At 64.9% G+C, this 115343-nt stretch carries 99 protein-coding genes, 3 tRNA genes and 1 pseudogene; 33 read left to right on the top strand and 70 right to left on the bottom strand.

Annotation, left to right across the window (positions count from 1 at the left end):
- From IP92_RS24545 to ssb, 4 genes and pseudogenes are all read right to left on the bottom strand, one after another.
- A pseudogene (locus IP92_RS24545) lies at positions 1–650 on the bottom strand (heme utilization protein); the annotation flags it as partial.
- Positions 651–1462: 812 nt separating this feature from the next.
- Positions 1463–2350 (bottom strand): hypothetical protein, encoded by an 888-nt coding sequence (locus IP92_RS24550; RefSeq protein WP_145880266.1) that lies wholly within the window; start codon positions 2348–2350, stop codon positions 1463–1465.
- A gap of 5 nt (positions 2351–2355) precedes the next feature.
- The gene (locus tag IP92_RS24555) at positions 2356–2541 is read right to left on the bottom strand and encodes a hypothetical protein (protein WP_145880268.1); all 186 of its coding nucleotides are present in this window, start codon (positions 2539–2541) and stop codon (positions 2356–2358) included.
- Positions 2542–2672: 131 nt separating this feature from the next.
- Entirely contained in the window at positions 2673–3179 is a 507-nt protein-coding gene (gene ssb, locus IP92_RS24560; RefSeq protein WP_145880270.1) for a single-stranded DNA-binding protein, read from the bottom strand.
- 351 nt (positions 3180–3530) lie between these two features.
- Here ssb and uvrA point away from each other — a divergent pair, with 351 nt between their 5' ends.
- Positions 3531–6383, top strand: a complete 2853-nt coding sequence (uvrA, locus tag IP92_RS24565; protein ID WP_145880272.1) for an excinuclease ABC subunit UvrA — start codon at positions 3531–3533, stop codon at positions 6381–6383.
- Between the two features lie 33 nt (positions 6384–6416).
- Here uvrA and IP92_RS24570 read toward each other — a convergent pair whose 3' ends face one another.
- Both IP92_RS24570 and IP92_RS24575 read right to left on the bottom strand, forming a co-directional pair.
- Positions 6417–7028 (bottom strand): 2-hydroxychromene-2-carboxylate isomerase, encoded by a 612-nt coding sequence (locus tag IP92_RS24570; protein ID WP_145880274.1) that lies wholly within the window; start codon positions 7026–7028, stop codon positions 6417–6419.
- 214 nt (positions 7029–7242) lie between these two features.
- Entirely contained in the window at positions 7243–7857 is a 615-nt protein-coding gene (locus IP92_RS24575) for a TetR/AcrR family transcriptional regulator (protein WP_145880276.1), read from the bottom strand.
- 102 nt (positions 7858–7959) lie between these two features.
- On the opposite strand from IP92_RS24575, the gene IP92_RS24580 reads away from it, so the two are divergent.
- Together IP92_RS24580 and IP92_RS24585 are read left to right on the top strand one after the other, a co-directional pair.
- Positions 7960–8715, top strand: a complete 756-nt coding sequence (locus IP92_RS24580; RefSeq protein WP_145880278.1) for a ZIP family metal transporter — start codon at positions 7960–7962, stop codon at positions 8713–8715.
- 118 nt (positions 8716–8833) lie between these two features.
- A complete protein-coding gene (locus tag IP92_RS24585) occupies positions 8834–11242 on the top strand; it encodes a catalase (RefSeq protein WP_145880280.1) in 2409 nt (802 codons plus the stop codon).
- 30 nt (positions 11243–11272) lie between these two features.
- Here IP92_RS24585 and IP92_RS24590 read toward each other — a convergent pair whose 3' ends face one another.
- Together IP92_RS24590 and IP92_RS24595 are read right to left on the bottom strand one after the other, a co-directional pair.
- Positions 11273–11809: an ankyrin repeat domain-containing protein gene (locus IP92_RS24590; protein WP_145880282.1), complete on the bottom strand. Its 537-nt coding sequence runs from the start codon at positions 11807–11809 to the stop codon at positions 11273–11275.
- A 202-nt stretch (positions 11810–12011) separates the two neighbouring features.
- Positions 12012–13877: a phosphoenolpyruvate carboxykinase (GTP) gene (locus IP92_RS24595; RefSeq protein ID WP_145880284.1), complete on the bottom strand. Its 1866-nt coding sequence runs from the start codon at positions 13875–13877 to the stop codon at positions 12012–12014.
- Positions 13878–14235: 358 nt separating this feature from the next.
- Here IP92_RS24595 and IP92_RS24600 point away from each other — a divergent pair, with 358 nt between their 5' ends.
- On the top strand, positions 14236–15237 hold the full coding sequence (locus IP92_RS24600) for a D-2-hydroxyacid dehydrogenase family protein (protein ID WP_145880286.1): 1002 nt from the start codon (positions 14236–14238) through the stop codon (positions 15235–15237).
- Between the two features lie 129 nt (positions 15238–15366).
- Here IP92_RS24600 and IP92_RS24605 read toward each other — a convergent pair whose 3' ends face one another.
- Positions 15367–16119, bottom strand: coding sequence for an L-asparaginase (locus tag IP92_RS24605; protein WP_145880288.1), 753 nt, complete (start codon positions 16117–16119; stop codon positions 15367–15369).
- A gap of 254 nt (positions 16120–16373) precedes the next feature.
- Between IP92_RS24605 and IP92_RS24610 the strand changes: the two genes are divergently transcribed.
- Both IP92_RS24610 and IP92_RS24615 read left to right on the top strand, forming a co-directional pair.
- Positions 16374–16859 (top strand): asparaginase domain-containing protein, encoded by a 486-nt coding sequence (locus tag IP92_RS24610; protein WP_145880290.1) that lies wholly within the window; start codon positions 16374–16376, stop codon positions 16857–16859.
- Positions 16860–16878: 19 nt separating this feature from the next.
- Positions 16879–18420: a class I SAM-dependent methyltransferase gene (locus IP92_RS24615; RefSeq protein ID WP_145880292.1), complete on the top strand. Its 1542-nt coding sequence runs from the start codon at positions 16879–16881 to the stop codon at positions 18418–18420.
- 35 nt (positions 18421–18455) lie between these two features.
- Here IP92_RS24615 and IP92_RS24620 read toward each other — a convergent pair whose 3' ends face one another.
- The 3 genes from IP92_RS24620 to dinB form a co-directional block, all read right to left on the bottom strand.
- Positions 18456–19352, bottom strand: coding sequence for a recombination-associated protein RdgC (locus IP92_RS24620; protein WP_145880294.1), 897 nt, complete (start codon positions 19350–19352; stop codon positions 18456–18458).
- A gap of 221 nt (positions 19353–19573) precedes the next feature.
- Positions 19574–20101, bottom strand: a complete 528-nt coding sequence (locus IP92_RS24625) for a PEP-CTERM sorting domain-containing protein (protein WP_158206753.1) — start codon at positions 20099–20101, stop codon at positions 19574–19576.
- Between the two features lie 213 nt (positions 20102–20314).
- Positions 20315–21475 (bottom strand): DNA polymerase IV, encoded by a 1161-nt coding sequence (gene dinB, locus IP92_RS24630; RefSeq protein ID WP_145880298.1) that lies wholly within the window; start codon positions 21473–21475, stop codon positions 20315–20317.
- A gap of 201 nt (positions 21476–21676) precedes the next feature.
- Between dinB and IP92_RS24635 the strand changes: the two genes are divergently transcribed.
- Both IP92_RS24635 and IP92_RS30750 read left to right on the top strand, forming a co-directional pair.
- Complete coding sequence (locus IP92_RS24635; RefSeq protein WP_145880300.1) at positions 21677–22768, top strand: porin; 1092 nt, start codon at positions 21677–21679, stop codon at positions 22766–22768.
- 32 nt (positions 22769–22800) lie between these two features.
- The gene (locus tag IP92_RS30750; protein WP_145880302.1) at positions 22801–24522 is read left to right on the top strand and encodes a methyl-accepting chemotaxis protein; all 1722 of its coding nucleotides are present in this window, start codon (positions 22801–22803) and stop codon (positions 24520–24522) included.
- On the opposite strand, the gene IP92_RS24645 is transcribed toward IP92_RS30750, so the two are convergent.
- Together IP92_RS24645 and IP92_RS24650 are read right to left on the bottom strand one after the other, a co-directional pair.
- Entirely contained in the window at positions 24519–25346 is an 828-nt protein-coding gene (locus IP92_RS24645; RefSeq protein ID WP_145880304.1) for a helix-turn-helix transcriptional regulator, read from the bottom strand. The two genes, IP92_RS30750 and IP92_RS24645, sit on opposite strands and share 4 nt — an antisense overlap.
- A gap of 242 nt (positions 25347–25588) precedes the next feature.
- Positions 25589–26863 (bottom strand): MFS transporter, encoded by a 1275-nt coding sequence (locus tag IP92_RS24650; RefSeq protein ID WP_145880306.1) that lies wholly within the window; start codon positions 26861–26863, stop codon positions 25589–25591.
- Between the two features lie 157 nt (positions 26864–27020).
- Between IP92_RS24650 and IP92_RS24655 the strand changes: the two genes are divergently transcribed.
- The 5 genes from IP92_RS24655 (at position 27021) to IP92_RS24675 (ending at position 29449) form a co-directional block, all read left to right on the top strand.
- Positions 27021–27096 (top strand) — tRNA-Val (locus IP92_RS24655).
- Positions 27097–27119: 23 nt separating this feature from the next.
- Positions 27120–27196, top strand: a tRNA-Asp gene (locus tag IP92_RS24660).
- Between the two features lie 191 nt (positions 27197–27387).
- Positions 27388–27464 (top strand) — tRNA-Asp (locus IP92_RS24665).
- Between the two features lie 384 nt (positions 27465–27848).
- A complete protein-coding gene (locus IP92_RS24670) occupies positions 27849–28334 on the top strand; it encodes a cyclic nucleotide-binding domain-containing protein (protein ID WP_145880308.1) in 486 nt (161 codons plus the stop codon).
- Positions 28334–29449 (top strand): AI-2E family transporter, encoded by a 1116-nt coding sequence (locus IP92_RS24675; protein WP_145880310.1) that lies wholly within the window; start codon positions 28334–28336, stop codon positions 29447–29449. Before IP92_RS24670 ends, IP92_RS24675 begins: the two co-directional genes overlap by 1 nt.
- Positions 29450–29505: 56 nt before the next feature.
- Here the strand turns inward: IP92_RS24675 and ahpF are convergent, their stop codons facing one another.
- Together ahpF and ahpC are read right to left on the bottom strand one after the other, a co-directional pair.
- Positions 29506–31098, bottom strand: coding sequence for an alkyl hydroperoxide reductase subunit F (gene ahpF, locus IP92_RS24680; protein WP_145880312.1), 1593 nt, complete (start codon positions 31096–31098; stop codon positions 29506–29508).
- Between the two features lie 71 nt (positions 31099–31169).
- The gene (ahpC, locus tag IP92_RS24685) at positions 31170–31733 is read right to left on the bottom strand and encodes an alkyl hydroperoxide reductase subunit C (RefSeq protein ID WP_145880313.1); all 564 of its coding nucleotides are present in this window, start codon (positions 31731–31733) and stop codon (positions 31170–31172) included.
- 284 nt (positions 31734–32017) lie between these two features.
- Here ahpC and IP92_RS24690 point away from each other — a divergent pair, with 284 nt between their 5' ends.
- Genes IP92_RS24690 through IP92_RS24700 form a run of 3 tightly spaced genes read left to right on the top strand, consistent with a single transcriptional unit; the run spans position 32018 to position 36454 of the window.
- Positions 32018–34942, top strand: a complete 2925-nt coding sequence (locus tag IP92_RS24690; RefSeq protein ID WP_307724874.1) for a T6SS effector BTH_I2691 family protein — start codon at positions 32018–32020, stop codon at positions 34940–34942.
- Between the two features lie 12 nt (positions 34943–34954).
- Positions 34955–35698 (top strand): putative type VI secretion system effector, encoded by a 744-nt coding sequence (locus IP92_RS24695; RefSeq protein ID WP_145880318.1) that lies wholly within the window; start codon positions 34955–34957, stop codon positions 35696–35698.
- A 12-nt stretch (positions 35699–35710) separates the two neighbouring features.
- Positions 35711–36454: a putative type VI secretion system effector gene (locus tag IP92_RS24700; protein WP_145880320.1), complete on the top strand. Its 744-nt coding sequence runs from the start codon at positions 35711–35713 to the stop codon at positions 36452–36454.
- 117 nt (positions 36455–36571) lie between these two features.
- Here IP92_RS24700 and IP92_RS24705 read toward each other — a convergent pair whose 3' ends face one another.
- The 4 genes from IP92_RS24705 to IP92_RS24720 form a co-directional block, all read right to left on the bottom strand.
- On the bottom strand, positions 36572–37543 hold the full coding sequence (locus IP92_RS24705; RefSeq protein ID WP_145880322.1) for a DUF4123 domain-containing protein: 972 nt from the start codon (positions 37541–37543) through the stop codon (positions 36572–36574).
- Positions 37543–40302, bottom strand: coding sequence for a type VI secretion system Vgr family protein (locus IP92_RS24710; RefSeq protein WP_145880324.1), 2760 nt, complete (start codon positions 40300–40302; stop codon positions 37543–37545). Before IP92_RS24710 ends, IP92_RS24705 begins: the two co-directional genes overlap by 1 nt.
- Positions 40303–40401: 99 nt before the next feature.
- Positions 40402–43206, bottom strand: coding sequence for an EAL domain-containing protein (locus IP92_RS24715; protein WP_145880325.1), 2805 nt, complete (start codon positions 43204–43206; stop codon positions 40402–40404).
- A 166-nt stretch (positions 43207–43372) separates the two neighbouring features.
- Positions 43373–45676, bottom strand: a complete 2304-nt coding sequence (locus tag IP92_RS24720; RefSeq protein WP_145880326.1) for a YgiQ family radical SAM protein — start codon at positions 45674–45676, stop codon at positions 43373–43375.
- Between the two features lie 182 nt (positions 45677–45858).
- On the opposite strand from IP92_RS24720, the gene IP92_RS24725 reads away from it, so the two are divergent.
- Complete coding sequence (locus tag IP92_RS24725) at positions 45859–46371, top strand: DUF1269 domain-containing protein (RefSeq protein ID WP_145880327.1); 513 nt, start codon at positions 45859–45861, stop codon at positions 46369–46371.
- Between the two features lie 128 nt (positions 46372–46499).
- Here the strand turns inward: IP92_RS24725 and IP92_RS24730 are convergent, their stop codons facing one another.
- A complete protein-coding gene (locus IP92_RS24730) occupies positions 46500–46784 on the bottom strand; it encodes a DUF4404 family protein (RefSeq protein WP_145880328.1) in 285 nt (94 codons plus the stop codon).
- A 168-nt stretch (positions 46785–46952) separates the two neighbouring features.
- On the opposite strand from IP92_RS24730, the gene IP92_RS24735 reads away from it, so the two are divergent.
- Positions 46953–48638, top strand: a complete 1686-nt coding sequence (locus IP92_RS24735; protein ID WP_145880329.1) for an alkaline phosphatase D family protein — start codon at positions 46953–46955, stop codon at positions 48636–48638.
- A 60-nt stretch (positions 48639–48698) separates the two neighbouring features.
- Here the strand turns inward: IP92_RS24735 and IP92_RS24740 are convergent, their stop codons facing one another.
- From IP92_RS24740 to IP92_RS24760, 6 genes are all read right to left on the bottom strand, one after another.
- Positions 48699–48920, bottom strand: a complete 222-nt coding sequence (locus IP92_RS24740) for a hypothetical protein (protein WP_145880330.1) — start codon at positions 48918–48920, stop codon at positions 48699–48701.
- Complete coding sequence (locus IP92_RS24745) at positions 48917–49165, bottom strand: hypothetical protein (protein WP_145880331.1); 249 nt, start codon at positions 49163–49165, stop codon at positions 48917–48919. Before IP92_RS24745 ends, IP92_RS24740 begins: the two co-directional genes overlap by 4 nt.
- Positions 49166–49460: 295 nt before the next feature.
- Entirely contained in the window at positions 49461–51557 is a 2097-nt protein-coding gene (locus tag IP92_RS24750) for a M3 family metallopeptidase (RefSeq protein WP_145880686.1), read from the bottom strand.
- A gap of 46 nt (positions 51558–51603) precedes the next feature.
- A complete protein-coding gene (locus IP92_RS24755) occupies positions 51604–53736 on the bottom strand; it encodes a M3 family metallopeptidase (protein WP_145880332.1) in 2133 nt (710 codons plus the stop codon).
- A complete protein-coding gene (locus IP92_RS30015; protein ID WP_158206754.1) occupies positions 53720–53872 on the bottom strand; it encodes a hypothetical protein in 153 nt (50 codons plus the stop codon). The genes IP92_RS24755 and IP92_RS30015 overlap by 17 nt, the downstream gene beginning before the upstream one ends.
- Positions 53869–54915 (bottom strand): hypothetical protein, encoded by a 1047-nt coding sequence (locus tag IP92_RS24760; protein ID WP_145880333.1) that lies wholly within the window; start codon positions 54913–54915, stop codon positions 53869–53871. Before IP92_RS24760 ends, IP92_RS30015 begins: the two co-directional genes overlap by 4 nt.
- A 74-nt stretch (positions 54916–54989) precedes the next feature.
- On the opposite strand from IP92_RS24760, the gene IP92_RS24765 reads away from it, so the two are divergent.
- A complete protein-coding gene (locus IP92_RS24765; protein WP_145880334.1) occupies positions 54990–56306 on the top strand; it encodes an FAD-dependent oxidoreductase in 1317 nt (438 codons plus the stop codon).
- Here the strand turns inward: IP92_RS24765 and IP92_RS24770 are convergent.
- The 5 genes from IP92_RS24770 to IP92_RS24790 all read right to left on the bottom strand — a co-directional run bounded on the left by IP92_RS24770 (position 56281) and on the right by IP92_RS24790 (position 60763).
- Complete coding sequence (locus IP92_RS24770; RefSeq protein ID WP_145880335.1) at positions 56281–57126, bottom strand: type 1 glutamine amidotransferase domain-containing protein; 846 nt, start codon at positions 57124–57126, stop codon at positions 56281–56283. The two genes, IP92_RS24765 and IP92_RS24770, sit on opposite strands and share 26 nt — an antisense overlap.
- A 163-nt stretch (positions 57127–57289) precedes the next feature.
- On the bottom strand, positions 57290–57751 hold the full coding sequence (locus IP92_RS30020) for a host attachment protein (RefSeq protein WP_158206755.1): 462 nt from the start codon (positions 57749–57751) through the stop codon (positions 57290–57292).
- 146 nt (positions 57752–57897) lie between these two features.
- The gene (locus IP92_RS24780) at positions 57898–58485 is read right to left on the bottom strand and encodes a transglutaminase-like domain-containing protein (protein ID WP_145880688.1); all 588 of its coding nucleotides are present in this window, start codon (positions 58483–58485) and stop codon (positions 57898–57900) included.
- Between the two features lie 11 nt (positions 58486–58496).
- Positions 58497–58694: a SlyX family protein gene (locus IP92_RS24785; RefSeq protein WP_145880337.1), complete on the bottom strand. Its 198-nt coding sequence runs from the start codon at positions 58692–58694 to the stop codon at positions 58497–58499.
- Positions 58691–60763 carry a UvrD-helicase domain-containing protein gene (locus IP92_RS24790; RefSeq protein ID WP_145880338.1) on the bottom strand — a complete coding sequence of 691 codons (2073 nt, stop codon included), beginning with the start codon at positions 60761–60763 and terminating at the stop codon, positions 58691–58693. Before IP92_RS24790 ends, IP92_RS24785 begins: the two co-directional genes overlap by 4 nt.
- A gap of 122 nt (positions 60764–60885) precedes the next feature.
- Between IP92_RS24790 and IP92_RS24795 the strand changes: the two genes are divergently transcribed.
- Positions 60886–61371, top strand: coding sequence for an SRPBCC family protein (locus IP92_RS24795; protein WP_145880339.1), 486 nt, complete (start codon positions 60886–60888; stop codon positions 61369–61371).
- A 13-nt stretch (positions 61372–61384) separates the two neighbouring features.
- Here the strand turns inward: IP92_RS24795 and IP92_RS24800 are convergent, their stop codons facing one another.
- Both IP92_RS24800 and IP92_RS24805 read right to left on the bottom strand, forming a co-directional pair.
- Positions 61385–62497 (bottom strand): HD-GYP domain-containing protein, encoded by a 1113-nt coding sequence (locus IP92_RS24800; RefSeq protein ID WP_145880340.1) that lies wholly within the window; start codon positions 62495–62497, stop codon positions 61385–61387.
- 146 nt (positions 62498–62643) lie between these two features.
- Positions 62644–64089, bottom strand: a complete 1446-nt coding sequence (locus tag IP92_RS24805; RefSeq protein WP_145880342.1) for a dihydrolipoyl dehydrogenase — start codon at positions 64087–64089, stop codon at positions 62644–62646.
- Positions 64090–64176: 87 nt separating this feature from the next.
- Here IP92_RS24805 and IP92_RS24810 point away from each other — a divergent pair, with 87 nt between their 5' ends.
- The 3 genes from IP92_RS24810 (at position 64177) to IP92_RS24820 (ending at position 66149) form a co-directional block, all read left to right on the top strand.
- Complete coding sequence (locus IP92_RS24810; protein ID WP_145880344.1) at positions 64177–65064, top strand: ArgP/LysG family DNA-binding transcriptional regulator; 888 nt, start codon at positions 64177–64179, stop codon at positions 65062–65064.
- Between the two features lie 93 nt (positions 65065–65157).
- Positions 65158–65688 carry an Xre family toxin-antitoxin system antitoxin gene (locus IP92_RS30615; protein WP_229418959.1) on the top strand — a complete coding sequence of 177 codons (531 nt, stop codon included), beginning with the start codon at positions 65158–65160 and terminating at the stop codon, positions 65686–65688.
- A complete protein-coding gene (locus tag IP92_RS24820; protein ID WP_145880346.1) occupies positions 65685–66149 on the top strand; it encodes an RES family NAD+ phosphorylase in 465 nt (154 codons plus the stop codon). Before IP92_RS30615 ends, IP92_RS24820 begins: the two co-directional genes overlap by 4 nt.
- Positions 66150–66161: 12 nt before the next feature.
- Here IP92_RS24820 and IP92_RS24825 read toward each other — a convergent pair whose 3' ends face one another.
- Positions 66162–68183 carry a primosomal protein N' gene (locus IP92_RS24825; protein WP_145880348.1) on the bottom strand — a complete coding sequence of 674 codons (2022 nt, stop codon included), beginning with the start codon at positions 68181–68183 and terminating at the stop codon, positions 66162–66164.
- Positions 68184–68784: 601 nt separating this feature from the next.
- On the bottom strand, positions 68785–69864 hold the full coding sequence (gene hemE, locus IP92_RS24830; RefSeq protein WP_145880350.1) for a uroporphyrinogen decarboxylase: 1080 nt from the start codon (positions 69862–69864) through the stop codon (positions 68785–68787).
- A 73-nt stretch (positions 69865–69937) separates the two neighbouring features.
- Between hemE and IP92_RS24835 the strand changes: the two genes are divergently transcribed.
- The 7 genes from IP92_RS24835 (at position 69938) to IP92_RS24865 (ending at position 79930) form a co-directional block, all read left to right on the top strand.
- On the top strand, positions 69938–71875 hold the full coding sequence (locus IP92_RS24835; protein WP_145880352.1) for a S9 family peptidase: 1938 nt from the start codon (positions 69938–69940) through the stop codon (positions 71873–71875).
- Positions 71876–76027, top strand: a complete 4152-nt coding sequence (locus IP92_RS24840; protein WP_145880354.1) for a DEAD/DEAH box helicase — start codon at positions 71876–71878, stop codon at positions 76025–76027.
- A 74-nt stretch (positions 76028–76101) separates the two neighbouring features.
- The gene (locus IP92_RS24845) at positions 76102–76461 is read left to right on the top strand and encodes a hypothetical protein (protein ID WP_145880356.1); all 360 of its coding nucleotides are present in this window, start codon (positions 76102–76104) and stop codon (positions 76459–76461) included.
- A gap of 39 nt (positions 76462–76500) precedes the next feature.
- Positions 76501–76986, top strand: coding sequence for a hypothetical protein (locus tag IP92_RS24850; RefSeq protein ID WP_145880357.1), 486 nt, complete (start codon positions 76501–76503; stop codon positions 76984–76986).
- Between the two features lie 140 nt (positions 76987–77126).
- Entirely contained in the window at positions 77127–78977 is a 1851-nt protein-coding gene (locus IP92_RS24855) for a DUF885 domain-containing protein (protein ID WP_145880360.1), read from the top strand.
- Between the two features lie 144 nt (positions 78978–79121).
- Positions 79122–79307 (top strand): hypothetical protein, encoded by a 186-nt coding sequence (locus tag IP92_RS24860; RefSeq protein WP_145880362.1) that lies wholly within the window; start codon positions 79122–79124, stop codon positions 79305–79307.
- Between the two features lie 17 nt (positions 79308–79324).
- On the top strand, positions 79325–79930 hold the full coding sequence (locus tag IP92_RS24865) for a hypothetical protein (protein WP_145880364.1): 606 nt from the start codon (positions 79325–79327) through the stop codon (positions 79928–79930).
- 44 nt (positions 79931–79974) lie between these two features.
- Here the strand turns inward: IP92_RS24865 and tatC are convergent, their stop codons facing one another.
- The 30 genes from tatC to IP92_RS25015 all read right to left on the bottom strand — a co-directional run bounded on the left by tatC (position 79975) and on the right by IP92_RS25015 (position 109688).
- Positions 79975–80730: a twin-arginine translocase subunit TatC gene (gene tatC, locus IP92_RS24870; protein WP_199271776.1), complete on the bottom strand. Its 756-nt coding sequence runs from the start codon at positions 80728–80730 to the stop codon at positions 79975–79977.
- Entirely contained in the window at positions 80730–81239 is a 510-nt protein-coding gene (gene tatB / locus IP92_RS24875; protein WP_145880366.1) for a Sec-independent protein translocase protein TatB, read from the bottom strand. The genes tatC and tatB overlap by 1 nt, the downstream gene beginning before the upstream one ends.
- A gap of 31 nt (positions 81240–81270) precedes the next feature.
- Complete coding sequence (gene tatA, locus IP92_RS24880; RefSeq protein WP_145880694.1) at positions 81271–81507, bottom strand: Sec-independent protein translocase subunit TatA; 237 nt, start codon at positions 81505–81507, stop codon at positions 81271–81273.
- Between the two features lie 119 nt (positions 81508–81626).
- Entirely contained in the window at positions 81627–81995 is a 369-nt protein-coding gene (locus IP92_RS24885) for a histidine triad nucleotide-binding protein (RefSeq protein ID WP_145880368.1), read from the bottom strand.
- A 12-nt stretch (positions 81996–82007) separates the two neighbouring features.
- On the bottom strand, positions 82008–82349 hold the full coding sequence (locus tag IP92_RS24890) for a phosphoribosyl-ATP diphosphatase (protein ID WP_145880370.1): 342 nt from the start codon (positions 82347–82349) through the stop codon (positions 82008–82010).
- Positions 82346–82786 carry a phosphoribosyl-AMP cyclohydrolase gene (gene hisI, locus IP92_RS24895; protein ID WP_145880372.1) on the bottom strand — a complete coding sequence of 147 codons (441 nt, stop codon included), beginning with the start codon at positions 82784–82786 and terminating at the stop codon, positions 82346–82348. The genes IP92_RS24890 and hisI overlap by 4 nt, the downstream gene beginning before the upstream one ends.
- 12 nt (positions 82787–82798) lie before the next feature.
- Complete coding sequence (gene hisF / locus IP92_RS24900; protein ID WP_145880375.1) at positions 82799–83560, bottom strand: imidazole glycerol phosphate synthase subunit HisF; 762 nt, start codon at positions 83558–83560, stop codon at positions 82799–82801.
- Between the two features lies 1 nt (position 83561).
- A complete protein-coding gene (gene hisA / locus IP92_RS24905) occupies positions 83562–84350 on the bottom strand; it encodes a 1-(5-phosphoribosyl)-5-[(5-phosphoribosylamino)methylideneamino]imidazole-4-carboxamide isomerase (RefSeq protein WP_145880377.1) in 789 nt (262 codons plus the stop codon).
- A 36-nt stretch (positions 84351–84386) separates the two neighbouring features.
- Positions 84387–85025, bottom strand: coding sequence for an imidazole glycerol phosphate synthase subunit HisH (gene hisH / locus IP92_RS24910; RefSeq protein ID WP_145880379.1), 639 nt, complete (start codon positions 85023–85025; stop codon positions 84387–84389).
- Positions 85026–85046: 21 nt separating this feature from the next.
- Positions 85047–85658, bottom strand: a complete 612-nt coding sequence (gene hisB, locus IP92_RS24915) for an imidazoleglycerol-phosphate dehydratase HisB (protein ID WP_145880381.1) — start codon at positions 85656–85658, stop codon at positions 85047–85049.
- A 19-nt stretch (positions 85659–85677) separates the two neighbouring features.
- A complete protein-coding gene (gene hisC, locus IP92_RS24920; protein WP_145880383.1) occupies positions 85678–86769 on the bottom strand; it encodes a histidinol-phosphate transaminase in 1092 nt (363 codons plus the stop codon).
- An 18-nt stretch (positions 86770–86787) separates the two neighbouring features.
- On the bottom strand, positions 86788–87705 hold the full coding sequence (locus tag IP92_RS24925) for a DNA-methyltransferase (RefSeq protein WP_145880385.1): 918 nt from the start codon (positions 87703–87705) through the stop codon (positions 86788–86790).
- Positions 87702–89018 (bottom strand): histidinol dehydrogenase, encoded by a 1317-nt coding sequence (hisD, locus tag IP92_RS24930; RefSeq protein ID WP_145880386.1) that lies wholly within the window; start codon positions 89016–89018, stop codon positions 87702–87704. Before hisD ends, IP92_RS24925 begins: the two co-directional genes overlap by 4 nt.
- 16 nt (positions 89019–89034) lie before the next feature.
- On the bottom strand, positions 89035–89715 hold the full coding sequence (gene hisG / locus IP92_RS24935; protein ID WP_145880389.1) for an ATP phosphoribosyltransferase: 681 nt from the start codon (positions 89713–89715) through the stop codon (positions 89035–89037).
- Position 89716: 1 nt separating this feature from the next.
- Complete coding sequence (murA, locus tag IP92_RS24940) at positions 89717–90967, bottom strand: UDP-N-acetylglucosamine 1-carboxyvinyltransferase (RefSeq protein WP_145880391.1); 1251 nt, start codon at positions 90965–90967, stop codon at positions 89717–89719.
- A 2-nt stretch (positions 90968–90969) separates the two neighbouring features.
- Positions 90970–91212 carry a BolA family protein gene (locus tag IP92_RS24945; RefSeq protein WP_145880393.1) on the bottom strand — a complete coding sequence of 81 codons (243 nt, stop codon included), beginning with the start codon at positions 91210–91212 and terminating at the stop codon, positions 90970–90972.
- 20 nt (positions 91213–91232) lie between these two features.
- The gene (locus IP92_RS24950) at positions 91233–91994 is read right to left on the bottom strand and encodes an ABC transporter permease (RefSeq protein ID WP_145880395.1); all 762 of its coding nucleotides are present in this window, start codon (positions 91992–91994) and stop codon (positions 91233–91235) included.
- Positions 91991–92905 carry an ABC transporter ATP-binding protein gene (locus IP92_RS24955; RefSeq protein WP_145880397.1) on the bottom strand — a complete coding sequence of 305 codons (915 nt, stop codon included), beginning with the start codon at positions 92903–92905 and terminating at the stop codon, positions 91991–91993. Before IP92_RS24955 ends, IP92_RS24950 begins: the two co-directional genes overlap by 4 nt.
- Positions 92906–93087: 182 nt before the next feature.
- Positions 93088–93420, bottom strand: a complete 333-nt coding sequence (locus IP92_RS24960; RefSeq protein ID WP_145880399.1) for an STAS domain-containing protein — start codon at positions 93418–93420, stop codon at positions 93088–93090.
- Positions 93421–93478: 58 nt separating this feature from the next.
- Positions 93479–94123, bottom strand: a complete 645-nt coding sequence (locus tag IP92_RS24965) for an MlaC/ttg2D family ABC transporter substrate-binding protein (protein ID WP_145880401.1) — start codon at positions 94121–94123, stop codon at positions 93479–93481.
- Between the two features lie 72 nt (positions 94124–94195).
- A complete protein-coding gene (locus tag IP92_RS24970; protein ID WP_145880403.1) occupies positions 94196–94957 on the bottom strand; it encodes an MlaA family lipoprotein in 762 nt (253 codons plus the stop codon).
- The gene (mlaD, locus tag IP92_RS24975) at positions 94957–95427 is read right to left on the bottom strand and encodes an outer membrane lipid asymmetry maintenance protein MlaD (protein WP_145880405.1); all 471 of its coding nucleotides are present in this window, start codon (positions 95425–95427) and stop codon (positions 94957–94959) included. The genes IP92_RS24970 and mlaD overlap by 1 nt, the downstream gene beginning before the upstream one ends.
- A 59-nt stretch (positions 95428–95486) precedes the next feature.
- Positions 95487–96272, bottom strand: coding sequence for a lipid asymmetry maintenance ABC transporter permease subunit MlaE (gene mlaE, locus IP92_RS24980; RefSeq protein WP_145880407.1), 786 nt, complete (start codon positions 96270–96272; stop codon positions 95487–95489).
- A complete protein-coding gene (locus IP92_RS24985; RefSeq protein WP_145880409.1) occupies positions 96269–97072 on the bottom strand; it encodes an ABC transporter ATP-binding protein in 804 nt (267 codons plus the stop codon). The genes mlaE and IP92_RS24985 overlap by 4 nt, the downstream gene beginning before the upstream one ends.
- Positions 97073–97506: 434 nt before the next feature.
- Positions 97507–98970 carry a glutamate synthase subunit beta gene (locus tag IP92_RS24990; protein ID WP_145880410.1) on the bottom strand — a complete coding sequence of 488 codons (1464 nt, stop codon included), beginning with the start codon at positions 98968–98970 and terminating at the stop codon, positions 97507–97509.
- Positions 98971–98987: 17 nt separating this feature from the next.
- Positions 98988–103718, bottom strand: coding sequence for a glutamate synthase-related protein (locus tag IP92_RS24995; RefSeq protein WP_145880413.1), 4731 nt, complete (start codon positions 103716–103718; stop codon positions 98988–98990).
- Between the two features lie 270 nt (positions 103719–103988).
- Entirely contained in the window at positions 103989–104690 is a 702-nt protein-coding gene (locus IP92_RS25000; RefSeq protein WP_145880415.1) for a transposase, read from the bottom strand.
- 107 nt (positions 104691–104797) lie between these two features.
- Entirely contained in the window at positions 104798–105478 is a 681-nt protein-coding gene (locus tag IP92_RS25005) for a response regulator transcription factor (RefSeq protein ID WP_145880418.1), read from the bottom strand.
- A gap of 83 nt (positions 105479–105561) precedes the next feature.
- Positions 105562–106578, bottom strand: coding sequence for a PAS domain-containing sensor histidine kinase (locus IP92_RS25010; protein WP_145880420.1), 1017 nt, complete (start codon positions 106576–106578; stop codon positions 105562–105564).
- A complete protein-coding gene (locus IP92_RS25015) occupies positions 106578–109688 on the bottom strand; it encodes a DEAD/DEAH box helicase (protein ID WP_145880422.1) in 3111 nt (1036 codons plus the stop codon). Before IP92_RS25015 ends, IP92_RS25010 begins: the two co-directional genes overlap by 1 nt.
- A 172-nt stretch (positions 109689–109860) precedes the next feature.
- Here IP92_RS25015 and IP92_RS25020 point away from each other — a divergent pair, with 172 nt between their 5' ends.
- The gene (locus tag IP92_RS25020; RefSeq protein WP_145880424.1) at positions 109861–112209 is read left to right on the top strand and encodes a Tex family protein; all 2349 of its coding nucleotides are present in this window, start codon (positions 109861–109863) and stop codon (positions 112207–112209) included.
- On the opposite strand, the gene IP92_RS25025 is transcribed toward IP92_RS25020, so the two are convergent.
- The 3 genes from IP92_RS25025 to IP92_RS25035 all read right to left on the bottom strand — a co-directional run bounded on the left by IP92_RS25025 (position 112210) and on the right by IP92_RS25035 (position 113701).
- Positions 112210–112749, bottom strand: coding sequence for a DUF2812 domain-containing protein (locus IP92_RS25025; protein WP_145880426.1), 540 nt, complete (start codon positions 112747–112749; stop codon positions 112210–112212).
- A gap of 77 nt (positions 112750–112826) precedes the next feature.
- Positions 112827–113372 carry a DUF2812 domain-containing protein gene (locus IP92_RS25030; RefSeq protein ID WP_145880428.1) on the bottom strand — a complete coding sequence of 182 codons (546 nt, stop codon included), beginning with the start codon at positions 113370–113372 and terminating at the stop codon, positions 112827–112829.
- Positions 113369–113701 carry a PadR family transcriptional regulator gene (locus tag IP92_RS25035; protein ID WP_145880430.1) on the bottom strand — a complete coding sequence of 111 codons (333 nt, stop codon included), beginning with the start codon at positions 113699–113701 and terminating at the stop codon, positions 113369–113371. Before IP92_RS25035 ends, IP92_RS25030 begins: the two co-directional genes overlap by 4 nt.
- A gap of 139 nt (positions 113702–113840) precedes the next feature.
- Here IP92_RS25035 and grxD point away from each other — a divergent pair, with 139 nt between their 5' ends.
- Positions 113841–114161 carry a Grx4 family monothiol glutaredoxin gene (gene grxD / locus IP92_RS25040; protein ID WP_145880432.1) on the top strand — a complete coding sequence of 107 codons (321 nt, stop codon included), beginning with the start codon at positions 113841–113843 and terminating at the stop codon, positions 114159–114161.
- A gap of 3 nt (positions 114162–114164) precedes the next feature.
- Entirely contained in the window at positions 114165–114755 is a 591-nt protein-coding gene (locus IP92_RS25045; RefSeq protein ID WP_145880434.1) for a UbiX family flavin prenyltransferase, read from the top strand.
- A 159-nt stretch (positions 114756–114914) separates the two neighbouring features.
- Here the strand turns inward: IP92_RS25045 and IP92_RS25050 are convergent, their stop codons facing one another.
- Positions 114915–115322 (bottom strand): hypothetical protein, encoded by a 408-nt coding sequence (locus IP92_RS25050; protein WP_145880436.1) that lies wholly within the window; start codon positions 115320–115322, stop codon positions 114915–114917.
- Positions 115323–115343: the final 21 nt, after the last annotated feature.

Here is a 115343-nt window from a genome sequence, read left to right on the forward strand (position 1 = left end):
GCCTTCACGTCAGCCGTTTCCATCGCCTGGACCATGTCGGTCGTCAGGCCGGCGATTTGTGCCGAGGTCAGAGCGCCGGCTTGTGCCGTCGTCAGGGCCACGACTTGTGCCGAGTTCAGCGCGTCGATCTGGGCCGAAGACAGGCCGGCGAGCGCACGGGTAGCCAGCGCAGCCAGGTCAGCCGTCGGCAGCGCAGCCAGCACGTCGGTCGACAGTGCTGCCACTTGTGCCGAGTTCAGGCCGGCAGCTTGCGACGTCGTCAGGCCGACGATCTGCTCGGAAGTCAGGCCGTTGGCGATGACGGAGGTGCTCAGCGCGCCGATCTGGCCGCTGGTCAGCGCGCCGAGCTGGGCAGAATCCAGCGCACGTACTTGAGTGGTAGTCAACGCTGCAATGACGCTCGTCTTCAGCGCGCGCAAATCAGCAGTTTCCAGTGCGCCGACTGAGTCCGTCGTCAGGCCAGCAATCTGGACGCTGTTCAGAACGCCGACTTGCTGTGTTGTCAGCGCGGCGATCTGGGCGGTGGTCAACCACCCTGCCTGGGCGGAAGTCAGCGCCGCTATCTCCTCCGTGCTGAGGCCAGCAATCATGGTAGTGGTGAACGCGGCTATCTGATCAGAATTTTTGCCGGGAATTAGGATGGCACTCATGTATTTCTCTCCTGAATACTAAAAAACTGCGGAATTTTTCTGCTTTGGGGCGCTGGGCGCCGATGTCGTTACGTGTCGTAGTGGCAATCCGTCTGCATATCTCCGCAGCCAATTAGCAATGAGCTCTGCGACGCTCGAGTTTGTTGCCTATCGACAAAATTCATCCAAACTTTAGTCATCGCGACCTCACCGGGTTCAACACTATCCTGAAAGGATTGGTAAAAAATCTAATGGTTTTGTGTGCTCTTCTGCAAGAAAATGAGCCAGGAGACAACAAAACCACCCTGAGAACGCATTTCCCCGCAGACACAAAGCGACGGCTTGAAGCCCATCATTAAGCCAAGCCGCATCTTTTTGAGCGGATTACTTGCCCTGCCGAAACACAAGGCAGCCTCGCCAGTATAGCTGACTGCGTTTCCTCAAGGCACATTTTTTTGCTTCTGGTTTCCTTTTTAGAATCAGTCAGTTGGGTGAGGGCGACACTTTCTGTAGCAGTATTGTTAGTACCACAAGGAAATGACGGGATCATGAACTGAACCGTTAACACGTGCCGACACTAGCGAAAGTGGGTACTTACTTAAAATCCTCGGAATGTGCACGAGCGTGCGCGAACAGCGCCTTGGCGAGAGGCGGAGAAGTTGTCGATTACGCATATTCGATGAACAATCGCCGTGGCCATCGCGTTAACTTCTGGTTGCGACGTGCGCCGGCAGCGATCCGGCGCGCGCCATCCGCCTGCTGCCGGTCCGGGTAAGTGATCTGGAGGACAACGCCCCGCCCTGGCGCCGCCGGCCGAGGCGGGCGAACGTGGTCTACTTCTTACGCCAGAGATAAAGCGTCATCATCGAGCCGAAGGCCAGCGCCACCCACGGGTAGCGTGCAAGGATGTGGGCCGATGCAAGCAACAGCACGGTCAGCCCTGCAGCCGTCAGCACGAGCCCGAGTCGCCGTGCCCATTTCGGCAGCGGCGCAGGCTCGCCCGTGCCAGCGGCCGCGGCGACCGGGCCAGTCGCCGCCACGCTGCGCTGCGCCGGTTCCGGCGTCAGACGCGCAAGCAGCTGATCGTCGAGAGTATCGGGGGTGCCGCGGCTTTCGTTGGCGCAGCGCAGCAGGACTTCGACCACCCAGCCATCGAGCCGGGCGCCCCAGTTGTCGCTTTCGGCCGCAGCCTGCGCGCCCAGGTTCTGGTAGGCGCTGTTCTCATTCTTGGGATTACGCTCGTCGGCCAATGCCGCCTGCTCGTCAACGAGCGTCCCCAGGAGCCGATGGGCCGGCGCGCCGGACTCTGTGGCCGGGAACAGCGGCAGGGCCTCCCACGTGTCCGACCGACGGGGAGTGCGGAATGGCTCGGCACGGGCGTTTTGCGTGGAGACGGAAATTGCGAGATCCGCGCCGATGGCGGCCGCGAGCGTCTTCCAGTTCGTGGCGGGCACGTCCAGGGTTCCGGCGCGCTCCTCGATGCGCCAGTAACTGTGGACGTCAGTGGAAGACGCTGCCGAGTGCAGGTACCGGTCGAGCCACCCTGGCGCCTCTTCCTCGACTGTCGCCAGACGATCCCAGGCCGGGCGCTCTCGCCCGGCCGCCCACAGTTCGTGGCGCTCGGCATGGTGCACGACGATCACGCGCTCCCCGTCGCAGATGGCGGGAATGACAAGGCCCAGCTCGGCGGCGAGGTGCAGCGACAGGCGTAGCGCCCCCACGTCCTTCAGCTCGCAGAGCCATAATGTGAAGTCTCCGCAAGCAATGCATTCTCGGCAAGGTCGCGAAACTGTACCGTTGCCCCTTCGAATACGTTGTGGCGGTACCAGTCATCCAGTGCAACGTCGCCGCGCAGGTATAGCGTGCCATAGCTGACCAGCGCGACCTCGCGCAGGATCGGTTCTCGATACAAACATCCTCCCTGGAATGATGGCGCGCCAGCGCTGATCACTGTCCGCCACCACAGGCAGTGCGATGCGGCACGCCGAATGAAAAACGGCCCGGATACGTCGTATCCAGGCCGTCGAAGTAAAACTTGCGTTTTTAGAACGGAATATCGTCATCCATATCCGAGAAGTTCGGTGCCGGCTTTGGTGCCGGCCGTGGTGCCGGAGCGGCTGCCGCTTGCGGACGCGGGGCCGGACGGCTCGGCGGCGCGTCGTAACCCATGTCGTCACCCCCGCCCATGCCCATCGAGTCGCCGCCGCCCATGCCCTGGCGGCCGCCCAGCATCTGCATTTCCTGCGCGATGATGTCGGTGGCGTATTTCTCGACGCCGTCCTTGTCCGTGTACTTGCGGGTCTGCAGGCGACCTTCGACGTAGACGGACGAACCCTTCTTCAGGTACTGGCCCACGATCTCGGCCAGGCGGCCGAAGAACGAGATGCGGTGCCATTCGGTGATTTCCTTCTGCTCGCCCGTGTTGCGGTCCTTGCTGCGGAACGACGTGGCAACGGCAATATTGGCGATGGCATCGCCGCTCGGCATGTAGCGAATCTCCGGGTCGCGGCCCAGATTGCCGACGATGATGACTTTGTTGACAGATGCCATGTAGGTACTCCTGCGTGAATTTTTTTACCAAAGAGTGATTATATGACAGGGCTGAGACGCCACAGCTGAAATTTTCCAGCCCTGCTCAGCACCGTTCAGCCTCTTTTTGCGTCGTTTCGACGGCAAGACGAGCAGCGGTTTTTGAATACTGGTATTATATACAGTATTTGCCAGCCACGGCCTCGTTCGCAACATGATGCGCATCAAATTGGCTGGGAGGGCTTGAAAACGGGTGTGCGCGGCAGCATTGTGCAGGTTCGTCCGTTCCCAGGCCTCCCGCCGCTTTGCGAAGCGCCCACAGGCCGACCGTTCTGGCCCCATCCGTCCGGCACACTCAAGGCATACATACACATGGAAGAAATCCGCATTCGCGGCGCGCGTACCCACAACCTGAAGAACATCAACCTCGATCTGCCCCGCAACAAGCTGATCGTCATCACGGGGCTGTCCGGCTCGGGCAAGTCGTCGCTGGCGTTCGATACGCTGTATGCGGAAGGCCAGCGCCGCTACGTCGAGTCGCTGTCGGCCTATGCGCGCCAGTTCCTGCAGCTGATGGAAAAGCCGGACGTGGACATGATCGAAGGCCTGTCGCCGGCGATCTCGATCGAGCAGAAGGCCACGTCGCACAACCCGCGCTCGACGGTGGGTACCGTGACGGAAATTCACGATTACCTGCGCCTGCTGTATGCCCGCGTGGGCACGCCCTATTGCATCAACCACCCGGACCATGCGCTGTCGGCGCAGTCGGTATCGCAGATGGTCGATGCCGTGCTGGCGATGCCGGAAGGCACGAAGCTGATGATCATGGCGCCCGTCGTCGCGAATCGCAAGGGCGAGCACGCCGACCTGTTCGAGCAGATGCAGGCGCAGGGCTTCGTGCGCTTCCGCGTGCAAAGCGGCACGAACGACGCGAAGATCTATGAAGTGGACGACCTGCCGAAGCTGAAGAAAACGGAGAAGCACACGATCGACGTCGTGATCGACCGCGTCAAGGTAACGCCCGAGATCAAGCAGCGCCTGGCCGAAAGCTTCGAGACGGCGCTGCGCATCGCCGACGGCCGCGCGGTCGCCTACGACATGGATGCCGGCACCGAGCACGTGTACTCGAACAAGTTCGCCTGCACCAGCTGCGGCTATTCGCTGCAGGAGCTGGAGCCGCGCCTGTTCTCGTTCAATAACCCGATGGGCGCCTGCCCCGAGTGCGACGGCCTGGGCCACATCGAGTTCTTCGATCCGAAGCGGATCGTCGCGTTCCCGAACCTGTCGCTGGCGTCCGGCGCCGTGAAGGGCTGGGATCGCCGCAATCAGTTCTACTTCGCGATGCTGCAAAGCCTGGCGAACCATTACGGCTTCGACCTGGACGTGCCGTTCGAACAACTGCCCGCCAATGCGCAGAACGTCGTGCTGCACGGCTCTGGCAAGACGGCGATCCCGTTCGCCTACATCAACGAGCGTGGCCGCACCGTCGTCAAGGAGCACACGTTCGAGGGCGTGGTCAACAATCTCGCCCGCCGCTACCGCGAAACGGATTCGATGGCCGTCAAGGAAGAGCTGGCGAAGTTCATCAACGAGAAGAAGTGCCCAGCCTGCGCGGGCGCGCGCCTGCGCGTCGAGGCGCGTCACGTGAAGGTGGGCACGGGCCGGCAGGAGAAGGCGATCTACGAGATCGCCGAGAAGCCGCTGCGCGACACGCTGTCGTTCTTCGAACAGTTGAAACTGAAGGGCGCCAAGCGCGACATCGCCGACCGCATCGTCAAGGAAATCACGGCGCGCCTGACGTTCCTGAACAATGTAGGTCTCGACTACCTGTCGCTGGACCGTTCGGCCGACACGCTGTCCGGCGGCGAAGCCCAGCGCATCCGCCTCGCGTCGCAGATCGGTTCCGGCCTGACGGGCGTGATGTACGTGCTCGACGAGCCGTCGATCGGCCTGCACCAGCGCGACAACGACCGCCTGATCGACACGCTGAAGCACTTGCGCGACATCGGCAACAGCGTGCTCGTCGTCGAGCACGACGAGGATGCGATCCGCACCGCCGACTACATCGTCGACATGGGCAAGGGCGCCGGCGTGCACGGCGGCGACGTGATCGCGGCCGGCTCGCTGAAGGAGATCCTGAAGAACAAGGAATCGCTGACGGCCAAGTACCTGAACGGTTCGCTGAAGATCGAGGTGCCGAAGAAGCGCACGGTCGCCGATCCGAACAAGCAGCTCGTCATCACGGGCGCGCGCGGCAACAACCTGAAGAACCAGACGCTGTCGGTGCCGGTCGGCCTGCTGACGTGCGTGACGGGCGTGTCCGGCTCCGGCAAGTCCACGCTCGTCAACGACACGCTGTACCCGGCGCTGTCGCGCCACCTGTACGGCTCGCAGACGGAACCGGCGGAGCACGATTCGATCAGCGGCCTGGAACACTTCGACAAGGTGATCTCCGTCGACCAGGCGCCGATCGGCCGCACGCCGCGTTCCAACCCCGCGACTTATACGGGCGTGTTCACGCCGATCCGCGACCTGTTCGCGACGGTGCCGACGGCGAAGGAACGGGGCTACAGCGCCGGGCGCTTCTCGTTCAACGTGAAGGGCGGCCGCTGCGAGGCGTGCCAGGGCGACGGCGTGCTGAAGGTGGAGATGCACTTCCTGCCGGACGTGTACGTGCCGTGCGACGTCTGCCACGGCAAGCGCTACAACCGTGAAACGCTGGAAGTCCATTACAAGGGCAAGAGCATCACGGAAGTGCTGGACATGACGGTGGAAGATGCGCACGAGTTCTTCAAGCCCGTGCCCGTCATCGCCCGCAAGCTGCAGACGCTGCTCGACGTGGGCCTCGGCTACATCAAGCTGGGCCAGAGTGCGACGACGTTGTCCGGCGGCGAGGCGCAGCGCGTCAAGCTGTCGCTGGAGCTGTCCAAGCGCGACACGGGCCGCACCTTGTACATCCTGGACGAGCCGACCACCGGCCTGCACTTCCACGACATCGACCTGCTGCTGAAGGTGATCCACCGGCTGCGCGACCAGGGCAACACGCTCGTCATCATCGAGCACAACCTGGATGTGATCAAGACGGCGGACTGGATCGTCGACCTGGGGCCGGAAGGCGGCGCCGGCGGTGGCCGCATCATCGCGGCCGGCACGCCGGAAGAGGTGGCGAAGAATCCGGACAGCGTCACCGGCAAATACCTGGTACCGCTGTTGAAGAAGAAGTGATCCCAAAAGGGCCGCCGCGTGCGGCCCTTTTTTTCAGGCCACGGCCCGCGCCGCCGCCAGCCACTCCTCCAGCTGACCGAAACGATCGAAGCCCCAGAACGGTTCGCCGTCCGGGGTGATCGTGTAGGGCACACCGAACACGCCGCGGCGCATCGCTTCCTCGCTTTGGCGCTTGAAGGCCTCCTTGATCGTTTCGCTGCGCAGGCCGAGCGTCAGCAGCGTGCCGTCGATGCGCTGCTCGCCGGCGAGGTAGCGCAGCTCGCGCTCGTCGTCGATGTCGATGCCTTCAGCGAAGTACGCTTGCAGGCAGCGCCGCGCGAACGCGGCTGCCGCATCCTCCCCGTGCTTCTGTTCGATCCACAGCATCGCTCGCGGTGCGTTCAGCAGCAGGCGCACCGGCTGCTCCGGCTCGCGGTACACGATGCCGTGATGCCGCGCGGTGCGCTGCAGGTCGCGCAGCACATAGTCTCCTTTCAGCGGGACCAGCGGCGACGGCACCGCGCCCGTCACCTTCAGCATGCCGGCCAGCAGCACCGGCCGCCAGCGCACGGTGCAGTCATGGCGCGCGGCCAGTTCGTCGATCCGCATGGCTGCCAGGTAGGCGTAGGGCGAAGCGAAGTCGAAGTAAAAATCGATGGCGTTCATCGTGTCTCCTCTCTTGGATGCGTCAGTAGCACAGGAAATCGTCGTTGGAATCGGGGATCGCGCGCAGCAGGTCTGCCACGCTGAAATACAGGATCACGGCCGCGGCGGGCAGCGCCAGCAGCGATAACAGAGGCAGGGACATTTTGAACTCCTTTTCGCACACATGTGCGAAACTTGTGCCGAAAAAAGCGGGGCACACGGCCCCGCGGCCAGGTCATTCCAGTTCGTTGAAGCTCTTGTACGTCGAGATCAGGCGGTTGAACGCCCTTTGCATCCGTTTCGGCGCCGTGTCGTCGTGCAGGAAGCGCACGTCGTGCATCACGCCGATGATCAGGCTGTAGATCTCGAACACCAGTTGTTCGGGATCCGTATCGGGGCGCAGGTGCCCCAGCTCCATCGCCTGCAGCACCGTCTTGCGCAGCGACGCGCGCCACCGTGCCACGCCCTGCTCCACCCGGTCACGCAGCGGCGCATCCAGGTCGTCGAATTCGAACGCGCCCGCCGTGTAGAGGCAGGAGCCGCGCGGCGCTTCGTCGCTGACCTTCTTCAGCCACAGGTTGACCTGCGCGATCAGCCGCGGCAAGCCTTTTGGCGCCTGCAGCGCCGGCATGAAGACCTCGTCGGCGAAGCGGCGGTCGTACTCGTCCAGCACGGCGCCCTGCAATGCCTCCAGCGAGCCGACGCGGGAAAACACGCCGCTCTTGCTGATGCCCGTGCGCTTGGCCAGCTCGCCCAACGACAGCTTGCCGATGCCTTCTGCCGCGGCCATGTCCATTGCCGCGTCGACGATTGTCGCGTAGGTGCTTTCGCTCTTTGCAGTGCTGTTCATGCAAGCACTTTAGCACACGTGTGCGAAATAGCAAGCACCGCGTGCGCCGGCGGTACGGACGAGCGCCTACACTGTGCTGGCCAACAGGAACAAGGAACGCATATGCCATTGTGGGCGCAGGCGGGAGGATGGGGTTTCGTTGCCGGCGCGGCGCTGCTGATCGGGGCGGCCGCCGGCTACTTCGTGCGCGTGCCGCAGCGGGTGATCGCCGCCATCATGGCGTTCGGCAGCGGCGTGCTGATCTCGGCGCTGTCGTTCGAACTGATGGACGAGGCATTCCGCCATGGCGGCTTTCGCGCCACCGCGATCGGCTTCATCGGGGGCGCGGCCGTGTACACATTGGCCAACCGTATCCTTGCCGCGTATGGCGGCAAACACCGCAAGCGCTCCAGCGGCCGGCAGCCGGCAGCGGCCGACGACAGCGGCAGCGGCACGGCGATCGCCGTCGGCGCGCTGCTGGACGGCATCCCCGAATCGATCGTGATCGGGCTGTCGATGCTGCACGGCGGCGCCGTCAGCATCGTCGCCGTCGTGGCCATCTTCCTGTCGAATATTCCCGAAGGCCTGTCGAGCGCCGCCGGCATGAAGGGGGCCGGGCGTTCGCGCGCCTACATCTTCGGCATCTGGGGCGGCATCGCCGTCGTCTCCGGCCTGGCGGCGGTCGTCGGCTATGTCGTCTTCCAGCGCTTTTCGCCTGCCGTCGTGGCGGCGACGACCGCGATCGCAGCCGGCGCGATCCTCGCGATGCTGGTCGATACGATGATCCCCGAGGCGTTCGAGGAAGCGCACGATTACGCCGGCCTGATCACCGTGGCCGGCTTCCTTGCTGCATTCGCCTTGTCCAAGCTCGGCGGCTGACACCCGCACCCTTGGCCTGCATCAGCATCTTCCTACCTCAACCGGGCAGACTCGTCCATTGAAAGCGTCGAGACACGCATTGAAGTGGCTCAATGGAAATTGTTTGATGGAGGTAGCGATGGGAACAGACAAGCACTGCGGCCGCCTCGATGGCGCCGGTTCCATCCTGAGCACGATCTCAGGCCCTTCCGAAGGCGAGCCGCCGAAAAGCCTTGGGCAGCACACGCCGGAATCGATCCGGTTGCTGGACAAGGTGGAGGCCAGCCAGGACCTTGCGGCGGACATGCCGTTCAATCCGACCAAGCCGGCCGAGTACGGCGACGATTCCGTCATCCCGCATGAGGGGGCGCACGAGACGCCGTCGATGCCGGTGGCCACCGCCAGCACGACGACGGAAAACATCGGCTCGCGCAAAGTGGGCGATGGGCTGCCGTCGATCGGCCACAATCCGCTGAACTGTCCGCTCGACCGCGTGCGCGTCGACGACAGCGGCCGCGAGCTGACGACCAACCAGGGCGTGAAAGTATCCAACAACCAGGACACGCTGAAGATCGGCCTGCGCGGCCCCAGCGCGCTGGAAGACTTCATCTTCCGCGAGAAGATCACGCACTTCGACCACGAGCGCATTCCCGAACGGGTGGTGCACGCACGCGGCTCGGCCGCGCATGGCTATTTCGAAAGCTATGGCGACCTGTCGCCCCTGACGCGCGCCGCGCTGTTCTCGAAAGCGGGCAAGCGCACGCCGGTATTCGTGCGCTTCTCGACCGTGGTCGGCTCGCGCGGTTCGGCCGACACGGTGCGCGACGTGCGCGGCTTCGCGACCAAGTTCTATACCGAGGAAGGCATCTGGGACCTGGTGGGCAACAACATCCCCGTGTTCTTCATCCAGGACGCGATGAAGTTCCCGGACCTGATCCACGCCGTGAAGCCGGAACCGCACCACGAGATGCCGCAGGCTTCCAGCGCGCACGACACGTTCTACGATTTCGCCGGCCTGTCGCCGGAGATCTTCCACATGCTGATGTGGGTGGAGTCGGATCGTGCGATCCCGCGCAGCTACCGGATGATGCAGGGTTTCGGCGTGCACACGTTCCGCCTCGTGAACGCAATGGGCGAGGCGCATTTCGTGAAGTTCCACTGGACGCCGATGGCCGGCACCCATTCGCTCGTGTGGGACGAAGCTGTGAAGCTGGCGGGGGCCGATCCCGACTTCCACCGCCGCGACCTGTGGGAGGCGATCGAAGCCGGTTATTTCCCCGAGTACGAACTGGGCATGCAGGTGTTCACCGAGCAGCAGGCGGCCAGCTTTGGCGTGTTCGACGTGCTCGATCCCACCAAGCTCGTGCCGGAGGACCTGGTGCCCGTGCGGCCCGTGGGCCGGATGGTCCTGGACCGCAACCCGGACAACTTCTTCGCCGAGACGGAGCAAGTGGCGTTCTGCGCCGCCCACGTGGTGCCGGGCATCGATTTCACGAACGACCCGCTGCTGCAGGGACGCATCCACTCGTACATCGATACGCAGCTGACGCGCCTGGCGGGCCCGAACTTCCACGAGATCCCAATCAACTCGCCCGTCGCGCAGGTGCACAACAACCAGCGCGACGGCTTCCACCGGCAAGCGATCCACCGCGGCCGCGTGGCCTACGAACCGAACTCGCTGGCGGGCGGCTGCCCGTTCCAGGCCGGCGCGCGGGGCTTCGTCACGTTCCCCGCGCACGAGGCGGGCGACAAGGTGCGCGGCAAGCCGGAGCTGTTCGGCGAGCACTATGGCCAGGCGCGCCTGTTCTGGCACAGCCAGTCGCCGGCGGAGCAGCGGCATATCGTCAACGCCTACCGCTTCGAACTGACGCGGGTGCAGACGCCGGCTGTGCGCGAGCGCATCGTCGCGGGCCTGGTCAACGTGGATCCGGCGCTGGCCCAAGCGGTAGCCGCCGACCTGGGCATTCCCGTGCCGCCGCCGCTGCCACGTGCGACGGAACTGCCGATCCCGCACTACCCGCCGTCGCCATCGCTGTCGCTGCTGGCCCGGCCCGGCACGCTGGGCATCAAGACGCGGCGCATCGCGCTCCTCGTGGCCGATGGTGTCGACGGCGCGCAGGTCAGGCACCTGTATGCGTCGCTGTTGAAGGATGGCGCGCAGCCGCGCATCGTCGGGCAGAAGCTGGGCGCCGTGCAGACGCTGGAGCACTGCCCGCTCGAGATCGAGATAACGCTGGAGACGGGGCCGTCGGTGCTGTACGACGCGGCGGTCCTGCCGGCCGGTTCAGCCGCCAGCAACAAGCTGGCGCAGGACCCGCGCGCGCTGGAATTCATCCGCGACCAGTACCGCCACGGCAAGGCATTGCTGGCACTGGGCAGCGGCATCGAGCTGCTCGATACCGCCCGCATTCCGCGCACGTTACCGGACGGCGGCGCGGACCCGGGCCTGATCGTCGATGGCGATCCGCACGATGCGCTGGCGGCGTTCAAGGCCGCGGTGGCACGGCACCGCGTGTGGGCGCGCGAAACGGATCCGCCGCGCGTTTGACGTCACGCCCTTGACGTCAAGCCCTTGACGTCAGGCGTCCGGCGCCAGCAATGCCGCCGTATCGGCCGCGCCCATCTTGCGGGCCGCGGCCAGGATCGACATGCCGGTGGCATCGACAGCGTGCGGGTCGGCGCCTCGGTCGATCAGGAGCCGGGTGATGTCGACGCGGTTGAACATCGCGGCAAACATCAGCGGCGTCTTGCCGTCGCGGCCCCGGCCGTCGACCTGGGCGCCATGATCGAGCAGCAGCGTGGCGATCGCCAGGTCGCCCTTGAACGCGGCCCCCATCAGCGGGGTCTGGCCTGCATCGTTCTGCAGCTCGGGATCGGCGCCCCGTTCCAGCAGCACGCGCGTCGTGTCCGGGTGGCCGTTATAGCTGGCCAGCATCAGCAGGCTGTCGCCGCGCTCGTTGCGCAGGTTCGGTGGCAGGCCCTGCGCCAGCAACGTTTCCAGCTCCGCCGTCTCGCCGCCACGGGCCATCTGGAACACCTTGCGGGCAAACGCCAGCGTCTCGTCGTCGAGCTGGCGGGCGTCCGGCGTGGGACGGGAAGATTCCTGGTCGTGCATGCTGTGCTCCGTGAGGTTGGTTATCCGGCGCATCTTACACCGCGCGCCGGCAGCCATATTTCCTCCAAAATGGGGACAGACCCCATTTTTCCGCCAATATTTCCTCCGATCGGCGTCATACCCCGCTTTTGGGCAACTAATCCTCGCGGGAATAAAAAAAGCGCGCACCTCGCGGCGCGCGCTTTCAATGAACCGGTCGCCGTCAGGCGCCCAGGCGTTGCTCCAGCTTGGCCTTGTTCGCCAGCAGTTCGTCCGGCAGGCGGTACGACAGCTTGTCGAACAGTTCCGTGTGCAGCTTCAGCTCTTCCCGCCATGCATCCTTGTCGATCGACGTGATCGTCTCGAACTCTTCCGGCGAGAACGGGATGCCGTCCCACTTCAGGTCGCCGTAGCGCGGCGTCGTGCCGAACAGCGTTTCGATGCCGCCGGCCGTGCCTTCGATGCGCTCGAGCATCCACTTCAGCACGCGCATATTGTCGCCGAAGCCCGGCCAGACAAAGTGGCCGTGCTCGTCGGTGCGGAACCAGTTGACGCAGAAGATCTTCGGCAGCGCTTGCGGATTGGCCGCCTGCACTTTCTTGCCCAGGTCCAGCCAATGCCGGAAGTACTCGCTCATGTTGTATCCGATGAACGGCAGCATCGCGAACGGGTCGCGGCGCACAACGCCCATCTGGCCAGCGGCGGCGGCGGTCGTTTCCGAACCCATCGTCGCGGCCATGTACACGCCTTCGACCCAGTCGCGCGCTTCCGTCACCAGCGGTACCGTCGTCGAGCGGCGGCCGCCGAAGATGAAGGCGGAGATCGGCACGCCGGCCGGGTCGTCCCAGGCCGGGTCGATCACCGGGTTCTGCACGGCGGACACGGTGAAGCGCGCGTTCGGGTGCGCAGCCTTCGTGCCGGAGGCCGGCGTCCAGTCTTTACCTTGCCAGTCGATCAGGTGTGCCGGCGCTTCCTTGGTCATGCCTTCCCACCACACGTCGCCGTCGTCCGTCAGCGCCACGTTGGTGAAGATGACGTTTTCCTTCAGCGACGCCATGCAATTGAAGTTGGTCTTCTCGTTGGTGCCCGGTGCCACGCCGAAGTAGCCCGCTTCCGGATTGATCGCGTACAGGCGGCCATCGTTGCCCGGCTTGATCCAGGCGATGTCGTCGCCGATCGTCGTGATCTTCCAGCCCTTGAACGTGGCGGGCGGGATCAGCATCGCGAAGTTCGTCTTGCCGCAGGCCGACGGGAACGCCGCCGCGACATAGTGCTTCTTGCCTTCCGGCGATTCGACGCCGAGGATCAGCATGTGCTCGGCCAGCCAGCCGGCGCCGCCCTGCTGCGCTTCCTGGTAGCCCATGTTCGAGGCGATGCGCAGCGCGAAGCACTTCTTGCCCAGCAGGGCGTTGCCGCCGTAGCCGGAACCGTACGACCAGATTTCACGGGTTTCCGGGAAGTGCACGATGTACTTGGTCTTGTTGCAGGGCCATGGCACATCCTGCTGGCCGGCAGCCAGCGGCGCGCCGACGGTGTGCACGCACGGCACGAACTCGCCGTTCTCGCCCAGCACGTCGTACACGGCCTTGCCCATCCGGGTCATGATGCGCATGTTGACGGCAACGTAAGGCGAGTCGGACAGCTCGACGCCAACATGGGCGATCGGCGAGCCCAGCGGGCCCATCGAGAACGGTACGACGTACAGCGTGCGGCCGGCCATGCAGCCGTTGAACAGGCCGTTCAGCGTGCCGCGCATTTCGGTGGGGTCGATCCAGTTGTTTGTTGGGCCGGCGTCTTCCTTCTTTGCCGAGCAGATGAACGTACGGTCCTCGACGCGGGCGACGTCGGACGGGTCCGAGCACGCCAGGTACGAGTTCGGGCGCTTCGCTTCGTTCAGCTTTTTCATCGTGCCGGCCGCGACCATCTCGGCGCACAGGCGGTCGTATTCCTCCTGCGAGCCGTCGCACCAGTAGATGCGGTCCGGCTTCGTCAACGCGGCCACCTCGGCGACCCAATTGATCAGCTTTTGATGTTTGATGTAAGCTGGTGCGTTCAGTGTAGCGACGCCACCCATCAACGGTTGGTTCATGGTACTACCTCCAATGCCAATAAAGAATTCTGTCTTGTCCCGCGGGCAGGATCGTCGTCAGCTTTTGGCTTGCGCTCGGAAAGTCATCCTGGATGCTTCGGCGTGTTACGGCGGTTCTGTCGTTGCGCCCGATTGCTCGAGGGCGCGCTCCCGGAGCGTGTGTGTGCTGCGACGGGAGGTGGAACGGGGTGCGGCGCGAGCTCTTCCATTCGCTCAGCCGCTTGACGATTGTACACCCCCACCCGTGGCTTTCCGACAAAAATGTAGGAAAAATGGTTGACCGATGTAGTAGGCTATTCAAGATATTCACAATCTCGTTAACTGGCTACCAATTCAATTTGAAATTCGCTTATCTCCAATGAAAATTGCCATACTCGACGATTACCAGGACGCAGTCCGCGAACTCGACTGCTTCGAACTGCTGGACGGTCACGACGTCAAGGTGTTCAACCATTCCACCCGCGGCCTGGGCCAGATGGTGGCGCGCCTCGCGCCATTCGATGCGATCGTGCTGATCCGTGAACGCACGGCGCTGAACCGCGCGCTGCTGTCCAAGCTGCCGAACCTGAAGCTGATTTCACAGACGGGCAAGGTGAGCGGCCACATCGACGTGGCGGCCGCAACGGAACTGGGCATCGCGATCGCCGAAGGCGTCGGCTCGCCGACCGCGCCGGCCGAGCTGACGTGGGCGCTGATCATGGCGGCGCAGCGCAAGATCGTGCCGTATGCAACAAACCTGAAGTCGGGCACGTGGCAGACGGTGTCGACCAACCAGCCGTTCAATACGCTGGGTACGGTGCTGAAGGGCCGCACCCTGGCAATCTGGAGCTACGGCAAGATCGGCAAGCTCGTGGCGGGCTATGGCAAGGCGTTCGGCATGGATGTGCTGGTGTGGGGCAGCGAGGCCAGCCGTGCCGCGGCAGTCGCCGACGGCTACCAGGCGGCGGCATCGCGCGAAGCGCTGTTCGAGCAAGCCGACGTGCTGACCTTGCACCTGCGCCTGGCGGACGCCACGCGCGGCATCGTCACGGCGGCGGACCTGGAACGGATGAAGCCGACGGCGCTCTTCGTCAACACCAGCCGTGCCGAATTGGTGGCCGAGGGCGCGCTGGAAGCGGCGCTGCGCGCGGGCCGTCCCGGCGGCGCGGCGCTGGACGTGTTCGAGAACGAACCGCTGCCGGCCGACTCGGTACTGCTGAAGATGCCGCACGTGCTGGCCACCCCACACCTCGGCTACGTCGAGAAGGACAGCTACGAGCTGTACTTCACCCACGCATTCCGCAACCTCGTCGACTTCTTCAACGGCGAGTGCAAGACCATCCTGAATCCCGACTACCGGCAGCACGTCCGCGACAGCTGAGCCCGTGTCCACCTTGGGGTCAACCCCAAAATCAGACACGACCTCAGCAGTGAACTGCGAGTGCCACGGCTGAGCCCGTGTCCGAAAACAGGGTTGACCCCATGGTGGACACGGCCGCTACCGTAGTGATCAGGCTTCCGGAATGCCGGTGAGGTTGATGCGGGGCGTGGGCATCGCGTGGACCTTCGTCCACAGGCCGGACCAGCCCGGCGGCCATGCGAGTGCCGGGCCCTGGTAGGGCCCGAGGCCGGCGCGCACTGGAACGACGGGCACCGGCGGCATGTCCGTCAGCGGGCCGCCGGTGGGGCGCTGCATGTCCAGGCTGTACATGTAGCCCGGCAGCAGCGCATCGCAGACCTGGGCGAACCATGCCGTGTGATCTTCGTCGCGACCGAGCGCCTGCGCGAGTCCCTGCGGATCGAACTTCGCCAGCGCATGGATCAGTTCCTCCGTGGTCGCGCCCGGCGTGTCGCCCCACCCCATCACGGGGTTGACGTTGTAGTCCGCCCCCGAGCCATACCAGCCCTCGCGCCACGAACGCTGCATCCAGTCGCGTTGGCCTGTGAACAGATGCCAGCGCCAGTGCAGGCCGGATGGCTTCGGCCACGAATACAGGTACAGCTTCTGGTAGCCCGCCTCGTGCAGCGCACGCACCACTGCCATCAGCCGGGCATGCGGCATCCGGTCCGGCGGGGCGCGGCGGAACAGGATCGCTTCGCCGTCGGCGAACTGCACCTCGTCGGTGGACAGGTTCAAGTCGAGCGTGCGGGTCTCGCTGCCGAAACGGGCAGCGATCCAGCCCGTCAGCAGATTGACGGCGGTGATCACCCCATAGCCGCGATGGCGATGAAAGATGACGGTTCCTGGGGCGAGCGCTTTCATGACGGAAGAGGCAAAAACCTTGGAAGTGCTGGGTTAATTCGAGTGGATGAGATCAGTGCGCGGGAACAGTGTGCAATACAGTGTACGAACAGGGCCGGCAAGGCGTCATTCGTCGCGATGATCAATTCAGCGCTTCCCTAGTGTACTCAACGAGATGCCAACTTGCCAGATGAGCGCGAACAAACTTTTTAGTTGACGGCGCGGCGCTGCACCGGGCTATCATTGAACATTTCTGCAACCATTCCTGTTACACCATGACTTTACGCATCATCGCCACGGGCGGCACCTTTGACAAGCACTACAACGAACTGAATGGCACGCTCGGCTTTGCCGACAGCCACCTGCCAGCGGCCATCGCCCGTGCCCGCATCACCACGCCTGTCGAGCTGGAACTCCTGCCCCTGCTTGACTCGCTGGATATGCAGGATGCGGATCGTCAACGTGTGTTGGCGTCGTGCACCGCCGCACCCGAACGCGCGATCGTCATCGTGCACGGTACCGACACGATGAAGGAAACCGCCGCCGTGCTGGGCCCAGCCGCGCTGGACAAGACGATCGTCTTCACCGGCGCGATGATCCCCTACGAGATCGACAATTCCGATGCGTTCTTCAACATGGGATTCGCCTGCGGCGTCGCGCAGGTGCTGCCGGCCGGCGTCTACGTCGCGATGAACGGCCGCATCTTCGCCTGGGACAACGTGCAGAAAAACCGCGCAGCAGGAGTCTTCCAACCCATGTAGTCCCTGAAAGGAAACTTGCATGCCCGACTGGTCCGCCGGCTACGTTGCCGACATTGGCTATACCTACGGCACCTATGCCGAACTGAATCCGCACCGCGCCCGCCTGGCCTTCGCGCTGGCCGGGCTGACACCACCGAACGTGGTCAATGCCTGTGAGCTGGGCTTTGGCCAGGGCATGAGCGTGAACATGCATGCCGCCGCGTCGGACGTGGCGTGGTACGGTACCGACTTCAATCCGTCGCAGGCCGGGTTCGCGCAGGAACTGGCAGCTGCGAGCGGTGCCGGTGCTCGCCTGTACGACCAGTCGTTCGCCGAATTCTGCGCACGCGACGACCTGCCCGACTTCGACTTCATCGGCCTGCACGGCATCTTCAGCTGGATCTCCGACGAGAACCGGCAAGTGATCGTCGATTTCATCGGCCGCAAGCTGAAGGTGGGCGGTGTGCTCTACATCAGCTACAACGCGCAGGCGGGCTGGGCAGCGATGGCGCCGTTACGCGACCTGATGAGCGAGCATGCGAACGTAATGGGTATGCCTGGCAGCGGCTCGGTCGCGCGCGTCGAGCAGAGCATCGCGTTTGTCGAACGATTGTTCGCCACCAATCCACTGTTCACGAAGGTCAACCCGGCCGCCGCTGCGCGCTTCGACAAGGCGAAAGACATGAGCCGCGCCTACCTGGCACACGAGTACTTCAATCGTGACTGGGTGCCGTTCGCGTTCTCTCGCATCGCGAAGTGGCTCGAGCCGGCCAAGCTCAGCTATGCGTGCTCGGCGCACTACCTGGACCATATCGACCAGATCAACCTGACGCCGGACCAGATCAAGCTGCTCGGTGAGATCAGCGATCCCGTGTTCGCGCAAACCGTGCGCGACTTCATGGTCAACCAGACCTTCCGGCGTGATTACTGGGTGCGCGGTCCGCGCCAGCTGGGCACCATCGCGCGCGAGGAACTGCTGGCGCAGACGCGCGTCACCCTGGTGACGGAGCGGAGCAAAGTGACGATGAAGACCTCCGGCTCGCTTGGCGAAGTCACGCTGCAGCCGCAAATCTACGACCCGATATGCGACCTGCTTGCTGACGGCCAGCCGCGCACGATCTCCGAGGTCGCCGCCGGGGTGGCAAAATCGCACAAGATTTCGGCGCCGCAGGTCGTGCAGGCAATGACCGTCCTCATCGGCACGGGCCAGGTCGCGGCGTTGCAAAGCGAAGAGGTTGTCGCCCGTGCGGCGCCTCGTGCCCAACGGCTGAACCTGCACTTGGCCGAGCTCGCAAAGTCCAACCTTGAGCTCTCCTATGTCGCCGCCCCGGCGGTGGGCGGCGCGTTCGCGGTGGACCGTCTGCACTTGCTGTTCCTGCTGGCGCGCGCGCAGGGTGCTACCGGTCCCGAACAATGGGCCACGATGGCTCACGGAATCCTGATCCGCCAGGGCCACCGCCTGCTGATTGAAGGCAAGCCGGTCGAATCGGACGCGCAGCAGTTGCATGAGCTGGTGAACCGTGCCGTCCGCTTCCGCGAACACATGCTGCCGATGCTTATCCGGATGGGTGCGATCACCTGAGCTGGAACGGGCCGCCAACGATGGCGGCCCTGCGATCAGGCGGTAGCTTCGCCGCCCAGCGCCTCGACGATGTCCTTCAGCAGCTGCGACAGTTCACCCGTCATCAGCATGAAGTCGCCGTCGAAGCGTTCGTCGTCGTTGCGGGTGACGGCATCGTTCTCCTTCAGCACGTCGAGCGGCTTGATGCCCTTGATCGCCAGCGCTTCGGTCAGCACGAACGAGATCTTGCTTTCCCACGTCATCGCCAGGCGGGTGCACTGCTTGCCGGCGGCGATGTGGCGGCGTACCTCTTCCGGCTCCAGCGTGTGGCGAACGTAACGTACTGCCGCCTTGCTTTCGCCGGTGGCGCGCAGTTCCGTATCCATGTCGACGGTGAAGCCGGCCGGCGCTTCGTCTTCCTGCAGCCACGCCGTCATCACGCCCACCGGCGAGCGCTGCACGCGCAGGCTTTCCAACGGCATGCGGTCGACGGCTTTCAAGAGCAGCTTGATCACATCATCCGCCTTGGCCGGGCTGGCGGCGTCGACGACGAGCCAACCGTTCACCGGGTCGATCCACGTCCACACATTGCCTCGGATCGTGAAGGCGCGCGGCAGCAGTTCGTCGTGCACGCGCTCCTTCAATTCCTTCATTGCTTTCTTACCAGGCGGGAAACCTTGCTGTTCTTCCATCTCCAGCGCGCGCGCCTTGGCGACCTGGTTGACGACGGTCGACGGCAGCAGTTTCTTTTCCGTGCCCAGCAACAGCAGCATCTGCTTGTTCACGACGTGCACGAGCGAGCCGTTGCCGCGCGGCGAGTCCCAACCCTGCCGCATCAGCTCATTGCTGCTGGCGGGAGTGAACGCGAAAGGACGGAGGGCTTCTTCGAGTTTTTCGGGGGCGAATGCCCAGGGGGCAGGCAGGCGATAGATCTGGAGATTCTTGAACCACATACGAAAACACCTTGTTCGGCTCGTTGCAAAGCTCGACATTCTACATCGGGCTCAGCAGCGAAACCACCAGGAAACATCGCTTTCGGGTGTTGCAAATGCGCATCTATAGGGCCGCAGGCACGCGCAGAGGGAGCCGCCGACAAGCGGAACGGTCGCGCTGGCGATGCAACACCGGCGCAACGCCAGCGCGCGGCTCTCCGAACGCTACCCTTCCGCCCGGTTCAGGCGTCGCCAAGCGTTTCCTGACAGACCGGCTGCCGGCTGCGCCGCCGCTTGCGCAACGTCCCAAGCAAGCCCAAGCCCAGCAGAGACATCGCGATCATCGACGGCTCGGGAACCGTGGGCACCAGAAAATACGATGTACCCAACGTCGGCATCCAATTCATGATGACGCCGTGCTCCTCGGCCAAATAGCCTTCGTTCATGAACGCCTGCGCCGGATCCAACGTTTGGTAGTCGATAACGGCGCTGAACTCATAGCTGTAGTGATATTCCCAAACATGCAGTTTTATAACGTCGCCAGGCTGATAGGCGAAGTACGAGATGCCGCAACCAGCCTGGGGCGTTGGAGTGGGACAACTGTAGTAGTCACGACCGTTGACGACAAGCGATGTCAGTTCATCCTGGCTGATCTGTTGATCCGCGTTTCGGTCGTCGCCGGCGAAGGTTCCGCCAAGCGTCTGATCGGGTGACCAATAGTTGCTGTTCGCATCCCAGAATCCCCTGAATTCGAAATTGAAGTGCTGCATGTCCGCTCTGCAGGAGGCTGCAAGCAGAAGTGTGATGGCGAACAATATGGTTCTCATTGGCTTCCCTCCAGGTTGGACAATCACGCCTTGCTGGGAGCAGTCTAGGAGCCGGTATTGCGCTTTTAAAGCATGCGCATTCGCCGTTTTTAATCGCGATCAAATTCGGGCCAACCGCAGGTGCGGCATGCCATCGACGCATCGGCGCTGGTGCGCTCAGCTTTCCTCGAACAGATCGCGCTGGACAGGCACGACACGCGCGCCTGCCTCCTCGATCGGCACCAGTGCGCTGACGCGCACACCGAGCAGCCTCATCCGCTGCTCCAGCGGTACCCGGCGCAGGCATTCGCCGGCGGCGCGGCGAATCGCGGCGGCGTCGCAGATCGGCGCCGGCAACGTGACGTCGCGCGTCACCGTGCGGAAGTCGGCATAGCGCAGCTTGAGGCCCACGGTGCGGCCGGCATAGCGCTTGCGCTCCAGGTCGTCCGCCAGCCGCGTGCACAGCCGGGTGAAGATTTCCGACAGCGCCTCGCGGTCGTGCTTCGCGTGCAGGTCGCGCTCGAACGTCGTCTCGCGGCTGATGCCCTTCGGCTCGTGGGTGGTGACGACGGCCCGTTCGTCATGGCCATGCGACACACGACGCAGCCATTCGGCGTAGTTCAAGCCGAAGTGTTCCTGCAGCAGCTTCGGGTCCGCCAGGGCGACCTGCCCCACCGTCTCGATGCCGAGCGCCGCGAGCTTGGCGGCCGCCTTCGGGCCGATGCCGTTGATCTTCTTGGCCGCCAATGGCCAGATGCGCACGGGCACGTCGTCGTACGAGACGATCGTCAGGCCATCCGGCTTCTCCAGGTCCGAGCAGATCTTCGCCAGCAGCTTGTTCGGTGCGATGCCGATCGAGCAGGTCAGCCCGGTCGCCTCCTTGACGGCCGCCTTGAGCTTCATGCCGAGCGTGCGGGTGTCGTCCGGATGGTCGGTGAGGTCGAGATAGATCTCGTCGACGCCGCGGTCTTCGACGTGCGGCACGATCGTCGCCACGGCCGCCTTGAACAGGCGCGAATAGCGGCGGTAGGAATCGAAATCCGTCGGCAGCAGGAACGCATCCGGCGCCAGCGCGGCCGCCTTCATCATGCCCATCGCGGAAAACACGCCGAACGCGCGGGCTTCATAGGTGGACGTCGTGACGACGCCGCGGCCCACATAGTCGCGCAAGCGAGAGAACTTCCGCGTGCCGTCCGCCAGCGTGACGGGCTGGTGCCGCGAGCCGCCACCGACGACGACCGGGTGGCCGCGCAGTTCCGGATAGCGCAACAGTTCCACCGATGCAAAGAACGCATCCATGTCGAGGTGGGCTATGCGGCGCGGCGGGGCGGTGGTCATGTCGATCGTTGTTGAATACTGTAATTATATCCAGTATTCAACAGCGCTTGCCAGTCACGTCGCGATGGCATGCATACGCCGCTCACACGAGCTTCGTACGCACTTCGTACGGACTTCGTATTTACGCAACAGTGACCGCGCGCCGAATCGTGCGCACGGGGAAGGCGCGTACCATTTGGCGTTTCGACACGGCTTGCGAACATGACTCCATCCCTGCGCCCTTATTGCTGTGCTGCCCTCCTCGCCTGCGCATTGCCTGCGCTGGCACAGTCCTCGATCACAGTGATGGGCGGTGTCGATGCGTTCGTCGGCTCGATGAAGAACAGCGGCGATCCTGATCGCACGACGGTACTGGGCAGCGGCGGCATGACGACGTCGTGGTTCGGCTTTCGCGGCAGGGAGGAACTGGGCGACGGCCTGTACGCGGAGTTCTACCTGACGGGCTTCTTCCAGGTCGACACGGGCACGTCGGGCCGCTTCGCCGGCGACAATCTGTTCTCGCGCGACGCCAACGTGGCGCTCGTCGGCCGCCTGGGCCGGCTGCAGCTGGGCCGCGCCTCCGCTCCCAGCTTCCTGCCCAACATCCTGTTCAACCCGTTCGGCGATTCGTTCACGTTCTCGCCGCTGGTATTGCACTCGTACGTACCCACCGGCCCGTTCGGCGCCCGCACGTGGGCGTCGACGGATGCCGGCGACAGCGGCTGGAGCAACCAGATCGTGTACACGACGCCGTCGTTCGGCGGCCTGCGCGCGGGGCTGCACTACCAGGCCGGCGAACAGGCGGGCAATACGAACCGCAACAACGTCGCGATCAGCGCCATGTACGACAAGGGTCCGCTGGCGCTGACGGCGTTCGCGCACCGGGTCCGCGTCAGCAATCCGAATGGGGGCCAGGCGATCGTCGACCCGACGAGGAGCCCCGTCAACTATGCCGCGCTGGACGAGCAGCGCGCGTGGTTCGTCGGCGCCACATACGATCTGAAGCGCATCAAGCTGTATGGCACGTGGCAGCGCACCGTCAACGACGCGGCCGGCACGGAAGCACTGCGCGACCTCACGGTCAGTGTCGGCTTCACGCTGCCGGCGGGGCCGGGCGCCGTACTGTTCGACGTTGCCGATACGCGCCGCAGCGGCAGCCTGTTCGGCGCGCAGCGCACGCGGCGCACGGGTTCGCTGGGTTACGACTACCGCATGTCGAAGCGCACCGACCTGTATGCCGTCGCAATGCGCGACCGCATCACGACGCTGCCTTCGGCGATGAGCTATGGCATCGGCATGCGCCATGCATTCTGACGACTACGATCGACCTGACCAGGGAGTATGACGTGAGCCTATCCAACCTGCGTATCGGTGCCCGCCTCGCCCTCGGCTTCGCGCTCACCATCGTGATCATGCTGGCGATGTCGCTCGTCGGCATCAGCCGCGTGCAGGAAGTGGCCGGCCATACCGACAAGATCGTCAACGACCGCTATCGAAAGGTCGCACTGATCAACGACATGCGCAGCCAGGTCAATCGCGGCGCACAGGCCATGCGCAATGCGATGCTGACGCCAGACGCGGCACAGACGCAGGAGTTCCTGCGGCAGCTGGCACTGGCCGACGAAGCGGGCGGCACGGCCGCGGCGGAACTGGGCAAGATCATCGTGGTCCCGGCGATCCGCACGATCTACGACGAACAGAATACTGCGTACGTTACCTATCGCGATCGGCGCGAAAAAACGATCGCGCAATATCGCAGCGGCGACCGCGAAGGTGCCGTGCAGGCGCTGTTTGCGGAGGTGATTCCCGCCCAGACGGTTTACTTCGGCAAGCTGGACCAGTTGTTGAAAGCACAGCGCGAGCTGATGGCCAGCGACACGAAGGCGGCGGCGGATGCGGCGCGCTCGGCGACGACGCTGATGATCATGCTCCTCGTGCTGGCCACGCTGGTTTCCGCAGGCTGCGGCTACCTGATCACGCGTTCCGTCACGGCGCCGATCGGGGATGCCGTGCGGGTGGCGGAAACGGTGGCGTCGGGCGACCTCACCGCGCCGATCACGGTCGACCGCAAGGACGAGATGGGCCGGCTGCTGGCGGCATTGCGTGACATGACGGCCGCGCTGACGGTGACCGTGCGCACGGTGCGCGACAGCACGGACACGATCAACACGGCCGCCGCCGAAATCGCCGCCGGCAATATGGACCTGTCGAACCGCACCGAGCAGCAGGCCGCGAGCCTCGAGGAAACGGCATCGTCGATGGAAGAGCTGACGTCCACCGTGCAGCAGAATGCCGAAAACGCGCGGCAGGCCAACCAGCTCGTCGTGTCGGCGGCCGACCATGCGAACGAAGGCGGGCAGGTCGTCAGCCAGGTTGTCGAGACGATGGGCTCCATCAAGGAAAGCTCCGGCAAGATCGTCGACATCATCGGCGTCATCGACAGCATCGCATTCCAGACCAATATCCTCGCACTGAACGCGGCGGTGGAAGCGGCGCGCGCGGGCGAGCAGGGCCGCGGTTTCGCCGTGGTGGCATCGGAAGTGCGCAACCTGGCCCAGCGCTCGGCCAGCGCGGCCAGGGAAATCAAGGAGCTGATCAACGACTCCGTCGAGAAGGTCGATGCGGGCAGCCGGCTCGTCGACCAGGCCGGCACGACGATGGAGCGTATCGTCTCGTCCGTGCAGCGCGTCGCCGGCATCATGAGCGAGATCGCGTCGGCCAGCACCGAACAAAGCTCCGGCATTGCGCAGGTCAACACGACGATCACGTCGATGGACGCGACCACGCAGCAGAACGCGGCGCTGGTCGAGGAGGCCGCGGCGGCGGCAACGAGCATGCGCGAACAGGCGCAGCGCCTGGCCGAGGCGATTGCCGCGTTCCGCATCGACGAGCGGGCCGCCACGCCAGCCTACGCGGTGCGCCCAGCGCCGGTCGCCCCCGCGCCGGCCGCGCAGCCTGCCCAGCCGCGCATTGCCGCTCCGCGGGCGGCACCCCGTGTGACCGCGGCGAAACCGAAGCCGGGGCCCGCCACGAAGGCGCCCAGCGGCGACGAGTGGGAGGAGTTCTAGGTCTGGCCCTGCGCCGCGAACCAGGCGGCCGTGGCGTCATCCGCCGGAAAGAACGATTCCAGGCGCAGCTCGTGCAGCGTCACATCATGCGGCGTGCCAAGCGTCGTAATCGTCGTGAACAGGTTCAGCTCGACGCCATCCTTCGCCAGGGTCACCGGCAGGAACGGCAGCGCGCGCCGCTCCAGGTTCGGCACGGCCAGGCTCCCATCGGTGCCGGCAAGTGTGGCAAGTTCGGCCAGCAATGCCTCGGCCTCGCTGCCGGGGCCGTCGCTCATCGCCTCGCGGGCGATCCATTGCAGCTGGTCCGCGCAGACATCCTGCCAGTTGACGATGCACGGGCGCAGGCCCCGCGGGTCGAGCGTGGTGCGGATCACGTTCACGCTGCCGTCACGCGGCAGCGGCGCATGGGTCGGCATGCCGAGAAAGAAGCGCAGCATCGCGATGGCCGGCTCGTTCGCCATCACGAGGTTCCACAGCCGGTCGACGACGAGGGCCGGATACGGCGCCGCCTGCGCCAGCATGAACTCGAGCGCGCGGCGCACGGCCTGCATTTCGGGGTCGGACAGGCTGCGCTCCTGGTAGGCCGGCGCGAAGCCCGCCGCCAGCAGCATCGCGTTGCGCTGCCGGAGCGGCACGTCCAACACGATGCCCAGCTTCAGGATCAGCTCCCGGCTCGGCTGAGCGCGGCCGCTTTCAAGGAAGCTGATGTGCCGCTGCGAGACGTCCGCATCGACGGACAACTTCAACTGGCTGTAGCCGCGCTTGTTGCGCCAGTAGCGCAGCGCGTGGGCGAAGTCGCTGAAGTACGTGTCCGGTGCGTTCATGCTGGTCTCCTGTGCCGTTGACGAATTCACTGCGAGCGGTACGACTGCCGAGCCCGTGTCCACCATGGGGTCAACCCTGAAATCGGACACGAACGCGGCCGTTGCGGTTGCCCGGACCACGCTCTACTGCCGGGGCCGTGTCCGAAAGCGGGGTTGACCCTCCGGTGGACACAGGCTGAGCTATTGCAGGCAGCTGCTGTCGTGCTGACCGATATTCTGCCTGCGCCGGCGGCGTGCGCCGATTACCTTGCGGGTAATTGGCCGAAGGGCCGCCCAACCGCCAGCACAAGCAGCGCGCCGAGGACGAGGCTGGCGGCCAGCAGCACCATGCCGGCCGCCGTGCTGCCCGTCGCGTCGCGGATCGCACCGACGAGGTACGGGCTGACGAAGCCGGCCAGGTTGCCGACCGAGTTGATCAACGCGATACCGGCCGCCGCCGCGGTACCAGCCAGCAGCGCCGTCGGCAGGCTCCAGAAGATCGGGAACGTCGTCAGGATGCCCGCGGTGGCCAGCGATAGTGCGGCCAGTGCGAGGATGGTGTCGTGCGCGTATGCCGTCGCGGCAAGCAGGCCGGCCGCGCCGGCAAGCCCGGCCAGCGCGATATGCCAGCGCCGCTCGCCAGTGCGATCCGAGTGCCGTGCCGCCAGCACCATCACGACGGCCGCCACGCCGTACGGAATCGCCGTCAGCAGGCCGATCTCGAACACATCCTGCACGCCGCTGTTCTTCAAGAGTTGCGGCAGCCAGAAGCTGACGCCGTACAGCCCCATCACGAACAGGAAGTACACCAGCGCCAGCCGCCACACGGTGCCGTTGACGAACAGCCGGGGCAGCGGCAGGTCGACGCGCGGCGCCGGCTCCGCAGCCAACGCACGCTCCAGCGCGGCCTTGTCAGCCTCCCTCAGCCAGCGGGCAGTATGGATACCGTCGGGCAGGTAGTACAACGTGCAGATGCCCAACGCGACCGACGGGACGCCCTCGAGCAGGAACAGCCACTGCCAGTCGTGCAGCCCGGCCACGCCGGCGGAGGCGGCCATGATGGCGCCGGACAGCGGCCCGCCCACCACGCCCGCGATGGCGACGGCACTCATGAACAGCGCGACGATGCGGGCGCGGCGGTGGGCGGGATACCAGTACGTGAGGTACAGCACGACGCCGGGGAAAAAGCCCGCCTCGGCCACGCCGAGCAGGAAGCGCAGCGCATAGAAGCTGGCCGGGCCGGTAACGAGCGTCGTCGCGGCGGAGACGAGGCCCCAGCTGATCATGATGCGAGCGATCCAGCGCCGCGCCCCCACTTTGCGCATCAGCAGGTTGGAGGGCACCTCGAACACGAAGTAGCCGATGAAGAAGATGCCGGCGCCGATGCCGTAGACGGTGTCGGACAGGCCCAGATCGGCCTGCATGCGCAGCTTGGCGAAACCGACGTTGACGCGGTCCAGGTAGGCGGCCACGTAGCACAGGAACAGGAACGGCAGCAGGCGGCGGCTGACCCGCGCATACAACGCAGCCTCGTTCATCGGCCCTCCGGTGGATGAAAACCGCAGCGTAGCATCGCAAGCGTGCCCGGGTGGAAAATTTTCGCGAAAGCTCTTGCGGAATGCGGAAATGCCGCAGTAGAATACGGCCTCTTCTGAACGTTGTGACAAACGTTCGAGGTTCGAAGCGGTGATAAGCGGGCGCTTAGCTCAGTTGGTAGAGCGGATCCCTTACAAGGATTAGGTCGGGAGTTCGACCCTCTCAGCGCCCACCACGATTCGAATTTTTAGAAGATCTGGAGCGGTAGTTCAGTTGGTTAGAATACCGGCCTGTCACGCCGGGGGTCGCGGGTTCGAGCCCCGTCCGCTCCGCCAGAACAAAGTCAAAGTAGTGCTCCCCCTGCGGGGAGCACGGTCCTCGGGCTCGAAGGGTTTCGCTTGCAAGCGAAACCGCGGTCGGCGGAACGTCGACGAACCCCGTCGCTTTGACATCGAGAGCCCGGCAACGGGCTCTCATTTTATGTTTTTCATTGGATGTGCATAGGTAGGATCGTGCAAATCTAATTGGAGCGGTAGTTCAGTTGGTTAGAATACCGGCCTGTCACGCCGGGGGTCGCGGGTTCGAGCCCCGTCCGCTCCGCCAGAATAACGAAAAAGCCCGGCTTCACGCCGGGCTTTTTCTATTCTGGCGCAGCGGAGCGCTTCCCCTGCGGGAAGCGCGGCGGGGCTCGAAGGGATTCGCTTGCAAGCGAATCCGCGGCCGGCGGTACGTCGGCGAGCCCGTCCGCTCCGCCCTGGAAAGCCCGACCGGGCTTTCCCCACTTCAAAGCCCAGCGCGTAGCGCCTGACTTCAGGCTTCATCAGCGCATGCCCACCGCTCCTGTAAAAGCCACCCCCAAAATGCAACCTCCAAGGTCAGACCCGCCGGGTCTGACCCAGTCCACGTGTATGTGCAATGCAACACCTAGTCACACCCCGCCAAATCAAGCGACAATGCAAGTGCAATCCACCCGCCCCTGGAGCCCACGTGATTTTCGGTTTTCTGAAGCCGCCTCCCCTGTCGCCGCGCCTGGCCCGGCTGCGCGAAACGGTCCTGCTCAATTCCCTGACGCCGCTGGAACTGAAGATCGTCGACGGCCTGATGCACGAGCGCCGCTATCTGGCCGGCGAGATCATCTTCGATGAAGGCGAGGAAGGCCAGGCGCTGTACCTGATCACGTCCGGCCACGTGCAGATCAACCGCACCGTCAACGGCGTTCCCGAGATCATTACCGAACTGTCGCCGGGGGCATTTTTCGGCGACCTCGCGCTGCTGGACAATTCGCCGCGCACCGCGCAAGCCAGGGCATGGGACGACTGCGAGCTGGCAGTGTTCTTCCGCGCCGACTTCATGAGCCTGATGGAGACGGATGCCGTGATCGGCTACAAGATCTCGCTGGCACTGGCGCGCCACATCGGCGCCCGGCTGCGTGAACGGATGGCCATCGACAGCCCGCACATCGAGGTGATCTGATGCACGACCAGCAGCAGTCGGGCCCCATCGTCTGGTGCGGCATCATCGCGGCCACGTGCGTGCTGCTGTTCCTGATGCAGCAGGTGCTGTGGCTGTCCGTGCCGTTCCTGCTCGCGATCATTCTTTACTACGTGCTGCTGTCGCCCTTCCAGCGCCTGCTGCGGATGGGCTTTTCCCGGAATACCGCCGCGATGCTGGTGGGGACCGGCTTCGCGCTATTCATGCTGCTGGCCGTGATGGTGGGCATGGCATGGATGTCGGCACCGGCAACGAACTGGCAGGACATGCCGGCGCGCTACCTCTCGGCCGGCGTGCGCTTCCTGCGCAATATGATGAACGCGCTGGAACAGCAGTTCCCGTTCCTGCAGCCGGCCCATCTGGGCGAATCCGTCGACCTGAACATCGCCGAATATTCACGCGAGTTCGTGCAGCGCCACCTGAAGGAAGCGGTGGTCACGGCCGCGGCGTGGGTGCCGTCGCTGCTGCTGGCGCCATTCCTGGCGTTCTTCTTCCTGCGCGACGGCCGCCGCTTCAAGCGCTTCCTCGCCCGCGCCGTGCCGAACGCATTCTTTGAAAAGACGCTGTACCTGCTGCACGAAGTCGACCAGACGGCGCGCCGCTACTTCCACGGCATGCTGAAGCTCACCATCATCGATACGGCCGTGCTGGCGCTGGGGCTGTGGGCCGTCGGCCTGCCGTCGCCGCTGCTGCTCGGCTTCATCGCCGCCGTGCTGGCCTGGGTTCCGTATGTCGGTTCGATCGCCGGTTGCCTGCTGGTGGTCCTCGTCGCCTCGGCCGATGCGCCGGACAACAACTTCGCGGCCTACAGCGCGATCGCCGTTTTCATCTGCGCCCGCCTGCTGGACGACTTCATCTTCATGCCGATGACGCTGGGCCGCAGCCTGCGCATCCACCCGCTCGTGACGGTGGTGATGATCTTCGTCGGCGGCACGCTGGCCGGCGTGACGGGCCTGATGCTCGTGCTGCCGCTGCTGGGCGTGGTGATGGTGGTCGGCGAAACGCTCGGCGTGCTGATCACCGATCCGCGCCTGCAGGCGCGTCACCGCTACGCCCGCTCGCTGCGCATCAAGGAAGCGAGCTTCGACCTCAAATAAAAAAAAACGGTGTCAGACACCTGTGCCTGACACCGGTTGCTCGGCCGCGGCCTGAATTACGCAGCCGCGGCGACCTTCGCCTGCTCGACTTCGACTTCGTCGTCACCGGAGCGGATCAGATGATCGAAGGCGGACAGCGCGGCCGTCGCGCCGGCGCCCACGGCGATCACGATCTGCTTGTACGGCACGGTCGTCACGTCGCCGGCGGCGAACACGCCCGGTACCGACGTCTGGCCCTTCGCGTCGATCTCGATCTCGCCGTGCTTCGACAGCGCCACGGTGCCCTTCAGGAACTCCGCGTTCGGCACCAGGCCGATCTGCACGAACACGCCTTCCAGGTCGATGCGATGCAGTTCGTTGGTGTTACGGTCCTTGTACGACAGGCCCGTGACCTTCTTGCCGTCGCCGTGGATCTCCGTCGTCTGCGCCGACATGATGACCTTCACGTTCGGCAGCGAATGCAGCTTGCGTTGCAGGACGGCGTCCGCACGCAGTTCGTTACCGAACTCGATCAGCGTCACGTGCTGCACGATGCCGGCCAGGTCGATCGCCGCTTCCACACCGGAGTTGCCGCCGCCGATCACGGACACGCGCTTGCCCTTGAACAGCGGGCCGTCGCAGTGCGGGCAGTACGCCACGCCGTGGTTCCGGTATTCCTTCTCGCCCGGCACGTTGATCTCGCGCCACCGTGCACCGGTGGACAGGATCACGGTCTTCGCTTTCAGCACGGCGCCCGTCGCGGTATGCACCTCGGCCACCTTGCCCGGCACCAGCTTCACGGCGCGCTGCGTGTTCATGATGTCGACTTCGTACTGCTTGACGTGCTGCTCGAGCGCGACGGCGAACTTCGGACCATCCGTTTCCTGCACCGAGACGAAGTTCTCGATCGCCAGCGTATCGAGCACCTGGCCGCCGAAACGTTCCGCCAGCACGCCCGTCTTGATGCCTTTGCGGGCCGCGTAGATCGCGGCAGCCGCACCGGCAGGACCGCCGCCGACGACCAGCACGTCGAACACGTCCTTCTTGTTCAGCTCAGCGGCCTGGCGCGCACCGGCATTGGTATCCAGCTTCGCGAGGATTTCCTCGACGTTCGTGCGGCCCTGGCCGAAGTGTTCGCCGTTCAGGAACATCATCGGCACGGCCATGATCTGGCGCTCTTCGACTTCCTTCTGGAACACGCCGCCATCGATCGTCGTGACCTTGATGCGCGGGTTGATGACCGACATCGCGTTCAGTGCCTGCACGACTTCCGGGCAGTTATGGCACGACAGCGAGATGAAGGTCTCGAATTCGTAATCGCCTTCCAGGTTGCGGATCTGTTCGATGACGGCTTCGTCGAACTTGATCGTGTGGCCGCCCACCTGCAGCAGGGCCAGCACCAGCGACGTGAACTCATGGCCCATCGGGATGCCGGCAAAGCGCACGCCGATGTCGGTGCCGGCACGGTTGATCGAGAACGACGGCTTGCGCACGTTGGCGGCGTTGTCCTCGACCAGGGTAATCTTGTCGCTCAAGCCGTCGATATCGGCGAGCAGTTCCTTCATTTCCCGCGCTTTCGCGGAGTCATCCAGCGATGCGACGATCTCAATCGGCTGCACCACTTTTTCCAGATAGGCTTTCAGTTGGGTTTTGAGATTTGCATCCAGCATGACGTTATTCCTTTCTTGTGCGCCGCCAGGCACATGCCCGGCGGCGGGTACTACTCAGTGTTTGCTACAGCTTAGATCTTGCCGACCAGGTCGAGGGACGGGGTCAGCGTTGCGGCGCCTTCGGTCCACTTGGCCGGGCACACTTCGCCCGGGTGGGATGCGACGTACTGGGCTGCCTTCACTTTGCGCAGCAGTTCGGTTGCGTCGCGGCCGATGCCGTTGTCGTGCACTTCCATCACTTTGATGAAGCCATCCGGATTGATCACGAAGGTGCCGCGCAGGGCCAGGCCTTCTTCTTCGATCATGACCTGGAAGTTACGCGACAGCAGGCCGGTCGGGTCGCCGATCAGCGGGTAGTTCACTTTCTTGATCGCGTCGGACGTGTCGTGCCATGCCTTGTGAGCGAAGTGGGTGTCGGTCGAGATGCCGTACACTTCCACGCCCAGCTTCTGGAATTCAGCGTAGTTGTCAGCCAGGTCTTCCAGTTCGGTCGGGCAGACGAACGTGAAGTCGGCCGGGTAGAACACGAATACCGACCATTTGCCCTTCAGGGACTCTTCGCTCAGATCGATGAACTTGCCGCCGTGGTAAGCGGTGGCCTTGAACGGTTTGACTTGGGTGTTGATCAGAGACATTTGTGTTTTCCTCGTGAGGGTTGTGAATCAATGAGTTGCTATCTTAGCGGGGTCTCGTCAATTTGGAAAATTGATTGTTCCAATAATTTCAATTGAGTTTGACTATCGAAACGGTGTGACGAGACTCGCTATTATCTCTGTTCCTGTTAAAACGTGAAGGTTGGGGGTGCGACAACTAAGCCGCGTTTGTGATCGTTTGGAGTGCTCCCAGGAATCTCTTTTAGTGGGATAATGGTTGCGTAAATCACAACGCCCACTTTGCGTCTTACGCGGGAACAGCCGTCATGCCATGCACAAATCCCCAAAATCCTGATTGCCCCAACTGCAACAAGTCCGGCCTGGCCATTCTCCCCGTGCGGTATGCAGTGGTCCCGCAGAACCTGAATGCGACACTGCCGGCTCCGCTGGGCAACAAGGTCACCGACGTCAAGCTGGCGCACCACAAGTACGCGCTGCGCACCTTGCGGCAGGGCTATATCTACGTCTTCCACGAAAAGCACCCGCGTGGCAGTCACATCAAGTGGGAGGTCTACAGCGTCAGTGCCGCAGGCACGGTCTGGAAGCAGCTGTCACCCGAGGCGATGAAGCCTGTCGTCGAAGAGCCGGCCTGCGCACGCAATGGTCACAACATTCCTGCTTCGGTCATTACCATCGAATCGCCGGAAAAGTGCAAGCGCGTGTGGATCGCATTTTCCGAGCACCCGTGGAGCAAGGAGACGTTTGCGGACTTCGCAAAGGACGCCAAGCTGCGCGACCGTCGCATGCAGACATTCCTCCCCGCCACGTGGATCGCCGCTGGCGGCTACCGTCATGGGCTGCCCGCGACACGCGCGAACATCGAACAGGTTGTCGAGTACAAGCCGGACTTCAATGCTGAGGCTTTGAACGGCACGGTAGTGCCGAAGGTCAGCGAAGAAAACGGCACGCACAAGCAGCGGCCTCTAGAGACCACCACGACACGCTACCAGGCGATCTCCCGCAAGGGCCAAAGCGAGCCGCTGGCAAAGACGATGCAGCAGATCAGCCAGGACCCGAAAGGCAAGGACCACACACCGATCATGATCGCGTTGTGGGACTCCGTGGGCATCGCGCATGAACTCAACGGTTTCTACAACGAGGCCGCCGGCTGGGTCGAGAAGTACAACGCCGAGCGCGATCTGCAGGTGTCGGCGATGATGGCGCTCGAGGGCTTGAAGAACGCGCTGTCGAAGAAGGCCGCCGACGACACCGACGAATTCCAGAAGCGGGCGATCGAGAATTCGAGCTACCAGGGCGACACCGCGCGACGGCGCGCCAATGCCGCCAAGCTGCCGCCGCAACAGCGTGCACACGAACTGGAAATCTGCGACATCATCGACGACTGGAAGCGGCGCAAAGTGCCGGCCACGCTGTACATGACGCAGCTGAACCATGCCAACCTGTTAAGCGAACCGGGCCGCAGCATCGAGATCGACAGGGTGAAGCAGGAAGCCAACGACATGCTCGCGCGGCGCGACAAGGCTGCCGTGCAGAATATCGAGAACGCGCGTGAAAATTCGTGGGAACGATACGAGGATCAGTTGGCGGGCGGCCCCGGCGGCAAGAAGCTCTACCAGGACTTCAAGGACAAATACGACAAATTCCTGGGCGCCGCAACGAAACTGATGAACGAGCGGGCAACCGACGTCGTCGCCTGGCTGGAATCGCGCTATCTGGTCAACGCCCTCACCGAGTTCCACGGCGCCAGCAGCGATGACGGCATTGCCTACGACACCCACGTCGGCATGGCCATCTTCGGCATCCAGGCATCCGAGGCGGGCCAGAAAAAGCTCGACGACTGGATCAAGGAGCTGAAGACCGCCGAACATAACCTGCTGTGGCGCGCCGTCGCGCTGAACCAGACCGAGGCGATGGCCGAACTGGATGGTTACCTGACCGAAGCCGGCAAGCATGCGGCACAAAAGACGCCGGCCGGATCGCTCGACGTGCTGACGACGATCTCGAAGTCGCTGAAGGCTGTCGTCGACACGTACAAGAAGGTGGCGAGCTTCAACAGCTCGAACACGGACGCCGCTTCGGACAAAGGCAGCAAGGCCTTCGGCATCAAGCTCAATCCCATCAATGCGCGCGGCATCGACCTGGTGGTGATGACGGCGGGCGACCGCATCTTCGGCCAGTTCCGCATCTATGGATTGGCCGACTATGCCAGCGAAAAGATGATCCAGCACCTGTTCAGCATACGCGCGCTGCTGACGCCTGGCGATTCGCTCAAGCTGCTCGAGGCTCAGGTCGCAAACGGCGCGGCAGTCAGGGCGCAGACGCTGCAAATGATACGTAGCGCACAAGGCGGCTCGCTGAGTGCGGCGACGGAGTTGAAGACCAAGCAGGCAGAGGCCCTGCGCAAGACGTGGAAGGAATTCAACGACACCAACGCCAAGGCGGCGAACTCCATGCGCGATGCGCGGCTGGCATTGCTCATCATGCTGATCGAGGGTGTGAACTTCAGCAAGCTGCTGAACGACTGCCTGACCAAGAACGACAAGAAGAGCTGGTTCTCGCTGGCGGCGTCGGGCATGACGGTGACGAGTGCGCTGTACGATATGGCGTCAGTTCCCGCCAAGGCATTGGCGAAAGGTGGCGGCGACAGCTGGTCGTATCAGCGGCTGAAGCTCATCGGCGGCACGTTAAGCACTTTGGCGGCGGGCTTGACGGCGTACATTGATGTCAATGAAGCAGAGAAGAAAGGCGCGCAAGGCCAGCGGTTCGTGTCGATGCTCTATCTGGCTAAAGCCTTCATTGGGGGAGGCGGAGCCGCATTGACCTTCGCAACCACATTCACGTATTCGGCACCAGTCATCGGACGGCTTCTGAAAGCTCCGGCTATCAGCTCAGCAGCCCGAGTTGCCGGTGGTCGCGCTGCCGCGATTATCGCGGCGCGCATCTTGTTCATGTCAGTGGGCGCGTGGGTCACCGTTCTCACGTTTGGCTTACAGGTTCTGATCTGGATCTTCTCCAAAGACGAACTGCAGATCTGGTGCGCGAGATGCCCATTCGGAGTGGATCGCAATACCGAGGGGCATTTCAAGTCTGCCAAGGAACAGACAAAGGCGTTCGAGGACGTATTGATCGGAATGGGCATGGCACCCGAAAAAGCGGCCAAGGGCCCAACCTCTGAAGAGCTTGCGGCTCAACCTCGTCCCAGCGTCGAGGAAATGATGATGTACGACTGATAAGGGCTGACGATGACGGAGTTTATCAACCATCCACGTGGCGAAGGTCTTGTAAAGATCAGCGGAGTGATATCCCACTATCGCGTGAGCCGCGACACTGCCAGCTTTTTCTTCACCCAGTCGGATCAAAGCAAGTTTGGCGCGATCGCGGTCGCCGCATCGCTCGCAGGCCTCGGCGGCCAGGCAATGGCTACCGCGGCCAACGCCACCTCGCTTGAAGAAGAGGCAGATTTCGTGCAGTTCCGTATCGATGGCGTCGAACTGAAGGGCTGGCTCTGGCGCAGTCCATTCAAAGAAGGTGATATCGTCGATGTGGCGGCGGAGTGGCGCGACGATCATTATGAGGTTTTCGGCGTCGTTCGGCCTGCGGACCGCACCATCGCTCTGTATCCACACTGCACGCGCGGCAGAAGGACGCATGTCAAGAACGCGATCAAGTGGTGGATTTATGTTTCCGTGTTCTTCGATGTCGGAATCGTTGCGCTCTCGGGCGTCATGAGTACGCCGATCATCGAATATTGGACTGGCGCCTTCGAGGATGGAGGAGGATGGGTGATCGGCGGCATCCACGTCGTGATCGCCATCGCTGTTTATTCCATGACCAAACAGTGGATGCCGTTCGTCAGGGTGGCCGAAAAAGTATTCCAGACTCTTGGGCTGCCGAACCCGGCCGGCGTCGACCTGGTCAAATCGTCGAAAGGCAAGCACAAGCCGGATGACAGCTTCGAATATGGCGCCATGTTTTTCCGGTACTAGGGTCGCGCGGCGGTGACTACCTTTATTGCGTCTCCCGCAGCAGATAGCCCGGTACGCTTATCGGGCACGATACGTCACTATCGCGTGACCCGGGACACTGCCAGCTTTTTCTTCACCCAGTCGGATCAAAGCAAGTTTGGCGCGATCGCGGTCGCCGCGTCGCTTGCCGGCCTCGGCGGCCAGGCAATGGCCACCGCGGCCAACGCCACCTCGCTTGAAGAAGAGGCAGATTTCGTGCAGTTCCGTATCGATGGCGTCGAACTGAAGGGCTGGCTCTGGCGCAGTCCGTTCAAAGAAGGTGATGTCGTCGATGTGGCGGCGGAGTGGCGCGACGATCATTATGAAGTTCTCGGTGTGGTGCGACTCGCGGACCGCACCATCGCTCTGTATCCACACTGCACGCGCGGCAGAAGGACGCATGTCAAGAATGCGATGAAGTGGTGGTTCTACGTTTCCCTATTCTTCGATATTGGAATGGTCGCCCTGTCAGCCATGCTGAACACCCCGGTCGTCGAATACTGGACCGGCGCCTTCGAAGACGGCTTTGGCTGGTTCATGGGCGGCATGCACGTGGTGATCGCCATCGCAGTCTACTCAATGACGAAACAGTGGATGCCCTTCGTCCGGGTGGCCGAAAAAGTATTCCAGACCCTCGGGCTGCCCAATCCCGCCGGTGTCGACCTGGTCAAGTGGTCGAAAGGCAAGCACAAGCCGGAAGACAGCTTCGAATATGGCGCAATGTTTTTCCGGTACTAGGATCGCGCGACGGTGACGTCCTTTGTTGGCTATCTCGCAGTCGATAGCCCGGTACGCCTGTCGGGCACGATACGCAACTATCGCGCATTGCGCGGCAACGCAAGTTTCGTCTTCACGTTACGGCCGGCCCAGATACGCCGCCAGCTCGTCCACCGGCACACCAGTTACTTCCTCGATCGCGCCGCCATAGAAGTCCCCCTGCGCCGTCAGCTTCCACACGAGGAGCAGCCGCTCGTCGGTATGGAACTCGGGCCCCAGCGCCAGCGCATGCCGGGCGAACAGTACGCGGTCCTGGGCGTCGACGATGCCGTGACGCGTCGCGTGCTTCAGTGCCGCGAAAACAGGACGCGGGTCAAAGCCATCGTCCGGCACATCGACGCCGACGGCAGCGCGCGCCGAACGCTCGGCCAGCCATGCCGCGTGCAAGGTCGCGTAGTCGTCCACTTGCGCCCATTGCTCCGCCGTCAGCACGAGCCTTCCTGGCGCCTCAGTGTGGGCGGCGCCGCCGTCCGCCATCTCCTGGCGCTTGAGCTGCTGCGTCCGGCCAAAGGCGAGCAGCGTTTGCGCCGGCCCCAACAGGGTCCGTTTTTGTTGCGCGCCGAGGGACAGCCATAGCCATTCGCGCACGCCAGGGTCATGGAATCGCAGCAGCTTGTGCAAGGCGCCGTGCACGTGCAGGTAGCAGTTGCCGGCCCAGTGCTGTGCGAGCACTGCGGCCTCGCCGGACGTCCTGATCCACCCGCATACACGCTGCCCCTGGGCGGCCTCCAGGCTAGGCAGGTCCCACGCCTGCCAAGCCATCCGCACGCTATGTCCGAACAGGTCCGCGTCGGCCGAGCGGTCCAGGTGCAGCGGCACGAGGTACGGGGCGAACTGCGGTTCGAAACGCGGGTGCGCGATCGGAACCCGCACACGCCGTTCCTCCACCAGCCCGCTGCCGTCGAAAGGATCGCCCTGGGCGGGATCGACCCACAGCAGGCACGCATCTTCCGCCGCTTCATGAAAATAGCGATGCAGCGCCTGCAGATGCGACGTCCACGGCGCGTCGAGCGCCGGGTAGTCTGGCTCTTCGATCGATAAATCAGCCATCACAGCGTTTGCGCTCCGGCTTGCGCGGCGCTCGCATCCTTCGTCGCTTGCTCGCAGCCCTTGATCGATCCCTTCGGCAACTCAAGCGACGAACTCGAACTCGCCGGCCCCGTCAACTCCTTCATACTGGCCTTGAACGCCATCGTCCCCGGCCCATGAATCATGATGTTCCCGCCCTCGAGCTTCAGATAAGCCCCCTGCGCTGTCAACGTCACGTGTTCCTTCGCCGCGACCGACACGGTCTTCGTCACGCTGGCCACGGTCACGAGCTTGTCGGCCATGACGCGCACCGCATCCGACTGCGCTTGCACACTGACCTTGCCGCTCGCCGCATGCAGGCGGATGCCGGTTTCCTGGTTCGGCTTCGTGGCCGAGTCAGCCTTGCCCGTCGTGTACAGGCTCATGCCGTCCTTCACCTGGTGCAGCGCGTTGGCTTGCGCGGCGAGGTTGATGTCCTGGCCTGCCGTGATGCTGGTGGTGGCGCCGGACGTCAGGACCGCGCTGGCCGGCGTCGTCACCGCGATACCTGCGGGGCTCGACACCTGCAGTTGCGGCTCGCTGTACGCGGTGGCCTTGCCTTGCCCGCCCTCTTCCGCGGCGGCGCCGTCGCTCGATGCTTCCAGCACTTCGCCTGCCTTCGTCAGCTGCGCGGCGGCCGGCAGCTTCGCGGCTTCCGGCTCGCCCTTCAACTTGGCGTTCTGCTGTTGCGCGACGGTTGCCAGCGACTGCAGCAGCGCGGCGCTGTCGGTGATCTGCGCCGCCGCTTCGCCGGCATCGAGCTGGTGGCCGGTGCCGCCTTGCCGTCCGTGTGTCGACAGCAGCAGGCCCTGGCCAGCGCGCAGTGCGGCGCCGTGGGCCGTCTTCAGTTCGGCGCCGTAGCCGGCCGTGGCCAGGCGCTGGTTGTCCGTCTGGTGGCGCAGGTGGCCCAGGTTCAGTTCATCCGTTCCCTCGTGCGCGTTGGCGTGGCGTTGCAGCGCCACGCGCGGCTCGGCGGGTGTGTCGTCGAACACCAGCTGGCTGTAGGCGCCGGTGCCGTTCTGGCTCGCCTGCAGCGCCTGCGATTTGAAGCCGGACAGCACTGCCGCGTGCGCGTGGTTGCCGGACTCGCCAGGGAACCACGCGGGCGCGTTGCCCGTCGCGTTGCCGGCGCCGGCGTTAACGCGGTTGTGCTGTGCGTCCGTTTCACCACCGCCGTTGTACAGGCTGCCGATGACGACCGGGCGGTCGATGTCGCCGTCGATGAAGTCGATCAGCACTTCGCTGCCGACGCGCGGCACGGCGACCGCGCCCCAGTTGGCGCCGGCCACCGGGGCCATCGGCGTGGCGATGCGTACCCACGTGCCGCTGCTGTCGTCCGCCGGCGCGCCGACGTGGCCATCGGGTACCGGATGGGTGAGGCGGCTGTGGCTTTGGTCGCCGCGCTGCCAGTGGAACTGCACCTTGATGCGGTGGTCGCGGTCCGTATGGATCACCGCGCCCGGCGGGCCGACCACGATCGCGGTCTGCTGGCCCGAGATCGTCGGCTTCGGGCGCAGCACCAGGCCATGGCCGTCGGCGTCGAAGCTGCGGTAAGGCACGCTGCTGCGGATCGCATCGATGCGGTTGCGGTACAGCGGGCGCTCGGCGATACCGCTGCCGGCAGCATGCAGGCTGCCGCCTTGTTCGCGCTCGATCAGCGCGGCCAGCGGATTCGCGCCCAAGGTGCGGGTGGCGTCTTTCACCTGCGCGCTCAGGTTGTTGTGCGCGAGGTGCAGCACGCGCAGCACGACGAAGGTGTCTTCCGCTGCCGCGTGATCGGTGAGCGTGAACGTGGTGCCCGGGACGAGCGTGCGGACGGTGCCGGCGCCCGTGAAGATCTCGCGGCTGGCGCGCAGTGCCTCCAGCTGGCGGTCGGCGATGCGCTGGCCGTGCTCGCGCGACGTGTAGGCATAGGCGCCCGGCGTATCGCGCAGCAGAGGGCCATCGCTGTCGGCCGCCGAGACGCGGCGCATATTGGTGCCGCGGTAGTCCCAGCTGTCCATGTCCAGGCCGCCCGCCGTCATGCGTGCCTCGCAGCGCCAGCGGTCCATGCTGTCTTCCTTCATCACCGCGCCCGGCTGGGTGAAGCGGACGACCGGCTGCACGTTCGGCTGGAACGTGCCGTTATGGTCGGCGATCACCAGCGTGTGGCTGCCCAGCCCGGGGCTGCCGGCATCGCCGCTGTGCTCGAAGTAGTAGAACAGGCCCTCCTCGCGCATCAGCCGCTCGGCGAACGCGCGGTTCGATTCCTGGTACTGGCACGTCAGCGAACGTTTCGGATACAGGTCGCGGTCGGCGATGTCGTAGCGCCATTGCGGCACCAGCTTGCCGGGGTTTTGCCAGCCGCCGAACAGCGCATCGAGGATGTCGAATACCGTCTTGTCCTGAAAGACCCGGCTGTCGCGGCCCAGGTCCATGAACGCATACCATGGGCCGATCGTCAGTTCGTAGCGGGCAAGGCCACCGTCCGCACCAAGCAGCCGCGCCGCCGTCACGTGGCCATGGAACGGCCGCGGTGCGCCGGCCGTCGCGGTCAGCAGTTCCACCAGCACCGGTTGGCCCAGCAGCGATTTCAGTGCGATGTCCGCATCGGTGGACAAGGCCGTCAACGTCAGCTCGTAGGGCCGGCTGACGCCTTCCTCCGCGCGCACGCATTCGGGGATCAGCCGGGGGCCGAGCGGGGTGGTGAGTTGCAAAATACGAGTATCCTGCCGCAGCAGCAGGTCGGTCAGCGCAAGCATGTCAGTACTCAGGGCGGCGGTTGTGGCTATTGCCAAATTACCACCATTTTACTCTTCATTTGCGAGAAATGGTGAAATCAGGCAACAGTGCGCGCTGCCTTACGGCTCGGTCACAGCGCCAGCCTGGGCCCGCAATTGCGCATCGAGCTCCTCCGCCGGCAGCGGCTTGTCGAACAAATAGCCCTGGCCATAATCGCACCCCGCCGCGGCCAGCAAGTCGCGCTGCTGCTCCGTCTCGACGCCCTCGGCGATCACGTGCAGGCCGAGCTTGTGGGCCATGACGATGATCGCTTCTGACAGCGCCATGTCGTTCGACTCCGGCGCGAGGTTCCGTACGAAGCTGCGGTCGATCTTCAGGTAGTCGATGTCGAACTTGTTCAGGTACGACAGCGACGAATAGCCGGTCCCGAAATCGTCCAGCGCCACCTGGATGCCGCCGTCGCGCAGCTGCAGCAGCTTGTCGGTGACCATCGTGCTCGCATCGAGCAGCAGGCCTTCCGTGATCTCCACGACGATCGCCTGGCCAGGCACGTCGGCCTGGCGCAATGCCCGCAGCCATACGTCGTAGCTGCCGCCTTCGCGCTGGAACTCCACCGGCGACTGGTTCAGGCTGACCTGGAAGTCCGGGTGCACCATGCGGCGCCAGCGCTGCACCCAGCGGATCGATTCGTTGAACACCCATTGGCCGATGTCGACGATCAGGCCGGAGCTCTCCGCCAGCGGAATGAATTCCAGCGGGCTGACGAGGCCGCGCTGCGGGTGCTGCCAGCGCAGCAGCGCCTCGGCCTTGTGGATGCGCCCCGTTTTGAGGTGCACGATCGGCTGGAAGTACAGCTTCAGCTGCTCGCCCTTGACGGCGCTGCGCAGGTCGTTCGTCAGGCGCATGCGGTTCAACGCGGCCACCTGCAGCGCCGGCGTGAAGTAGGAGAAGCGATTGCGGCCCGCCCCCTTCGCGGCGTACATCGCCTGGTCCGCGTGCTTCAGCAGGTCCTCCACGCTCGCCGCATCGTCCGGGTACAGCGTGATGCCGATGCTGGCGGAGACGAACGCCTGCTCCTGGCCCAGCTGGAACGGCGCGAGCAGGCTGTCGAGGATGTTCTGGGCGATCGTATCCACGCGGTCCGACTCGCGCAACTGCGTAAGGATCACGGTGAACTCGTCGCCGCCCAGCCGCGCCACCGTATCGGCCTCGCGCACGCAGGTGGCGATGCGGCGTGCCGCGTCCACCAGCAGCACGTCGCCCTGGTGGTGGCCCAGCGTGTCGTTCACTTCCTTGAAGTGATCGAGGTCGATGAACAGGATCGCGATGCGCGTGCCGTCGCGCCGGCTCTTGACGATGTCGTGCTGCAGCCGGTCCAGGAACATGCGGCGATTCGGCAGCTGCGTCAGCTGGTCGAAGTTCGCCTGCTGCCAGATCAGCGCCTCGCTCTCCTTCTGGTCCGTCACGTCCTCGATCATGCACAGCTTCAGGTGCGGCCCGGCGCGCGGCGTCTCCAGCGGCACCACGGATGCCTCGACCCACACGGTGGCGCCGTTGGCGCGCACCAGCCGCAGCGTCGTGCGGAATTCGGGGATGTCGCCGGCGACCAGGCGCTGCATCAGTACGGTCCACCCGGCCACGTCCTCCGGGTACACGAAATCAAGCCACGCGTGGTGCGCGAATTCCTCGGCGGTGCGGCCGGCGATCTCGCGGTAGCGGGGATTGACGTCGGAGAACGCGCCGCTGACGTCGTCGATCAGCGCAATGCCCATCGGCGACGCTTCGAACATCGTGCGGAAGCGCTCCTCGCCGGCACGGATCGCGTCGGCGGCGCGGCGCCGCTCGCGCGCCAGCAGCGACACGTGGATCGCCGCGCCCAGCAGCAGCAGGGCCGCCGCCGCGCCGAGGACGCGGTACAGCCAGACGAGGTCCAGGCCTCCTTCCGCGTTGTACAGGAAGCCGTTGAACGTGACGCCCTTCGGCAGCAGGCCCAGGTCCGCGTAGACGCCGGCGATGTGCTGCCAGCGCTCGGGGTTCATGTAGCCGATCTCGACGAGCACCGGCTGCACCAGCGGCACCATCTGGCGCGCCTCGTACAGCAGGTGCTGGCGGTCGTGCCGGCGCGAGTACTTTGCCAGGATCAGGTCGACCATCTCTTCCTGGTGGTTCATCGCATACTGCCAGCCGCGCATGCTGGCCGCGCGGAACGCCTTCACGCGCTCCGGGTTCGCATTCAGTTCATGCTCGCTCGTGAACAGGTTATCGCCATAGAAGTCGATACCCGCCGCGCGCGGGCTGTAGACGTCGTATGGGAAACCGGCGCGGTCGAGATAGTCCGGCTCGTTGGTGGTGTAGATCGACATCGCGTCGATGCGCCCCTGCACGAGGTCCAGCGGATCGTAGCTGTGCTCGACGTGCCGCAAGCGGTCCAGCGTGATGCCTTCGCGCTTCAGGTAGGCCACCAGTTCATCGGCTTCGACGCGGCCGTTGCGCAGGGGTCCCAGCATCACGCGCTTGCCGATCAGGTTGTGGATGTCCGGCCCCTGGCCGGCACGCTGGCGCATCGCCAGCGCATGCGGCGAATGCTGGAAGATCACCCCGAGCACGACGACGGGTTTGCCGGACAACCTTGTCAGCAGCAATGCGCTGCTGCCCGTGCCGTATTGGGCGCGGCCGGCCAGCACTTCGCGCTCCGGCGCGCCGCCGTCCGCGCCTTCGAGGATCTGCACGTCCAGGCCCGCGTCGCGGTAATAGCCCTTCTCCAGCGCGGCGTAATAGCCGGCGAACTGGAACTGGTGCGTGTGCTTCAGCTGCAGCACCACGCGGTCCTGCGCGAACGCGGGCAGCACGGCGCCGGCAAGCACCAGCAGCAGGCCGGCCGCGGCGCGAAGGAGGGGATGGAGCGCGACCAGTTTCGGATGCACGTTAGCGGCGATGTAGGAGCGGCTAGATGCCGGCGGACGGCCCGATTGTAACGCCGTTCAGGCTCCGTTCATTGTCGAGCCGGTGCCGCTGTGGCGCGCATGCCGCAACAGCCACAATCAGGCTGGCAAAGACTGGCAAGGACCGGTGACCTTTCAGCCACCCATCCTACTTGCGGCCTTTGCTGCCCTGGCGCTGGGCGGTGGCCTTCGGCTTCACCTTGATCGTGTCGAGGATCGACGGCCGGACCTTCGTCTCGACCGTGGCACGCGTCGTCAGCGAACCGGTCAGCGCGTTCGGCCGGCTGCCGCGTGCGCCCGCCGCCGGTGCGGGCCGCGCGCCGCGCTGCGCGCCCGGCGCCAGCGTCGGCATCGCCCGCTTGCCTTCCGGCGCGGCTTTCATGTGCTCCTCGCCCGGCGACCACGGCGGGATCAGGTGCTTCTCGCCATTGCCGATCAGGTCCCCGCGGCCCATGCGCTGCAGCGTCTCGCGCAGGATCGGCCAGTTCTCCGGATCGTAGTAGCGCAGGAACGCCTTGTGGGCCTTGCGCACCTTGCCCGCGCGCGGCGTCTCGACGACTTCCGAATCCTCCGTCACCTTCTTCAGCGGGTTGCGGCGGCTGTGGTACATCGTCGTCGCCATCGCCATCGGCGTCGGCATGAACGTCTGCACCTGGTCGAGGCGGAAGTTGTTCTTCTTCAGCCACAGCGCGAGGTTCAGCATGTCCTCGTCCGTCGTGCCGGGGTGAGCCGCGATGAAGTACGGGATCAGGTACTGCTTCTTGCCCGCTTCCAGCGAGTACTTCTCGAACATCGCCTTGAATTCGTCGTAGGCGCCGATGCCCGGCTTCATCATCTTCGACAGCACGTTCGTTTCCGTGTGCTCCGGCGCGATCTTCAACAGGCCGCCCACGTGGTGCGTGACGAGCTCCTTCACGTATTCGGGCGAGCGCACCGCGAGGTCGTAGCGCAGGCCGGAGCCGATCAGGATCTTCTTCACGCCGGGGATCGCGCGGGCCTTGCGGTACAGCTGGATCAGCTTGCTGTGGTCCGTGCCCAGGTTCACGCAGATCGACGGATACACGCACGACAGGCGGCGGCACGTTTCCTCGATCTTCTTGTCCTTGCAAGCCAGGCGGTACATGTTGGCCGTCGGGCCACCCAGGTCCGAGATCGTGCCCGTGAAGCCCTTCGTCTTGTCGCGGATGTGTTCGATCTCGCGCAGGATCGACGGTTCCGAACGGCTCTGGATGATGCGGCCTTCATGTTCCGTGATCGAGCAGAACGTGCAGCCGCCGAAGCAGCCGCGCATGATGTTCACGGAGAAGCGGATCATCTCCCATGCGGGAATGCGTGCATTGCCGTAGCTGGGGTGCGGCGCGCGGGCGTAGTTCATGTCGTACACGCCGTCCATCTCGTCCATCGCGAGCGGCAGCGGCGGCGGGTTGATCCACACGTCGCGGTCGCCGTGCTGCTGCACCAGCGCGCGCGCATTGCCGGGGTTCGACTCCAGGTGGAACACGCGCGATGCATGCGCATACATCACCGGGTCGGCGCTCACGGTTTCAAACGACGGCAGCCGCACCACGGTGCGGTTGTGCTTTTCCCTCGCCATCGCAAGGCGCTCTTCGCGCGTCATGATGCGGATGGGTTTGACTGTCGGTTCCGGCGCCGCGTTCTCGGTGGCGCACGATTCCTTGTCTTCCTTCGCCATCGCGTACGGATCGGGATGCGCATCGATGCGGCCCGGCACGTCCACGCGGGTGGAGTTGTGCACGCCCCAATCGTCCGACGGCAGCCAGCCGTGCGGCACGAGGAACGCCGTGCCGCGCAGGTCGCGGATGGCCTTGATGTCCTCGCCCTTGTTCATGCGGTGCGTCAGGTCCACCAGCGCGCGCTCGGCGTTACCGAAGATCAGCAGGTCGGCCTTCGAATCGATCAGCACCGACTTGCGCACCTTGTCCGACCAGTAGTCGTAGTGCGCGATGCGGCGCAGCGATGCCTCGATGCTGCCGACGACGATCGGCGTGCCCGGATATGCTTCGCGCGCCTTGTGCGAATAGACGGACACCGCGCGGTCCGGGCGCTTGTTCGGCTCGGCGTTCGGCGTGTACGCGTCGTCCGAACGGATCTTGCGGTCCGACGTGTAGCGGTTGACCATCGAGTCCATATTGCCGGCCGTGATGCCGAAATACAGGCGCGGCTTGCCCAGCACGCGGAACGCATCCGCGTTCTGCCAGTCGGGCTGGCTGATGATGCCGACCCGGAACCCCTGCGCTTCCAGCAGGCGGCCGACCAGCGCCATGCCGAAGCTGGGGTGGTCGATGTAGGCGTCGCCCGTGACGAGAACGATGTCGCACTCGTCCCAGCCGAGCGCGTCCATCTCGGCGCGGGACATCGGCAGGAAGGGCGCGGCGGCGGCGCGGGCGGACCGCTTGGGGACGGTCGCAAAGAGGTTCACTGGAGCATTCATAAGAGGGCGATTGTACCAAAAAGTGCGCCGCGGCGCGCGCCCCGAACCATTTATCGAACAGAAAAGCTTTTATTATTCAAACACTTGTGTTGCATGACGCGAAAACGTATCCGTGCGGGCATTGCATTGTGCCGGCAAGGGGCTATAAAGGAGATGCACCCATGAGACCTTGAGGAGGTGCCATGCGACGTCGTCTTTATTACGTGTTGCCGGATATGTCATCCGCGCGCGCGATGCTCGATGAGCTCCTGCTGGCGCGCATCGAGGAGCGGCACATCCGCTTCCTGGCCCGCGAGGGCTCGTTACCGGGCGATATGCCCGGCTGCAGCTTCGTACTGAAAACCGACCTGATACACGGCGCACAGCTGGGAGCCGTGATCGGCGGTCTCGTCGGCCTCGTAGCCGGCATCGTGCTGGCGCTGATGCCGCCTTACGGGCTGGTGATGCAGACGGGCGCCATCCTGTTGCTGGCCCTGGGCGGGGCGCTGTTCGGCGCCTGGGCCTCCGGCATGAACGGATGCGCGATCCCGAACAAGAAACTGGAACAGTATGCCGACCGCGTCGAGCGTGGGCAGGTCCTGATGATCGTCGACGTGCCGGTACGGCGCGTGCGCGAGATCGAGGACATGATCGCCGGCCGGCATCCCGATTTCAGCTTTGGCGGCGAAGAGCCGCCCATGGTGGCGTTTCCCTGACGCCAACCGCCCGGTCCGCGGCAGGTGCCTGCCTGAACGCGGGCCGCGCATCTTCCAGGTCGGTCGACGCATGGCCGGGCAGGCGCCGCCTGCCCGCTTTCCTGTAGCGCGTCTTCACGCCCTGCCCGTCAGATCCCCATATTCCCGAGAATGCGGCCCAGCTCGCGCAGCGTCGGCTCCAGCGCCGGGTGCTTCGCCGCGAACTTCGCCGAGATTTCCTGCGTGCGCTCGGCCAGGCCGTAGGTGGTCGTGCCTTCTTCACTGACGGCGCCGTCCGCGGCGCGCTGCTCGAGCAACTGGTGGATGTCGCCGTCGAGCTGGCGCAGCAGGTCCTGCAATTCCTCGTCCACCGGCGCCCCGCTCGACAGCGCCGTATGCAGCTCGCGCAGGGATGCCTTCAGCTTGTTGTCCATACTCCTCTCCTTCTGTTGCCATGATATGCCTCTTATACACCGATTCGCTCTTCCATGGCGGCAAAAGGAACGGGTGACACCCGGCCGTCACGCCGGTGGGTGCGATGTCATCAGAAGGTAACCTGCGCGTCTTAAGATGCGCCGTCTTTCACTTCTGCTAACGGCACCATGACTGAACTGAAATCCCGTCGTAAATTCCTGCGTAACTTCTCGCTCGGCACCGTCGCCGTCTCCGCGATCCCGCTGACCGCCTGTGGCGGCGACGATCCGGATTACAAGGACATCAGCTTCGCGCACGGCGTGGCCAGCGGCGACCCGCTGACGGACCGCGTGATCCTGTGGACCCGCGTGACGACGGCCGTCGCGGACGACATGGAGGTGGGCTGGGTCGTGGCGGAGGATGCCGGTTTCGCGAAGACCGTGGCTTCCGGCACGGTGGTGACCGGCGCGGCGCGCGACTACACGGTGAAGGTCGACGCCACCGGCCTGCAAGCTGGCCGCACCTACTACTACCGCTTCCGCTGCCAGGGCAAGGAATCGCCGGTAGGCCGCACGAAGACGCTTGCCACGGGCAACGTGACGCAGGCGAAGTTCGCCGTGTTCAGCTGCTCCAACTACCCGGCCGGCTACTTCAACGTGTACGCGGAAGCGGCGAAGCTGGACGACGTCGACGCCGGCCTGCACCTGGGCGACTACATCTACGAATACGCGGCCGACGGCTACGCATCGCAGAACGCCGCGAACCTGGGCCGCGTGTCGCAACCGTCCAACGAGATCATCACGCTGACGGATTACCGCCGCCGCTACCAGCAATACCGCAGCGATCCGGACCTGCAGGCCGTGCACGCGAAGATGCCGTTCATCGCCGTGTGGGACGACCACGAGCTGTCCAATGACACGTGGCGCGAAGGCGCGCAGAACCACGACCCGGCCACCGAAGGACTGTGGGCGGCGCGCCGCCAGATGGCGATCCAGGCCTACAACGAATGGATGCCGATCCGCCTGCCCGATGCGAACAAGCCGGACCGCATCTACCGCTCGTTCGACTTCGGCAACCTGCTGTCGCTGCACATGCTCGATACCCGCGTGATCGGCCGCGACAAGCAGCTGGCCTATGCCAGCTATGTGGGCAGCGACAAGTCGTTCAACAGCGCGGCGTTCACAGCCGACGTGGCGAACCCCGCACGCCAGCTGATGGGCACCGAGCAGACGACGTGGCTGCAAGGCCAGCTCGCGAAGTCGACCGCGACGTGGCAGGTGCTGGGCCAGCAGGTGCTGATGGCGCGCATGATGCTGCCGGCACCGATGGTGCTCGGCACGACGGGGTATGCGGCCTACTTCGCGATCGCCGCGAAAGTGCAGGCGGGGGTGGCGCTGACTGCCGAGGAACAGCAACTGCTGGCCGCGCCGGCGATCCCGTACAACCTCGATGCGTGGGACGGGTATGGCGCCGCGCGCGAGACGGTGCTGAACATGGCAAAGTCGCTCAACAAGAACCTCGTCGTGCTGGCCGGCGATACGCACAATGCGTGGGCCAGCGACTTGGCGGACGTGAACGGCCAGGCTGTTGGCGTCGAATTCGGCGTGCCGTCGGTGACGTCGCCCGGCTTCGAGGAGTACTTCCCGACCGCGAACCCGGTCACGGTGGCAAGCGGCATGGAACAGCTGATCGGGCCGTTGCAGTATGCGGAGACGGCATCGCGCGGCTTTGTCGTGCTGACCGTCACGCCGACGGAAAGCCGGGCCGAGTACCGCTACGTCAACACGATCGCATCGAAGACGTACACGGCGTCGACGGGCAAGGTGCTGAAGATGCTGCCGGGTGCCGCGAACCGGAAGCTCGTCGCGGCCTGACGGTTCGGCGCGGCCCGTACCACCAGGCTGCGGCGCGTTCCCCCCGCGCTCCCGCCGGCTTCAACGCGGCTGCGGCCTGCCTCGCTCGGCGAGCCGCGCCACGCCATCGAAGTGGTCGAGCATGGCGCGGATCGCCGCGCCGTAAGAAGTAAAGAAACCCAGTTCCTTGTCGTCCGCCGCCAGGATCGCGTAGCCGCTCCGACGGCCGGCGGCGCTCGCGTCGATCGCGGCAACGATACGCAGGTCGCGCATCCTCAGCTTTGCCGCTCCTCGCTCGATCATGTGCGGTCCTCGGCGCCGTCGCCGAACGGCCAGCGCAGCGGGTGGCGTTCGACCCAGCGCCGGGCATCCTGGAAGGCCCGGTCGCGCACGCCGCTGGCGCCCGGCGTTGCCGCACCGCGGCCGAAGTCCACGTGGCGCACCTTGCCGGTGGCATGCTCGCGGATGCTGCTGCGGTACACGATCCACGCCCCGCTGGCGTGGCTGGAAACGGCGATGACGTGCCCCCGGTACGATTGCGTTGGCATGTCTGCTCCGAAGAAGAGGGTAGGCCCATGCCGGCGCGAGGCCGGCAGGGAGCGTCGTCGCGACCTGGCGCAACAGCATGCCCCGCCCTTGCGGGGGCAAGGGCACGAAGGCGGCACCACGCAGTGTACTCCGGTCGGCCCCCACCCGCCGCTTTATTTGCGGACGGCTGAACGGCTGGGCTCCGCAGGGCAAGGGCAATGGACAATGGACAATTGGCAAAGGGCAAAGGGCAAAGGGCTGATGCAAAAAAAAACCGCGCAGCGTGCGCGGTTTTTTCAACAACTGGCATCCGTATCAGTCGGTCAGGCCGCGCCGCTCAAGCAGCGGCTCGATCTTCGCATCGCGCCCGCGGAATTCGCGGAACATCTGCATCGCGTCGATCGTACCGCCACGCGACAGCAGCTTCTGGCGGAACCAGTCGCCGTTCTTGCGCGTGAGGCCGCCGTTTTCCTTGAACCACTCGACCGTGTCGGCATCGAGCTTCTCGGCCCACAGGTAGCCGTAGTAGCCGGACGAATAGCCGCCCGAGAACACGTGCGAGAAATACGTGGTGCGATAGCGCGGCGGTACCGGAGCGAAGTCGACGCCGGCGTCCTTCAGCGACTGCGCCTCGAACGCCAGCACGTCGGCCGGGATCTGGTTCGCGCCCAGCTGATGCCACTTCTGGTCCAGGATGGCCGCGGCCAGGTACTCGGTGGTGCGGTAGCCCTCGTTGAACTTGGCCGATGCGATCACCTTGTCCAGCAGTTCCTTCGGCATCGGCGCGCCCGTCTGGTAGTGCTTCGCGTAGTTGTTCAGCACTTCCGGCCAGGCCAGCCACATTTCGTTGACCTGCGACGGGAACTCGACGAAATCGCGCGGCACGCGGGTGCCCGAGAAGCGCGGGTACTTCACGTTCGAGAACATGCCGTGCAGCGCATGGCCGAATTCGTGGAATGCGGTGCGCACTTCGTCATACGTCATCAACGTCGGCTCGCCGTTGGCGGGCTTCGGAATGTTCAGGTGGTTCGCGATGACCGGGTGCGTGCCCTGCAGCGCGTTCTGGCTCACGTAGGCGTTCATCCATGCGCCGCCACGCTTGTTCGAGCGGGCGTAGAAGTCGCCGATGAAGATCGCCAGCTGCTTGCCGTCCGCATCGAACACGTCCCACACGCGCACGTCCGGCTGGTACACCGGCAAGTCCTTGCGCTCCTTGAACGTCAGGCCGTACACCTTGTTCGCCGCGAAGAACACGCCGCTCTCGTACACGCTGTTCAGTTCGAAGTACGGCTTCAGCTCGTTCTGGTCGAACGCATAACGCTCCTTGCGCACCTTGTCGGCGTAGAACGCCCAATCGTGCGCGGCGACCTGGAAGCCGCCCTTCTCGGCGTCGATCGCCTTCTGGATGTCGGCTGCCTCGCGGCGTGCGTTGCGCACGGCCGGCTGGGCGAATTCTGCCAGCAGCTTGTTGACGGCCGTCGTGTCCTTCGCCGTCTGGTCTTCCAGCATGTAGGCGGCGTGGCTGCTGTAGCCCAGCAGCGCGGCGCGCTCGGCACGCAACTTGGCCAGCTGCTGCACCAGCTCGCGGTTGTCGAACTCGCCGCCGCGGCTGCCGCGCGCCATCGACGCGGCCAGCAGGCGTTCGCGCGTGGTGCGGTTCTTCAGCACGGCCAGCGGCGCCTGGCCGGTGGTGTTGACGATCGGGATCGCATACTTGCCTTCCAGGCCGCGCGCCTTCGCGTCGGTGGCCGCCTTGGCGATCGCAGCATCGGTCATGCCGTCCAGCTCTTCCTTCGTGTCGACGATCAGCGCGGAGGCATTGGCTTCCTTCAGCACGTTCTGCGCGAACGTCGTCTGCAGTTCGGCCAGCTTGGCGTTATACGCCTTCAGCTTTTCCTTGTCCGCGGCGGACAGCTTGGCGCCGGCGCGCACGAAGTCGGTGTGGTAGCGTTCGAGCAGGTATTTCGATTCCGCGTCCAGGCCCAGCTTGTCGCGCTTGTCGTACAGCGCCTTCACGCGCTGGTACAGCTTCGCGTTCAGGCGGATCGCGTCGCTGTGGGCGGACAGCTTCGGTGCCAGCTCGCGGTCCAGCTTCTGCATCGTGTCGTTCGTGTTGGTGCCGGTGAGGTTGAAGAACACCGTCGACACGCGGTTCAGCAGACGGCCGGAGCGCTCCATCGCGACGATCGTGTTGTCGAACGTGGGCGCCTGCTTGTTGTTGGCGATCTTCGCGATCTCGGCGGCCTGTTCCTTCATGCCCTCGTCGAACGCCGGCGCATAGTCGGCGTCGTGGATCTTGTCGAAGGCGGGGTACTGGAACGGCAGCGTGCTCGGCGCGGCGAACGGGTTCGCCGCGGGCAGCGCTGCGTGGGCCATGCCGGCGAACGCCAGGCTGGCGGCGAGGATCAGCATTTGGGGTCGTTTCAAAACTTATCTCCTAAAATACAACGAATGCGCGTCATTGGGCGTTCAGGCCGCGGCGCTCCAACAGGGGTTCGATGACGGCATCGCGGCCGCGGAAGTTACGGAACAATTCCATCGCATCGGCCGTGCCGCCGCGCGACAGCAGCGTCTTGCGGAACCAGTCGCCGTTCTTGCGCAGCAGGCCGCCGTTCTCCTTGAACCACACGACGCTGTCGGCATCGAGCTTCTCGGCCCACAGGTAGGCGTAGTAGCCGGCCGAGTAGCCGCCGGAGAAGCTGTGCGAGAAGTACGTGGTGCGGTAGCGCGGCGGCACCAGCGGGAAGTCGACGCCGGCATCCTTCAACGCCTTGGCTTCGAACGCCAGCACGTCGTCCGGCACTTCACTCGGCTTGATCTGGTGCCACTTCTGGTCCAGCAGCGAAGCGGACAGGTACTCGGTCGTCGCGTAACCCTGGTTGAACTTGCGGGCGGCGGTGATCTTGTCCAGCAGTTCCTTCGGCATCGGCGCGCCCGTCTGGTAGTGCTTCGCGTAGTTCGCCAGCACTTCCGGCCACACGGCCCACATCTCGTTGACCTGCGACGGGTACTCGACGAAGTCGCGCGGCACGTTGGTGCCGGAGAAGCGCGGGTACTTCACGTTCGAGAACATGCCGTGCAGGACGTGGCCGAATTCGTGGAACGCCGTCTTGACTTCATCGAACGTGAGCAGGGTCGGCTCGCCGGCCGGCGGCTTCGGCACGTTCAGGTGGAAGCCGACGACGGGCTTCTCGCCCAGCAGCGACGATTGCGACACGTATTCGTTCATCCACGCGCCGCCCTGCTTGTTGCCACGTGCGTACATGTCGACGATCAGGAGCGCCAGCGGCTTGCCGTCGGCATCGGTCACGTCGAACGTGCGCACGTCCGGGTTATACACGGGCAGGTCCTTGCGCTCGGCCAGCGTGATGCCATACAGCTTGTTGGCGGCGAAGAACACGCCGTTCGCCAGCACGTTGTTCATCTCGAAGTACGGCTTCAACTGCTTCTCGTCGAACGCGAAGCGCTGCGCACGCACCTTGTCGGCGTAAAACTCCCAGTCGGCCGCCGTAACGGGACCGCCGGCCACCTTTTCGAGGTCCGCCGCTTCCTTCTTCGCGTTGTTGACGGCCGGCTTGGCCAGCTCGCCCAGCAGCTTGTTGACGTTGGACGGGTGCTTCGCCGTCTGGTCGGCCAGCGAGTAGGCGGCGAAGTTCTCGAAGCCCAGCAACTGCGCCTGTTCGGCACGGGCCTTGACGAGTTTCTGGACGACGGCACGATTGTCGAATTCGCCGCCGTGGCTGCCGCGTGCCAGCGATGCGGCCATCAGGCGCGCGCGCACCTGCGGGTTGGTCAGCTCGCCCAGCGGCGGCTGGCCCGTGGTATTGGTCAGCGCGATGACGAACTTGCCGTCCAGGCCGCGCTCCTTCGCGGCGGTGGCCGCGGCGTTGATGGCCGCTTCCGGCAGGCCGGCCAGCTCTTCGCGCGTGTCGACGACGAGCGCCGACGCGTTCAGTTCCTTCAGCACGTTCTGCGTGAAGGTGGTCTGCAGCGTGGCGATCTGGCCGTTCAACGCCTTCAGTTTTTCCTTGTCCTTCGCCGACAGTTTGGCGCCGGCCAGCACGAAGTCCTGGTAGTAGCGCTCCAGCAGATACTTCGACTCGGCGTCCAGCCCCAGCTTGTCGCGCTTGCCGTACAGCGTTTCGACGCGCTTGAACAGCTTCGCGTTCATGTGGATCGTGTCGCTGTGCGCCGCCAGTTTCGGCGACATGTCGCGGTCGATCTCATCGAGCTTGTCGTTGGTGTTCGCCGTCTGCAGGTTCGAGAACGTCGTCGCGACACGGTGCAGCAGCACGCCGCTCTTTTCCATCGCCACGATCGTGTTCTCGAAGGTCGCCGGCTGCGGGTTGTTCGCAATGACGGCGATCTCCTTCAGATGCGCGTCCATGCCGGCCTGGAAGGCGGGCGGGAAGTGTTCGTCGCGGATCTGGTCGAACTGGGGATAGTGGAACGGCAGCGGGCTGACGGTGATCAGCGGATTGGCGGCGGTGGCTTGCATGGTGGTGGCCGGTTTTGCGGCGGGGGCCGCGTGAACTACCGAGAATGCCAGCGCCAGGCCGGCGGCGAGAGCGAGCTTACGTGGAGGGGTCATATCGTCTTTCGATTAACCAGTCGAAGCCGGCGAGATCGTCGCCGGCGCCATGTGAAAACGCCTGCTCGGTGGCAGGCTTGAGTGCAGGATAATAACAGGCGTGTTTCGCGGAGTCATCCGTGAGGATGGCATTCATCGCTCGGGGCGGGCGATGGTCAACGTAAAACTCGGTGCCATGTCGGCGGGATACGGCTCCGCGGCGCGAACGGCCGATGCAACCGCTGCGTCGAAGGGGGGCAGTCCGGAGCGCTGCATCGGCATCACGACGACCGCTTGCCGGTCCGCACCGAGGAAAATCTTGTAGCTCAGCGTGGCAGGTAGTTCCGCGACGCTTCCGTGGTACGCAATCCCGTGTTCGATACGCCGCCGATGTTCTTCCGGGAGTTCCGTTCGCCGGGGTACTGGCTCCGGCTTACCAGTCCACTGCGAGTGTTCGCGCTCCAAGGCCCTCTCCCAGCCCAGTTTGCGGACCTGTACCAATCCCGCCGCCAGCGCCACGCACAGCGCGACGCCCCACAGGGCGTACTTGAAGCGACGCCGCACGTCCTGCCTGCGCCGCTCTTCTTCCGGCGAGTCGACCGGCTTGACGTCGAAGGAAGCGGCGAACGATCGCTGCAAGCGCGCGATGCTCGCGGCGGGAGCGTTCATGCGCAGCCAGACTGGAAAATCCGCCGCCAGCTGATCGAATCCCACCTGCAAGTCCCAGAGTTCATCGTCGTCGTCCGGCGGCTGGTGCAATTGCCCGATCAGGGCGAGGGCGTATTCGATGTCCTCCGGATGCTGACGATCAAAGCGCTGTTGCTCGACGACCGCCTGGCGTATCACCGCCCCTGCGGGCCCCAGCGCTGCCGGACGCGCCGGATCTCGCGCCCAGCCGAACGTCGCGCAGGCGGCGCGAAACAGCACTTCGTGGCCGGGTCGCCACCCGCCCGCCAGCCGCTCGGCCACGCGGCGCTCGAAGTGCGCGGCGTCGCCGAGGTTCATCAGCGCCTCGCTGTCCAGGCTGCGGCGCAGCTCGGCCGCGAGCGCATCGGGCTCGAGCGCATCGTCGCGCAGCAACGCATCAATCGCAGCGTCGAAACGCACGTACTCGTCAGCGCAAGCTGCGGTCGCCGGCGGTGGCGGCTCGACCGGAGGCTGCGCCGGTGCGGCAGGGGCACAAGCAGGCAGGTTTTTCATTTAATGCCTTGCGGAAACGTCACATGATACCCCGGTAGCGCCCGGACACAAACGCCGGGTGTTAGGATCGCGCCATGCCTGTCTCTTTCGCACCCTTCTACGACGCCATCGTCGTCGGTTCCGGCCCCGGCGGCGCCAGCGTCGCGCGCACGCTGGCGCAGGCCGGCGCGCGCGTGCTGATCCTCGAACGGGGCGGCGCCGCGCCGCTGACGGGCAAGCTGACGCAGATGACCGCGATGGCGGCCGTGCCCGGCAAGGGCGCGTTCTTCCACCGCGACGCTTCGCTGCTGGTGCGCGGCGTCACGGCCGGCGGCAGCTCGGCGATCAATTTCGCGACGGCCGCATCGCCACCAGCCGCACTGTTCGCGCGCCACGGCATCGACCTGGCGGAAGACGAGCGGGCCTTGCGTGCGGAACTGCCGCTCGGGCCGTTGCCCGACGAGCTGGTCGGCCCGATGGCGGCGCGCATCATGCAGGGCGCGCGCGACGCCGGCCTTGCCTGGCGCAAGCTGGACAAGATGATCCGCCCGCAAAGCTGCCGCACGGGTTGCTGGCGCTGCGTGTACGGTTGCCCGTTCGGCGCCAAGTGGACAGCGCGCGATTTCCTGGACGACGCGTGCCGGGCCGGCGGGCAACTGGTCGCCGATGCGCGCGTGGAGAAGGTAATTGTGGAAGGCGGCCAGGCGACAGGCGTCGAGGTGACGCATGACGGCGCGCTGCATACAGTGCGAGCACCCGTCGTCGTGCTGGCGGCGGGCGGCATCGGAACGCCGCGGCTGTTGCATGCTTCCGGCCTCGCGCCGCGGCAGGTGCCGCTCTTCACGGATCCTGTCATCGCGGTGATGGGCGAGGTGGACGGGATCGACGGCGGCGCCGAGGTGCCGATGGCCGCCGGCTGCGCCCTGCCGGACGAAGGCATTTCGTTTGCGGACCTGACGCTGCCGGGCCCGATGTACCAGGCGTTTGCCGCCCAGGTCGGGCGCATCGACCGCCTGCTGGCGCATCGGCGCACGCTGTCGATCATGGTCAAGATCGCCGACGAGATGGGCGGCGCCGTCGGCCCGCGCTGGGTGGACAAGACGCTGACGCCCGCCGATCGCACGCGCTTCGAGCGGGGCATCGGCATCGCCCGCGACATCCTGCATCACGCCGGCGCCACGCACGTGTTCAGCAGCTGGCATTTCGCCGCGCACCCGGGCGGTACCGCGGCGATCGGCAACGTGCTCGATGCGGATCTGCGCACGGCCACGCCCGGGCTGTATGTATGCGATGCGGCGGCGCTGCCTGGGCCGTGGGGCCTGCCGCCGACGTTGACCTTGCTGTGCCTGGGCCGCCGGCTGGGCCGGCACCTGGCCGGTGGGACGATCAGCGCGGCGCGGCCAGCCGCGTGAGCAGCAACTTGCCGACCTCCAGCGCCGATCCCGGGTTCTGACCGGTGATCAGTTCACGGTCCTGCACGACGTGGGAAGTCCACGGCTGCGCGTTGCTGCGATAGTCGGCGCCGGCCGCCTGCAGCGCCGTCTGCGGCGTCAGCTTCATCGTGCCGCCGTTTAGCAGCCCCTTCGCCTGCTCTTCCTCGGCATTGCTGATCACCGTCATCCGGTAACCCGCATAGATCCATTCGGGGCGCGTGACCGGCTTGCCCGCCTCCAGCCGCGCGACGAAGTCCGGCTGGCCGATGGTGGACAGCAGCGCGGCCGGGCCGTGGCACACCAGCGCCGTCGTCTTGCCGGCGGCGTGGAAGGCCTTCAGCAGACGGCCGGCCTGCGGGCTGCGGATCAGGTCCTGCATCGGTGCATGGCCACCCGGCACGTACACGGCGTCGTAACGGCCATACCCCTGCTGCTCGATGCGCGCGAGGCTGACGACGGGCGATGCCTCCGGCGCGGTCAGCGCCAGCTGCTCCATCAATGCGCGGTGCGCGGCCAGCGCGCCAGTGTCGCCGCCGAAGTACTGCGCGTCGAGCGAGGACTTGTCGACGGCCGGCGCGCGGCCTTCCGGCGTGGCGAAGGTGACGTGGTGGCCGGCGTCCAGCAGCATCTTCACGGGCACCATCAATTCGTTCAGGTAAAAGCCCGTCTCGTAGCGCTTGCCGTCCTTCAGGTCAAGGTGGTCCGCATCGGACAGCAGTACCAGTACGTTGGCGGCGTGCGCCGACGCGCCGGCGCACAGCAGGGTGGCGGCAAATGCGAGGGTGTGGAATGGTTTCATCGTGGCTCCTTGTGAAAGGCGCCACTGTAGGGCGTTCCGGCGCGGCAAAAAAGCCGTTCAGTGGAACAAGATTTTTGCCGCGACAGACAAGATGAAAGTGCGGATCAAGATGCGGACGAACATGCGGATGAACCGGCGCGGGCGCCGATTCATCATCGCCAGGTCAGGTCTGGTGCTGTTTCAGCTGCTCCAGCAAGTCGTGCGGCGACACGTGCGTGTAATCCTTGTTGAGCTCCTGCGTGATCGCGTTCGTCACCTGCTTGTCCAGCAGCTTGCGCAGCAGGCCAAGCATCTCGGGCCCGGCCGCCAGGATCAGCTTCTTGTAGCGGTTCTCGGCGTACGCCTGCAGCAGGTAGTCGCACACGCTGCGGGCAAACAGCTCGGCCTGGTGCTCGAGCGGCGTCTGGTTCGGCTCGTAGCCGCTTTGCGGCAGCGCGGCGCCCACGCTCTTGATGCTTTTACCGGCGGCCAATTGCCCCAGCTGGTCCGTGTCGATGTCGGAAACACGGCCGCGCTGGCTCGGGTTGACCAGGTCCTCCACTTCCAGCAATGCGCTGTTGGCTTCCTTCTGTGCGTAAATCCGGGCCCGGCCGTTATTGGCCGTGACGATCCAAGTTGCTTGCATAGCTCCTCCTGCAAAAAATGAATCACAGGTGAAAGCATGCCTGAAGCGGCCGTGCTCTGACCGCTCGTTTCGATTGGGAAAAAACACAGCATCCGTAGCTGGCCGCGCTGAGGTCGCGGATGGGAACCCAGGCGCGCCGCCCAGGCTCACCGGTTCAACGGTAACGGCAGCAACTCGATGTCGGGCAGATTGGCCGCGACCGCCTCGACGGTCGCGTAACGGCTCAGCGCATCGACCACCACGGCGAGCGGCTCGGCCCATATCTCCGGCAGATCGCGCTCTTCCTCGGCCAGCACGGGAAACGCCAGCCGTTCAACGGGTGGCGTGAAGCGCGCATCGACACCCGTCTTGTTGCCGCGCGCATCGATGCGATACCAGCCATGCCGCGGCAGCCAGACGGCGTTCAGCCCGTGCAGGCAGAACGGCGGACCCGCGGTGCCGACGGCCAGTCGCTGGTAACACAGCCCGGCCGGGATACCGTTGGCGCGCAACAGCGCCGTCAGCAGATGGCTCTTCGCGTAGCAGTAGCCGGTGCCGTGTTCCAGCACGTCGGACGCGCGGCACGTGACCGGGTTCTGCTGGAAGTCCCAGCTGTGGCGGATCGTATCGCGCACGAATTCGAAACACCGGCGGGCCGTATCTTCCACGTCGCTGCCGGCCAGCGCGGCGGCCTGTGCGCGCACGTGCGGGTGGTCGGCGTCGATCCACTGCGATGCGGCGAGATAGCGCTCCATGTCCTGCATGATCAGTAATGCGGCGGCCGCTCGTTGACAGGCGCCTGCACGGTGCGTGTGCGCAGGTGCTCGGCCAGCTGGGCGACCAATCCTTCGAGCCGGTCGATCTGCTTTTGCTGCTCGTAGATGCGCAGGTTCAGCGATTCGACGAGGTCTTCCTGGTGCGCCAGCTTGATTTCGATGTCGATGAAGCGGTCTTCGGTGTTCACGTGATTTCCTTCGGTTTCGAACTGGCCAGCAGTTCCTTCATGCGGGCCAGCCGCTCGCGCGGGCTCAGCACCTCGGTTTCCTTCGGCGGCGCGTCGCCCACGTCCAACTGCATCTCGGCGATGAAGCGCGAGACGTCGCAGTGGACCTGCTCGCCGGCCCGCTTGCGCTTCTTGCACCAGGTGAGCTGCAACGTGCGCTGGGCGCGCGTGATCCCCACGTACATCAACCGCCGCTCTTCCTCGATGCGCTGTGCCAGCGTCTCCACCGGCGCATCCGGGTCGCCCTTGTGCGGCAGAATACCCTCCTCGACGCCGACCAGGAACACGTGCGGATATTCGAGGCCCTTCGATGCGTGCAGCGTCGACATGCGCACGGCGTCCGGGTCTTCGTCCTTCCCCTCCAGCATCGACATCAGCGCGACCATCTGCGTCAGCTCCAGCACATTCTTCTCTTCGCCATCGCGCTCCTTGCCGCCGCGGCCGCGGTCCTTCAGCCAGCCGACGAAGTCGAGCACGTTCTGCCATTTGCTCTGCGCGGCGCGCTCCTCGAGCGTGTCGTACAGGTAGTGCTCGTAGTGGATCGCTTCCATCAGGTCATCCAGCACCTGCGCCGCGTTGTCGCCGCTGCCCGATGGGCCGGGACGGCTGGCGCGCGCTTCCAGGTCGTTGATGAAGTTGCAGAAGTCGCGCAGGGGCTTCAGCTGACGGTCGTTCAGCTTTGCTTCGATGCCGCCCTTGAACACTGCCTCGAACAGCGAGCATTGCCACTGGCCCGAGAACGCGCCCAGGATCTCCAGCGTGGACTGGCCGATGCCGCGGCGCGGCGTCGTCACCGCACGGATGAAGGCCGGATCGTCGTCCTGGTTCGCCAGCAGGCGCAGGTAGGCGATGATGTCCTTGATCTCTGCCTTGTCGAAGAAGCTCTGGCCGCCGGAAATCGTGTACGGGATGCGCTGGTTGCGCAGCGCCTGTTCGATGATGCGGGCCTGGTGGTTGCCGCGGTACAGGATCGCGTAATCGGACCACTTGTTCTTGCGTTCGAAGTGATCCGCCGAGATCATGATCGCCACCTGGTCCGCCTCCTGCTCGTCGTTGGCCATCGCATGCACCTTGATCGGCTCACCGAGGCCGTGCTCGGACCACAGCGATTTCTCGAACAGCTTCGGGTTGTTGCCGATGACGGCGTTGGCCGCCTGCAGGATGCGCGTCGTCGAGCGGTAGTTCTGCTCCAGCTTGATGAGCTTCAGGTTCGGGAAATCGACCTGCAGGTTGCGCAGGTTCTCGATGGTGGCGCCACGCCATGCGTAGATCGCCTGGTCGTCGTCGCCCACCGCCGTGAACATCGGCTTCTTGCCCAGGCCCGTCACCATCAGCTTCAGCAACTCGTACTGGCACGTGTTGGTGTCCTGGTATTCGTCGACGAGCAGGTAGCGCAGCCGGCGCTGCCACTTGTCGCGCACGGTCTCGTTGTCGCGGAACAGCTCCACCGGCAGGCGGATCAGGTCGTCGAAATCGACGGCCTGGTAGGCCGACAGCGTGGCCAAGTAGCTGGCGTAGATGCGCGCGGCCTGGGCTTCGTCCTCGTCCTTCGCGTTGCGCAGCGCCAGCTCGGGCGTCACGAGGCCGTTCTTCCACAGCGAGATGTCGTTCTGGATGCGGCGGATCAGCTGCTTGTCCGTCGTGATCGCGAGATCCTGCACGAGGGAGTAGCAATCGTCGCTGTCCATGATGGAGAAGCGGTCCTTCAGGCCCAGGTGGTTCGCTTCCTGGCGCAGGATCCTCACGCCCAGCGAGTGGAACGTCGACACGGTGAGGAGCTTGGCCTGCTTCGGCTGCTTGAGCAGCTTCGCGACCCGCTCCTGCATCTCGAGGGCGGCCTTGTTGGTGAAGGTCAGCGCGGCGATCGTGCGCGGGTCATAGCCGCGGTCCTCGATCATGTAGGTGATCTTTTGCGTGATGACGCGCGTCTTGCCCGATCCGGCGCCCGCGAGCACGAGGGCGGGACCGTCGAGATACAGCACGGCTTCGCTTTGCGGCCCGTTCAGGCCGAATTGGGGTGCGTTGGACATGTGGAGAAGGGATCAAGCAGGCAGAGCCAAGCATTGTAACCTCTCGGGCATTGATCTTTCAGCGGCCAGCGGCATATAGTGGCATTCGGTTCACGACTTTTTTGCCGTTCAGGCAACACCCTATGAAATTCGAACATCTCATTGAAATCAACGATCCGGGCAATCCGCTGATCGACAGCCTGACGCATGAGCAGGTGTGGCGCGGCCTCGTGCTGCGTGCCGAATCGCCGATGCTGTTCGTACCGCACCTGGACGAGTGCCATATCGGCGAGCGCAGCGGCAAAGGGTTCAAGCGCACGCAGCGCTACGGCGACCTGGTGATCGAGGATACCGTGGTGCTCGAATACCCGGACCGCATCCGCTACGAGGTGGCGGCGCAGGGTGAGATCAGCAAGTCGAGCCTGACGATGACGATCGAGCGGCACGGCGGTGAAAAGCACCTGTTCGTGCGCTTCGAGTACGAGGACGCGCACAACGCCCGCGAGGACGAGGAAAACGCGATGTTCGACGACTTCCGCAGGTCTGCCTACAAGGAATCCGATATCGACACGATCCGCGTGTTGCGCGAGCTGGCCCAGGAGGGGCGGCTGGATGCGTCGTTGAACTGACCTGAGGGGCGGCTTACGGCAGCGCCGACCTGCCCCACACCTGATCCATCCGGATCTGCGTATCGACCTGCTCGGCCGACAGCACGTCGCGGATCGCCGACAGATCGCCGCGCGTATCGCGCTGCAGGAATACTTCCAGCGGTGCGCCGCGCGGGCCGATGATCGACTGCACGTAGGGCGTCGTCGAGTTCAGGCCCTTGCGCGAGACGACGCCCACTTCGCCGTTCAGCAGTCGCACGTAAGTCCCCACCGGATAAATCCCCAGTTCCCGAATCAGCACGGCGCCCAGTTGCGCGTCCAGCGCATGGCGGGCTTCGAGCAGGATGTCGCGCAGCGCGGCATTCGGCAGCATCGGCTTGCGGAAAGGCCGGTCCGACACGCGCGCGCAGTAGCGGTCCGCCAGCGCGACCAGCTTGGCCGGCAGCGCGATCGCGTCGCCCGCCAGGCCGCGCGGATACCCGCTGCCGTCTTCGTTCTCGTGATGGGACAGCACGCATTCCAGCCAGATCGGATCCGCGATGCCGGCCTGGCGCAGCAGTGCCGTGCCGCGCTCGGGGTGCGCGCGCACCAGTGCCTTCTCGTCGTCCGACAACTGGCCCCGTTCGTCCTGGAGGCGCAGCATGCCGACGTTCATCGTCAGCGCCGCCAGCGTCATCGCCATCATTTCACCGGCCGGGCGCTTGACGGCGCGGCCGACGATCTGTGCCACCACGGCCGTGTCGACGCAGTGGCGCACCGCATAGGCGGCGGCTTGCTGGTTGTGCAGGATGCAGGCGGCAGCGACTTCGGGATTGGCGTCGACGGCCTGGATGACGAGCAGCGCCACCTGTTCCAGTTCCGCCTGCACGCTGCCGCCGCCGGCCGCGATGCGGTGCAGCAGCGGCTCCAGCTCGGCGACCGCGTGGTTCAGCAGCCGCAGCACGGATGGGGGCTCGGCGACCGGCACCGCGGCGGTGGTGACGGCCGGGTCGTCGATATAGCCGCGCTCGACGAGATTGTCGACCTGGACGTCGGACGAAGGCAGGAATCCCTTGCGGACGAGCAGCGCGCCGTTTTCGCCGAACACGTCCCAGGCCAGAAGTTCGCCGACGCGGATGTCGCCGTGGGTAATTCGCCGTATCGTCATGGGTGTCCCCGATTATTGCCTGCGAGTATCAATCTAAGGCGCGTACGGCAGCGCCTTCTTGCTAAGAGTCAAGAGTCTATAACAAAAAGGTAACGCTCCCATGGTCGACGATGGGAAAGCTCGTGGAACCGTTGTTTTTCCGTTCGTTACGTGCCGGGGGTGCAGTCGGGGCAAGGCGGCGGCGGTTCCGCGGGCGGATGCTTCAACCGCTCCGCCAGGTCGCGCAACGCGGTGCGCACCCCTTCCTCGATGACGGGATGGTAGAACGGCATGTCCAGCATCGCGGCCACGGTCAGCTTGGCCTGCACGGCCCAGGCCAGCAGGTGGCCCAGGTGTTCGGCGCGCGGGCCGATCATTTCCGCGCCCAGGAAGCGCCCGCTGCCGTACTCGCCATAGACGCGCAGCAGGCCGCGGTTCTGCAGCATCACGCGGCTGCGTCCCTGGTTCGCGAACGACACGCTGCCGACGGCGAAACGGCCGCCATGGCTTTGCCACAGCGCACGCCAGCCGGCACCGAGCGTGGCGATCTGCGGTTCGGTGAAGGCGATCGCCAGCAGCGTGCGGCGCAGGCCGGGCTGCACGTCCGGGTACAGTGCCGCATTGTGGCCGGCGATCTTGCCCTGGTCGGCCGCTTCCGGCAGCAGCGGCAGTTCGTCGTTGGCATCGCCGGCGATGAAGATCGGGCTGGTGCCGCACTGCATCGTGGTGCGGTCGTACAGCGGCACGCCGCGGCGGTCGCGCTCGATGCCGGCAAGGTCCAGCCGCAGCGCCTGCACGTTCGGCGCGCGGCCGATCGCCACCAGCACATGGTCGTAGCGGTCCTGGCGCTCGTTCCCCGCCGCGTCGCGCGTGGTCAGCACCAGTTGCTGGCCGTCCGCCGTCACGGACACGATCTGGGTCTCGAAGCGGATATCGAGTTCTTCCTGCAGCGTGCGGGCCGCGTCGGCCAGCACTTCCGGGTCGCCCAGCTGCGCCACGCTGGTGCCGCGCGCATACAGCGCCACGCGCACGCCCAGGCGATGCAGCGCCTGGCCCAGCTCCAGGCCGATGACACCGGTGCCGATGACGGCCACCGAATCGGGCAGGTCGGTCCACTCGAACACGGCATCGCTGTGGATCACGCGCGGGCCCGCCAGCGCCCATTCCTCGGGCACGATCGGCGTCGAGCCGGTGGCGATGACGATGCGCTCCGCATGCACCTCCGTGTGGTCGTCGACCAGTAGCCGGTTCGGCGCCGCGAAGCGCGCATAGCCGCGGATCTTGTCCTCTGGTGGCAGCTGCTCGACATTCTCGACCACGAAGCCCACGAACCGGTCCCGCTCGCGGCGCACGCGTTCCATTACCGCTTCGCCGTCGATCCGCACGGTACCGGCATGGACGCCGAAGCCGCTGGCCGCGTGCACGGCATGGGCTGCTTCGGCCGCCGAGATCAGCAGCTTGCTGGGCATGCAGCCGACGCGCGCGCAGGTGGTCCCGTATGGACCGCCTTCGATCATCACCGCATGCTTGCCGGCCGCGCGGGCGGCCCGATATGCCGACAGGCCGGCACTGCCGGCACCGATGATCGCTACGTCGCAACGGATCTGTTCCATGGAGTCTCCTTGATTCTTCCCGGCATGCTACACCAGGGCACGCACATCAGCATTGCTTATATTTTTCATTCCTTATAAGCTTGCCTTATGGAACAATTCGACTATCGCGCCCTGGCGGTGCTGGACGCCGTTGCCACCCACGGCAGCTTCGACAAGGCCGCCACGGCGCTGGGCATCAGCCAGAGCGCCGTCTCGCAACGCATCAAGACGCTGGAGGACAGCGTGGGCCGCCTGCTGATCGTGCGCGGCGTGCCGGCCACGCCGACGGGACTGGGCCAGCGCCTGATCAGCCACTACCGCAACGTGAAGCTGATGGAGGCGACGCTCGACATCGACCTGGGCAAACCGGTCAGCATGCCGGAGCTCTCCGTGGCCGTCGATGCCGCCAGCCTGGCGACGTGGTTCCCGCTGTGCCTGCCGCCATTGCTGATGCCGCCCCGCTGTCAGCTGGAAGTGCGCGCCGCGCCCCGGCAACAGGCGCTGCCGCTCGTGCGCGATGGCGCCGTGTTCGGTGCCATCGCCGAACCCGACGGCAGCGACGGGCGTGGCCCGACCGTGACGCCGTTGGGCGCGATGCGCTACGTGGCCGTCGCCACACCGCAGTTTGCGGCGCACTGGTTCGGCGACGGTTTCATGGCCCAGGCCGTGAAGCTTGCCCCGGCCGTCACGCACGACCACGAACTCACCGCCCGCTTCCTTGCCGAGCACCTGGCGCTGGGCGACACGTATCCCCATCACACGCTGCCGCTGTCGACGGCACTGAACGACTGCCTGTTCGGCGGCCTCGCCTGGGGCTTGCTGCCTTATCTGCAGGCGGCGCATGCGCTGGCCCAGGGCCAGCTGCTGGACCTGCTGCCGGGCGCGTACGTCGACGTGCCGCTGGCCTGGCATGCGTGGGAGCTGGAAACGCCGTTCACGCAGGCGCTGGCCGAGCAGGTCATCACCGTCGCGGGCAAATACCTGGTGCAACCCTAACGCCTGATCGTTTGACGCAGGTCATGCGGGTGAGGGATGGCGCTTGAGTTGATCTCGCGATTGAGACACATTGATGTCTCAAAGGAGAGGCCCATGGAAAAACCACGCAAGCGGCGCACCACTGGCAAGGCAGCGATCGTGCGCTACCCGGCCGCGCCACCCGTGCCGGCGCTGGCTGTCCGGGAGGCGGCCGTTCCCTACCGGTACGTCGACATCTACCTTGCGCCGCCGCAGGAACGCATTGAAGCGATCCGGGCCGGCGTGCCGGCACGGCGGGTGGATCGCCTTTCCGAACTGATGCAGGTGACGAAGGAAAGCCTGATCGGCACACTGGGCCTGTCCCGCGCGACGCTGAGCCGCAAGGCGCGGGCCGGCGAGAAGCTGGCGCGCGACGAATCGGAGCGCGTGCTCGGCATCGAGGCGCTGATCGGCCAGGTGCAGGCGATGATCGACGAGGCCGGCAACCCCGAGGGCTTCGATGCGCCACGCTGGATGGCGCGCTGGATCAACGCCCCGCTGCCCGCCCTGGGCGGCGCCACGCCAGCCAGCTACCTCGACACGGTCGAAGGCCAGAAGCTGATCGCACGCCTGCTGGCGATGATGCAGTCCGGGACCTACGCATGACCGCTGTGTGGCGGATCGGTATCGAGTCCCCGGGATATCGGGCGAACGACCTCAGCAGCATGGGTGCACGGCTCACCGGCGGGCGCTGGAACAGCGAGGGCGTGCCGATGGTCTACGCATCCGCCAGTATCGCGCTGGCGATGCTCGAGACCCTGGTGCACCTGGGCGGGGGCGACCTGCCATTCAACCGTTTCCTGGTGCGGATCGACATTCCTGAAGCGCAGTGGAACGCGCGCAGCATCCTCGAGGCGCCGGGCGGATGGGACGCGATCCCGGCCGGCATCACTAGCCGTACGGCCGGTGACATGTGGTGTGCCGGCGCCCGCTCGCTGCTGCTGGCGGTGCCTTCGGTGGTGGTACCGGAGGAGCACAACATCCTCATCAACCCGCGCCATGCGGATGCCCGCCTGCTGAACGCGACAACGGTGCGCCGGCTGGCGTACGACCCGCGCACCGGTTGAAGCCGGGCTGCCTCAGATATCGACCGGGTCGACTTCCAGCGACCACTTCACGCGCGTGCGCATGTCGCGCAGCCGCGCCATCCACTCCTTCAGGAATGCCTGCAACACGGGGCGCGACGGTGACTCGACGAGCAGTTGCGCGCGGTCGACGTTGTGCACGCGGGTCATGCTCATCGGGATCGGGTCGTTGATCGTGATGCCGTCGTGCGCGATGCAGTCGCGCGCCGCCAGCAGGAATTCCAGCGCCTTCGCCAACTCCGGCGCCTCGGCGCGCAGCATCGCCTGGAACAGGTAGGGCGGCAGGCCGGCCTGTTCGCGCTCGGCCAGCAGGGCGCCGGCGAAGCGGTCGTAGTCGTGGTTCACGCAGGCCGCGTACAGCGGGTGCTGCGGATAGCGCGTCTGCACCAATACTTCGCTGGCGCTGCCGCCATCGGTCTGCGCGGTGCGGCCCGCCCGCCCCGCCACCTGCATCAGCTGCGCGAACAGCCGTTCGCTGGCGCGGTAATCCTGCGAGAACAGCGCGGTGTCCGGGTTCAGGATGCCGACCAGGGTCAGCTTCTTGAAGTCGTGTCCCTTGGCGACCATCTGCGTGCCGATCAGGATGTCCACCTCGCCCCGGTGCACCGTGTCGAACGCTTCCTGCGCGCTGCCCTTCTTGCGGGTCGAGTCGGCATCGATGCGCAGGATGCGCGCCTCGGGGAACCACTCGCGCAGGTTTTCCTCGATGCGCTGGGTGCCGCGCCCCAGCGGTTGCAGGTCGACGTTGCCGCAGGTGGGGCAGTGGCGCGGGATGCGCATCTCCAGGCTGCAGTGGTGGCAGCGCAGCTTGAACTCGCCCTTGTGCAGCACCATGAACGCCGTGCAGCGCTTGCAGTCGCTGACCCAGCCGCACGATTCGCAGCAGATCACGGGGGCGTAGCCGCGCCGGTTCAGGAACAGCAGCGATTGTTCGCCGCGCTCCAGCCGCTGGCGCAGCGCGGCCTTCAGCTGCATCGTCACGCCGCCGTCCGGCCGGTCGTGTTCCATGTTCACCAGCTTCACGGCCGGCAGCGTGGCCTGCCGCACGGCCCGCTCGCGCAGTTCCAACTTGCGGTAGCGGCCCGATTGCGCGTGGTGCCACGTCTCCAGCGACGGCGTCGCCGAGCCCAGTACCACGGGGATCTTCAGCTGCCACGCGCGCCACACGGCCAGGTCGCGCGCCGAATAGCGCAAGCCTTCCTGCTGCTTGTACGACGGATCGTGTTCCTCGTCGATGACGATCAGCTTGAGCCGCGGCAGCGAAGCGAGGATGGCCAGGCGCGTGCCGAGCACGATGCGGGCCTTGCCCCGGTGCGCGGCGAGCCAGTGCAGCATGCGCTCGCCTTCGGACAGGCTGCTGTGCAGCGTCGCCAGCGTCACCCCCGGGAAGCGCGCGCGGATGTTGGCCTCCAGCTGGGGCGTCAGGTTGATTTCAGGGACGAGGATCAGGATCTGGCTGTCCGGTTCGCGCGCCAGCACCTGGGCGCAGGCCTGCAGGTACACTTCCGTCTTGCCGCTGCCCGTCACCCCATACAGCAGCATCGGCGCATACCCCTGCGCGCCGCCGATCGCATCGGCGGCCGCGCGCTGGCCTGCGTTCAGCGTCGGCATGCCGACCGGGGTGGGGTCGTGCGGCGCCTCCTCCTTCGCGAGCTTCTTGATCGCGCGGTCGAGCGCCACGGTCTTCGGCACGCGCAGGTTCTTCGGCAGGCCGGGCAGCGCCACTTCGCCCAGCGGGCGCTGATAGTAGTCGGCCGCGAAGCCGGCCAGCGCCAGCCACTCGTCCGACAGCGGTGCCAGCTGGCTGCGCACGGCCAGCGCGTCCTTCAGCTTTTCAGCAGGAACGTCGGTGTCGTCGACCACGGCAACGATGATGCCGACCACTTCGCGCGGGCCGAACGGCACCAGCACCAGCTGCCCCGGGAACGGGCGGGCCGCCGCGTCGCACGGCCAGCGGTAGTCGAACACCGCGTGCAGCGGCGTATCGAGCGCGACTCGAAGGATGCAATGGTCCATGGTCACCGGTGAGCTATCCACAAATTCTGGGGATAACTTTGTGGACATACGCACCGGAAACCCGCGTTGCCCCACCGACGCTGAGGTAGGGAAACATCCGATTTCACAATTTTTCCCCTTCAGAATCAATCACTTGCAAATCCCCTCCCAGAGCGGCACAGTCGAGAAATTTTTTAATCTTGCTGTGCATAAGTCGCTAGTGCTCACGAACTTGATTGAATAAGCCGGGACGTTTTATTGCCAGTTGGAACAGATGATTGTCTTGAGCTAGCTCAGCAATAATAGCGGCTCCCGTCCAGCTATTGCCTGCTTAAAACTCGTGCAATGCAGCAGAAAATTGGGAAAACCTGGGTAAGTAGCGGTTTACTAAGCGCTTTTAGCTTTTTTCCACAGTTTTTGTGGATAACTTTGTGGAGAATGACCCTACAAGATTTCCCTGATCCGGGGATAAGGTTTACTTATTGCAAAATACCGGCCCGGCCGTTCGAAAAAATAGGCTGGAAAATCAGCGACTTAGGTTTTGATGCCGGAACGCATTTTCCGAACCGCCTTTTCCTTTGGCGGCCGGAAAAAATGTGCATAAGTCGGGTTTGCCTGGCGCTCAGGAACGCTGGCGCAGGGCCCGGCTGTGGGTGTGCACGGCGTCGACCATCACGGCAACGGACTCCGGCGGCGTGAACTGCGAGATGCCATGGCCCAGGTTGAACACGTGGCCCGTATCGTGCGGACCATAGGCGTCGAGGACGCGGTGTACTTCGGCGCGAATCTGGTCCGGCTGCGCGAACAGGATCGCGGGATCGAGGTTGCCCTGCAATGCCACTTTGTCGCCGACGGCGGCGCGCACCTTGGCGAGATTGGCCGTCCAGTCCAGCCCGATCGCATCCGCGCCGATCGCGGCGATTTCCTCGGCCCAGTGAGCCCCGCCCTTCGTGAACACGATGGCGGGAATGCGCACACCGTCATGCTCGCGCTTGAGCTGCGCGACGACCTTCTGCATGTATTGCAGCGAGAACTGCTGGTAGGCGCCATCGGCCAGCGCGCCACCCCACGAGTCGAACACCATCACGGCCTGCGCGCCCGCTTCGATCTGGGCGTTCAGGTACTCGGCCACTGCGCGGGCATTGGTGTCCAGGATGTGGTGCATCAGGTCCGGGCGGCTGTACAGCATCTTCTTGATGGTGTGAAATTCGCGCGAGCCCTGTCCTTCGACCATGTAGCACGCCAGCGTCCACGGGCTGCCGGAAAAACCGATCAGCGGCACGCGGCCGTTCAGCGTGGTGCGGATCTGCGTCACCGCCTTGAACACATAGTCCAGCGAGCCCGGTTCCGGCAGGCGCAGGGCCTGCACGTCGGCTTCCGTTTTCAATGGCCGCTCGAACTTCGGTCCTTCGCCTTCGACGAAGTGCAGGCCCAGGCCCATCGCATCCGGCACCGTCAGGATGTCCGAGAACAGGATCGCCGCGTCCAGCGGATAGCGGTCGATCGGCTGCAGCGTCACCTCGGTGGCCAGGTCCGGGTTCGTCGCCAGGCCCATGAACGAACCGGCCTTCTCGCGCGTGGCACGGTACTCGGGCAGGTAACGGCCCGCCTGGCGCATCAGCCACACGGGGGTGTATTCGGTCGGCTGGCGCAGCAGCGCACGCAGGAAGGTGTCGTTCTGAAGCGGGGCGAATTGTGGCATGGAATGCAATCAAAAGCGGGACGAAAGAGGGTATTATCGCATCCCGCCGATCTTTTCGTCCGTCAAAAAGACCATGCAGAACAGCTCCCCCACTTGCTCTTTTGGTACCTGGCCTTCGCCGATCACCGCCGCCGTCGTCGCCGCCGGTGCAACCCCGTTAGCGTCGCTCGCGGTGGCCGGCCAGGACATCCTGTGGCTCGCCGGCCGCGCCAGCGAGGCAGGCCGCAACACCCTGCTGCGCCTGTCCGCCGGGGGCGTGGAGGAGCTCACCCCGGCACCGCTGAACGTGCGCACCCGCGTGCATGAATACGGCGGCGGCGCGTATGCCGTCGCGGGCGACACCGTGTACTTCTCGCATTTCGCGGACAACCGCCTGTACCGCAAGGAACGTGGCGCCGAGCCGATGCCGTTCACCGTGCCGGGCCGGCAGCGCTTTGCCGATTTCGTCGTCGACGCGGCGCGCGGCCGGCTGATCGCCGTGCGCGAGGCGCATCCGCAGGATCCGTCGTCGCATGCGCAGCCGGAGAATACACTGTGCGCCGTGGGCTTCGACGGCACCGAGACGGTGCTGGCGCAGGGCCACGATTTCTACTCGTCGCCGCGCTTGTCGCCGGACGGCTCGCGCCTCGCGTGGCTGACGTGGGATCATCCGCGCATGCCGTGGCAAGGCACCGAGCTGTGGGTCGCGCACGTGCAGGCCGACGGTACGCTGGCGCAGCCTGTGCTGGTAGCCGGCGGGCCGGACGAATCGATCTGTCAGCCGGAATGGTCGCCGGACGGGCTGCTGTATTTCGTGTCCGACCGCAGCGGCTGGTGGAACCTGTACCGCCAGGCGGACGGCATCGAGGCGCTCTGCCCCCTCGAAGCGGAATTCGCCACGCCGCACTGGACGTTCGGGAATGCGATGTACGGCTTTGCCTCCGCGACCGAGATCGTCTGCACGTACATCGACAAGGGCGTCAGCAAGCTGGCGCGCCTGGCCATCGGCAGCGCGGCGCTCGCGCCGATCGCCACTCCCTACGACGAGATCCGCGAGCTGCGTGTCGGCGCCGGCTTCGTCGCGCTGCTGGGCGGCAGCCCGACGATCGCCGCGGAGATCGCGCGCATCGACCTGGCCAGCGGTGCGGTGCAGGTGCTGGCGCGGTCGATCGACACGCTGCCGGACGTGGGTTACCTGTCCGTCCCGCGCAGCGTCAGCTACCCGAGCGCGCAGGGCCGCACCGCGCACGCGTTCTTCTACCCGCCATGCAACCGCGACGTGCAGGCGCCCGCCGGTGAAAAGCCGCCGGTGATCGTCATCAGCCACGGCGGCCCGACGGGCATGGCCGCCAGTACGCTGAAGCTGGCTACGCAGTTCTGGACCAGCCGCGGCTTCGGCGTGCTGGACGTGAACTATGGGGGCAGCACCGGGTTCGGCCGGGCGTACCGCGATGCGCTGAAAGGGCAATGGGGCGTCGTCGACGTGGAGGATTGCGTGGCCGGCGCGCGCTGGCTCGTCGAGCAGGGGCTCGCCGACGGCGACCGGCTGATCATCCGCGGCGGCAGCGCCGGCGGATTCACGACCTTGTGCGCGCTGGCGTTCCACGACGTGTTCAAGCTCGGCGCCAGCTATTACGGCGTGTCGGACCTGCAGGGCCTGGACGACGAATCGCACAAGTTCGAGTCGCACTACAACGAATACCTGATCGCGCCGCAGCCGCGCGCGCAGGCGCTGTACCTTGAGCGCTCGCCCAGCCACCATACGGACAAGCTGGCGTGCCCGATGATCTTCTTCCAGGGCCTGGACGACAAGGTGGTGCCGCCGGCGCAGTCGGAAGCGATGGTCGAGGCGCTGCGCCGCCGCGGCGTGCCCGTCGCCTACGTGCCGCTGGAAGGCGAGGGCCACGGCTTCCGCCAGGCGGCCAACATCGTCCGCACGCTCGAAGCGGAGCTGTACTTCTACCAGCGCATGTTCGGCCTGCACGATCGCGCCGCGCCGGCGCCCGTCCACATCGACAACCTCGACGACTGAATGGCCGATACGCTGCTTGCCGAATTCGATGCGCTGCCGCGCCCCGAGAAGCTGATCCTGGCGCTGCTGGCGCTGATGGGCGAACCGGTCGGGCGCACGGCGATCCTCGACGTCGTCGGCAAGGCCGGCGTCGCCGACGACGCGGGCCAGCCGCTGACGGTGCACACGCTGGACGATTGCATCGTGCACCTGGAGCGGCTGGCGTTCACGACGCTGGTCGTCGGCCGCGGCTACCTGTGCAACCCGAAACTGCGCTGGCCGGCGATCCGCGCGGCGATCGGCGCGCACATGCAGGACGATCTGTGCAGGGCCTACGAGGCGCTTTACCCGATGCGCCAGAACTGGAACGGCAAGTTCGAGCCGCGCAGCTACCGGCACGGCGTGGCGCGGCTGCGCATGGCGCTGCTGCGCGGCCGCCCACCGGAAGACGTGGTGCCGCTGCTGGCGGCATGCATGGCCTGTTACGAGGCGGCCCAGCTGCATCCCGTCGTCGACATTTTCACGAAGCCGTTCGAGCCGGCCATGCTGGTACTGGTACACCCGGCGATGCTGGACGACGTGCTGATGCTGCTGCTCCAGCACGCGCAACGCGAACCGGCGCTGGCGACGCCGGTACGGGGCAGCGCAGAACGCCACTTCACGCGGCGCGACGGCCAGGTCAGCCCGGCGCTGCGCCTGGCGCTGGCCGAGGACGCGATCCTGTGCGGCCGGCTGGAGGACGCCGCCCGCTTCCTGCAAGGCGAGCAGGGTGCGCTGGGGCTGTTCCTGACCAGCGTGGTCCAAGTGCTGCGTGGCGACGTGCCTGGCGCGCTGGCCGGCTTCGAGGCCGCGCTGAAGGCGATCCGCCGCGAATCGGGCAAGCGCAAGCACCTGTTGCAGGGCTTCGGCGGCCACCTGTATGTGCTGGCGCTGCTGCGCGCCGGCGATGCCAAGTCGCTGAAGGCGGCCGAAAGCTACCTGGACGCGGCAGTGCATGCCCAGCACAACCTGGATAGCGCGGTGTACAACCTGCTGTCGATGCTGCGCCAGATCCGCGCCGGCACGATGCAGGCGGACGTGCTGCTGACGCGCGCCTGGGAAACGCCGCTGCAGGCGCAGTTGTTCCAGGCGCTGGTGTACTGGTGGGCCGCGCTGCCGCAATTGAAACAACGCCGCGCCGAATTGCAGGACATGGTGCAGCAGGCCACTACCGCCGGCTACGGGCTGCTCGCGTCCCAGGCCGAAAGCCTGCTGGGGCACCTGGGCGACGAGGCGGCGGCCAGCCGTGCCGCGGCGCTGCGCGAGCGGCTTGGCCTGCCCGACATGGCCACGTGGTTCGACCGCCAGGAAGCGTGGCAGCGCCAGCTGACGGCGCTGATCAACCTGCACCAGCAAGCCCCGGTCGCGGCGGGCGAGACGCGGCTGGCATGGATGCTCCTGTGGAGCGAGCGTTCCGGTATCGCCGAAATGGAGCCGCGCGAACAGAAGCGCAATCCGAAGGGGCAGTGGACCAACGGCCGGACGCTTGCGTTGAAGCGGCTGTCCGAGGATGCCGCCCAGATGGATTACCTGACGCCACAGGACGTTCGCCTGAGTACCCACATCGCGCCATCGCGGCAGGCGTACTCGCCGGGCCTGCGCTATGACCTCGACATCCTGGCCGCCTTGCCCGACCTGGTCGGCCATCCGTTCGTGTACTGGTATGACGCACCGGAGACCCGCGTGGAAGTACTGGCCGGGGAACCGGAGCTGCTGGTGCAGGAGCGCAAGGGCGAGCTGCGGCTGTCGCTGCTGCCGACGATCGACTCATCGACGCCGGTGATCGTGCTGCGCGAGGCGCCGAACCGGCTGCGCGTGGTCACCGTCAACGACGAGCACCGACGCATCGCCGCGATCCTCGGCGACGGCCTGGCCGTGCCACTGCACGCGAAGGACGACGTGCTGAAGGCGATCGGCACGGTGGCCACCAGCGTCACGGTGCAGAGCGACATCGGCGGCGGCAGCGTCAATGCCAGCGCCGTCGATCCGGACGTGCGCCTGCACGTGCACCTGCTGCCTTACCAGCAGGGCTTGCGGATGCAGGTGCAGGTGCGGCCGCTGCCGGACGCGGGGCCGTACTACGCGCCGGGCGCGGGTGCCGAGACGGTGATCACGGACCTGGCAGGGCGCTCGGTGCAGGTGCGCCGCAACCTGGCCGGCGAGCGCGATGCCCTGCGCCAGCTGGTGCTGAAATGCCCGGTACTGGAAGAGGCGGAGTACGAACACGACGAGTGGCTGCTCGGCCAGCCCGCGTTGTGTCTGCAATTGCTGACCGAGCTGCAGGAGCTGGGTCCGGAGCGGGTGCTGATCGCCTGGCCGGACGGCGAGGCGTTCAAGGTCACGAAGTCCGTCCACACGAAGCAGCTGAAGCTGTCGATCAAGAGCAAGAAGGACTGGTTTGCCGCCAGCGGCCAATTGCAGATCGACGAAGAGCGCGTGATGGACCTGCGCCAGCTCTTGGACCTGATCCGCGCATCGAAGAGCCGCTTCATCGAGCTGCAGGACAAGCAGTTCCTCGCGCTGTCCGAGGAGCTGCACCGCCGCCTGGTGGAACTGGATGCGTACGGCGAAGACGACGACGCCGGCGTCAAGGTGCACCAGCTGGCCGCCTTCATGCTGGAAGAACTGGCCGGCGAGGTGGGCGGCCTGGAGGCGGACCGCATGTGGCGCGCGCACATCGACCGCATCGCCGCGCAGGCCGAATACCAGCCGCAGTTGCCGACGACCTTGCAGGCCGAGCTGCGCGACTACCAGCGCGACGGCTTCGAATGGCTGGCCCGCCTCGCGCACTGGGGCGTGGGCGCCTGCCTGGCCGACGACATGGGCCTGGGCAAGACGATCCAGGCGCTCGCGCTGATCCTGCTGCGCGCGCCGCAGGGGCCGACCCTCGTTGTCGCGCCCACGTCCGTATGCCTGAACTGGGCCAGCGAAGCGGCCCGCTTCGCGCCGACGCTGAACGTGAAGCTGTTCGGTGCGGGGGATCGCGCCGAGATGATCGACAACGCGGGCGCGTTCGACCTGGTGATCGTCAGCTACGGCCTGCTGCAGTTGGAATCGGAACGCTTCACGAAGCAGCGCTGGCACACGATCGTGCTGGACGAAGCGCAGGCGATCAAGAACGCGGCGACGAAGCGCTCGCAGGCTGTGATGGCGCTGCAAGGCCACTTCCGCATGGCGTGCACCGGCACGCCGCTGGAAAACCACCTGGGCGAGTTGTGGAACCTGTTCCGCTTCATCAATCCAGGCTTGCTGGGATCGCTGGAACAATTCAATCTGCGCTTTGCCGGCCCAATCGAGCGCCAGCAGGACCACAAGGCCGAAGTGGGCGCACGCAACCGGCTGCGCCGGCTGATCGGGCCGTTCATCCTGCGCCGCACCAAGGCCCAGGTGCTCACTGAACTGCCGGCCCGCACGGAGATCGTGCTGGAAGTGGACCTGTCGGCGGAAGAGACGGCGCTGTACGAATCGCTGCGCCGCGAAGCGCTCGACAAGCTGGCCGCGATCGACGCGCCAGTCGACCGCAAGTCGATGCAGATCCTGGCCGAGATCATGAAGCTGCGCCGCGCGTGCTGCAATCCGAACCTCGTTGCGCCGGACCTGAAGCTCGACAGCAGCAAGCTGACCGCGTTCGCCGAACTGCTGGCAGGCCTGCTGGCGAACCGCCACAAGGTACTTGTGTTCAGCCAGTTCGTCGATCACCTGGCGCTGATCCGCGCGCACCTGGACCGCAACGGCATCGCCTACCAGTACCTCGACGGCGCCACGCCGATGGCCGCACGCAAGCAGCGCGTCGATGCGTTCCAGGCGGGCGAAGGCGACGTTTTCCTGATCAGCCTGAAAGCGGGCGGTGTGGGCATCAACCTGACGGCGGCCGACTACGTGATCCACATGGACCCATGGTGGAACCCGGCCGTCGAAGACCAGGCATCGGACCGCGCCCACCGCATGGGACAGAAGCGGCCCGTGACGATCTACCGGCTGGTGGCGCGGCACACGATCGAGGAAGGCATCGTCGACCTGCACGCGCACAAGCGCGAACTGGCCGACAGCCTGCTCGATGGCAGCGAGATGGCTGCCCGGATGAAGGCCGAGGACATGCTGGCGATGCTGCAGGAAGGATTGCGGCGCTCCTGACCTTGCTCGCAGCTAACGGGGCGCTGCCGGCGCCGCCCTTTCGCTATGATGGTCCGAACGAAAAGGAGCACATCATGGCCGACACCCTGCTGCGTGTATTCGACAGTCTCACCGTCGCCGAACAGGCGCGCGAGGCGCTGATCGCCTCGGGCATCGCCGCTTCCGCGATCTCGATCAACGTCCACGAGGACGAAGCCGGTCCCGTCGAAGGCAACTTCGTCGTCGACCTCACCGAAAAACCCACGCCGTCGATGGGCAACCGGAACCGCCAGTCGGCGAACGGCGAAATGCGCACGCCGGTCCAGCGCAGTAACTGCCTGATGCAGGTGGAAGTGGAGGACGATCGCGACGGCACCCGCGCAGCGGGCGTCCTCGACCGTTTCGCCTGCCGCGACCATGCGGAACGGATGGACAGCCGCCAGGGCCCGGTCTGACACTTGGTGGAAACAGCCGTTCCATGCAATCATTGATGGATGGACAATTCACCGGAACTCAATGACACCGCCGCACACGGCACGCCGCTGTGCGGCAAGGCATGGACGGCCTACACGGGCTGCGTGCTGCTTGCCATCGTGATGGTGTTCGCGCTGCGCCTGGCATTCAATTACTCGGAGCTGGCCGCCGCCGGCGTGCTGGCCGCGGGGACGCTGCTGATCGGCTACCGCGTGCTCGTGATCCGCAGCGTGCAGCTGTATTACGACGACGTGGGCGTTTGGGTGTATTCCGGCATCCTGCCGTGGTCGCGCGGCGTGCGCGGCGTGAAATGGCGCGACATCGATGAAGCGACCTATGTGCAATCGTTCCGCAGCTGGCTGCTGCGCTCGTGGACGATCCGCATCGGCCACCGCTTCACGAAGGCCAGCGAAATCGTGTTGAACGACATGGCGCGGGGGCGCGAAGCCGTCGCGTTCGTCAACCAGCGCCACCAGCAACTGATCCGCGACGACCGGCTCGCCTAGAGGAAGGCTTTGATACGAAGGCTCGATACGAAGGCTTTGTACCGTCGTGTAACATCCTGGCCGCAGGCAGGCGGATTGATGATAATCTCGCACGCTGCAAAAACAGCGGCGTTTGCCGCCCGGTAAGAGAAGGCTACACGATGATCAAGACGAAAATTGCGCTGGCCGCGATGATGGCGGCACTGGCGTTCGCGCCGGCCGAGGCCGCGAAAAAACCGCAGAAGGCCAAGGCGACGAAGACGGCGCCAGCCAGGAAATCCGCGAAGACCAAATCCACCGCCAAGGCGGCGCCGGCCGCCGCGGCCAAGCCGGCCAGCAATGAATCCCGCGCCGATCGGGCGTTCGACACCCTGTCCAGTCAGTTCCTGACGGCGCTGTGGCGGATGGATCCGGAAACGGCGATCAGCGTCGGCAAGTACGACACGGCCGGCACGCTGACGGTACCCGACCTGGCGACGCGCCAGTTGCAGCTGGCCTTCATCGACGACTGGCTGGGACGCTTCAGCAAAATCGACACGCGCCAGCTGTCGCCGCGCCAGCGCACCGACATGGGCCTGCTCGTCAACAAGCTCAATTCCGACCGCTGGTACCTGACGACATTCCGCGAGTTCGAATGGAACCCGGCGGTGTACAACATCGCCAGCCCGATCGACTACATCCTGCACACGGAATACGCGGCGAAATCGCAGCGCCTGCGTACGCTGCTGCGCCGCATCGCCAACGTGCCGGCCTACTATGAAGCGGCGCGCGCCAACATCACGACGCCGACCCGCGAGCACACGCAACTGGCGATCGCCCAGGCCCCAGGCGTGATCGCGCTGCTGGACGAGCTGGACAAGGAAGCGCAGGCATCGAACCTGGCCGCCAACGAGAAAGGTCTGTTCGCGCAGCGCGTCGCCACGGCGAAAACGGCCATCGAAGCCTATGCGGCATGGCTGGGCGAACTGGACAAGCACCTGGCCGCCAGCGGCACGGCGCGCTCGTTCCGCATCGGCAAGGACCTGTACGAACAGAAGTTCGCCTTCGACATCCAGTCCGCCAGCACGGGCGAACAGACGTACCAGAAGGCACTGGCCGCGCGCGAGCAGCTGCTGGACAATATGGACCGAATCAGCGACGAGCTGTGGCCGAAGTACCTGGAAGGCACGGCCAAGCCGGCCGACCGCTATGCGAAGATCGGCATGGTGATCGACAAGCTCTCGGCCAACCACGTGCCGCGCGAGCAGTTCTTCACCGAGATCAAGGCCCAGATCCCGAAGCTGCAGCAATGGGTGACGAATAACGACCTGCTGACGCTGGATGCCGACAAGCCGCTGGTGGTGCGCGAGACGCCGGCCTACCAGCGCGGCGTGGCGGGTGCGAGCATCGAAGCGCCCGGCCCCTACCGGCCGCAGGACCGCACCTACTACAACGTGACGCCGCTCGATGGTGCCACGCCCGAACAGGCCGAGAGCAGCCTGCGCGAGTACAACCACTGGATCCTGCAGATCCTGAACATGCACGAGGCGATCCCCGGCCACTACGCGCAGCTGGTGTACGCGAACAAGTCGCCGTCGATCGTCAAATCGATCTTCGGCAATGGCGCGATGGTCGAAGGCTGGGCTGTCTACAGCGAGCGGATGATGCTCGAATCGGGCTACGACAACTCGCCCGAGATGTGGCTGATGTACTCGAAGTGGAACCTGCGCAGCGTGACGAACACGATCCTCGATTACAGCGTGCACGTGCTCGGCATGACGCGCGAGCAGGCGCTCGACCTGCTGACGCGCCAGGCTTTCCAGACGCAGCAGGAAGCAGCGGAAAAATGGCGCCGCGCCACGCTGACCTCGGTGCAGCTGACGTCATACTTCTCCGGCTACAGCGAAATCATGGAGCTGCGCGAACAGCAGCGCAACGCACTGGGCAGCCGCTTCTCGCTGAAGAAGTTCAACGAGCAATTCCTGGGCTATGGCAGCGCGCCGGTGAAGGTGATCCGGGAGTTGATGCAGTAACCCGGCGTGGATCAGAGCCAGCGCAACTACGTGATACTTTGCCTGGCTCAGCCTGCTTTGCAGCGCTTTTCCTCATGTAGAATCGGCTCCTGATGGCATAGCGGTTGGCGGCATCGTGCAACGTTAACGTTATCTGGAGCGATCATGAAAATGCAGAAACATTTCACGCTCGACGAAGTCCGGCGCGTGAACCATGAGCTGATTTCCGGCACCGTCTACAACACCGCCGGGCTGTCGCCCGCCGGCAGCCGCATTGTGCTGGAATCGAAGTTCAGCCGCGAGGAAATCAATCGCGCGTTTGCCGAAGCCATGCGGGTCGTCTTTGGCTGAGATGCCTGGGCGGCCCCATGGATTCCCAGCCAACCGCCGGGGCACCGGCCTCGGCGGCTGAGCCTGCACCGCCGGCGGCAGCGCGGGCCGCCCCAGCCGATTCCCCCTACAACTGGATTTACGATCAACTCGTCACCGACGTGAACGATGCCGTCGGCGCATTTGCCTACCTGCTCTACAAGCGCGAGAAGATCGAATTTGTCGAGGCGATCCGCTGCCAGCGGGGCCGCGAACCGACGATAGAGGAAATGCGGGCGTTTCATACGCAGACGTGCACGCAATCGCGCATCGAGTCCTACCGCAAGAACGCCGAGCTGCTTGTGCAGGCATTTCTCAGTGCAGCGTTGAAGACGCGCGTGACGCAATACGAAGTGGAGGTCAGGGAAAGCGTGCTCAGCAAAGGCCTGGATGCGATCGCCGCTGAAATCAGGGCGAAGAAGACGCTAGGCCAGTGGGCACGCGATATCCTCGGCAACCTGGGCTTGAACGTGCTGACGATCGTGGTTGTCGGCGCGCTGCTGGGGGGCTATCACGCGCTGAACAGGTTCAATACCAATGTCGAGAGGGTGGCGAACGTTCCCGCCCAGGAGCCGCCGGCCTTCCCGGCAACGGCTGCCCACTGAAGTCAGGTCTGGCGCTTCAGGTCTGGCGCTTCAGGCCTGGCGCTTCAAGTCTGTTCCTCGGGCGCCTGGGTCATCTTGACGAACATCGGCGACACCAGCAGCCCCAGTTCGAACAGCATCCACATCGGCACGGCCAGCGCGAACTGGCTGACGACGTCCGGCGGCGTGACGATCGCGGCAATGACGAAGGCGCCGACGATCACGTACGGCCGCCACTCGCGCAGCTTGGCCAGCGATACCAGGCCCATCCGTACGAGGATCACGACGACAATGGGGACCTCGAACGCCGCACCGAACGCCAGGCACATCGACATCACGAAGTCCAGGTAGTTCTCGATGTCCGGTGTGACGGAAATCGAGGTGGGCGCGAACTGCGCGATGAACGCGAACACGCGGCCGAACACGAAGAAGTAGCAGAACGCGACGCCGGCGACGAACAGCAGCGACGACGAGATCACCAGCGGCGCCACCAGGCGCTTCTCGTGCGTGTACAGTCCGGGTGCCACGAAGGCCCATGCCTGGTACAGCACCCATGGCAGCGCCAGGATCAGGCCCAGCATCAAGGTGACCTTCATCGGCACGAGGAACGGCGCGGTGACGCCGGTGGCGATGATCTTCGAGCCGACCGGCAAGGCGCCGATCATCGGCCGGGCCAGGAAGTCGTACAGCGCCGTCGGTCCGGGCCAGAACATCAGCAGGGCCGTGACGACGAGGACGCCGATGGCCGCCTTGACCAGCCGGTCGCGCAGTTCGACGAGGTGGCTGATGAAGGTTTCTTCAGCCGGTTGTTCAATGCTCATCAGTAGAAGGATGCAGGAGGTTTGCCGCTACGCGGACGGAAGCGCGCCACGCGTGCCGCGCCGGATACCACGTGCATGCGGCCGCCATTGCGCTGCTTGTACCACAGCGGTACGGCCGAGGTGCGCACGAGGCGCTTGCGGCGGAATTCCTTGGCCTTGCGGACCTGGTCGTCCGTCGTCGCGGTATGCATGACCGGCGCGCCGATCGTGTCGGCCGCGGTGTCGTCGACCCGAAAGGCGTCTTCGACTTCGGCCATGTTCTTCTGGATCGAGTTCTCGACGTCGGCCTTGATCGTCTGCGCCTGTTCCTCGACCGTCTTTTGCAGGTTGCGCAGCTCTTCCAGCTCGATTTCGCGGCTGACTTCCGTCTTCACGTCGTGCAGGTAGCGTTGCGCGCGGCCATACAGCGTGCCGGCCATGCGCGCCACTTTCGGCAGTTTTTCGGGGCCGATGACGACCAGCGCGACGACGCCGATGATGGCCAGCTTGGAAAGACCGAGATCGATCATGAGTCAATAATGGTGCGGCAAGGTTGCCGCATCACGCCTTGTTCTTTTCCTTGGCTTCGACTTCGATCGTGCCCTTGTCGGTCACTTTCGCGGGCGGGGGGACCGGCTGGTCGGCCGCATCCTTGTTCTCGTCACCCTTCACGCCGTCCTTGAAACCCTTGACGGCCTTGCCCAGGTCCGAACCGATGTTGCCCAGCTTCTTCGTGCCGAAGACCAGCAGCACGATGACCAGGACGATCAGCCAGTGCCAGACGCTAAAAGAACCCATCATTTTCTCCTTGCAGGGCGGTAACGCCCGAATTCACGTGAATGGACAGTATACGCGAAGCGCGCCTGTCATGTGCCTGTCACAGTAACGGCCGGAAATACCTCTTTCGACGTATGTTTTTAATGCATGCCCTTCCAAGGCCGCGGTCCGCCGTAGATGTGCATGTGCAGGTGGTAGATGACCTGGCCGCCGTCCGGACCGCTGTTGATCAGCGTCTTGTAGCCGCGGGTCGGGCCGCCCTCCGCATGGACGACGGACACGCCGTGTTCTTCCGCCAGCTTCGGCGCCAGCGCCAGCATCTTGCCCAGGATCGTCGTGTCTTCCGGTTGCGCGTCCGACAGCGTCGAAATGTGCTTTTTCGGAATGACCAGCAGGTGCACGGGGGCGGCCGGGTTGATGTCCTTGAACGCCATCAGTTCGTCGTCCTCGTAGACGACGGCGGCGGGGATTTGTTTGGCGGCGATCTTGCAGAACAGGCAGTTGTCCACTTCGGTTTCCTCTTAATCGGGTTTGCGGGCGGCTTTTTCTTCGATGCCGGAAATGCCTTCGCGGCGCGCCAGCTCGTCGAGCACCTGTTGCGGCGTCAGGTCGAAGCGGGCCAGCAGTACCAGCGAATGGAACCACAGATCGGCGCATTCGTACAGCACCTTCGACGCATCGCCGGACACGCGCGCATCCTTCGCCGCCATCACGGTCTCGGTGGCTTCCTCACCGATCTTCTTCAGGATCGCGTCGTCGCCCTTCGCGAACAGTTTCGCCACGTACGACGTGGTGGGATCGGCGCCCTTGCGCGACTCGATCGTCTGCGCCACGCGGTCGAGGATGGACGGGGTGTCGCTCATTTCTTCTTTTCCGTATAAATCGTTTCCGGGTCTTTCAGCACGGGTTCGACGTCGTGCCAGTCGCCTTCCTTCGCATCGCCGTCGAAGCGCTGGAAGAAGCACGAGTGCCGGCCCGTATGGCAGGCGATGCCGCCGGCCTGCTCGACCTTCAGCAGCACCACGTCTTCATCGCAGTCGAGACGGATGTCCAGCACCTTCTGCACGTGGCCGGACTCCTCGCCCTTGTGCCACAGCTTCTTGCGCGAACGGCTCCAGTACACGGCCTCGCGCAGCTCGACCGTCTTGTACAGCGCGTCGCGGTTCATCCAGGCGAACATCAATACATCGTTGCTGCCGTTTTCCTGCACGATCACGGGCACGAGTCCATGCTCGTCCCAGCGCACACGGTTCAGCCATTTCGCCTTCGCCACACTGGGCGTCGTCGTCGGGATACTCATCTCGTCACCTCGTCAGACCAGCCGCATCGGGATGCCCTGCCGCGCCATGAACTGCTTCGCTTCCTGCACCGTATGCTGGCCATAGTGGAAGATGCTGGCGGCCAGCACCGCATCCGCATGGCCCTTCGTCACGCCGTCGGCCAGGTCCTGCAAGCCGCCGACGCCGCCCGACGCGATCACGGGCACGCCCACCGCATCGGACACGGCGCGCGTCAGCGCCAGGTCGAAACCGGACTTCGTGCCGTCGCGGTCCATGCTGGTCAGCAGCAGTTCGCCGGCGCCCAGTGATGCCATCTTTTGCGCCCACTCGATCGCATCCAGGCCCGTCGCATTGCGGCCGCCGTGCGTGAACACTTCCCACTTGCCCGGCGCGACCTGCTTCGCGTCGATCGCGACGACGATGCATTGCGAGCCATGCTTCTGCGAAGCCTCGAACACCAGTTGCGGGTTGCTGACGGCGGACGTGTTCAGGCTGATCTTGTCCGCGCCCGCATTCAGCAGCCGGCGCACGTCCTCCACCTTGCGCACGCCGCCGCCGACCGTCAGCGGAATGAACACCTGCGAGGCGACGGCCTCGATGATGTCCAGGATCAGGTCGCGGTTGTCGGACGAGGCGGTGATGTCGAGGAACGTCAGTTCGTCGGCCCCCTGCTCGTCGTAGCGGCGGGCGATCTCGACGGGGTCGCCGGCATCGCGCAGCTCGGTGAAGTTGACGCCTTTGACGACGCGGCCATTGGTCACGTCCAGGCAGGGGATGATGCGTTTGGCTAGCATATTATTCTTCGCCCGATTCCCCGACAGACCCGGACAGTTCGTCGGCGCGCAGCTGCGCCTCGTTCAGGTTGATCGTGCCTTCGTAGATCGAACGGCCGCAGATGACGCCTTCGATGCCTTCGTCCTGCACCGCGCACAGTGCTTCCACGTCCGCGAGGTTGTGCAGGCCGCCCGATGCGATGATCGGAATGCGCACGGCCTGTGCGAGGCGCACCGTCGCTTCGATGTTCACGCCGCCCATCATGCCGTCGCGGCCGATGTCCGTGTAGACGATCGATTCGACGCCGTACTGCTCGAACTTCTGCGCCAGGTCGATCACTTCGTGGCCGGACATCTTGCTCCAGCCGTCGGTGGCCACCTTGCCGTCCTTCGCATCCAGGCCGACGATGATGTGGCCGGGGAAGGCGCCGCACGCGTCGTGCAGGAAGCCGGGGCTCTTCACGGCCGCGGTGCCGATGATGATGTAGCTGATGCCGTCATCGAGGTAGCGCTCGATCGTGTCCAGGTCGCGAATACCGCCGCCCAGCTGCACGGGGATTTCGTCGATGCCGTTTTCCTCGGCGAAGTCCTGCACCGTCTTCAGGATCGCCTTCACGGCGCCTTCGTTCTTCGGCTTGCCGGCAAAGGCGCCGTTCAGGTCGACCAGGTGCAGGCGCCGGGCGCCCTGCTCCAGCCAATGGCGGGCCATCGCAGCAGGGTCTTCGGAAAACACGGTGGCAAGTTCCATGTCGCCTTGTTTCAGGCGAACGCAGTGACCGTCCTTGAGGTCGATGGCAGGAATGAGCAGCATGGTTTGTGTGGGTTCGAGTGGTTGGTGTGGTTGAGCTTACGGATTCCAGTGAACGAAATTCTTGTACAGCTGCAGGCCCGTGGCGGCGCTCTTCTCCGGGTGGAACTGGGTGGCGAAGATATTGTCCCGCGCGACGACGCAGCAGAACGGGGCGCGGTACACGGTTTCGCCGACGCTGTGCGCCGGGTCGTCCGGCCTGGCGTAGTAGCTGTGGACGAAGTAGAACCAGGCATTGTCGGGAATGCCGTCCCACATCGCGTGTGCCGCCGTCTGCTTCACCTGGTTCCAGCCCATCTGCGGCACTTTGAAACGGGAACCGTCTTCCTGCAATTGCCCGTCGAGCTGGAAGCGCACGACCTTGCCCGGCAACAGGCCGAGGCCCGCGGCATCGCGCTCCTCGCTGCGTTCGAACAGCATCTGCTCGCCCACGCACACGCCCATCATCGGCTTCGACCGTGCGGCGCGCAGCAGCGCATCCTGCACGCCCGACTCGGCGAGGCTCTTCATACAGTCGAGCATCGAGCCCTGGCCGGGCAGCACGATGCGGTCGGCCGCATCGATGTCCGCGGGCACGCCGGAAATACTGACGTCCGCTTCGGGCGCGACGGCACGCAAGGCCTGTGCGACGGAGCGCAGATTGCCCATGCCGTAGTCAACTACAACAATTTTTTTCATAGCATGAAAGCCGGTGAGGGTTTACAGGCTTCCTTTGGTGGAGGGAATGGTGCCGGCCGCGCGCTCGTCGTGTTCGGCGGCCATGCGCAGCGCGCGGCCGAATGCCTTGAACACGGTTTCGCACTGGTGGTGGGCGTTGGTGCCGCGCAGGTTATCGATGTGCAGCGTGACGCCCGCGTGGTTGACGAAGCCGCGGAAGAATTCCAGCGTCAGGTCGACGTCGAACGTGCCGATCATCGCGCGCGTGAACGGGATATGGTACTCGATGCCGGGCCGGCCGGAAAAATCGATGACGACGCGCGACAGCGCTTCGTCCAGCGGCACGTAGGCATGGCCGTAGCGGCGGATGCCCTTGCGGTCGCCGATCGCCTGCGCCACCGCCATGCCCAGCGTGATGCCCACGTCCTCGACGGTGTGGTGATTGTCGATGTGCGTGTCGCCGGTGGCCTTGACGTCCAGGTCGATCAGGCCGTGGCGCGCGATCTGGTCCAGCATGTGGTCCAGGAAAGGCACGCCCGTATCGAGCTTCTGCACACCGGTGCCGTCCAGGTTCAGGGCGACGCGGATCTGCGTCTCGTTCGTGTTGCGGGTTACTTCAGCGGTGCGCGGGGCGCGTTGTGCGTTGGCGTTCATGGAAAGGCTCGGGTTGAATTCAAGCCGCCAGCGACGCCTTGAGCGCGTCGAGGAAAGCGGCATTCTCTTCCGGCGTGCTGACGGTAACACGAAGACAATTCGTCAGCACACTGTGCATTTTACTCAAATTTTTAATCAGGATTTTACGAGACAGCAGCGCCGCGTGGACGGCATCCGCATCCGGCACCCGGATCGTGATGAAATTAGCCGCGGATGGGAACACGCGCACGCCCGGCAGATCGGCCAGCGCATTGCTGAGCACGGAACGCTGCTCGCGCAACAGGCGCGCCTGTTCGTTCAGCACGTCGATGTGGTCCAGGGCGAACTCGGCCGCCGCCTGCGTCATCACGTTGACGTTGTACGGTGGCCGCACCTTCTCGAACTGCTCCAGCAGCGCCGGATGCGCGCTCATGTAGCCCAGGCGGATGCCGGCCAGGCCCAGCTTGGACAACGTGCGCATCACGATCAGGTTGTCGAACTGCGGCAGGCGCGGCATGAAGCTCTGCTGGGCGAACGGCTCGTAGGCCTCGTCGACGACGACCAGGCCCTGGTCGCCCTGGGCGCGCAGGATGGCTTCGATCTCGTCGGCGGCGAACAGGTTCCCCGTCGGGTTGTTAGGGTAGGCCAGGAAGACAAGGGCCGGGCGGTGCTTGCCGATGGCTTCCAGCATGGCCGGCAGGTCCAGCGTCAGGTCTTCCTTCAGGGGGACGCCGACGAAATCCATGCCGGCGATCTGCGCCGAGCGCTGGAACATCACAAAGGCGGGCACCGGGGCCAGCAGCACCGCGCGGCGATCCTGGTGCGCACAGGTGGCGGCCATGATGGCGATCAGCTCATCCGAGCCATTGCCGAGCAACACATCGTAGCCGGCCGGAACACCCAGCTTGGCGCGGATGCGCTCCTTCAACGGGCCGTAGGAAGCGGCCGGATAGCGGTTCAGCGCCACGTCGGCCATGCGCTGCCCCAGCTCGCGCCGCAGGACTTCGGGCAGCTGGTACGGATTTTCCATCGCATCGAGCTTCACGTAGCCGCTGGCATCGGGCACGTGGTAGCTCTTGTCGCTGCGCACGTCGGCGCGGATCGTGTTGCTGATCAGGCTGTCGAGGGACATTACTCTACACTCCAAGGTTTATTCTGCGGGCAGGGCGCGAACCTTCGCGCGCGCCTTCGGCTGCGCGGCCGGTTGCTCCAGCTGCGCAAGTCGCTCGGCGGTGATCCTGCAATAATCGGGGTTCAGCTCGAAGCCGACGAAATGGCGGCCCGTGCGGCGTGCGGCCACCGCCGTGGTGCCGCTGCCCATGAACAGGTCCAGCACCACGCCGCCTGGCGGACACGATGCCTTCACCATCCGTTCGATGATCTCGAGCGGCTTTTGCGTCGGGTGATCGACCCGCTCCGCATGTTCCCTGTGCAGCCGCGATACGCTCCACAGGTCCTTTGGGTTGTAGCCCACTTCCAGCCATTTCGCGCCGACGAAGATCGAGCGCGAACGGGCCTTCTTGGTCTCGGCGTCGTACGGAATGCGCACGGCGTCGAGATCGAAATAGTAATCCTTGCGGCGCACGAAGAAACCGATCGTGTCGTGCACCGACGAGTAGCTGCGCACGCTGCCGCCCATCGACGGCACGCGGCGGTCCCAGATGATCTCGTTCATCATCGTCATGCGCCGTTTCAGCATCACGAAGATCTCCGGAGAGTAGCGCCACGTGAGGAAGATGTACAGGCTGCCGTTGTCTTTCAGCTTCGGCAGCGCCGCATCGACCCACTGCTCGGTCCATGCCAGGTACTCGTCGACCGACTTCTGGTCGGACGCGTTGCCGTAATCCTTGCCCAGGTTGTACGGCGGATCGGTCAGGATCAGGTCGATCGAACCATCGGGAATGCGCGCGAGGCCTTCCAGCGCATCTTCGCACCAGATTTGATCCAGCCAAGGAGCAGGTTCGCGCACTTTCACCCCCACGGCAAAACCTGGGGTCAGACCCGCCGGGTCTGACCCCTGATTCACGCCGTTGGGTTCCTCGGGCGAACCTGCACCTTTCTTTCTCATGTTTTCAGCCGCAGCTCCGCACTGCGCGCGTGCGCCTGCAGTCCTTCGCCGTACGCCAGCTCGGCGGCGACCTTGCCCAGCGTTTGCGCGCCCGCTTCGCTCACTTCGATGACGGACGAGCGCTTCTGGAAATCGTACACGCCCAGCGGCGACGAGAAACGCGCCGTGCGCGACGTCGGCAGCACGTGGTTCGGGCCGCAGCAATAGTCGCCCAGCGATTCGGACGAGAAGCGCCCCAGGAACATCGCTCCCGCGTGGCGGATCTTCTCGGCCCACTGGCGCGGATTCTCGGCGGAGATCTCCAGGTGCTCGGCGGCGATGCCGTTGGCGATCTCACATGCTTCTTCCATACTGCGCACCTTGATCAGCGCGCCGCGGTCCGTCAACGACGTGCGGATCACGTCCTGGCGCGGCATCGTCGGCAGCAGCTTCTGGATCGACGCTTCCACCTGCGCGATATAGCCGGCGTCCGGGCACAGCAGGATCGCCTGCGCCAGCTCGTCGTGCTCGGCCTGCGAGAACAGGTCCATCGCCACCCAGTCCGGGTCCGTGGTGCCGTCGCAGATCACGAGGATCTCGGACGGGCCGGCGATCATGTCGATGCCCACCGCACCGAACACGCGGCGCTTGGCCGCGGCCACGTAGGCGTTGCCGGGACCGACGATCTTGTCGACCGGCTGGATCGACTCGGTGCCATAGGCCAGCGCGGCGACGGCCTGCGCACCGCCGATGCCGATGACGCGGTCGACGCCGGCGATCGCCGCGGCGGCCAGCACCATCTGGTTCTTCACGCCGTCGGGGGTCGGCACGACCATCACGATCTCGCCCACACCGGCCACCTTTGCCGGCACCGCGTTCATCAGCACGGACGACGGATACGCCGCCTTGCCGCCCGGGACGTAGATGCCCACGCGGTCCAGCGGCGTGATGCGCTGGCCCAGCACCGTGCCATCGGCCTCGGTGTACGTGAAGCCCTGCAGCTCCTGTTTCTGGCGCTCGTGGAACACGCGGATGCGCTCGGCCGCCGTCTGCAGCGCGGTGCGTTGCGCGTCCGGCAGCGATGCCAGTGCCGCATCCAGTTCGGCCTGGCCGATCTCGAAGGCGTGGATGTCGGCCGCGCCGCCGTTCGGGATGCGGTCGAACTTGTTCGTGTATTCAACGACCGCCTCGTCGCCGCGCGCCCGCACCTGGGCGATGATGTCGGTGACGGCCTTCTCGATGGCGAAGTCGGTCTCCGCCTCGAACGCGAGCAGCGCGTCGAGGGTTTCCTGGAAGTCGATGGCGGTGGAATCGAGTTTGCGAAGTTGGATCATAGGTTCAGCTCTTCATTCAACCTTGTTGCGACGACGCCCGTTCGAACGCGTCGAGGATCGGTTGCAGGCGCGCGCGCTTCAACTTCAGCGCGGCCTGGTTGACGACGAGGCGGGACGAGATGTCCATGATCTCCTCCACTTCCACCAGGTTGTTCGCGCGCAGCGTGCTGCCCGTGCTGACCAGGTCGACGATGGCATCCGACAGGCCGACCAGCGGCGCCAGTTCCATCGAGCCGTACAGCTTGATCAGGTCGACGTGCACGCCCTTCTTCGCGAAGTGCTCGCGCGCCATCTGCGTGAACTTGGTCGCGACGCGCAGGCGCGCGCCCTGGCGCACGGCCGTCTCGTAATCGAAGCCCGCCTTCACGGCGACGGACATGCGGCAGCGCGCGATGTTCAGGTCGATCGGCTGGTACAGGCCCTCGCCGCCGTGCTCGAACAGCACGTCCTTGCCGGCCACGCCGAAGTCGGCGGCGCCGTACTGCACATAGGTCGGCACGTCGGTGGCGCGCACGATCAGCACCCGCACGTTCGGGTCGTTGGTCGGCAGGATCAGCTTGCGCGACGTCTCCGGGCTTTCCGTGACGGTGATGCCCGCGGCGGCCAGCAGCGGCAGCGTGTCCTCGAAGATCCTGCCCTTGGACAGCGCGAGGATCAGTTGCGAGCTGTCGGTGGCCTGGCTGGCGATGGTGGTCATATTATTTGATGCGGGTGATGTTGGCGCCGACGGCGGACAGTTTCACTTCCATGCGGTCGTAGCCGCGGTCCAGGTGGTAGATGCGGTCGACCAGCGTCTCGCCCTTCGCGGCCAGGCCGGCGATGACGAGCGACGCGGAAGCGCGCAGGTCCGTCGCCATCACCGGTGCGCCGATCAGCTGCGGCACGCCCTTGATGTACGCGGTATTGCCGTCGATCTCGATCTGCGCGCCCAGGCGGTTCATCTCCTGCACGTGCATGAAGCGGTTCTCGAAGATCGTCTCGGTGACGCGGCTCGGGCCATCGGCGACGGTGTCGACGGCCATGAACTGCGCCTGCATGTCGGTCGGGAAGCCCGGGTATTCGGTGGTGCGGAACGTCACCGGCTTCGGGCGCGCATCCATCTGGGCGCGGATCCAGTTGTCGCCGACGGTCAAGCGCACGCCCATCTCACGCAGCTTGTCGAGTGCCGCGTCCATGATGTCCACGCGCGTGTTGCGGATCGTGATGTCGCCACCGGTCGCCGCGACGGCGCACAGGAACGTGGCCGCTTCGATGCGGTCCGAGATCACCGCGTGCTCGGCGCCGTTCAGCGCGGGCACGCCCTGGATCACGAGGCGGTCGGTGCCGATGCCGTCGATCTTCGCACCCATTGCCACCAGCAGGTTGGCCAGGTCCGTCACTTCCGGCTCGCGCGCGGCGTTTTCCAGCACCGTCTCGCCTTCGGCCAGGGTGGCGGCCATCAGCAGGTTTTCCGTGCCCGTCACCGTGATCATGTCGGTGACGACGCGCGTGCCCTTCAGCTTCTTCGCCTTCGCGTAGATGTAGCCGGCGTCGATCGAGATCTCGGCGCCCAGCGCCTGCAGGCCCTTGATGTGCTGGTCGACGGGGCGCGAACCGATCGCGCAGCCGCCCGGCAGCGACACCTTGGCTTCGCCGAAGCGCGCCAGCAGGGGGCCCAGCACGAGGATCGAGGCGCGCATCGTCTTCACCAGCTCATACGGCGCTTCGAGCTTGTCGATTTTCGATCCGTTCAGCGTGACCTGGTCGCCGTTCTGCTCGACCGACAGGCCGGTCTGGCGCAGCAGTTTCAACATCGTCGCCACGTCGTGCAGGTTCGGCACGTTGGCGAGCTTCAGATCGCCGGCCGTCAAGAGGCCCGCGCACAGGATGGGAAGCGCCGCGTTCTTGGCGCCGGAGATCGGGATGTCGCCGACCAGGCGTTTGCCGCCGGTGATGAGCAGTTTGTCCATGCTTAGCCTTGTGCCGAGAATTCTTCAGGGGTGAGCGTCTTCATCGACAGCGCGTGGATTTCCTCGCGCATGCGGTCGCCCAGCGCCGCGTAGACGAGCTGGTGGCGCTGGATCGGGCGCTTGCCGGCAAACGCCGGCGACACGATGACGGCGTTGAAATGCTGGCCGTCGCCTTCCACTTCGAGGTGGGTGCATTGCAGGCCGGCGGCGATGTAGCTGTGGATGGCTTCGGGTGTCGTGGTCATGATGAAGTCCTTGATGTTGCTTAGTGTCGGAGTCGGTAGCCGCTTTGCAGCAACCGGATGGCCAGCAATGCGAGGGCCACCAGGAAGGCGGACACGATCGCAAGGCTCGTCCATGGGTTGATGTCGGACTGGCCGAAGAAGCCGTAGCGGAAGCCGTCGATCATGTAGAAGAACGGGTTGGCGTGCGACACGGTCAGCCAGAACGGCGGCAGCGAGTGAATCGAGTAGAACACGCCGGACAGGAACGTCAGCGGCATGATCAGGAAGTTCTGGAACGCGGCCAGCTGGTCGAATTTCTCGGCCCAGATGCCGGCGATGAGGCCCATCGTGCCGAGGATCGCGGCGCCCAGCAGCGCGAACACGACGATCCACAGCGGCCACACAAAGCTCATGTGGGCGAACCAGGCGGTGACGACGAATACCCCGAGGCCGACGGCGATGCCGCGCACCATCGCGGCGATCGTGTAGGCCGAGAAGATCTCCCAGTGCGACAGGGGCGTCAGCAGCACGAACACGAGGTTGCCCGTGATCTTCGACTGGATCAGCGACGACGACGAGTTCGCGAACGAATTCTGCAGCACGCTCATCATCACGAGGCCGGGAATCAGGAACGCCGTGTACGTCACGCCCGGGTACACCTGCACGCGCCCTTCGAGCACATGGCCGAAGATCAGCAGGTACAGCATGGCGGTCAGGATCGGCGCGGCGATCGTCTGCATCGCCACCTTGTAGAAGCGCAGCGTCTCCTTGTAGACGAGCGTGCGGAAACCGGTGGACATCATACGCCACGCCCTTCCATGATCTGGATGAAGATGTCTTCCAGGTCGGCCTGCTGCAACTGCAGCTCGTCGATGACGGCGCCGTTCTCGCGCAGGCGGGCCAGGATAGGCTCCACTTCCGTGTATTCGTTGATCTTCAGGCTGTACTTCTTGCCCGTCTCCACCGGCTCGTTGTGCAGCACCAGCGGGCGCAGGTCGGCCGGAATGTCGCCCGCCTTCAGGTGCAGGATCAGCTGCGAGCCGGCGATGCGGCGGATCAGCGACGACATCGAGTCCAGCGCCACCACCTTGCCCGTCTTGAGCATCGCGACGCGCTTGCACATCGCCTGCGCTTCTTCCAGGTAGTGGGTGGTCAGCACGATCGTGTGGCCTTCGCGGTTCAGGCGCGAGATGAATTTCCACAGCGTCTGGCGCAGCTCGACGTCCACGCCGGCCGTCGGCTCGTCCAGCACGATGACGGGCGGCTTGTGCACCAGCGCCTGGGCGACGAGCACGCGGCGCTTCATGCCGCCGGACAGCGCGCGCATATTGGTGTCCGCCTTGGTCGTCAGGTCGAGGTTTTCCATCACCTCGTCGATCCACTTGTCGTTGTTCGGCAGCCCGAAGTACCCGGATTGCAGGCGCAGCGTTTCGCGCACCGTGAAGAACGGGTCGAACACCAGTTCCTGCGGCACCACGCCGAGCTTTTTGCGCGCCGCCCGGAAATCGGTCACCACGTCGTGGCCGTGGATGGACACGCTGCCGGCGTCTGGGCGGATCAGGCCCGCGATAATGGAGATCAGCGTCGTCTTGCCCGCGCCGTTCGGCCCGAGCAGGCCGAAAAATTCCCCTTCCTCGATCGAGAGCGATACCCCGCCCAGCGCCTGCAGCGACTTGTAGCGCTTCTCGACATTGCTGATTTGGATTGCTGTCATGCTTGGCTTGTTCGTGTTGTGTGCAACGCTGACCGTTGCCCTGGCGGCCCACGCGGGGCCGGTGAAGCGGACGCTCTGGCACTCCTGGCAAGAGCAGCGGTCAATTATATTGGAATTTCGGTCCGGCCACGCCGGGCGGGGCCTGGCGACGCCGGATTACGGCGAGGGGAGGAAGGCGGGGGTCAATGGTGATGCAGTTCGGCGGACGTGGACACGTCGCGGGCCGGCTGGTCGCACTGGTCGGGCGACACGAGGGAACAGACGCCATACAGCTTGGTGAGGCTCTTCAGCATCGGCGGCAGGTTCACGAGGCGCAGCGTGATACCCGCCGTGTGGGCGGCGCGTTGCCACGCCAGCATCACGGAGACGGCCGCGGAATCGACGGCAGCCACGTTCGAGAGGTCGAAGACACTCTGCCCGGCACGGATCGCAGCGAGGCCGTGCTCCAGCGCCGCCGTGGCGTTGTCGACGGTCAGGGCGGTCAGGGACAGCATGCTGTTGGCGCTGTCGTTCATATCGTTTCGGGCCATGTGAGGTGAGGTTACGGGCCGGCTTTGGGCCGGCCCAGGGTGATTACTTCTTCGCGGTGGTCTGCAGCGGACGGCTTGCCAGCTGCTTGTTCTTCGCGGCCAGCGTCTTGATCAGGCCATCGATACCGCCCTTGCTGATCTCGGTGTTGAACGTACCCTTGTAGGTTTCCACCAGCCAGGCGCCCAGCACGTTGATGTCATAGATCTTCCAGCCGGCCGGCGTTTTCGCCACGCGGTAGTTCAGCAGGATCGGCTCGCGTGCCGTGTTCACCTGCGAGCGCACTTCCACTTCCGTATCGCTCGGATCGGCTCGCAGCGGCTTGAATTCGATCGTTTCGTTACGCACCTGCGACAGCGCGCCGGAGTACGTGTAGATCAGCAGCGTGCGGAATTCCGTCGACAGCGCGCGCTTCTGCTCCGGCGTCGCTTCGCGCCAGTAGCGGCCAGCGGCCAGCGCCGTCATGCGCTCGAAGTCCACGTACGGCAGGATCTTGGTTTCCACCAGGTCCATCACCTTCTTGGTGTTGCCTGCCTGGATATCCTTGTCGGCCTTCGCCGTGTTCAGCACTTCGGAGCTGATGCGCTTGACCAGCTGGTCCGGTGCCTCGTTGGCGCTTTGCGCCGCGGCGAAACCGGTGGCGGCAAAGGCCAGCGTGGCGGCGGCGAGCAGTTGTTTCATCAATTTCATGAGGTTGTACCTATTCAAGTTATACGATAGGGGCCGGCCATTATAACGGCCGGCAGCCCGGCAGGACGCACGTCACTGCGTGGCGCCTTCTCCGGTCGGCTTGACGGCCGGCTGCTCAGGCACGTTTTCCTCGCTCTTCGTCTGCGGCACCTCGCCGTCGTACACCTGGCTCTGGCGGCGCTGCAGGAAACCGTCGCGGATGAACTCGTACCGATCCAACGCGGCATCCTCCAGCAGCGTTGACGCGTCGAGCAATGCGGCGCGCTGGTCGATCACGCGCACGCCGGCGCCGATGTTGCGCACATTGACCGGGTCCTTGTAACCCCACGGGTCGGCGGCGATGTCCAGCGGCAGGCCGACGGTGTCACGCAGCGTCGACGGGCCCAGGAGCGGCAGCATCATGTACGGGCCCGACTGGACGCCCCAGCGGCCCAGCGTCTGGCCGAAATCTTCCTTGTGCTTCGGCAGGCCCGCCTCGGAGGCGATGTCGAACAGGCCCAGCACGCCGAACGTGGTGTTCAGTGCCACACGGCCCAGGTCGGACGCGCCTTCGCGGCCCTTGCCTTGCAAGAAGTTGTTGGCACCGGTCCACAGGTCCTGCAGGTTGCCGAAGAAGTTGCTGACGCCCGTCTGCACGATCGTCGGCGTAACGTTCTTGTAGCCGGTGGCGACGGGTTTCAGCGCATACGTGTCGACGGTGTCGTTGAACTGGAACACGGCACGGTTCCAGTTTTCCATCGGGTCGCGCTTGTCGGGACCGACGGCGCAGCCGGACAGCGTAACGGCGGCGGCCAGTGCCGCCAGCGTCGGCAAAACAGAAGTAGTACGGCGCATCAGTTGGAGTCCTTTCCTTCAGCGGCCTTGCTGTAAATGAATTGGTTGATCAGGTCTTCCAGCACCGCGGCGGACTGCGTGCGGGCGATCTTGTCGCCTTGCGCCAGGTTCTTCTCGTCGCCGCCGGCTTCGATGCCGATGTATTGCTCGCCCAGCAGGCCGGACGTCAGGATCTTGGCCGAGCTGTCTTTCGGGAACTTGTACGTCGAATCCATCTCCAGCGTCACGGCGGCCTTGTACGACTTGTCGTCGAACGCGATCTGCGCCACGCGGCCAACGACCACGCCGGACGCTTTCACCGCCGCCTGCGGACGCAGGCTGCCGACATTGTCGAACTTGGCGGTGATCTCATACGTCTTCGCGAGCGAGAACGAGCTGTTGTTGCCGGCTTTCAGGGCCAGGAACATCAGCGCCGCGACGCCGATGACGACGAACAGACCAACCCACACATCCAGAGATTTGCGTTGCATAAAACTAATCCTATAGGTTTTTGTCGAACTGCGCAGAGCGCTTCTTTCGAGTAACTTTTTTATTTGCTGAACATCAGCGCCGTCAGCATGAAGTCGAGCCACCAGATCATCAGCGACGAGACGACGACCGAGCGCGTAGTGGCGCCGGCGACGTCTTCCGGCGTGGGCTGCGCCTCATAGCCCTGGTACAGCGAGATGAACGTGATGGCGACGCCGAACACGACGCTCTTGACGAAGCCGTTGAAGACGTCTTTCCACAGGTCGACACCGGCCTGCATCTGCGACCAGAACGCGCCGGCATCCACGCCGATCAGCTTCACGCCGACCAGGTAGCCACCGAAGATGCCGACCGCCGAGAAGATCGACGCCAGCAGGGGCACGGCGATGACACCGGCCCAGAAACGGGGCGCCAGCACGCGCTGGATCGGGTTCACGGCCATCATTTCCATCGCCGACAGCTGCTCGCCCGCCTTCATCAGGCCGATCTCGGCGGTCAGCGACGTGCCGGCACGGCCGGCGAACAGCAGGCCCGTGATGACGGGGCCCAGCTCGCGCGTCAGGCCCAGCGCGACGAGGAGGCCGAGCGATTCGGACGCGCCGTACTTGTTCAGCGTGTAATAGCCCTGCAGGCCGAGCACCATGCCGACGAACAGGCCGGACAGCGTGATGATCAGCAGCGAATAGTTGCCGATGAAGTGCAGCTGCTCGACGACCAGGTGCGGACGGCGCAGCATGCCCGGCGACAGGCCCAGCATCGAGAAGAATGTGCGCGTCGCGTAGCCGAGGCTCTCGACGTAATCGCGGACAGTGTTGCCGATGTCGGCGAGGAAGCGGCGGCCGATCATGCGCGGCATCCCAGGCCGAGGTCCTCGGCCAGCGACTTGCCCGGGTAGTGGAACGGCACGGGGCCGTCCGCCTCCGCATGGACGAACTGTTTTACGTAAGGATCGGTCGATACCATCATTTCTGCCGGGGTGCCGTGGGCAACGATCTTGCCCTGCGACAGGAAGTACACATGGTCCGCAATCTGGAACGATTCCTTGACGTCGTGCGACACGAGGATGCTCGTCGAGCCGAGCGCATCGTTCAGGTTGCGGATCAGATTGGCGGTGACGCCCATCGAGATCGGGTCGAGGCCGGCGAACGGCTCGTCGTACATGATCAGCTGGGGGTCGAGCGCGATCGAACGGGCCAGTGCGACGCGGCGCGCCATGCCGCCGGAAATCTCGGCCGGCTTCAGCCGCGCGGCATTGCGCAGGCCGACTGCGTGCAGCTTCATCAGCACCAGGTCGCGGATCAGCTCTTCCGGCAAATCGGTATGCTCGCGCAGCGGGAAGGCCACGTTCTCGAACACGGTGAGGTCCGTGAACAGGGCGCCGTGCTGGAACAGCATGCCCATTTTGCGGCGCAACACGTACAAGTCTTTCGTCTTCAACTTGTGCACCACCTGCCCGTCCACGCTAACGTGGCCCTTGTTCGGACGCAACTGCCCGCCGATCAGGCGCAGCACGGTGGTCTTGCCACTACCGGAACCGCCCATGACCGCGACGACCTTCCCTTTGGGGAAGTCCATCTGGAGCCCCGTCAGGATGGGGCGCTTCCCGTAGGAGAAGTGCAGGTCGCGGATTTCAACGAGATTTGGCACGGATGACGCTCTTTATTTTTAATGCCATATTGTAATGCAGAAACCTCATAGTCTGCTGGCGCCCCCTTCAGAGCGGCTCATATGGCGCTAGTGAAGAGGGGAATCATACAACACTACTAACCCGCCAGTCAGCAATTTACATTTGGCAAATGATGTTAATTTGTCGCACTGCAACATGACCATTCCACCGCTAAATGTTGCCAAAATTCGGGGACTGTCCCCGTTTTTTGGAAACATCTGCCTTTTCAGAGGGAAAGCCAGTCAGCAGTGGCGGCGATGTGTGGCGCTGCCGCGACAATAGTTGCAGCCGCCTCAACGAAATGCAGCGAAAAAGCCACGAAATCTGTTTCCAAAATCGAGGGACAGTCCCCGAATTTTGGCAATAAAAATGCCCGCCGCGGCCGGGGCCGGGCGGGCTTTTGCCGGGTGTGCGATCAGCGTGGCAGGACGGAGTGGCCCATCAGGTACTCGTCGACCGCACGGGCGCACTGGCGGCCTTCGCGGATTGCCCACACGACCAGCGACTGGCCGCGGCGCACGTCGCCGGCGGCGAACACGCCGGGCTTGCTCGTGTAATAGGCAGTCGAGCCTTCCGTGGCGGCGCGCGCGTTGCCGCGGCCGTCTTTCTCGATGCCGAACGCGTCCAGCACCTGCACCACCGGCGAGACGAAGCCCATCGCCAGCAACACCAGGTCGGCCTTCATCTCGAATTCCGAGTTCGGCACTTCCGTCATCTTGCCGTCTTTCCACTCGACGCGGCAGGCAATCAGCTTTTCAACTTTGCCGTTCTTGCCTTCCAGGCGCTTCGTCGCGACCGCCCAGTCGCGCTCGCAACCTTCCTCGTGCGACGACGACGTGCGCAGCTTCGTCGGCCAGTACGGCCACACCAGCGGCTTGTTTTCCTGCTCCGGCGGCATCGGCATCAGTTCGAACTGCGTGACGGAGGCGGCACCGTGGCGATTCGACGTGCCCACGCAGTCCGAACCCGTGTCGCCGCCGCCGATCACGACGACGTGCTTGCCCGTGGCCTTGATCTGGTCCTTCACCTTGTCGCCGGCATTGACCTTGTTCTGCTGCGGCAAGAAGTCCATCGCGAAGTGGACGCCCTTCAGCTCGCGGCCCGGCACCGGCAGGTCGCGCGGCTGCTCGGCGCCGCCGGCGATGATCACCGCATCGAATTCCTTCTCCAGGTCTTCCGGGAAGATCGTCTCTTTCGCCCAGTTGTTGACGGTGGCCGGGAAGTCCTTGCCCACCAGGGTCGACATACGGAACTTCACGCCTTCCGCTTCCATCTGCGCGATGCGGCGGTCGATGTGCGACTTCTCCAGCTTGAAGTCGGGGATGCCATAGCGCAGCAGGCCGCCGGCACGGTCGGACTTGTCGAACACCGTCACGTCGTGACCGGCGCGGGCCAGCTGCTGCGCAGCGGCCAGGCCGGCAGGCCCGGAACCGACGATCGCCACTTTCTTGCCCGTCTTGTGGTCGGCCGGCTGCGGCTTGACCCAGCCATGTTCCCAGCCTTCATCGATGATCTTGTGCTCGATCGACTTGATGCCCACCGGATCGTTGTTGATACCCAAGGTGCACGCGCTTTCGCACGGCGCGGGGCAGATGCGGCCCGTGAACTCGGGGAAGTTATTCGTCGAGTGCAGCACGTCCAGCGCCTGGCGGTAGTGCTGGCGGTACACCAGGTCGTTCCAGTCCGGGATGATGTTGTTGACCGGGCAGCCCGAGTTACAGAACGGGATGCCGCAATCCATGCAGCGCGCGCCCTGCACCTTGGCCTGCTCGTCCGTCAGCTTCAGGACGAACTCCTTGTAGTTCTTCAGACGGGACTCGGGCGGCAGGTAGCTTTCGTCCTGGCGCTGGAATTCCATGAAACCGGTGATTTTTCCCATGATGTTCTAATCCTTCTTTACGCGGCGATCGCCTGGGTTTCCGCTTCGATCGCGGCGTTGTCGGCCAGCTCGATCAGAGCGCGCTTGTACTCGTTCGGGAAGACCTTGACGAACTTGCCGCGGCTTTCCGCCCAGTTATCCAGCAACAGGCGTGCACGCGTACTACCCGTGTGCTTGAAGTGGCGTTCGATCAGGCGCTTCAGGATCGCCTCGTCCGACTCCGGCGTGCCGTTGCGATGCTGCGCGTGCCACGTCGCCTTGTCGTCATGCTCGGCGGCCGGCAGCACTTCCTCCAGGCTCACCATCGACAGGTTGCACTTCTTCTCGAAGTCGCCATCCGGGTCGTACACATAGGCGATACCGCCCGACATGCCCGCCGCGAAGTTGCGGCCCGTGGCGCCCAGCACGACGACCGTACCGCCCGTCATGTATTCGCAACCGTGATCCCCGGTGCCTTCAACCACCGCCGTCGCACCCGAGTTACGCACCGCGAAGCGTTCGCCCGCCACGCCGTTGAAGAACGCCTCGCCGGAGATCGCGCCATACAGCACCGTGTTACCGACGATGATGTTGTTGACGGCCCAGCCGCGGAACTCCGTGTTCGGTCGCACGATGATGCGGCCGCCCGACAGCCCTTTGCCCACGTAGTCGTTGCCTTCGCCGACCAGGTCGATCGTGATGCCGTGTGCCAGGAACGCGCAGGCCGACTGGCCCGCGGTGCCCTGCAGCTGGATGTGGATCGTGTCGTCCGGCAGGCCGGCATGGCCGTAGCGCTTGGCCACTTCACCGGACAGCATCGTGCCGACGGTGCGGTTGACGTTCTTCACCGGCGAGATGAACGACACGCGTTCGCCCTTTTCCAGCGCGGCCTTGGCCTGCGCGATCAGCTTCAGGTCCAGTGCTTTTTCGAGGCCGTGTTCCTGTTCCTCGTTGTGGTACATGCACAGGCCTTCGTTGACGCGCGGCTGGTAGAAGATCGCGGAGAAGTCCAGGCCCTGCGCCTTCCAGTGCGAGATCGCCTTCGACTTGTCGAGCAGGTCGGCACGGCCAATCAGTTCGTCGTACGTGCGGATGCCCAGCTGCGCCATGATCTGGCGCGCTTCTTCCGCGACGAAGAAGAAGTAATTGACCACGTGTTCCGGCTTGCCCTGGAACTTCGCGCGCAGCACCGGGTCCTGCGTCGCCACGCCCACCGGGCACGTGTTCAGGTGGCACTTGCGCATCATGATGCAGCCCTCGACCACCAGCGGCGCGGTGGCGAAGCCGATTTCGTCGGCGCCCAGCATCGCGGCGATGACGACGTCGCGGCCCGTGCGCATCTGGCCGTCGGCCTGCACGCGGATGCGGTTGCGCAGGCCGTTCAGCACCAGGGTCTGCTGCGTCTCGGCGAGACCCAGTTCCCATGGCGTGCCGGCATGCTTGATCGAAGACAGCGGCGAAGCGCCCGTGCCGCCGTCATGGCCGGCGACGACCACGTGGTCCGCCTTCGCTTTCGACACACCCGCCGCGACGGTACCGATACCCACTTCCGACACGAGCTTCACGGAGATCGATGCGCGCGGGTTGACGTTCTTCAGGTCGTGGATCAGCTGCGCCAAGTCTTCGATCGAGTAGATGTCGTGGTGCGGCGGCGGCGAGATCAGGCCGACGCCCGGCACGGCGAAACGCAGCGTTGCGATGTAGCCGGACACCTTGTGGCCCGGCAGCTGGCCGCCTTCGCCCGGCTTCGCGCCCTGCGCCATCTTGATCTGGATCTGGTCCGCGGAATTGAGGTATTCCGCCGTCACGCCGAAGCGGCCCGATGCCACTTGCTTGATCTTCGAACGCAGCGAATCGCCTTCCTGCAGCGGGATGTCGACGACGACCTGGTCCTTGCCGATCACGTCGGCCATCGTGGCGCCGACCTTGATCGGAATGCCTTTCAGTTCGGCCTTGAAGCGGTTCGGATCTTCGCCGCCTTCACCGGTGTTCGACTTGCCGCCGATGCGGTTCATCGCGATCGCCAGCGTGGCGTGCGCTTCCGTCGAGATGGAGCCCATCGACATGGCGCCCGTCGCGAAGCGCTTCACGATTTCCTTGGCCGGCTCCACTTCGTCCAGCGGGATCGCCTTGCTCGGATCGATCTTGAATTCGAACAGGCCGCGCAGGGTCAGGTGACGGCGGCTCTGGTCGTTGATGATCTGCGCGTATTCCTTGTACGTGTTGAAGTTGTTGGCACGGGTCGAGTGCTGCAGCTTCGCGATCGCATCCGGCGTCCACAGGTGGTCTTCGCCGCGCACGCGGTAGGCGTATTCGCCGCCGGCATCCAGGCTCTCGGCCAGCACCGGGTCGTTGCCGAACGCGAGGTTATGCAGGCGCAGGCCTTCCTCGGCGATCTCGAACAGGCCGATGCCTTCGATGTTCGACGCGGTGCCCTTGAAGTACTTCTGCACGACGGCCTTGTTCAGGCCCACCGCTTCGAAGATCTGCGCGCCGCAGTACGACATGTAGGTGGAGATGCCCATCTTCGACATCACCTTCAGGAGGCCCTTGCCGATGGCCTTCGTGTAGTTGTACAGCGCCTGCTCCGGCGTCAGCTCGCCCGGCAGCGCGTGCGCCAGGTCGGCCAGCGTTTCCATCGCCAGGTACGGGTGGACGGCTTCCGCGCCATAGCCCGCCAGCAGCGCGAAGTGGTGCGTCTCGCGTGCCGAGCCGGTTTCCACGACCAGGCCCGTCGAGGCGCGCAGGCCCTTGCTGACGAGGTGCTGGTGGATCGCGGACGTCGCCAGCAGGGCCGGAATCGCGACGCGGTCGGCGCAGATCGCGCGGTCCGACACGATCAGGATGTTGTGACCGGACTTGATCGCATCGACGGCCTCGGCGCACAGCGATGCCAATGACGCCTCGACGCCTTCCTTGCCCCATGCCAGCGGATAGCAGATCGACAGCTCATACGACTTGAACTTGCCGCCGGTGTGGCCGCTGATGTGACGCAGGCGCTCCATGTCCTCGAACGACAGGATCGGCTGCGACACCTCGAGGCGCATCGGCGGGTTGACGTTGTTCGTGTCCAGCAGGTTCGGCTTCGGGCCGATGAACGACACCAGCGACATCACCATCGCTTCGCGGATCGGGTCGATCGGCGGGTTCGTCACCTGGGCGAACAGCTGCTTGAAGTAGTTATAGAGCGGCTTGAGCTTGTTGGACATGACGGCCAGCGGCGAGTCGTTGCCCATCGAGCCGATGGCTTCCTCGCCGTTGGACGCCATCGGCGCCAGCACGAAGCGCAGGTCTTCCTGCGTGTAGCCGAAGGCCTGCTGGCGGTCCAGCAGCGCGGCCGGCAGCTTCTCGCCGGTGGCGCCCGTCTTGCTCGCGCCGTACTTGGCGATGTTGTGCGACAGCTGGCTCTCGGCCAGTTTCAGGCTGTTCAACTTGATGCGCACGGCGTTGATCCACGCCTTGTACGGCTTGGCGTTGGCGTACGTGTCCTTCAGTTCCTTGTCGTCGATGATGCGGCCCGCTTCCAGGTCGATCAGGAACATCTTGCCCGGCTGGAGGCGCCACTTCTGGATGATCTTCGATTCGGGAATCGGCAGGACGCCCGATTCGGATGCCATCACGACCAGGTCGTCGTCGGTGACGATGTAGCGGGCCGGGCGCAGGCCATTGCGGTCCAGCGTGCCGCCGATGTAGCGGCCGTCCGTGAATGCCATCGCGGCGGGGCCGTCCCACGGCTCCATCATCGCGGCATGGTATTCGTAGAACGCCTTGCGGTTGTCGTCCATCGACGTGTGGTTTTCCCACGCTTCCGGAATCATCATCATCATCGCCTGGGCCAGCGGATAGCCCGCCATCAGCAGCAGTTCCAGCGCGTTGTCGAAGCAGGCAGTGTCGGACTGGCCTTCATAGATCAGCGGGAAGAGCTTTTGCAAGTCGTCGCCCAGCACGGCGGACTTCATCACGCCTTCACGGGCGCGCATCCAGTTGAAGTTGCCCTTGACGGTGTTGATCTCGCCGTTGTGCGCGATCAGGCGGTACGGGTGGGCCAGCGGCCATTCCGGGAACGTGTTCGTCGAGAAGCGCTGGTGCACCAGCGCCAGCGCGGAGACGCAGCGCACGTCCTGCAGGTCGCGGTAGTACACGCCGACCTGGTCGGCCAGCAGCAGGCCCTTGTAGACGACGGTACGGGCCGACATCGACGGCACGAAGAACTCGTGGCCGTGCTGCAGCTTCAGCGCCTGGATCGCGTGGCCGGAAGACTTGCGGATCACATACAGTTTGCGCTCGAGCGCATCGGTGACCATGATGTCCGGGCCGCGGCCGATGAAGATCTGGCGGATCACCGGCTCTTTCGCCCGCACCAGCGGCGACATCGGCATCTCCGTATCTACCGGCACGTTACGCCAGCCCAGCACGACCTGGCCTTCGATGCGCACGGCGCGTTCGATCTCCTGCTCGCAGGCGATGCGCGACGCGTTTTCCTTCGGCAGGAACACCATGCCCACGCCATATTCGCCCGGCGGCGGCAGCTCGACGCCCTGCTTGGCCATCTCGTCGCGGTAGAACTGGTCCGGAATCTGGATCAGGATGCCGGCGCCGTCGCCCATCAGCTTGTCCGCGCCCACCGCGCCCCGGTGATCGAGGTTCTTCAGGATCAGCAGACCCTGTTCGACGATGGAATGGCTTTTCTGGCCTTTGATGTGGGCAACGAAACCGACACCACAGGCATCGTGTTCGTTGGCCGGGTCGTACAAACCTTGCGCGTTCATGGCATCTCTCCGTGCGGGGGAGCCGTGAATCTACGCATCGGTCGCTACCGTGGCAGGGGCGTCATGGCTCCGGTTATGCAAATTGAAAAACGAGATTAGTGCATCGCACAAGAAAACTCAACAGAAATAATTAGGGTCGGAGTCACATTAATTTCGCCGTTGTCGCGCAAAATTTTAAATAGGGACAGAGTGAAGCCAAGTGTTGTTTCAACGGCCTGGGGACTGTCCCCGGTGTTGTTTTACGACCAGCTCAGCAATAGTGGAGGGGACTCAGGCGGCTTCCGGCAGCTTCTTGAATGGCCGGCCGCGTTTGGCGGGGAGGACCTGGCGCTTGGCCTTCTGTTCCAGGTCTTTCTTGTATTTGTCGGTGCCGAGCGGCCAGCCTTTCAGCACGGCCGCCTCCACCGTGGCGATCTGGGCGGCGCTCAACGGCTGGTTTGCCAGCTCGATGTATGCGGCCTCGCGCTGGAATGGCGTATTGCCGAGAGACCAGTAGGCCGGGTGGTCTGTCACCACAGGATCGCTGCGCAGCCCCGCATGATGGCCGTAGCTGGACCACGGGAATTGCTCGGGCAAGCCGGCCTGGCCGGTGCGGACCGGCGCGAACTCGGCGTAGCGGCAGCAGATCAGCAGGAAGTTGTCGGCGTCCACGACAGACGTCTTGTAGCGCCCGTGCCACAGCGTGCCGGCGCGGCCGTATTTCTGGTTGTAGTAGGGCACGTAGCAGCGCCCCAGCCACTGCATCATCTGGCCAAGCCCGTCTTCATCGGACGGCGTCACGAGCAGGTGCAACTGGTCCGGCAGCAGTACGTACGCGTGCACCGCCACCTTGTAGGTGCGCGCGGCGGTTTTCAGGAAGCCGAGGAAGGTCGTGTGGTCGTCCGCATCCTGGAACACGCTCTGGCCGTTCAGGCCGCGCTGGATCACGTAATGGGGCTGGGAGGGGACGATCAGACGGGGCAGGCGGGCCATGATGAGAGCGCGGTGACGGTTAAAAAAAACCGATGATACCGCGACGGCGCCGACTCTGTCCCCGATTATTTTTCGGCGCTCGATTTTCGCGCCGACTCTGTCCCTATTTACGACAGATTGAAGCTGGCGGACAGGCTGTATCCCTCGCCATAGGCGCTGCGCAGCGGCAGGTCCTGGCCGAGGCCGGTGCGTGCCTTCTTGCGCAGGCGGTACACGAGCATGTCGACGCGGCGGCCGGCATCCGGATCGTCGCCGCCGATGCCCGCGACGATCACCTGCCGCGGTACCGGGCGGGTGTTGATCGTCAACAGGTGCAGGAAGTTGCACTCTTTTTCCGTCAGCGTGATCGCCTGGCCTGCGAGCTCCAGTTGGCGGGCAGCGAGCCGCAGCGTCCATTTGGAAGGCGTCGGGGCGGGCTCCTGCGGGCCCACGCGGCGGTCCAGCGCCTCGATGTGGGCGGCCAGTTCCGGGAACTTGATCGGCTTCGTCAGGTAGTGGTCGGCGCCCAGGCGCAGGCCGAGGATGCGGCTGTCGAAATTGACGCGGCCCGTCAGCACAAGCAGGCCGATCTGCGGATACAGCTGCCGCATTCTCGGTATCACATTGATACCATCTTCGTCGGGAAGACCGAGATCGAGCACGACAACGCCGACATTACCCTGGGACAGCGCCGACCACATCTCACCGGCATTGTTGGTAATGCTGACCCCGTGCCCCAATTCCCCCAGATAGTCCGCCATCTCTTCGGCGTACTCCAGGTTATCTTCCACGATCAAAATTTGCGTCATCGATGCGCCGTTTCCTACTGTTTTTCTTGCTGTTGTTACGCTACTCAAACAATTATCACGGGAGTAACCAATCGGTGCAAGGCTTAAACGCCGCGCGGTAGCCAAATCCGGAATTTCTTGCCGCTTTCAGGCAAGTTTTCGACCGTCACGGTCCCGCCGTGCACGTCCACCACCGCTTTTGTCATGTACAGACCGAGTCCGGACCCTGGAATGCCCACCGCGGCGGACCCGCGAAAGCCCTTGTCGAACACGTGGCCCAACTCCGCTTCCGGAATCGCGGGGCCATGGTCGACGACGGCGAATTCTACGCCGCCCTCGGCTGCCTTGCCGCCGAGCAGCTCGACAGGCGAGTCGGCGGGGCTGTACTTGATCGCATTGTCCAGCAGCAGGTCGATGCACATGCGCATGCCGTGCGGGTCGGCGCGCAGCCACGCGGGCAAGCCTGCATCGCGCACGGTGACCTGCGGCCGGCGTGCGCGAGCCTGCGTAGCGGCCGCTTCCAGCATCTGCAGCGGCGCGATGCCATCCTCGCTCCGCTGGCGGCCGATCGCGGCAAGCCGGTCCGGCGACAGGTATTCGTCCAGCATGGCCAACAACCGGTCAACCGAGGTTTGTATTTTGCGGTAACGCTTGCGCGTGGCCTCGTCGGCATCGTGCGCCGTCATTTCCAGGCGCTGGATCGCGCCATCGATCGTCGACAGCGGCGTGCGGAATTCGTGCGACAGCATCGACGCGAATTTCTTTTGCTGCAGTTCAAATTCGCGCCGCGCGGAGATGTCGCGCACGACGCCGACCAGATGCAGGGCGCCGCCACGCTCGACGAGCGTGGATTCGATCTCGACGGGAATTGCATCCAGTTCGGCCTCGCGCCGCGCCGTGCGGCGGCTGTCGTCGCCCTGGCGGAATCGCTCCAGCCGGGCCGGCAGGTCGGCCAGCAGCGGCGCAGCCAGCGCCTGGGCCCTGGCCAGCGCTTCCTGCTCCGTGCAACCGAGTCGCCGTGCGGCAGCCGGGCTCACGTAGAGCAACCGACCGGTGGCATCGGCCATCCAGTGCACGTCGCCGCTGTGCTCGAGCAGCAGGCGGAAGTCGGCCGCTTCCATCAGTCGAGCAGCGGCGCGAAGATCTGCTGCAGGTCTTCCTGCGTCAGCGTCATCTTCTGCGACTCGCCTTCGGCCAGCACGGATTGCGCCAGGTCCGCCTTCTTCTGCTGCAATTCCTGGATCTTTTCTTCCAGGGTGCCCTTGGCGATCAGCTTGTAGACGAAGACAGGCTTGTCCTGGCCGATGCGCCATGCGCGGTCGGTGGCCTGCTGTTCGGCGGCCGGGTTCCACCATGGGTCATAGTGGATGACGGTGTCGGCAGCTGTCAGGTTCAGGCCGACGCCGCCCGCCTTCAGACTGATCAGGAAGATCGGCACGGCGCCCTGCTGGAACGCGGCCACCTGGGCGCCGCGGTCGCGCGTTTCACCCGTCAGCAGCGCGTACGGAATGTCGCGCGAGTCGAGTTCCTCCTGGATCAGCTCCAGCATCGACGTGAACTGCGAGAACACGAGGATCTTGCGTTTTTCCTCGAGCAAGTCTTCCAGCATCTGCATCAGGTCGGCCAGCTTGGCCGATCCTGCCGCCTGCTGCTTGCGGGTGGACAGCGTCTTCACGAGGCGCGGGTCGCAGCACACCTGGCGCAGCTTGAGCAGCGCTTCGAGGATCACGATCTGGCTGCGCGCGACGCCCTTGCGGTCGATCTCCTCGCGCACCTTCTGGTCCATCGCCAGGCGCACCGTCTCGTACAGGTCACGCTGCGCGCCCGTCAGCTCGACGCGGCGCACCATCTCCGTCTTCGGCGGCAGTTCCTTCGCGACGCTGTCCTTCGTACGGCGCAGCAGGAACGGCTTGATCCGGCGGTTCAGCAAGGTGCGGCGCTGCGGGTCGTCCTGCCGCTCGATCGGGTGGCGGAACTGAGAATTGAACGATTTCTCGTCGCCGAGCAGGCCCGGCAGCAGGAAGTGGAATTGCGACCACAGCTCGCCCAGGTGGTTTTCCAGCGGCGTGCCGGACAGGCACAGCCGGTGTTTCGTGCGCAGCAGGCTGGCGCTCTGCGCGGCCTTCGAGCGGGTGTTCTTGATGTAGTGCGACTCGTCCAGGATCACCATGTGGAAGTCGTGCTCGCGCAGCTTTTCCTCGTCGCGCGGCAGCAGCGCATACGTGGTCAGCACCAGGTCGGCCTCGGGAATCTTGTCGAACAGCTCAGCCCGATCCTTACCCTGCAGCAGCAGCACCTTCAGGCTCGGTGCAAATCGGGCCGCCTCGTCCTGCCAGTTGCCCATCAGCGAAGTGGGCGCGATGACGAGGGTCGGGTGCGTCATCCGGCCCGATTCCTTTTCCACCAGGATGTGGGCCAGCGTCTGCACCGTCTTGCCCAGGCCCATGTCGTCGGCCAGGATGCCGGCCAGGCCATATTCGCGCAGGAACTGCATCCACGACAAGCCTTCCGTCTGGTAATCGCGCAGCGTTGCCTGCAAGCCCGCCGGGGTCGGCACCCGCTTGACGGACGAGAACTGGTTCAGGCGGCGGCCCATCTCGCGCACTTCCTCGCCGCCCTGCCAGACGAATTCGCCGGTGCGTGCCAGCTCATCCAGCCGGGCCGCGTCGAGCGTGCTCATCCGTACGCTGTGACGGATCTTGTCGTTGAAGTACAGTTCGCCCAAGGTGCCCAGGATCGGCTTCACGCGGGCCCACGGCAGCGCCACGCGGGTGCCGCCCGGCAGCGTGGCCAGCATCTGGTCCGTCTCGCCATGTACGGCCAGCGCCTTCGGGCCGAAGTCGTTCGGCATGTTGCGGATCATTTGCACGAGCACCGGCAGCAGCGGCACGCGTTCGCCGTTCACGGTAATGCCCAGCTCCAGTTCGAACCAGGCATTGCCCGTTTCGGGACCTTCTTCCTCGATTTCCGCATACCACTCGTCGACCGGGGCCGTGTCGTAGCGGTATTTCGGCGTCTTTTCGACTTGCCAGCCGTCCGCCCGCAACTGCTCGATGCCGGACTCGGCAAAGCGGATCCAGTCGGCCTGGCTGGCCAGCAGCAAGCCGCCACGCACGGAGGACAGCGGCAGGGCCGTCGGCTTGCGGAACCCCAGTTCCGTCAGCGTTTCCAGCGCGGCCGCTTCCTGCGCGTCGTTGCGCTGGATGATCTCGGTGACCTCGCCGCGCTGGCGCACCACGCGCTGCGATGGGTCGAACGACACGCGCTCGCCATCGTAGTCGTACGACAGCACCGCGTAGTCGTGCCATTTCTGCGCCGAGCCTTCGGACAGCTGGGCCGAATCCAGCACGAGGATCGGGCGCGGCTTGACGTCGTCGCGCAGGCGCTGCGGCAGCGGTTGCGGCAGCGGCATCAGCTGTTGCAGGCCGTGCGCCAACAGCAACTGCGACACGCGCATCTTATCGTTCGGCATCAACAGCGGCGCCTGGGCGACGAGCGCCTGCAGGTCTGCCAGCGGGATGTCCGCGCCGCCCTGGTTCAGGTGCAGCACGCCGCACGACAGGTTGTCGATGTACCATGGCGGTTCCGTCGGAAGCATGTAGTCGATCTGGTCCGCGCCCGCATTGCGGGAGCCTTCCGGCGCCTCGACCTTCCAGCCCAGCCGCAAGCCCTTGCCTTCCTCGCGCCATGCCAGGTTCGCCGTGCGCTGCGGGCCCGCCTTCATCGGGTAGACGAGGCCGTTGCCGACGTCCGCCCACGAGTTCGCCCACAGCAGTTTTTCCTGGTCGGACAGCATCTGCAGCAGTGCCGCGCCGATCTTGCCGCGCGGTTCCGTTGCGCTGCCGGTCGGGGAATTCGGGCCCGTGCGCATCGCCACGAAGAAGCGTACCAGGTCCTCGTCGCCCGGCTCCAGGAATGGCGGCGGCGCGGACAGCAGCGAGAACACTTCGTTGACGGGGGCGGCGGCGGCCACGTCGCCGTTCGGCCGCAGCCTGGCCTTGTACAGCGCCAGCGCGACGTGCCGGCCGCCGGAGGTCGGCGCCAGCACATAGATCAGCTTGTAACTCGTTTGCTTCGGATCCGGGTCGACGGGTGCCAGCTTGGCCTTCGGGTGGGCCGCGGCGTCGACCCGCTGCAACCAGATCGCCACCGCATACGGCAACTGAGCCGGCGGGCTGGCGGGGGTGGGGGCGGCGGGAGTGGCAGGGGCTTCGTCGCGGGTCAAATCCATTGGGCGCATGTCGTATTTTAGACGGTTCAAAAACGGCAACATGCAATATTATCCGCCAACAGCCAATCTGTGTTTGTGAAAGTTCTAACTTAGCGGGACGACCCGTTTCGACCGACCGCGTAGCGGACGTATCCGGTATCATTGAAGGCTTGTCTGTTGAAAAGTGAATCACATGCTGCCTTCCATCGAACAACGCCTGGCCGTCGAACTCGTGGCCAAGCCGGCCCAGGTGGCCGCCGCGATCGCCCTGCTGGACGAGGGCGCGACCGTTCCCTTCATTGCCCGTTACCGCAAGGAAGCCACCGGCGGGCTGGACGACACGCAGCTGCGCCTGCTCGAAGAGCGCCTGCGCTACCTGCGCGAGCTGGAAGACCGCCGCGCGGCGATCGTTGCCTCGATCACCGAGCAGAACAAGATGACGCCGGAACTGCTGGACGCCATCCTGCATGCCGAGGACAAGACCCGGCTGGAAGACCTGTACCTGCCCTACAAGCAGAAGCGCCGCACCAAGGCACAGATCGCGATCGAGGCTGGGCTGGCGCCGCTGGCGGACAGCCTGCTGGCCGATCCTTCGCTGAATCCCGAAACGGAAGCGGCGAAATTCCTGCGTGAGGCGTTCACGACCAGCGACGGCAACAACCCCGGCGTGCCTGACACGAAGGCGGCGCTGGACGGCGCCCGCCAGGTCCTGATGGAGCGCTTCGCCGAAGATGCCAACCTGCTGCAGTCGCTGCGCGAGTACGTGCAGGAGCATGGCGTGGTGGAATCGAAGGTTGTCGAAGGAAAACAGGAAGAGGGCGAGAAGTTCGCCGATTACTTCGACTATTCGGAGCCGCTGGCCACCGTGCCGTCGCACCGCGCGCTGGCGCTGATGCGCGGCCGCCGCGATGGCGTGCTGGACGTGACGTTGCGCCTCGACTCGGAAGCGGAAAAGCCGAAGTGGGACGCGCCGCACAATCCGTGCGAAAGCCGCATCGCCGCGCATTTCGGCATCAAGGCCGCCGGCCGTCCGGCCGACAAATGGCTGACGGACACCGTGCGCTGGACGTGGCGCGTGAAGAGCTTCATGCACCTGGAAACGGAGCTGATGGGCGCGCTGCGCGACAAGGCGGAGTTGGACGCGATCAACGTCTTCGCCACCAACCTGAAGGCGCTGCTGCTGGCGGCCCCGGCCGGCCCGCGCGCGACGATGGGCCTGGATCCGGGCCTGCGCACCGGCGTCAAGGTGGCGGTCGTCGACGCGACCGGCAAGGTTGTGGATACCGCCACGGTTTATCCACATCAGCCCCGCAACGACTGGGATGGCACGCTGCACACGCTGGGCAAGCTGGCCGCGAAGCATGGCGTGCAGCTGATCTCGATCGGCAACGGCACCGCATCGCGTGAAACGGACAAGCTGGCCGGCGACCTGATCAAACGTCACCCGGAGCTGAAGCTGACGAAGATCGTCGTGTCCGAAGCGGGTGCATCGGTGTACTCGGCTTCCGAGTTCGCATCGCGCGAGCTGCCGGAACTGGATGTGTCGCTGCGCGGCGCCGTCTCGATTGCGCGCAGGCTGCAGGACCCGCTGGCCGAACTGGTGAAAATCGATCCGAAATCGATCGGCGTGGGCCAGTACCAGCACGACGTCAGCCAGACGCAACTGGCGCGCACCTTGGACGCCGTCGTCGAGGATTGCGTGAACGCCGTCGGCGTCGACGTCAACACGGCGTCCAGCGCGCTGCTCGCGCGCGTGTCCGGCCTGTCCGCCAGCGTGGCGCAAAGCATCGTCAGCTACCGCGACATGAAGGGAGCGTTCACTTCGCGCGCGGCGCTGAAAGCCGTGCCGCGCCTGGGCGACAAGACGTTCGAGCAAGCCGCCGGCTTCCTGCGCGTGATGAATGGCGAAAACCCGCTCGACGCGTCGGCGGTGCACCCGGAATCGTACCCGGTCGTCGAGAAAATCCTTGCCGACATCAAGAAGGACATCAAGTCCGTGATCGGCGCGACGCCGCTGATCAAGCAATTGTCGCCGGCCAAGTACGCGGACGAGAAATTCGGCGTGCCGACCGTCACCGACATCCTGAAGGAACTGGAAAAGCCGGGCCGCGATCCCCGTCCGGAATTCACGACGGCCACGTTCAAGGAAGGCGTCGAGGACATCGGCGACCTGCGCCCGGACATGATCCTGGAAGGGGTCGTCACCAACGTGGCCGCGTTCGGCGCATTTGTCGACATCGGCGTGCACCAGGACGGCCTGGTGCACATCTCGGCCCTGTCGACGAGCTTTGTGAAGGACCCGCACACGGTCGTCAAGGCCGGCCAGGTCGTCAAGGTGAAGGTGCTGGAGGTGGACGTCAAACGCAAGCGCATTGCGCTGACGATGCGCCTGTCCGACAGCGCGCCGGCCGCCGGCTCCCGCCCGGAGCAACGGGGCGACCGCAACGACCGCCGCGCCATGGGCCAGCAGCAGAAAAACCAGTCGCGCGAGCCGGCACCGGCGGGCAGCATGGCGGCCGCGTTCGCCAAGCTGCGGGGCTGATCAGTTCGGCGAGCGGGCCTTCACCTCGCGCAGGCGGCCCGCGGCGCGGGTGAGGGCGTACAGCGACAGCGACATCACGGCCGACGACAGCATGAGGATCGATGCCCAGGCCAGCTCGTCATGCCGGCGCAGCGCCATGATGCCGGACGCCAGCGGCGGCACCTGGGCAACGGAAATCAGCAGCATCGTCAGCGCCTGGCGGCGGTAGGTGGCGGCCCGTGCCGGGCCGTGCGTGAAGATGTCGCGCGCCTCACCCTTCGGCGCGCGCCACAGCATCCAGCTCATCGAATTGCCCGCCAGTGTCCAGCCCGCCGCGGTGGGCTCCTGGTGGTAGTTCGGGTCCTCGATCTCGCGGGTGGATGCGAAATCGATCCGGTAGTCGAAGGGTTCGGGCAGGTCGGCGCGGAAGGTGTACACGCCGAACGGACCGACCGATTCAAGGTGCAAGCCCCGCGCCGACTGTTCCTCCAGCCAGCGCTCGATCCGTTCCGGGTGCCAGGCCGACCCCAGTTTCAGCTTCCTGACCCGTTTGCCGTCCATCCGACCTCCTTTCCCGAGCGAGCGCTATCAGCCGGAGATGGTAGCACGGCAGCAATCGGCCACGATTGCCTCGAGCGCTATGGTGCGGCAGCCAGCCGCACGGCCTCGATGCGCGCGCGCAGGCGCCGGTATGCGTACAGCGTCTGCGCCAGCAACACTGTCCACAGGGGCGCCAGGAAGGTTTCGGTTTTCGACAGCGTGCCGTCGATGTACAGGACCACGGCCGACTTCACGAAAAAGAGCAGGGACAGCGCGAGCATTAGTCCATAGTTCCTGGCCAGCCGCTCATACTTCGCCGCCCTCGACGCCGCATCAGTGAAAATCTCGGGGGCGTGCGGATCGCTGGTGCGCCAGTAATACAGATTGCCTTGCTCGGCAGCCATGCGCCAGCCCGCGTCGGTCATCAGTTGCACGTAGTCGGCGTCCGGCTTCTTGCGGTTCATCGCCACGTCGATTCGATACATGACGCGCCCGGGCGCGCCGCGCCGGAAGCGGTACTGGCCCAGCGCACCGACCGATTCCAGGTGCAATCCTTCCGCCGCCAGGCGTTCGAGCCAGCGCTCGATCCGCTCGTCGTTCCATGGGCCCGTGAAATTCCACTTGCGCACCAGTTTGTCGTTCACGCTCCGTTTCCTTTCCCATCTACGTTCAACACGGCGCGGCCATGCTGCACCATCGCCTCGAGCCGGTCCAGCTGGGCCGCCGCCACGGCGCGGCCCAGTGGCGTCGTGCGGAAATACTTGCGCCGTTCCTCTTCGCCGGCCTTCTCGATCAGGCCCTGCTTTTCCAGCGTGGCAAAGGCGCCATACAGCGTGCCGGGCCCGATTCGTACGCGCCCGCCGCTGGCCTGCTCGACCTGCTGCATCACGGCGTAGCCATGGGCCGGCTCGTCCAGCGCCAGCAGCAGGTAGTAACTTGCCTCGGACAGCGGCAGCAACTTCTCGATATCCATGTTCTCCTCTATATCGGAAGTCGATATATCGGTAGCCATACTAGCATACAGGCGATGGCGCCTGTCAACGGCTTGCAGCAGCCGCGTCGAGAATCCCTGTAAAATGCCCCCATTCGCATTTTTCTTTTTCGAGGCAGCTATGAGCGACGTACAACAGTGGATCAAGGAAACCGTGACCAGCACTCCCGTAGTGCTGTTCATGAAAGGCACCGCGCAATTCCCGCAATGCGGTTTCTCGGGTCGGGCGATCCAGATCCTGAAAGCGTGCGGCGTGGAAAACATCGCCACCGTCAACGTGCTGGAAGATGCGGAAGTGCGCCAGGGCATCAAGGAGTACTCGAACTGGCCGACCATTCCGCAGCTCTACGTGCGCGGCGAGTTCATCGGCGGTTCGGACATCATGAGCGAGATGTATGAGTCGGGCGAACTGAAAGCGTTGCTGCAACAAAACAACGGCTGACGCATGAGGCAGGGCGTGCGGCGGCGGATCGTCATCGCCATCACGGGCGCCACCGGCGCCATCTATGGCGTGCGCCTGCTGCAAGTCCTGCAACAAATACCCGGCGTCGAAACCCACCTGGTGATTTCGGACGCCGCGGTACTCACGCTGCACGAGGAAACGGGCCTGGCCCGGCGCGAAGTGGAAGCACTCGCGCACGTCGTGCACAAGGCCCACAACGTGGGCGCCTCCATCGCCAGCGGCTCGTTCCAGGCGGACGCCATGGTGATCGCCCCCTGTTCGATGAAAACGCTGGCCGCCGTTGCGCACGGCCTGTCGGACAACCTGATCGCGCGAGCCGCCGACGTCACCTTGAAGGAACGCCGGCGCCTCGTGCTGATGGTGCGCGAAACCCCCTTCAATCTTGCCCACCTGCGCAATATGACGGCCGTGACTGAGATGGGCGGCATCGTCTTCCCGCCGCTGCCCGCGTTCTATCACAAGCCACAGACGATCGCCGACCTCGTGGATCACACGGTGGCCCGTGTCCTCGATCTGCTGAATGTGGAATGGAATGGGGCGGAGATCCCGCGCTGGAATGGTCTGAACGGCTAAGCCCTGCGGCTGAACGCGCAGCTGAGAACGAGCAACGGCGCGGCTAGGCGCCCCTGAGCGGCAGACCGGCTGAGCACCGAGCGGCTCGTGGCCATGCAGTGTCAGCTAAGATGAGCTTGCCTCAAGCCCACCAGTTTCCCCGAATCGTCACATCGACGATTATTTTTGGTAATTCACCCGTACCAGCATGCGGATGAATTCGCGCGCGATCTGGCGGTGATGCTCGTCCAGGCGCTGCAGGTCGGCGATCAGTTTGACGTCCGCCGACTCGAACCGCGACAGGCCATTCGCCCCTTCGCCGGACGGTGCCGCCGCTTCCGGGCCGCCAAAGCGCAACCACTCCGCCGGCACGCCCAGCCACTGGGCGATCATCCGCAGCTTCTCTTGCGTGGGGATGGCCTCGCCGACCAGCCATTTGCGTGCCGCGTGCACCGTGATCGGACGCCCCTCGAACCGGATGTTGAATTCCCGCGCCAGCCGCGTTGGGCTGTCTGGAGAATAGTGGGCATTTTTTAAAGCCTGCTGGAGTCGCTGGCTAAAGCTTTCGCGTTCATTCGAAGAATTCATAGTTGCACTATTTCATGTCAC

This window comes from Pseudoduganella flava (assembly GCF_007830495.1).
In the GTDB taxonomy this organism is placed as follows: Bacteria; Pseudomonadota; Gammaproteobacteria; order Burkholderiales; family Burkholderiaceae_D; genus Rugamonas; species Rugamonas flava.

What these genes read in the sequence shown, in the direction of transcription:
- ssb (WP_145880270.1), bottom strand. Translation starts at nt 3,179, where the DNA reads ATGGCATCTGTCAACAAAGTCATCATCGTCGGCAATCTGGGCCGCGAC.
- uvrA (WP_145880272.1), top strand. Translation starts at nt 3,531, where the DNA reads ATGGAAGAAATCCGCATTCGCGGCGCGCGTACCCACAACCTGAAGAAC.
- IP92_RS24570 (WP_145880274.1), bottom strand. Translation starts at nt 7,028, where the DNA reads ATGAACGCCATCGATTTTTACTTCGACTTCGCTTCGCCCTACGCCTAC.
- IP92_RS24575 (WP_145880276.1), bottom strand. Translation starts at nt 7,857, where the DNA reads ATGAACAGCACTGCAAAGAGCGAAAGCACCTACGCGACAATCGTCGAC.
- IP92_RS24580 (WP_145880278.1), top strand. Translation starts at nt 7,960, where the DNA reads ATGCCATTGTGGGCGCAGGCGGGAGGATGGGGTTTCGTTGCCGGCGCG.
- IP92_RS24585 (WP_145880280.1), top strand. Translation starts at nt 8,834, where the DNA reads ATGGGAACAGACAAGCACTGCGGCCGCCTCGATGGCGCCGGTTCCATC.
- IP92_RS24590 (WP_145880282.1), bottom strand. Translation starts at nt 11,809, where the DNA reads ATGCACGACCAGGAATCTTCCCGTCCCACGCCGGACGCCCGCCAGCTC.
- IP92_RS24595 (WP_145880284.1), bottom strand. Translation starts at nt 13,877, where the DNA reads ATGAACCAACCGTTGATGGGTGGCGTCGCTACACTGAACGCACCAGCT.
- IP92_RS24600 (WP_145880286.1), top strand. Translation starts at nt 14,236, where the DNA reads ATGAAAATTGCCATACTCGACGATTACCAGGACGCAGTCCGCGAACTC.
- IP92_RS24605 (WP_145880288.1), bottom strand. Translation starts at nt 16,119, where the DNA reads ATGAAAGCGCTCGCCCCAGGAACCGTCATCTTTCATCGCCATCGCGGC.
- IP92_RS24610 (WP_145880290.1), top strand. Translation starts at nt 16,374, where the DNA reads ATGACTTTACGCATCATCGCCACGGGCGGCACCTTTGACAAGCACTAC.
- IP92_RS24615 (WP_145880292.1), top strand. Translation starts at nt 16,879, where the DNA reads ATGCCCGACTGGTCCGCCGGCTACGTTGCCGACATTGGCTATACCTAC.
- IP92_RS24620 (WP_145880294.1), bottom strand. Translation starts at nt 19,352, where the DNA reads ATGTGGTTCAAGAATCTCCAGATCTATCGCCTGCCTGCCCCCTGGGCA.
- IP92_RS24625 (WP_158206753.1), bottom strand. Translation starts at nt 20,101, where the DNA reads ATGCAGCACTTCAATTTCGAATTCAGGGGATTCTGGGATGCGAACAGC.
- dinB (WP_145880298.1), bottom strand. Translation starts at nt 21,475, where the DNA reads ATGACCACCGCCCCGCCGCGCCGCATAGCCCACCTCGACATGGATGCG.
- IP92_RS24635 (WP_145880300.1), top strand. Translation starts at nt 21,677, where the DNA reads ATGACTCCATCCCTGCGCCCTTATTGCTGTGCTGCCCTCCTCGCCTGC.
- IP92_RS24645 (WP_145880304.1), bottom strand. Translation starts at nt 25,346, where the DNA reads ATGAACGCACCGGACACGTACTTCAGCGACTTCGCCCACGCGCTGCGC.
- IP92_RS24650 (WP_145880306.1), bottom strand. Translation starts at nt 26,863, where the DNA reads ATGAACGAGGCTGCGTTGTATGCGCGGGTCAGCCGCCGCCTGCTGCCG.
- IP92_RS24675 (WP_145880310.1), top strand. Translation starts at nt 28,334, where the DNA reads ATGCACGACCAGCAGCAGTCGGGCCCCATCGTCTGGTGCGGCATCATC.
- ahpF (WP_145880312.1), bottom strand. Translation starts at nt 31,098, where the DNA reads ATGCTGGATGCAAATCTCAAAACCCAACTGAAAGCCTATCTGGAAAAA.
- ahpC (WP_145880313.1), bottom strand. Translation starts at nt 31,733, where the DNA reads ATGTCTCTGATCAACACCCAAGTCAAACCGTTCAAGGCCACCGCTTAC.
- IP92_RS24690 (WP_307724874.1), top strand. Translation starts at nt 32,018, where the DNA reads ATGCCATGCACAAATCCCCAAAATCCTGATTGCCCCAACTGCAACAAG.
- IP92_RS24695 (WP_145880318.1), top strand. Translation starts at nt 34,955, where the DNA reads ATGACGGAGTTTATCAACCATCCACGTGGCGAAGGTCTTGTAAAGATC.
- IP92_RS24705 (WP_145880322.1), bottom strand. Translation starts at nt 37,543, where the DNA reads ATGGCTGATTTATCGATCGAAGAGCCAGACTACCCGGCGCTCGACGCG.
- IP92_RS24710 (WP_145880324.1), bottom strand. Translation starts at nt 40,302, where the DNA reads ATGCTTGCGCTGACCGACCTGCTGCTGCGGCAGGATACTCGTATTTTG.
- IP92_RS24720 (WP_145880326.1), bottom strand. Translation starts at nt 45,676, where the DNA reads ATGAATGCTCCAGTGAACCTCTTTGCGACCGTCCCCAAGCGGTCCGCC.
- IP92_RS24725 (WP_145880327.1), top strand. Translation starts at nt 45,859, where the DNA reads ATGCGACGTCGTCTTTATTACGTGTTGCCGGATATGTCATCCGCGCGC.
- IP92_RS24730 (WP_145880328.1), bottom strand. Translation starts at nt 46,784, where the DNA reads ATGGACAACAAGCTGAAGGCATCCCTGCGCGAGCTGCATACGGCGCTG.
- IP92_RS24735 (WP_145880329.1), top strand. Translation starts at nt 46,953, where the DNA reads ATGACTGAACTGAAATCCCGTCGTAAATTCCTGCGTAACTTCTCGCTC.
- IP92_RS24740 (WP_145880330.1), bottom strand. Translation starts at nt 48,920, where the DNA reads ATGATCGAGCGAGGAGCGGCAAAGCTGAGGATGCGCGACCTGCGTATC.
- IP92_RS24745 (WP_145880331.1), bottom strand. Translation starts at nt 49,165, where the DNA reads ATGCCAACGCAATCGTACCGGGGGCACGTCATCGCCGTTTCCAGCCAC.
- IP92_RS24750 (WP_145880686.1), bottom strand. Translation starts at nt 51,557, where the DNA reads ATGCTGATCCTCGCCGCCAGCCTGGCGTTCGCCGGCATGGCCCACGCA.
- IP92_RS24755 (WP_145880332.1), bottom strand. Translation starts at nt 53,736, where the DNA reads ATGACCCCTCCACGTAAGCTCGCTCTCGCCGCCGGCCTGGCGCTGGCA.
- IP92_RS30015 (WP_158206754.1), bottom strand. Translation starts at nt 53,872, where the DNA reads ATGAATGCCATCCTCACGGATGACTCCGCGAAACACGCCTGTTATTAT.
- IP92_RS24760 (WP_145880333.1), bottom strand. Translation starts at nt 54,915, where the DNA reads ATGAAAAACCTGCCTGCTTGTGCCCCTGCCGCACCGGCGCAGCCTCCG.
- IP92_RS24765 (WP_145880334.1), top strand. Translation starts at nt 54,990, where the DNA reads ATGCCTGTCTCTTTCGCACCCTTCTACGACGCCATCGTCGTCGGTTCC.
- IP92_RS24770 (WP_145880335.1), bottom strand. Translation starts at nt 57,126, where the DNA reads ATGAAACCATTCCACACCCTCGCATTTGCCGCCACCCTGCTGTGCGCC.
- IP92_RS30020 (WP_158206755.1), bottom strand. Translation starts at nt 57,751, where the DNA reads ATGCAAGCAACTTGGATCGTCACGGCCAATAACGGCCGGGCCCGGATT.
- IP92_RS24780 (WP_145880688.1), bottom strand. Translation starts at nt 58,485, where the DNA reads ATGGAGCGCTATCTCGCCGCATCGCAGTGGATCGACGCCGACCACCCG.
- IP92_RS24790 (WP_145880338.1), bottom strand. Translation starts at nt 60,763, where the DNA reads ATGTCCAACGCACCCCAATTCGGCCTGAACGGGCCGCAAAGCGAAGCC.
- IP92_RS24795 (WP_145880339.1), top strand. Translation starts at nt 60,886, where the DNA reads ATGAAATTCGAACATCTCATTGAAATCAACGATCCGGGCAATCCGCTG.
- IP92_RS24800 (WP_145880340.1), bottom strand. Translation starts at nt 62,497, where the DNA reads ATGACGATACGGCGAATTACCCACGGCGACATCCGCGTCGGCGAACTT.
- IP92_RS24805 (WP_145880342.1), bottom strand. Translation starts at nt 64,089, where the DNA reads ATGGAACAGATCCGTTGCGACGTAGCGATCATCGGTGCCGGCAGTGCC.
- IP92_RS24810 (WP_145880344.1), top strand. Translation starts at nt 64,177, where the DNA reads ATGGAACAATTCGACTATCGCGCCCTGGCGGTGCTGGACGCCGTTGCC.
- IP92_RS30615 (WP_229418959.1), top strand. Translation starts at nt 65,158, where the DNA reads ATGGAAAAACCACGCAAGCGGCGCACCACTGGCAAGGCAGCGATCGTG.
- IP92_RS24820 (WP_145880346.1), top strand. Translation starts at nt 65,685, where the DNA reads ATGACCGCTGTGTGGCGGATCGGTATCGAGTCCCCGGGATATCGGGCG.
- IP92_RS24825 (WP_145880348.1), bottom strand. Translation starts at nt 68,183, where the DNA reads ATGGACCATTGCATCCTTCGAGTCGCGCTCGATACGCCGCTGCACGCG.
- hemE (WP_145880350.1), bottom strand. Translation starts at nt 69,864, where the DNA reads ATGCCACAATTCGCCCCGCTTCAGAACGACACCTTCCTGCGTGCGCTG.
- IP92_RS24835 (WP_145880352.1), top strand. Translation starts at nt 69,938, where the DNA reads ATGCAGAACAGCTCCCCCACTTGCTCTTTTGGTACCTGGCCTTCGCCG.
- IP92_RS24840 (WP_145880354.1), top strand. Translation starts at nt 71,876, where the DNA reads ATGGCCGATACGCTGCTTGCCGAATTCGATGCGCTGCCGCGCCCCGAG.
- IP92_RS24845 (WP_145880356.1), top strand. Translation starts at nt 76,102, where the DNA reads ATGGCCGACACCCTGCTGCGTGTATTCGACAGTCTCACCGTCGCCGAA.
- IP92_RS24850 (WP_145880357.1), top strand. Translation starts at nt 76,501, where the DNA reads ATGGACAATTCACCGGAACTCAATGACACCGCCGCACACGGCACGCCG.
- IP92_RS24855 (WP_145880360.1), top strand. Translation starts at nt 77,127, where the DNA reads ATGATCAAGACGAAAATTGCGCTGGCCGCGATGATGGCGGCACTGGCG.
- IP92_RS24860 (WP_145880362.1), top strand. Translation starts at nt 79,122, where the DNA reads ATGAAAATGCAGAAACATTTCACGCTCGACGAAGTCCGGCGCGTGAAC.
- IP92_RS24865 (WP_145880364.1), top strand. Translation starts at nt 79,325, where the DNA reads ATGGATTCCCAGCCAACCGCCGGGGCACCGGCCTCGGCGGCTGAGCCT.
- tatC (WP_199271776.1), bottom strand. Translation starts at nt 80,730, where the DNA reads ATGAGCATTGAACAACCGGCTGAAGAAACCTTCATCAGCCACCTCGTC.
- tatB (WP_145880366.1), bottom strand. Translation starts at nt 81,239, where the DNA reads ATGATCGATCTCGGTCTTTCCAAGCTGGCCATCATCGGCGTCGTCGCG.
- tatA (WP_145880694.1), bottom strand. Translation starts at nt 81,507, where the DNA reads ATGGGTTCTTTTAGCGTCTGGCACTGGCTGATCGTCCTGGTCATCGTG.
- IP92_RS24890 (WP_145880370.1), bottom strand. Translation starts at nt 82,349, where the DNA reads ATGAGCGACACCCCGTCCATCCTCGACCGCGTGGCGCAGACGATCGAG.
- hisI (WP_145880372.1), bottom strand. Translation starts at nt 82,786, where the DNA reads ATGAGTATCCCGACGACGACGCCCAGTGTGGCGAAGGCGAAATGGCTG.
- hisF (WP_145880375.1), bottom strand. Translation starts at nt 83,560, where the DNA reads ATGCTAGCCAAACGCATCATCCCCTGCCTGGACGTGACCAATGGCCGC.
- hisA (WP_145880377.1), bottom strand. Translation starts at nt 84,350, where the DNA reads ATGCTGCTCATTCCTGCCATCGACCTCAAGGACGGTCACTGCGTTCGC.
- hisH (WP_145880379.1), bottom strand. Translation starts at nt 85,025, where the DNA reads ATGAAAAAAATTGTTGTAGTTGACTACGGCATGGGCAATCTGCGCTCC.
- hisB (WP_145880381.1), bottom strand. Translation starts at nt 85,658, where the DNA reads ATGAACGCCAACGCACAACGCGCCCCGCGCACCGCTGAAGTAACCCGC.
- hisC (WP_145880383.1), bottom strand. Translation starts at nt 86,769, where the DNA reads ATGTCCCTCGACAGCCTGATCAGCAACACGATCCGCGCCGACGTGCGC.
- IP92_RS24925 (WP_145880385.1), bottom strand. Translation starts at nt 87,705, where the DNA reads ATGAGAAAGAAAGGTGCAGGTTCGCCCGAGGAACCCAACGGCGTGAAT.
- hisD (WP_145880386.1), bottom strand. Translation starts at nt 89,018, where the DNA reads ATGATCCAACTTCGCAAACTCGATTCCACCGCCATCGACTTCCAGGAA.
- hisG (WP_145880389.1), bottom strand. Translation starts at nt 89,715, where the DNA reads ATGACCACCATCGCCAGCCAGGCCACCGACAGCTCGCAACTGATCCTC.
- murA (WP_145880391.1), bottom strand. Translation starts at nt 90,967, where the DNA reads ATGGACAAACTGCTCATCACCGGCGGCAAACGCCTGGTCGGCGACATC.
- IP92_RS24945 (WP_145880393.1), bottom strand. Translation starts at nt 91,212, where the DNA reads ATGACCACGACACCCGAAGCCATCCACAGCTACATCGCCGCCGGCCTG.
- IP92_RS24950 (WP_145880395.1), bottom strand. Translation starts at nt 91,994, where the DNA reads ATGATGTCCACCGGTTTCCGCACGCTCGTCTACAAGGAGACGCTGCGC.
- IP92_RS24955 (WP_145880397.1), bottom strand. Translation starts at nt 92,905, where the DNA reads ATGACAGCAATCCAAATCAGCAATGTCGAGAAGCGCTACAAGTCGCTG.
- IP92_RS24960 (WP_145880399.1), bottom strand. Translation starts at nt 93,420, where the DNA reads ATGAACGACAGCGCCAACAGCATGCTGTCCCTGACCGCCCTGACCGTC.
- IP92_RS24965 (WP_145880401.1), bottom strand. Translation starts at nt 94,123, where the DNA reads ATGAAATTGATGAAACAACTGCTCGCCGCCGCCACGCTGGCCTTTGCC.
- IP92_RS24970 (WP_145880403.1), bottom strand. Translation starts at nt 94,957, where the DNA reads ATGCGCCGTACTACTTCTGTTTTGCCGACGCTGGCGGCACTGGCCGCC.
- mlaD (WP_145880405.1), bottom strand. Translation starts at nt 95,427, where the DNA reads ATGCAACGCAAATCTCTGGATGTGTGGGTTGGTCTGTTCGTCGTCATC.
- mlaE (WP_145880407.1), bottom strand. Translation starts at nt 96,272, where the DNA reads ATGATCGGCCGCCGCTTCCTCGCCGACATCGGCAACACTGTCCGCGAT.
- IP92_RS24990 (WP_145880410.1), bottom strand. Translation starts at nt 98,970, where the DNA reads ATGGGAAAAATCACCGGTTTCATGGAATTCCAGCGCCAGGACGAAAGC.
- IP92_RS24995 (WP_145880413.1), bottom strand. Translation starts at nt 103,718, where the DNA reads ATGAACGCGCAAGGTTTGTACGACCCGGCCAACGAACACGATGCCTGT.
- IP92_RS25000 (WP_145880415.1), bottom strand. Translation starts at nt 104,690, where the DNA reads ATGGCCCGCCTGCCCCGTCTGATCGTCCCCTCCCAGCCCCATTACGTG.
- IP92_RS25005 (WP_145880418.1), bottom strand. Translation starts at nt 105,478, where the DNA reads ATGACGCAAATTTTGATCGTGGAAGATAACCTGGAGTACGCCGAAGAG.
- IP92_RS25010 (WP_145880420.1), bottom strand. Translation starts at nt 106,578, where the DNA reads ATGGAAGCGGCCGACTTCCGCCTGCTGCTCGAGCACAGCGGCGACGTG.
- IP92_RS25015 (WP_145880422.1), bottom strand. Translation starts at nt 109,688, where the DNA reads ATGGATTTGACCCGCGACGAAGCCCCTGCCACTCCCGCCGCCCCCACC.
- IP92_RS25020 (WP_145880424.1), top strand. Translation starts at nt 109,861, where the DNA reads ATGCTGCCTTCCATCGAACAACGCCTGGCCGTCGAACTCGTGGCCAAG.
- IP92_RS25025 (WP_145880426.1), bottom strand. Translation starts at nt 112,749, where the DNA reads ATGGACGGCAAACGGGTCAGGAAGCTGAAACTGGGGTCGGCCTGGCAC.
- IP92_RS25035 (WP_145880430.1), bottom strand. Translation starts at nt 113,701, where the DNA reads ATGGATATCGAGAAGTTGCTGCCGCTGTCCGAGGCAAGTTACTACCTG.
- grxD (WP_145880432.1), top strand. Translation starts at nt 113,841, where the DNA reads ATGAGCGACGTACAACAGTGGATCAAGGAAACCGTGACCAGCACTCCC.
- IP92_RS25045 (WP_145880434.1), top strand. Translation starts at nt 114,165, where the DNA reads ATGAGGCAGGGCGTGCGGCGGCGGATCGTCATCGCCATCACGGGCGCC.
- IP92_RS25050 (WP_145880436.1), bottom strand. Translation starts at nt 115,322, where the DNA reads ATGAATTCTTCGAATGAACGCGAAAGCTTTAGCCAGCGACTCCAGCAG.